Genomic DNA, 113,697 nt, shown 5'->3' on the forward strand with positions numbered 1-113,697 from the left:
CAATAATAATCATCAATAATACTATTAATATACAATCTATCAGATATACTTCATATTCGTAATACAAACTACCATAATAAATACGCTCTAACCAATACAGTAATTTCAACATAAAAATCATATATTTACGCGTGTTATCGTCCCGCAATCCGCAAATTGCAGGCCGTAAAAACAAGATTCTGGCCGCGGATTTTCATCCGCCCTCAATATTCCTATACAATTCAACGTAGCATATATTTTATATGTTTCTGCGTATATATCTATATAAATATATGTTTACGGAATCCTCCCAGGTCGAAGGGGCTCTCCCCTCTTTATCTCGGCTTCCAAAGCTGAATCTTCTTCTGGTTGTACAAATATTGCTTCTTGCGACGACGATTCATAATCTTCGCCCCCTTCGCCTCATCAGGGCTGTATCTGCACGAGCTGCAAGAACGTACATTTCATAGAGACCCATTTGAACACACCTTTCCTATCACGCGACGCAGTTGCGACCGTGTTATGATCTTCATCTCTCTTTCCCATCTGCCTTTCAGCTCGATGGGCATTGCAACGGGGCACTGAAAACTGCCACCTGGGGAAATAAAGACACTTATCAGTGCCCCACATCAGTGATTTATGCCTGTCAGAGCCTGTCCTTCAGCCAATGCATTTCGAAGAGATAGAGAGACCCACCACAAACCCAATCCATCTCTCCTCCATTCATCACCAGAGGACATTCGCCGTAAGCGCGGAACGTCTCCCGGCTCATCGCAAAACAGGAGCAGTATAAGCTATGCAAACAGGCTGGGGATGAACGGGCAAATAAAAATGTTGCAAGGCACACAAACGGCTCGGCAACATTGGCCAGCCAACTTCACTTGTATGCTCGCATGAGCGCGCAAGCCTTGACACCGGATTGGCTCCCTCTGCAACAGCGCATTTCATTATCCATCTGAAACCGAACGGAAAAAACAGTACAAGAAAAGCCCTGCTCATTTACCGTTCAGGAGAGATCAATGTCACGGTTGGAAAATAGGATCGATATCGACCTACATCTCGTGTCAAAAGCGGAAAATTTTGAACCGCTGCGTGAGCACCGATAAAAAAATCAGGCAAAACGCCTGTACGAGAGCCGCCAGCACGACGATATTGGCCAAAGACCTTTCCCGCTAAAAACAATGCAGCGCGGGGAAAGGGAACCAGTTTTAATCCCGCCTCGTGAACGAAGACATCCAAAGCTTCAATACGCTCATACCGAACGGCAAGCTCCGCATAAACAACATCATTAATGAACAATGGACCGGAGACGCTTGCAATTTCTAGTTGTTCAATTGACCAATCGGCCCATGTCGGATCATTCGTTACCAGATCAAGCAGGACATTTGTATCAACGAGTGTCACTTCTCACCGCGCGTAAGCGCCAAGATGGCGTCTGTATCCAGGCCTTCTCCGGCATGGCCCCGGAGTTTGGAAAAGCGCGTTGGCGGCTGCTTTTTGTCGGCCCTGACGAGAACAATCCGGCCATCTGGAGCGCGAACAAAATCGACAGAGCTTCCCGGAGCAATACCAAGAAGTTCCCGCACTGCCTTCGGAATGGTGACCTGCCCTTTGGCGGTTACTGTCGTCGTCATTTGGCGCTCCTGTAGTACCAACATCAAAGATGGTATTACTTTCACGAGGCGATTTCAACGCACGTGGATATAAGCATCATGGATTTAGCATTTTAACGCGGGCCTAGATCGGTTTTTTACCGTGTCTTAGCCTATCTCAGCACCCATCCTGAAATGCTTGCAAATCTACAGTGCCGCAAAAAGCCGGCATTAGGTAGCACAGACCACCAAAAGCGCCTTACGACTCTGAATCAAAACAGAATTTCAGGCCAGCATTCCCACGAATGCCGCTGACGTTGATTGGGTTAGTGACAACGTTGCCACGGAGCCCACATCGGCGGAACGGCAATGCGATTGAAGAGTGACGCTTTCAGAGTAGAGGGTGTGAATACTTCGGACACGTCGCCTCTGGTTGGGCAATTCGATGCACGGCTTGGGCTGCCTAAGCCTCCCTGGTCCCGCGCCCCTTTTCATCGGATGCAGGTGTTCGCGATTCCTGACCCGGCATCTGTTCCGCCTCGTCAAGAATCCATTCGCGAAAGGCGACGACACGGGGATCGGAAGCCGTTTCCTGCGGATACACGAGGAAATAGGCGAGTTCGGACGGGATCGGGATGCCAAGATCAAAAAGCCGGACAAGCCGCCCCTCGGCCAGATCGTTTGCGACAGTGGTCAGGTCCACAAGTGCCACAGCATCCCCGCTGATCGCGGCTTGAAGCATTTCTGATGACGTGGTGAGCGCAACTGTACGACTGTCGTCGAAGGCGTTGATACCGGCAGCCGCCATCCACGTCGACCAGTTCGGCCACGCGACACCCTGTCGCTCCCATTCGATATGGACCAAGGTGTGATCAAGCAGATCAGTCGGCGTTCGAATGGGTCTCTCGGACGCGAGTAGCCGAGGACTGCATACGGGCACGACAACGTCATCAAACAATCGATCAGCGCAAAGGCCGGGATAGTTTCCCGTGCCGAAGCGAATGCCGATATCGATGTCGTCCAGCTCGAAGTCGCGCACCTCGGGGGAGATATCAAAGCGCAGGTCGATTTCCGGCCAAGCGCCACGGAAGCGTTTCAGCCGCTGCATCAGCCATTTGACGGCAAAGTCCGGATCGACGGTGATTTTCAGGTGGCGGGAGCCGCGCTCGGTCCTGCGGGCCTGCGCGACGGCACGCTTCATGAGCTCGAGCGCGTCAGCGGATGCGCGGCAAAGGATCAATCCCGCCTCCGTCATGCGGATCGAGCGATTGGTGCGCTTGAAAAGCGACAGGCCGAGCTGGTCCTCGATTTCCTTGATCTGGTAGCTGACCGCCGCCGGGGTCAGGCCAAGTTCGTCAGCCGCTCGGCTGAAGTTCAGATGTCGCCCCGCGGCATCAAGCGCTCTTAGCGCCCGCATTCCAGGAATCATGCTCATTTTTGCTTCAAAGAAAATTTGAAATTCTGAACAGGAATACTCGTTTCCCTGCCCGCATTCAATATGCGATTATGTCAATAACTCGAGAAATATCAGTTCACTGCAAGAGCGGCAAGGAATATGCCCCATGAACTCGACCAAAATTACCATCAATTTTTTTAATTCAAAAATGCACGATCTGGTGCGTCGATTCAACGAGGAAAAGCAGCGGAGGCGGACACTGAATCACCTCAAGCGAGACCTGCGTCGTCTTAATGAGCAACGCCTACGGGACATAGGCATCAACCCGGAGAACATTCCTCATCTGACGAAATGTGAATTCGAGTTTTGAAATCAGGCCCCAATGAGCTTCTGCGAAGAAAGCCCCCGACATCTGGGGATTCATTTCCATATGCCTGCAATGGGCCGAAAGCAATCGCGGGTCGCACGGATATCCAGCAAAAGGCTTTCGATCTCTCGCCAAAATTAACCATTTAGACCTCCTTCGGTCGACCTCGACGCGAAGTCCAGATAAGAACTTGGATCATGTTCAGGATGATACAAATACAGCTCTGATCTCCCGCGGCCTTTTCGTCCGCCGATCTGCTGTGCCTGCCGTCGACCTCTGGAGTCTGAACATGACCCTCATCGCCACCGCTGCCATTGCCCATCGCTCCCGCGCCGAGGTGTCGACCGTCAGTGTGTTGGTCGGGGGCTTGGAAATACGCCCAGCCACCTTCCGGATGGCGGAGGGGTTGAGCCGTGGAACCCCGACGACACGCCAAGGGCCAGCATTTCCTGCTCTCGCCAGAGTGCCGAACGCTGACGGTGCTTGATCTCGCCAAGATGCGGGATGCGACTGCCGATTACATTGTTCAGGAAAGGCATCAGTGTGACCGACTACCCCGAAAACACGCCCCATTGGCGAACCGCACTGGAAGAGGCTACCCTAATTGGCTTTCGAATTTGCCCGTTTGCGACAAGAGTCTAGATCGTCGCGAATCTAAAGAATATCAATCTACGGACAGAGTACATAGACTTAGTCGATAAGCCAGCTTGGTTTCTGAAACTATCCCCTACGGGTACGGTGCCTGCAATACAGGTAGGAGGGCGGTTTATCTTCGAATCAGTGGTTATTGCCGACCTCATCGATACCTTAACCGGCGAAGCGTTCTATCCTAAGGAACCGTTGGAAAAATTCCAAAACAAATCTTGGATTGAGTACGCTTCGACAGTCATTCGATCACAATACATGATGATTTTGGCTCGTGATCTGAATACCTTTGAAATCCAGAAAGGGTTACTTTCGAAATGTCTCGAAAAAATTGAAGGTGCGATCGCTGGAACCCCTTATTTCAACGGTCCAACCATCTCGATGGTGGATGCCGTTTATGCCCCGGTATTATATAGATTTCTATTTCTGGAAAGCGGCTACGGCATTAATATTCTGCATAAGCATCCGAATATTCGGATGTGGGCTGAAGCCATGACAACACATCCTTCAGTAGTAGCTATTCACGGCGACGATTTCAGTACCCAGCTAATCGAACACATGACGTCAAATGGTTCTGCGTCAACTCTTCGTAAATAGCGCTGTTTTTAACCAAAAAGAAATCTGGCTTACTGCCTTACTCCGTGTATTCACCGATCTTTGCCTAGCAATGTCAAAATCTCATATGCCGCAGAAACCCGTTCCTCATTGGGATAGTTTTTATTGGCCAGAATGACGATGCCGAGTTTCTGCTTTGGTATAAACGCCACATAAGCGCCGAAACCATTGGTGGAGCCGGTTTTGTTGATGAAGACGTCCTGGCGCGGTTTCATGGGTGGTGAAATTTCAGAGACCGGGACAGTCTTGAGCAGGGCGCCGGAATTCAGCTCTCGCAATGTCTTCAGCTGCGCGGGATGGGCATATTGCTCCCAGACCATGTCCTGCGTCATGGCGCCGACGCCGAAATATCCCGTATGGGTGTTGGTGAGCGCCTGCTGGATTTTTCCGTCCAGCTTTTCAAGTCCCATATTCGCATTGACGAAACGGATCATATCTTCCGCTGTCGATCTGACGCCGTAGGCTTCCGAGGAGAGAACGGCCGGTGTCACGCGGGCGGGTTCGCCGGTTCGCTTATAGCCCTGCGCGTAATCGGCCATCTTTGCCTCGGGCACCACGGTGAAGGTGTTCTTCAAGCCCAGAGCGGGAAAGAGTGCATCTTTCATGGCGTCATCGAAACTTTGACCCATGGCCTTTGCGGTGATGTATCCGAGCATTCCGATGCTGGGATTGGCGTAGGTTCTGTGTGTTCCGGGCTTGTATAAGGGTTTCCAGGCCTTGAGATAGGCCATCAATTGCTGTTCCGTCTTGACGTTATCCGGCACCTGCAACGGAAAGCCGCCGGCGGTGTGGGTGCCGAGTTGCATCAGTGTGACATCACCGAAGGGCTTGCCCTTCATGGAGGGAAGATAATCTTCCACCTTGCCGGAGAGCGAAAGCTGGCCATTCATTTCGGCATAGGTGCTGAGGGTGACCGTGAAAGTCTTGGAGATGGAGCCGAGTTCGAAAAGCGTCTGCGCCGTCACCGGCTGGCCCGAGCTTTTGGACATGACGCCATAGGTGAAGATATGGCTTTCACCATCGACACTGATACCAACGGCAAGGCCCGGAATGCCGTTTTTCTCCATGACCGGTTTGATCGCGGCATCCGTTATCGCTTTCAGCTTCGCATCATCGGCGGCGAGCGCCTGCGTGAACAGGCCCGTCGAAAGCAAAGTGGCCAGTGCGATATGTCTGCGATTAAGTTTCATCTTTCGCGTTCTCCAAAACCTTGGGTGGATTTTCAGCCCGTGGGCCGTTCCCAGCGAAAGACGTTTAACCGGCCTACATTGCACGAACAAATCATGATATCTCGGAAGAGACATAAGAAAATCTAGGTCTTGAATGGTTCGGCAATTTCTTCCCCTGAACGGCTTACGGGCTTTTGAGGCATCGGCGCGGCACCTGAGCTTCACCCGCGCGGCCATCGAATTGTGCGTGACGCAGGCGGCTGTGAGCCAGCAGGTGAAAGGGCTGGAAAAGCGGCTTGGCGTTTCGCTTTTTCAGCGGCTTCCGCGCGGCCTGAAGATTACCGCTGAAGGCGAGGCCCTGCTGCCGACGGTGACGAGTTCCTTCGACCAGATGGCGACGACGCTCGACCGGATCGAGGCCGGGCAGGTGCGCGAATTGCTGTTTCTGGGTGTTGTGGGAACCTTTGCCGTGGGCTGGCTGCTGCCCCGGCTGAAGGCGTTTCAGAAGCAGCATCCCTTCATCGATGTCAGGGTTTCCACCAATAATAACCGGGTGGATATGGCGGCTGAAGGGCTGGATTTCGCCATTCGTTTCGGCCAGGGCTCCTGGCATGGCACGGATGCCTTTCGGTTATTCGAGGCGCCTCTCTCCCCGCTCTGCACGCCGAAGCTGGCGGAGACGCTGAAAACGCCCGCTGATCTGATGGAAGCGACGCTGCTGCGCAGCTACAGGGCCGATGAATGGAGCAACTGGTTTGCGGCGGCCGGCGTGATGCCCGCGGCGCAGGTGAATGCCGGCATTGTTTTCGATACGTCTCTGGGCATGATGGAGGCGGCCCTGCAGGGGCTGGGCGTGGCGCTGGCGCCGCCATCGATGTTTTCGCGGCATCTGGCCTCCGGCGCGATCATCCAGCCTTTTCCGGTCACCATTTCGCTCGGGAGCTATTGGCTGACCCGGCTGCAATCGAAACCGCCGACACCCGCCATGCAGGCCTTTTCCGACTGGATGTTCGACAGCATAGGCGCTGCGGGATAAGGCTTATGCCAGGGCGAGCAGAACGCCGCCGGCCGCGCAGAGGACCACCACGGCCCATGGCGGGGTTTTCCAGATCGTCAACAGGATGAAGCCAGTGAGCGCCAGGGTGAAATCCTTCGGGGTGAAGATGGCGCTTGTCCAGACCGGATCATAAAGTGCGGCGCCCAGAATGCCGACAACGGCGGCATTTGCGCCGCGCATGGCGGCCTGTGCCAGAAGGTGTTTGCGGAACCCTTCCCAGAAAGGCAGCGCGCCGACCAGTAGCAGCATGCCGGGCAGGAAGATCGCAACAAGGGCGATCGCCGCACCTGCAACGCCGTTGGGCTGCGGCCCCACCACCGCACCGAGATAGGCGGCGAAGGTGAAAAGCGGACCGGGCACGGCCTGGGTTGCGCCATAACCGGCGATGAAGGCATCTTCCGTGACCCACCCCGTGGCGACGACTTCCGATTGCAGCAGCGGCAACACCACATGGCCGCCGCCGAAGACGAGCGCGCCCGCACGATAAAAGGCATCGAACAAGGAAAGGCCCTGTGACGCCGCGACCGCTGCGAGGAGCGGCAGGAGGCCAAGAAGCAGGGCAAAGGTGGCGAGCGCAATGTATCCGGCGCTTTTCGGCACCCGGAAGGCGAGATGGGTGGCCTGCCGCGCGGCATCGGCGCGACAGAAGACAAGCCCGGCGAGAGCGCCGACGGCAAGCGCCAGGATCTGCCCGAAGGCGCCGGCGAAAAACACGACGCAGACGATGCCGGCAAGCGCGATGCTGGCCCGCTCACGATCCGGCGCAAGGCTTTTTGCCATGCCCCAGACCGCCTGCGCCACGACGGCGACGGCGACGATTTTCAGCCCATGCAGGAGGCCGGTGCCGACCGGCCCTTCGATGGAGGCGGCGACCATGGCGAAGAAAAAGAGGAGAATGGCGGATGGCAGGGTAAAGGCCGTCCAGGCCGCCAGCGCACCGAGCGGGCCTGCCCGCAGCAGCCCGAGCGCAAACCCCACCTGGCTGGAGGCCGGGCCGGGAAGAAACTGGCAGAGCGCCACGAGATCGGCATAACCGGCCTCATCGATCCATTTGCGCCGCACGACCAGCTCATCGCGAAAATAACCGAGATGGGCGATGGGGCCGCCGAAGGAGGTGACGCCGAGCTTCAGGAAGGCCGAAAAAACCTCACCGGGCGTGCCGCGTCTCTGGCCGTGCACTTCGGTCTCTATGCTTCGCGTTGACGATTTCACCAAAGAACTCCCTGCGTGCAACGGCTCGTCGTCAACACATATCAGCCTCAAAACGGTTTCGGTATCAGACACCATTATGACAGGGATATGAAGGGGCTGGCGGCATCGACGCCGGAACGTTGCGATAAGGTTCCGGCGTCGTTTGGCGATTATCCGGAGAAGGACCTATCTCTCGGTCGGCAACAGGTCGGCGAAGTGCGAAATCCAGCCATTTTCATCGGTGCCGCCGGAAAAACCCGTTGCCTCCCAGATGATGTGATGCCTGTTGCTGCCGTTATGAATGGTCACCGCAGCGGCGATGGGAGTCGGGGATCGCCACGAAAAGTTGCGGTTCGCCCCGGGCTCGAGATGGCTGAGAGATTCGAGCTGGACATCGTCGAGGAAAAGCACCGTGCTCATCTGCGTCTCATAGAGGTTTTCCCATCGCGCCTGCGCCAGCGCATTCGCTGCCGCAACGAGAAGGTTGCTCTCACCGACGGGATCGGCCAGGGCCGCCAGGCGCCATGCGGCGAAGATATTGGCGATATCCCCCGTGCTGAGCCCGAGGCTTGAGAGGAACTCGATGGTCGGCGCATTGCCGAAAGCATCATAGCCCGCTTCGCCGAAGGGGCGGATATGCTTGACGACGAAATTGCTGAGAAGTGGCATGTGTATCTCCTTTTTTGGACATGAGCCACCTGTTCCCGGACGTTGACGTGCGGGATCGCATGGTGGGATTTTGTGTTGATTGCGTGCCGGATATCTCCGGCAATCGAGGGGAATGCGGCCGGCCTGCCGGCCTAGCCGAAGGTGATGGCGACACGGGCCGGCATTGCCAGAAACTCCTGCAGGCCGATGCGGGTTCTGGTGCCGCCCCGCCTGGCCGGCCATGGATCGAGGATATGTAGCTCGAGATCCTTGCCGTTCACGGTGTAGCCGTAGACGAGGTAATAGTGGTACTCCGTCCCGATCACGAAGACGCGGTTGTTATCGATCTCGTGTCTGACGACATCGGCCGTCAGGCTGTTGACGAAGTGGCCGCCCGTCGTGGTGTGATCGAAAGCGTTCCACTGGCTGGAAACCAGCTTGACGACATTGCTGTTCGCATTGGCGCCGCCCTGTTCATTGATGCCGGCGGATTGATCCAGAACCTGCGCCAGCTCCCAGCGCTCCTGAACCTGCGGATCGACGGTCGCAAGCGCCTCGGTATTGCGCCTTGCAATCTCGTATTGGGTGGCGGCGGGAAGCCGGTAATAGGCCCGCACCATCTGCTCGACGGCGGCAAAGCACCAGGCGGGGGTGTCCTGAGGCACCAAAACGGGAGGTTTGTTGACTGTCGGCATGGTCTTCTCCTTTCTGAAAATGACGCGGCGTGGGGCGCTTCGATAGCGGCCGGATGCCTGTCGTTGTTTGGTGAATGTCGAGGTTTCGACGGCCGTCCTGCCGGCATATGCACCGGCAGGACATTGCCCATGATCCCATGCACGAGGGGACGTGTTCGGCCGGGACCATGGAAACGCTTCCTGCCGGGCCGGGACAGGAACGGCAGGTTCTCAGGGGATCAGGCGGTCTTGCTCAAATCCTGCCGATAGGCCTGCAACGACGCGATTTTTGCGTCCGCAGCGGCCTCGCGTTCGGCGACGATGGCCGAGAGCTTTTCCGCGACACCCGCCAGATAGCCCGGCAGCGCTTCGCTACGGATATAGCTGCCCTGCAGCTTGTTAAGCGTCGACCATCCGTCCGCAAAGCTGCGGTTGAACAGGTCGGAGACGATCACCACCGCATGCCACTGGGCGCTCTGCCTGACGAAGAACTCGTCGACGGAGCGAACGAGCTGGGCGAAGCGGTTCTTGCGAATGACCTCCAGTTCGGCAACATTGTCGATAGCCTTGATCTGGTGCTCGGCATCATCCGCAACCGCCTGCATGAAATCGGCGAAGCTTTTGAAAAAGAAGGCGACTTCCTGGATGATCTCCTTCATGCGTTTCAGCGCCGTGATGCTGACATTGAGCGATTGAACCGCAAGCTTGATCTTGTCGTCCTCGGCCTGCTTTCCTTTCAGGAGCGCATTGATCTTTATGAGCTCAGCGGTCTGGGTGCGGCGTTCCTTCTGATATGCCTCCGCCTTGTCGATCATCTGCATCTGGATTTCACGCAGGCTCGCCGCTTGCTGTTGCTGCTCATCGGTAAGCTTGCCCAGCCCCTTGTCGAGCGCATCGAGCGAAGCCTGCAGGCTGGAAATCAGCGTCTGTTGACCTGCAATCTTTTCCTCCTGCGCCTTCAGTTCCGTAGCGCGCGCGGTCAGGCGTTTATCGAGTTCGGCAAGCTCGACCGCTTTGCTCGATTCCGGATCCGCACCCTCGGCTTCCTTCGCCAGCGCCGACCTGTTGTCCTGCAGCACTTTGATATCCGTCTTCAAGGTGTCGCGTTCTTCCTCACTTTTGCGCAATTCGGCTTTCTGCTCGGAAAGTTTACTCTGCGTTGCGGCCGCATCCGCCTTGTCGTCGCCCGTCGGCGTGCGGGAGCCGCCACCCTGCCCCCGCCCATCAGCGCCCTGACCATCCTTGGACTGTCCCGAAAGCGCGCCACCAACGGAAGAGGCCAGCATGGAGGCTGGGCCACCTGCGACCATGGCGATGGCGGGAACGACGCCTGAAATCATCTGCGCCCCGACGCGGACGATCGACATGATAAAAGCGCGGTCTTCTGCCGTATTGGCCCGCTTTTCATATTCGCTGGCTTTCTTTTCGAATTCCGCGACCTCCGCCGTCAGTTCCTTCACGAGCGTTTCAAGCTGCTCGCGCCGAGCGTCGGCCTCCCGGATCTCCCGCTCCATCACCGCCTTGTCTTCGAGACGCCGGCTCAAAGCCGTTTCGCTCATACTCGTGGCTTGCGTTATGTCATCGATGATGGCGTCATAGGTCTTGGCAAGGGAAACAAGGTCGTCACGCACCTTCAGTGCTTTGTCGCGGATACCTTCTGCCAATTTTATCAGTTTGTTGGAGACGAACGCCTTGACCTCGGCTTGATCATTCCCCTCCTTGACATCGAGCCAGTCCGGGAAAAGAAAGGCGATGGACTCGCCGATGCGGCTGGCCGTATCGATCGCTCTTCTCATGACTATTTCGCTTTTCTGCTGCGAAGCAATCAACCCGTTCATGATCGCGGTGATGCGATTACGAATCTTGTCCTCCTCCTGCGGCGTGGTGTTGTAGGCAATGTAGAGGAGATCGATCGCATTGTCGGTATCACGCTTGGCGCGCTCGACATCGTAGGTCCCCTGGATCTTATCGACATAGGATCGGACGAGCGCCGTATTCGACTTGGGAAGATTGAAGCTCGGCTGCGAAACAATCGCATCGACGTCGGCATCGATCGCGCTGTTGATCTGGGCGGCCCGACTTTCAAAATTAACGACATTGTTCATTTTAAAGACTCCTGTTGATGGGTGGCTGGTTTCCGATAGGCATGTGATTACTCAGGGCGAGCATCGACGCTTCGCCTCGTCCGGCAGGTCAGCTTCGGTGGAGGAAATGAATTGCGGTACGCCATTGGTCAGACCCGCGATTTCCTCGGACAGCCGCGTCACCAGGCGTATCTGCGCATCGTCGGGATTGACTTCACGCGCATCCTGGAGGGCATTGCTGAAGGTGCCGACCTGGATGTTGAAGTCCTGAACCTTGACGTTAATGGTGGAAATCGCCGCCTTGAGTTTGATGATCTGCTCTTCGAGCTGATTCACGGCATTCTGGTTTTCCGTGCGGCTCTGCCGCGCTGACTCAAGCTGGCGGCGATTGTCTTCCAACTGTTTGTGAACGCCCGCAAGGGCTTCTTCTGCACTGCGCAACCGGGGCTGCGCGGTACGGAGGTCCCGCTCCGCATTGTTCATCCAGCCCAGCGCCTTGACCGCGGCGTCACCGGCCTGGCAGATCCCGGGCAAGAAGATCAGCACCTGGCTGCAGATTTTTACTCTTTTAGCCTGCTCCTCCATTTCCCTTCGGGCTTTTTCGAAAGCGGCATAGCGCGTTTTGACATACTCGCTCTCAGACCGGACCTGCTCCTCATAACCTTTCACGCTGGCTTCGGATTGCGCCACCTGCCGCTCCAGCTCGATCTGCAGGGACAAGGCCTGCCCCAGCGCCGCCTCGCGGTCGGCGCTGAGTTGCTGTTGCGCCGTCAGATGTTCCATCAGGCACACGGATCGGCGGCCGAGCAGCTCGCGGCTCGCTTCCGCCTGTTGCAGTTTCGACTGGAAAGCCGCCGTCTGCTCGGCGGTGAGGGTTGCAGCGTTCGCAAGGGCCGGCTGGCCCATGGACGGGATATCGAATTGCATTGCGAAGGCCGCAAGGCCGGCAAAAACGACATGTTTAAGTTGCATCATTTCAACCTCCTCTGGAGAATTGGGGATGAATAAAAGGCATGACGGGCTCCATGCGCCGCCCGGCATCGCTGCCGACCGTGCCAGAGACATGGCAGTAACATTCGGATATCGGGTGGTTTCGGACGCATCGTCTGCAACGTCGTCAAGACCTAAAAAGCAACCATCAAAGATTGCATTCAGGGCAAATGGACGAAAGATTCCACATCCGACACTTCATTAAATTATGCAATAAAAACAGCAGATAACGCTATTGTCAGCGTTACTCCCGCAAACCGTCTCAAAAGGGAACACATTTTTACGTGCCCTTTAACATTCAATTTATGAGAGTATTTTTTAATACCGCTCAACAGGGCCTCGGGGGAGTGCAACAAAATGCACGCATCTTCCGGAGCGGAACCTTTCGGCTGTCACGACTGCCCTGCGCGGCCGTCGCCAGCGAACAGAACTCACGTTTTCGAATTCGCCATAAAGTAGCGAAGAGCAAAAAACCACGGGAGAAAGGTATCCGGAAAAGCAGGCGCCCCAGCTTCAAAGACGCACCCGAAAAGGGACTTCGCCCGGCCTCGGCCGGACATGCTTCGAGAGAGGCTGGGCTTACTTGCGAACCGAATCCTGAACGACGATGCCTTCGGTGATGCCGTCGCCTATCTTTGCACCCACATATCGACAGCCTTCAAACAGGAGCAGCGCCTCATCCGCGCGCTCGGAGACTTCGGCGCATTCGCCACCGTCATGTGCGCCGTGGGCATCGCATCGGTCCATGGCGGGCAATTTACGCTGGCGGCGGTTCAGGCAGTCGTCGTTCCACCCGGCTGGGCATCCAGCCGCAGGACGCGCGCATTGATCGACTGGCTGGAGCTGGAAAATACCGCGCAGCGTCACCCGTCCGGCGACGATAACCGCGAGCGGCCATGGTCGCTAAACGGCTGGATTATCTCGGCAATCGAGACGCTTGCCAGCACCTATCGCATCGCGGCCTCGCCGTGGCAAACCCTCCCGGCAACGGAGACGCCTGCGGAGGAAGCCATCGGAACGGGCGTGCTTATCGACGGCGTGAGCTGGTTTCTACGGCACGCGCAGGATTTGCCTTTTCTCTCGGAGGAAATGCGGATGTTTCTTGGGCATGCGCCTGGTTTCCTGATCCTGTTGGACCTGCTGTCCGCCGCGAAGACAGATGCGTGCGATACGACGGGTTGCGTGTTCTCCCGCAAGGCGACGGCGCGCGCCTATGGGGTCAGCCGCGCCCATGTAACGGCCATACTCGCCAGGGCCGAGCGGTTGAACATCTTGCAAAGAAACGGAGCCAGAGTAGTTCTGAGCGACCTGGCATTGCAGAACGTCCAGCGCGATCTGGCCTATCAGCTCGCCTTCGTCGTTTTATGGGCGGAGGCGGTGAGAACGTCTCCGCCGTCTGCGGATGCCCCGGAGAGCCTGTCCGGCCGGAATGGCTCCAGCAAGCCGCGATAGGGCTTGGCAAGCGGCGTGGCATAAGCGCCGCGCTTGGCGGTGGACAACCCCATGGACACCAGCGATTCCGCCTGCTTGACGGCCGCCGCCACGCCATCGACAACCGGCACGCCGAACTCATCGCGCAGTTCGGCGGCAAGGTCCGCCATGCCGGCGCAACCGAGCACGATCGCCTCCGCCCTGTCCTCTTTCAGGGCCAGCGAGATTTCCGCGCGCAGCCTTTCACGAGCGTTCGAGGCGGGATCTTCCAGCGACAGAACCGGAATATCGGCGGCGCGCACATTGCAGCGGGCGGACATGCCATAACGATGGACGAGATGTTCCAGCGGCAGCCGCGAGCGTTCCATCGTCGTGACGATGGTGAATTTCTGGGCGATGAAGGCGGTGGCGGAAACCGCCGCCTCGCAGATGCCGATAACGGGAATATCGGCCAGGGCGCGGGCGGCATCGAGCCCGGTATCGTCGAAACAGGCGATGATCGCCGCGTCGGCTCCAAGCGCCGGCGCCTTTGCCAGCTCCAGCAGCAGGCCGGGCACGGCGAAAACCTCGTCGTAATAACCTTCGATGGAGACAGGCCCCATGGACGAGGTGACGGCCAGTATGTCCGTATCGCGGCCGGCTATCCGCGTCGCGGCGTCGGCAATGGTCGCGGTCATGGATTGCGTGGTGTTGGGATTGATGACGAGAATGCGCATTTTACGTTTCTTTATCCGCGCGAATGGCGGCGATTGAGCGTGACGATCAGGCCGAGCGTGGCCGCGATCACCAGGAAGGAAAACAGGGTTGTAACAGCACCGAGCGCATAAAGCACCGGCGTCGTGACATTGGTGGTCATGCCGTAGATTTCCAGCGGCAGCGTGTTGTAGGTGCCTGACGTCATCAATGTGCGAGCAAACTCGTCATAAGAAAGCGTGAAGCCGAAGAGGCCGACGCCGATCAGGCTGGGCGCGATCATCGGCAGCACCACATGGGCGAAGGTCTGCCACGAGGATGCCCCGAGATCGCGGGCCGCTTCCTCATAGGACGGCGAAAAACGGTTGAAGACGGCGAGCATGATGAGCACGCCGAAGGGCAGCGTCCAGGTGAGATGCGCACCGAAGGCGGACGTATACCATGACGGCTCCAGCCCGAGCTGCTGGAACAGAACGCCGATGCCGAGCGAAATGATGATCGACGGCACCACGAGGCTTGCGACCGACAGATAGAACAACGGCGTGGCACCGATGAATTTGCGCCGGAAGGCAAGGCCCGCCAGCAGCGAAACCAGCACGGTAACGGCCATGACCATCAGCCCGAGAGCGAAGGAACGGCGGAAGGAGCCGCCGAAATCGCCGACGGCCTGCTGTTCGAAGAGATTGCCGAACCAGTGCAGCGAAACGCCGTTCAGCGGGAAAGTCAGGCCGCCATTCGGCCCCTGAAAGGCGAGGATGAGGATGGCCGACAGCGGACCGTAAAGAAACAGCACGAAGAGGGCGAAAAAGAAGGCGAGGATGTAGAATTCGCGGCCGCGTTTTTCCTGATGCATGGGATCAAAGCTCCTTGCGGATATCGACGATGCGCAGGATGCCCGCGACCATCAGAAGAACGAGGATGAGCAGGATGACGGCGTTCGCAGCGGCGGCCGGATATTGCAGCAGCGACATCTGGTTCTTCATCATCAGCGCCACCGAGGCGCTCTGGCCGCCGGACATGACCTGAACGGTGGAGAAATCGGCCATGACCAGCGTGACGACGAAGATGCTGCCAATCGCCATGCCGGGCTTGGCAAGCGGAATGATGACGTTGCTGAGCGTCTGCCAGCCCGTCGCACCCGCATCACGCGCCGCCTCGATCAGCGATTTGTCGATGCGCATCAGCGTGTTGAAGATCGGCGTGACCATGAACAGCGTATAAAGATGCACCATGGCCAGCACCACGGCGAAATCCGAATAAAGCAGCCATTCGATCGGCTCGGGAATGATGCCGGTGCCGACCAGGGCGCTGTTGACGAGGCCGTTTCGCCCAAGCACCGGAATCCAGGAAATCATGCGGATGATATTCGACGTCAGGAAGGGCACGGTGCAGACGAGAAAGAGCACCATCTGCATGGTGGTGGTGCGGATGTGGAAGGCGAGGAAATATGCGACCCAGAAACCGCAGAACAGCGTGATCGCCCAGACCATGGCGGCATATTTCAGCGTGTTGAGATAGGTCTGCCAGGTGACCCAGGAGCCGAGCGTTTCCAGATAGTTGAACGTCACGAAATCCGGATACATCTGGGCGAAATCGTAATCCCAGAAGCTGACGACGGCGATCATGAGGATCGGCAGAGCCAGGAAAAAGCCGAGGATCAGCAAAAGCGGAGCGGCCTGAACATAGGACACGAGCTTTTGCGGCAGCGCGAAACTGCGGGGCGGCCTGTCCTTTTTGTCGCTGACGCCGATGAGTCTGACCGTCACCATCATGAAGCCTTTCGCTGTTTATGGGCAGGCACCGGCGACATTGACCGCCGGTGCCGTCTTTTCAGGACATCAGGCCGCGATGAATTCGTTCCAGCGGCGGACCATGTAGCGGTCCTCGTCCATGACGGAGTTCCAGCACGCGACCTTGCCCATGCGTTCCTCGAAGGAGCCGCCATCGCGCACCGCGCCGGCCTTTTCCATGACCTTGCCGTCGGGCGCGATGATATCGCCCTGCGCCGGCTTGCCTTCGACCCAGTAACCCCACTCGTCGGCGCTCATGTGCTCCTTGGCCGTTTCCATGGCGGCGGAATAATAACCCTGACGGTTGAGGTAAGCGCCGACCCAGCCCGAGGTGTACCAGTTGATATATTCATAGGCCGCATCGAGTTTCGCGCCCGAGAGGTGCTTGGCAAGCCCGAGACCGCCGCCCCAGGAGCGATAACCTTCTTTCAGCGGCTGGTATTTGCAGGCGATACCCTTGGAACGGACAGCGGCGACGGCGGGCGACCACATGGACTGGATGATGACTTCGCCCGAGGCCATGAGGTTGACGCTTTCGTCGAAGCTCTTCCAGAAGGCGCGGAACTGGCCGTCCTTCTTGGCCTTGATGAGGAAGTCGATGGTCTTGTCGATCTCCTCCTTGGTCATGTTGCCCTTGTCAGCATATTTGATGTTGCCCATGGCTTCCATGATCATCGCCGCATCCATGATGCCGATGGAGGGGATGTTGAGAATGGAGGTCTTGCCCTTGAACTTCGGGTCCATGATATCGGCCCAGCTGGAGATATCGCGGCCGACGAGATCGGGGCGAATGCCGAGCGTATCGGCATTGTAGATGGTCGGGACCATGGTGAAATAATCGGTCTCGCCCTTCGCAAATGTCTTGTCGCCGGGCTTTTCGACGAAACCGACGGTGTGCGGGGCCGTGCCCTGCGCCACGACGCTGTCCGGCTTCAGCTTGCCGTTTTTGAACAGCGGCACGATCTTGTCGTAATATTTCAGCTTCTTGATTTCCATCGGCTGGATGACGCCGGCCGGATAGACCTTCTTCAGGATCCAGTATTCGATATCGGCGATATCGTAGGAATTCGGCTGGGTGACGGCGCGCTGGGCGGCCGCATCCGAATCCGTCGCCGTCATTTCGAGCGTGATGCCGAGATCGGCCTTGCACTTTTCGGCAATGGCGTTGAGGTTCGACACACCGGTGCCGAATTGGCGGATGGTGATCGGGTTCTGCGCCCAGATGGTCGGGAAGCCGGTGATGAGGCCGGAGCCGATTGCGGCACCCGTGGCGGCTGCGCCCGCCTTCAGGAGGCCGCGGCGGGACAGGCCCTTTTTGCTGTTGCTGGTATCGGTCATTTCAAAGTTCTCCTCTGGTTATTTTTGGGGTCACTTCTCTACCCGGCCGAGCACGATGGCATCGGCCGCATTCCATGAAAGCGGTATGGCGTCTCCGGTCCTGACCGGGTTTTCGAAGAAGGCGGCATCGCTGAGGATGACGTTGAAATCCTCGATGCCCGCGCCGGTTACGGCGATCTTCACGCTTGCGCCGCGATATTCGACATTCGAGACGATGCCGGTGAAACCGAGGCCCGGCTGCTGCGCCTCCCCGACGCGGACGCGATCGGTGCGCACGGCGATATCGACCGCGCCGTCAGCCGGGGCGACGCCGCTTGCCGTGAAGGTGCCGCCGCCCGCCACTTCGAGCGTGACGAGATCATCCGTTTTTTCCCGGTAACGCCCGGAAATGACATTGTGGTCGCCCATGAAGCGGGCAACGAAGGCGGTGGCGGGATGCTCGAACACCTCGCGCGGGGTGGCCGCCTGTTCGATGCGGCCGTCATTCATGACGACGATGATATCGGCCAGCGCCATGGCCTCTTCCTGGCTATGGGTGACGTGAACGAAGGTGATGCCGAGCGAGGTCTGCAACTTCTTCAGCTCGGCGCGCATGCGGATCTTGAGGAACGGATCGAGCGCCGAAAGCGGCTCGTCCAGCAGCAGCGCCTCGGGATCGGTAATCAGCGCACGCGCCAGCGCCACGCGCTGCTGCTGCCCGCCGGAAAGCTGGGCCGGACGGCGGCTGGCATAGGGTTCGAGCTGCATCAGCCGCAGCATTTCGAGCGCCTTCGCCCGGCGGCTTTCCTTGTCCACGCCCTTCATCTTGAGGCTGAAGGCGACATTGTCGACGAGATCGAGATGCGGAAACAGCGCATAGGACTGGAACATCATCGCCGTACCGCGCCGGGCGGGCGGCAGATCGGTGACGACTGTATTGCCGAGCCGGACATCGCCGCTGGAGATGCTTTCGTGGCCGGCAATCATCCGCAATGTCGAGGTCTTGCCGCAGCCCGACGGGCCGAGCAGGCAGCAATAACTCCCGGCCGGAATCTTCAGGCTTATCGCATGCACGGCGGTGGTGTTGCCGTAAATCTTGGATACGGACGCGATGTCGATTGCTGCGGCTTTGCTCATAAACACTCTCCTGCGACGTCTTTGTCATGCAGGAGGCGTGCCAATCGGCTTAGCCATTGATGTAAAATGATATTTTTCTGCGCTCCGGAAAGCCTTGCGCGGACCTGCCCAATTTTACAGCGATTGTTTTCGATTCATTGCAGAAATTGTATGCAATCTGAAACCCGGAATGTCCCGCGCTTCACCCGGCCTTGAACCGGTCGAAAGCGGTGAGATATTTGACCGTGGGATCGGCGTCCCAGCGGTAGATTTCGGTCCGCAGGAAATGCAGTTCCTCTTCGAGCTTTTCCTCCGGCAGCTCCACCCACCAGGATTTCGGCCGGCCATCGGAACCGTCCGACCAGCGATAGCCCCGCTTTTTCAGATGATCCTTCATGTCGAACGGGCTGTTTTCCGCGTAGAGGCGCACCCTTGAGCGCCGGCTTGCCTCATGGAGTTCGGCAAAGGGCGTGCTGCTCTGGCCGGGGCGCGTCTGCTCCAGCACCTCCAGCAGCGCGAAACAATCGTCCACCGCGCGATGGCCATCGTGGAAATAGCCGGATTGGCCGATCAGATAACCGAGTTTGTTGCCCTCGAAACCACGCGCGCGCCAGTCTATTTCCGAAACGGAGCAGGCCCACGCCTTGTCGCGGAAGATCGGCGAGAAGGCCTCGCAAAAGGGGCGGTCGAAACCCGCATTGTGGGCGATGATCAGATCGGCATGGGCAATGAGGGAGGTCAGCCGGTCCATGTCTATCGACTGTCCCGCGACCATCTCGTCGGTGATCCCGGTCAGGCGGGTGATTTCTTCGGGAATGGCGATACCCGGCTGCTGCAAGCCGCCATAGATGCCGGTGACATCGCCGATTGTGCCGTTATCGTCGAATGTGAAGGCGATGACGCCGATTTCGATGATCTCGTCGGTGCGATGGTCGAGACCCGTCGTTTCCGTGTCGAGGATCACGCCCTGACGGGCGAATTCCGGCCTTGGCCGATCGACGACAGCGCGCGGCTGCAGCCGGCGCAGGACACGATAATTACCGGTGGATTCAAGATGTGCGGCAAGCGCCTCATCGTCCGCACCGGTCTTTTGGGCCGTTTCGCGACCACCGGCTTTTCGCCCTCTTTCAGCCTGCGGAAGCCGCGCTGCCGCGGGTGCGAAAAAATCCAACTGGGAGGTCATTATGCGCCTGTCCGCCTTGCCCGGAAATCAAGATTGAGTATTCAAACATATGCGCACAGGCTCACAGTAACAACAGCGGTCGCTCTCATCCACAGAAACGGCATATCTCACGGGGTACAGTTAAGGGTTGCGGCTTCAATTTACGATGGTAAAAAAAGCGCACCGTTCCCGTGTTCAGGAGAGAAGAAGAATGCCGCTTCCATCGCCTTCCAACCCGAAAACGCTCGCTGACCAGAGCCGGCTGAAACTGTTTCCGCTACAAAGCGGGCCGCATTTCGCCAATGCAGGCCTCACCAACGGGGCGAGCGGCATTGTCTTTACGGGCTATACGCGCGATGCGAGCCCCGACAACGAGGCCTTCTCCTGCTGCGGCAGTTACACCCTGCGCAATTCCGTCCACGCCGCGATTGCCGGTACGACAAGCGACAATTGCACGGTCTTTGCCCTGAAGAGCATCATCAACCAGCGCCCGTGCCTCGCGGTCGGGAAATTCGACCCGGATGGCAAGCCGCTGGCATTGTCGAAGTCGGAATTCGAAGAGGTCACCAAACCCCTGTTCCAGTTCGCGGACAAGGTTTCGCCGATCCTCGGTAGCGAACCGGCGCCGGGTATCCAGATCCGCAGCGGCGACGCTTCCTATAATTATCAGGTGGACGCACGCAGCGGCCGCTTCCGCTTCACCTATAAGGACGCCATGAACGGCGGTCGTTTCGGACCTTCGGCCGACGGCAATTTTTCCCTGGAACATGACGGCCATCGGCTCGCCAGAATAAGCGCCGGCGGCAGCTATAGCAGCTCGGACAATTCGATTGCCGCCTCGGCCTATCGCGACATCGAATCCCGCGGTTTCGAAACAACGGTGCGCAGCGGCCAGGCTTCCGCCATGTTCGGAAGAACCTACACGGAAAACGCCATTACCCGCAAAATCGGCGTCGGTTACGGCGACACCTCGTTCCGGCGCGAGGATACGCCGGGAGGAACGATCAAGGAAACCCTTGGGCACAAGCTGGACAAGGTCACGCTTGAAGTCTCCCGCACGCGTGACCGGGCGAAGGGCACCGAATATATGCTGACCATCAAGATGGAGCTTTGAGGCTTCGGCAAGCGGAGCGGCCGCGACAGCGGTTCCTCAGGAAACCTGCCTGTCGAGAAGGTTTTCGCAATTGGCCGGATTGCCGATGATCTCGCTCGTCCTGACGATGGAGGCGGCATCCGCGGTTATCTTGATGATGCAGTCGCGGCGATGCTCCTTGATCTTCATGCCCTCGGTTTCCGAGACCTGCGCCTGCCCGTCGACGGTCTTGACTTCGCGCCTGTTGCTGAGGCCGGCATAGGTCTCCCTATCGACTTTCAGCCAGTAGGATTCGGTTTCGCCGTTTTCGATGATGACCTTGTTCGGGCGGCCGAGTCGGGCGATTGCGGCCTCGCGCGGTTGCCCCACGAAACCTGCGACAGTGCGGGAAATCTCCGTCTCGCCGGCGCTGGTGCACGCCGCAACGACGACCAGCACGGCCGCCAGACATCCTCTTTCAAGCCATCTCATTTCCAGATCATTCCCTACAAAACGTCACCGGCCCCGATTGTCGGCCAGCGTCCGGGGGCAAATCTAGGCACGATCATTTTGCACGGAAAGATGGAACGGCCGCAAAGCCGATCAACTTCTTATGATCAGCCCTGTCGCGGGAAGCCGATTTACCGGTCCGGCGCGCGCCGCTTTTACCTGTTGCGGAACACGGTGCAGGGAACGCCCGCGCGCCGGATATCGCCACAAAGCGCATTGGCTTCGGCTCTGGTTTCCCGGCCGATGCGGGCTGCATAACGCGGCCGCGAACCGAAATTGCCGCCCCGCTGCCGCACGATCAAAGCCCGCTCGGCATTTAGCGGCTCCGAAAGCTGCAGGATCGCCCGGGTGAAAAGCCGGTTCGCCACGGCCGGATTATAATGCGCCGCAAGCTGCACGCCCCAGGGCGCCCAGTCGGCCGATGCAATGAGAACGGGATCGTTCATGGTGCGGGTGTCGGCGAGACGCACGCAGGCATCGAGAAAGGAACGGTTGTCATCCAGCGCCGGCGCCGCCTTTTCCGGCGGATTGTCCTTCCATGTCTCCACCGGATAACCGGTTATCGCGAACACATAATCGCGGGTTTCGGTGGGCAGGCGGCCGTTGGCGATGAAGTTCCGCAAGCCCGCCTCCCCCGCATTGTAAGCTGCGGCGGCAAGGCCGAAATTGCCGAACTGCACGTTCAATTCGGAAAGATATCGGGAAGACGCCTCAAGCGCGGCGATGATGTTGAAACTGTCTTCGAGACCGCGCAACCGGGCCGTACCCGGCATGAACTGGGCAATGCCCTCCGCCCCCTTCGGACTGACCGCATTGGGCCGGAACAGGCTTTCCCGCCAGATCAGCCGGGCGAAATAATCCGGCGGAACGGCATGGCGGGCGGCGAGCACCTCGATGGCATGGCAAAGATCGTTATTGTAACTGCCGGCATTGATGCACAGGTCCGGCGCGACATCATGGGTATAAGCGCAGGCGGCTTTTTCCCCGGCGGGCTCTTCGGCTTGCGCCGCGCCGAAGGCTGCGGTCAGCAGACACAGGGCAAGAGCCATGCGGCTTGTCGATATCCCTGCCAAACGAAAGTCCCCGAAAACTCCAGACGCGATGTGCCGATTATCGGCCAATCCGGAAGATATGCCCAGCTTTCCGGCTTGTCATCACGTATCGAACATCGAATGGACTGGCGTGATAGGATGGGGCGAGGACGGCGGGCAGCCCCTTTCAAGTCAGTAATGGAGGGCCAATATTCTCTCGGCGTCATCCTCGGCCCTGTGCCGAGGATCTAATCACGTCGAATAAAATCAATACGTTGCAAATCCTCGGGACAGGCCCGAGGATGACGTCGGCGTGATTGGCTCGGCTTGCTGAGGCCTCACTCTAGAAGTCCTGCCACTCCTCATGCTTGACGGCAACCGCAGCGGAACCGCGCGCCGCAAGCGGGCGGGATGCGCTGCGATGCGAGGGCACCGGTGCGGATTGCTGCTCGAATCCGCCGCGCACAGAGGCGGAGGAGCGCGGAGCGTCCTCGAACCGGAATTGCCCGAGAAGCTCGAACAGGGCCGCCGCTTCCCGCGCAAGGCTGTGGCTTGCGGCGGTCTGCTCCTCGACCATGGCGGCGTTCTGCTGGGTGCCCTGATCGACGGTGTTGACCGCCTGATTGATTTCCGCAAGCGCCGTGGACTGTTCGCGCGCGGCATCGACAATCGCCACGACATTGGTGTTGATATCCCGCACCTGCTCGGCGATTTCCTGCAGGGCCGAACCCGCCCGGGTGACGAGGCCGACGCCGTTTTCCACCTGCGCGCCGGAGGCATTGATCAGGCTCTTGATTTCCTTGGCGGCCGTTGCGGAACGCTGCGCGAGTTCGCGAACCTCCTGCGCAACCACGGCAAAACCCTTGCCCGCCTCACCGGCCCGGGCGGCTTCCACGCCTGCATTCAATGCCAGAAGATTGGTCTGGAAGGCGATTTCGTCGATCACGCCGATAATGTTGGAAATCTCGCGCGATGATTTTTCGATCTGGTCCATGGCGCCGATCGCATCGCGCACCACCTGGCCCGAATGTTCCGCATGGTCACGGGCACGGGCGACGATCTTGCCGGCCTCTTCGGCGCGGCGGCTCGAATCGTTGACGGCGGTGGTGATTTCTTCGAGCGCTGCTGCCGTTTCCTCGATGGAGGCGGCCTGCTGCTCCGTGCGTCTGGCGAGATCGTCGGCAGCGGACCTGATCTCGTTGGAACCGGACGAAATGGCGCCGGCATTTTCAGACACCAGCGTCATGGCCCTTTTCAGCTTTTCCGAAGCCGCGTTGAAATCCGTGCGCAATCTTTCAAGCGAGGGGATGAAAGGTTTGTCGATGCTCTGGGCAAGATCGCCCTCGGCCAGATCGGTGAGGCACTGCGCCAGCTTTTCGACGTTTTCGACGCGGCCGGTCACGTCGGTCGCGAATTTGACGACCTTGAACACCTTGCCGTTGAGATCGAAGATCGGGTTATAGGACGCCTGAATGAAGACCTTGCGGCCGCCCTTGCCAAGCCGCATGAACTCGTCCGCCACGAGATCGCCGCCGGCCAGCCTTTCCCAGAACTGCTTATATTGCGGCGACTGCGTATAGGCCGGTTCGCAGAACATGGAATGGTGCCTGCCCTGCACTTCCGCCAGCGAATAACCGAGAGCGGCGAGAAAATTCTCGTTTGCGGTCAAAACCTCGCCGTTCGGAGAGAATTCGATGATGGCCTGCGCCCGTGACAGGGCGTCGATCTTGCCCGCATCTTCCGCCGCCTTCAGCTTGCGGTCGGTAATATCGGTGGCGATCTTGACCACCTTCACCGGCTTGCCGCGACGAAACACCGGATTGTAGGACGCCTCGATCCAGACTTCCCGGCCGCCCTTGCCGATACGCTTATATTGCCGCTGATCGAACTGGCCGGCCGAAAGCTTGGACCAGAAGGCCTTGTAATCCTGCGAGGACACGACCGCAGGCTCCACGAACATGCTGTGGTGCCTGCCGACGATTTCCGAAAGCTCATAACCGAGCGCCCGACAGAAATTCTCGTTGGCGGTGAGAATCTTGCCCGAAAGGTCGAATTCAATGATGGCCTGGGATTTGGAAAGCGCGGCGAGAACCGCGAAAGCATTGGCACCACGATCAAGAATACTCACGCGCGTTTCTCCGATGGAAAGGGATGATTCCTATTCAAAATCATTCGTGAATATTATGATTACATTATTAAATAATATTTAAGGATAAAGTTGATGTTCGTCATCTGAAGTTGCAGATACCGTGGCAATGTGTTGCCTGCCGGTTTTTTCTCGCCGCCGTTTTTTTGGGAACGTTCGGCGCATGGTCGCATTCTATACCGAATGGGGAACCGGCAATGGCCGGCGAATTTCCGCGCCGGCGCGACGACGATTTCAATTTGAGAGGAACACACAAATGGAAAAGAACACGATCTGTATCTGGTACGACAAGGATGCCGAGGCCGCGGCCAGATTTTATGCCGAAACCTTTCCCGATAGCGCGGTAACCGGCGTTCACCATGCGCCGAGCGACTATCCCTCCGGCAAGAAGGGAGATGTACTGACGGTGCAGTTCACCGTCGCGGGCGTTTCCTGCATCGGCCTCAATGGCGGACCGGTCTTCAAGCAGAGCGAGGCTTTCTCGTTCCAGATATCGACCGAAGACCAGGAAGAAACCGACCGTTACTGGAACGCCATCGTCGGCAATGGCGGGCAGGAAAGCGCCTGCGGCTGGTGCAAGGACAAATGGGGCGTTTCCTGGCAGATCACGCCGCGCGTGCTGATGGACGCCATGGCGGCCGGCGGCGCGGAGGCCAAACGCGCCTTCGACGCGATGATGGACATGAAGAAAATCGACGTCGCCGCCATCGAGGCTGCACGTCGCGGTTGACTGGCGAAAGCTGTTCAGCAGCAAGTAGCGAGACGAGCCGAAAACAGGAAGCTACTGATAAATAATCATAAATTCCGGTTTTCCGTATTTATCGCACTTTTTTCGCCGCGCAGAATGGGCTGCGCGGCCAGTCATCATAAAACGTTCAACAAACTGTAAGCGATCCGTCAAAGACGGCTGTTAGCAGAGCCCGTGGCTACGTGCCGGGGACATGAGGTCCTTGCCGAGCAGGCCATCATTCCATCAACGGGGCTCAACTCATGAAATCTTCCGCTCTGACTTCCTTCGTGGCCGGCGTCGCCATCGCCGCCGCCTTCGGCGCCACCGCCGCCCAGGCAGAAAAGACCAAGTTCGAATTCTGGTACGGCCTTTCCGGCGATCTCGGCGACCGCGTCCAGGAAACCTGCAAGAAGTTCAACGACTCCCAGGCCGAATTCGAGATCGTCTGTACCTCGCAGAACGATTACGAATCCACCCTGCAGAACACCATTGCCGCCTATCGCGCCAAGAAGCAGCCCGCCATCACCCAGATTTATGACGCCGGCACGCTGGACATGATGCTGTCCAAGGCTTTCGTTCCCGCCAAGAAGCTGATGGCCGACAATGGCTACAAGATCGACTGGAACAATTATTTCCCCGGCATCGCCAATTATTACGCCACGGCCGCCGGTGAGCTGAACTCGTTCCCCTACAACTCCTCCACCGCTGTCTTCTATTACAATGTCGACGCTTTCGAAAAAGCCGGAATCACCTTCAAGCCCGACACCTGGGAACAGGTTGAAGAAGCTTCCAAGAAGCTGAAGGCCGCCGGTTTCGAATGCCCGCTCGCCTTCAACTTCGACACCTGGATGCTGATGGAGCAGTTCTCCGCCATCCACAACCAGCCCATCGCCACCAAGGCCAACGGCTATCAGGGTCTCGACGCGGAACTGACGATCAACAAGACCAAGTTCGTCGATCAGGTCAAGTTCTTCAAGAAGATGCAGGACGAGAAGCTGTTCGTCGTCAAGACCAAGCAGCTCGGCATGGACATCCTGCCCGCCTTCACCTCGCAGACCTGCCAGATGTTCATGTCCTCGATCGCCAGCCACGGCACCGTCGGCAAGTCCATGCCGGAAGGCGTCAAGTGGGACGTCGCCATGCTCCCGATCTGGAAGGGCACGGAGCGTCACAACTCGCTGGTCGGCGGCGCTTCGCTGTGGGTCATGGCCGGTCGTCCGGACGCCGAATACAAGGGTGCTGCCGCATTCCTGAACTTCATCGCCCAGCCTGACATGGTTGAGTGGTGGTCGACCGTCACCGGCTACATCCCGGTTACCAAGACCGGCTTCGACGCCATGAAGGCCAACGGTTTTTACGACAAGGCTCCCTATAAGGGCCGCGAAAAGGCCATCGAAAGCCTGACCTTTACGCCGCCTTCCGAATATACCCGCGGCATTCGCCTCGGCGGTTTCACGCAGATCCGCAAGGAAGTCGCCACCTCGCTCGAAGCCATCTTCATGCAGAACGCCGATGTGCAGGCCGAACTCGACAAGGCCGTCGAGCGCGCCAACACCGGCCTGCGCCGTTTCGAAAAGACCTATGAAGGCGCCAAGCTGAACTAAGCGCGCTTTCATCGCCGTCAAAGGCCTGTCCGGACAGTCGTTCGGGCAGGCCCGCCGAAATCTCGAACCCTGCCGGACTCCAATGGAAAAGCGTACCGTCTTCAAAAGCACATGGCTGCCTGTGCTCTTCGCCCTGCCGCAGTTTCTGCTTATCCTTCTGTTCTTCTATTGGCCGGTCGCGGCGGTGTTGAACTGGGCATTCACCCTGGAGCCGCCCTTCGGCGGCCAGGCGGAATTTGTCGGTTTAGCCAATTTCATCGAAACCTTCGGCGATCCGCTTTATTGGCAGTCGATCCTCACCAGCCTGATCTTTGCGGTCGCCGGTCCGTTTTTCGCGATCCTCATCGGCCTCGTGCTCGCTCTTGCGGTCGATCGCCAGCTTCCCGGCTCCGGCTTTTTCCGGGTGCTTTATATCCTGCCCTATGCGATTGCCGGTCCCGCCGCCGGCATGGCCTTCCGCTTCATTCTGTCGCCGGAACGCGGCATCGCCGCATCGCTGAATTCCTGGTGGCCCGATATCTGGAACCCGGCCAAATACGGCGAGCACGCGCTCATCCTCGTCGTCGTCATCTTCATCTGGAAATGGGCGGGCTACACCTTCATCTTCCTGTTCGCCGGCCTGCAATCCGTACCGCGTTCGCTGACGGAGGCCGCCGCCATGGACGGTTCCGGGCCCATTCGCCGCGCCATCGACATTCAGGTGCCGCTGCTGGCCCCGACCCTGTTCTTCCTCACCGTCATCATGATGACCGAGGGTTTCGTCGGCGCCGATACGTTCGGCATCGTCGCCTCCACCACCGAGGGCGGCCCCAACCACGCCACCGAAGTGATGGTCTACCGCATCGTCAGCGAGGCCTTCGAGGGGCTGAACTATTCCGGCGCCTCGGCGCAGAGCCTCGTCCTCATCGGCCTCATCATGGTCTTCACCTTCATCCAGTTCCGCTTCGTCGAGCGGCAAGTCCATTACAAGTGAGGCGGCGATGATCCAGCGCACACCCTATGCCGACGCCCTGACCTATGCGATCATGGTGGCCGGCTTCTTCCTGCTCATCGGCCCCTTCATCGTCGTCATTTCCGGCGCCAGCCAGTCGGTCCAGCAGGTCAACAGCGTCCCCTTCAACTTCATGCCGCAGGGCGAATTCTTCACCAATGCGCAAGCGGCCTGGCAACGCGCCAATCTCGGCAACGCCCTCCTCAACAGCATGATCATGGCGACGCTGGTGACCATCGGCAAGGTGGCCCTTTCGGCCTTCACCGCCTTCGCCATCGTGTTCTTCCGCTCGCCGCTAAGACACCTGTTCTTCTGGACGGTGTTCATCACCCTGATGCTGCCGCTCGAAGTGCGCGTGGTGCCGACCTATTCCGTCGCCGCCGATCTTTTCCAGCCGTTCCGCTCCATCCTCGGCCTGTTCGGCATCGAGGTCACCTTGGAATGGAACCTGCTGAACTCCTATGCCGGCCTTACCCTGCCGCTGATCGCCACCGCCACCGGCACCTTTCTCTACCGGCAGTTCTTCATGACGATCCCGGACGAGCTGGCGGAGGCCGCGCGCATGGACGGGTCGGGCGCGGCGCGTTTCTTCGTGGACATGCTGCTGCCGCTGTCGCGCACCAACATGCTGGCGCTCACCACCATCATGTTCGTTTATGCCTGGAACCAGTATCTGTGGCCGCTCCTTATGGTCACCGATCCGTCCTACAAGACGGTAATGATGTCGCTGCGCGCGCTTCTGCCCGCCGATGACGGCACGCCGGACTGGAACGTCACGCTGGCCGGTTCCCTCATCATCATCCTGCCGCCGCTTCTCGTCGTGGCCTTCCTGCAACGCTGGTTCGTCCGCGGCCTCGTCTCGTCCGACAAGTAACAGCGCGGCTTTCAACAACAAGGTTTTCCCATCATGGCTCAGATCGATATCCGTCAGGTCCGCAAATCCTATGGCAAGACGCCCACCCTGCACGGCGTGGACCTCACTTTCGACTCCGGCGAATTCGTCGTCATCCTCGGCCCGTCGGGCTGCGGCAAATCCACGCTTCTGCGCATGATCGCCGGTCTGGAGGACATCACCTCCGGCGAGATCGCCATTGGCGGGCGGGTGGTCAACACGCTGGAACCGCGCGAGCGCGGCTGCGCCATGGTGTTCCAGAACTACGCGCTTTACCCGCATATGTCGGTCGCCGGCAACATCGGCTATGCGCTGAAGGTCGCCGGCGTTCCGAAGGCCGAACGCCAGCGCCGCATCGAGGAGACCGCAAAGATCGTCGGCCTTTCCGATTATCTGGAGCGCAAGCCCGCGGCCCTTTCCGGCGGCCAGCGCCAGCGCGTCGCCATGGCCCGCGCCATCATCCGCGAACCTGCGGTGTTTCTCTTCGACGAGCCGCTCTCCAACCTCGACGCCAAGCTGCGCGTGACCATGCGCGCCGAAATCCGCAAGCTGCACCAGCGCCTCTCCGCCACATCCATCTTCGTCACCCACGATCAGGTGGAGGCCATGACGCTGGCCGACCGGCTGGTGGTGATGAACAAGGGCAATGTCGAGCAGGTCGGCCATCCGCTGGATATCTATCACCGCCCGGCCAGCACCTTCGTGGCCTCCTTCATCGGCTCGCCTGCCATGAACCTGTTCAGCACGAGGGTGGAGGTGGAATCCCCCGCCGTGATGCTGCATGGCACGCCCGTAAAGCTCTTCCCCGAAACCGCGCTGGAACTGCGCGGCCGCGACGTAACCGTCGGCATCCGCCCGGAACAGTGCGTGGTCAGTACGGATGGCGCCGGCGTGCCGGCGGTCGTGGATTTCGTCGAAGAACTGGGCTCGGGCCGCATCGTCCATGCCGATATCGCCGGCGAGACCTTCTCCGCCGCCATCGGCGAGGACCTTTCGGTAAAACCCGGCCAGCGCATCCACCTTGATCTCCCCGCCGCCCACCTTCATTTCTTCGATCCGGCCACCGGAAAACGGATCGAAACCGAGGGCGCCGTCGAAACCACCCGCATCGGCAACGAGAAATTGCTGGCGGTCTAGAAGATTTCCCGTGAACGGGGGTTCGCGGGGGAGTGCACTGGCCTGCTGTTTTAACGCATTGTCCGGACGTGAAAGCGATTTCGCTTTTTACTCAAAAATGCTCCGGCGGCCGCGCAAGGCGCGTCCGCTGGAGTCTCGGATATAGTCCGCCGCACGGGATCGGATGGGGCCGGGCCGAGTCCGGCCGGATTTGGGAACACTATACTATAGGCGGCGGCTTGCGGCTTGCGGCTTGCGGCTTGCGGCTTGCGGCTTGCGGCTTGCGGCTTGCGGCTTGCGGCTTGCGGCTTGCGGCTTGCGGCTTGCGGCTTGCGGAACGCACAAATTACATCAGGAAATTCAATCAAAATTTTGAATTTGCGATATTTTATCGTAAACAATCGCCTGGGGAATATCCGACACCAGCCGTCTTGCCGTGGCCACAAGCTGCTCCACCTCGAAGATGACCGGCCGGCCGGCCGCCGTCACGAGGCCCCACTGGAACGGGATGTGGAACGAGAGCGGTATGACGCGGACACCCTCCACCGGCAAGCCCCAGAGGGTGATCGATTCGACGATTGCGACACCGAGACCCATGCGCGCCAGCGAAAGCGAAACATAGGTTGCATTGCTGTCGATAACGGAGGAAAGGTCGACGCCGAGGCTGGAAAGCACATCGTTGATCCGCATGCGCAGGCGGAAGGGGTTTGCCGAAGCGATGAGCCGGTTTCCGGCAAGGTCTTCGGCGGAGATGACCGCTTTCCGGGCGAGCGGATGATCTTCCGCCACCACGGCCACGCACGGCACCTCCCCCAGCCAGTGAATGTCGACGCCGGGATTGTCGAGCGGAAGGCTGACGGCGCCGAGATCCGCCGTGCCTGCCATCACTGCCTGCACGACATTTTCCGAAGAAATGCTCTGGAGATGCACGTGATCGGGAAACCGGTCGGCCGGCAGGGCGGCGAGCGCCCGTGGCAGGAGGCTTGCAGCAATGGCCGGAATGGAAGCGACCTCGATGGCCGTGCGGCGCGCGGCGTGAATGCGCCTTGCGCTTTCGCCGATCGTTCTGAGACCGCCGAGGAACAGTTCCGCCTGCGCAAAAAAGGCCACCCCCTTTTCGGTTGGCGTGATGCGGGGGCCATTGCGGTGCAACAGCGCAAAGCCGATTTCACCCTCAAGGTCCTGAATGAGGCGTGTCACAACGGGTTGAGACTTGCCCAGCGCCTTGGCCGCGCCGGTGATGCTGCCGATAGACACCACGGCCACGAAAGCCTCGAGCTGCCGCGTATCGAGATAGTCAGACGCCATTTTCCACTCCGCCCCAAGACCTGTGTTCAAGGCCTGTGTTCAAGACCTGTGTTTCTGCCTCATCGTCACCAAGCGCTATACCGGCCCGCAATCCTCATGGCCAGCCGGCAGCCAAAGCGCCTCGCGCCCGTCGAAAGGATCGGGAGTAGCGCCAAACCCGGCAGGGGCCGCCCGCAGAACCATTGGTTTTTCCGCATGATATAACGGCCACTCACCATTCGGGGCACGGGGCCGCTCGTCCTTTATGAAGGAGGCCCACAGATCGTGGATCGCTCTTGCGAAGCCCGCATCCGCCACCCGCTGACGCTCGGGCAGTTCGCGGCCATTCGAACCATCGCGATACCAGACCGAGCCGACCTCCGCCCCGTGCGGCGCACCCAGCTCATCGGCCTCCAGCGGGCCGTAGAGATATTTATAGACCGGATTGAAACGGGCATGCAGCCTGGCGAAACGCATCGCCGGAAGCTGGAAGACGAGATCGCCGGCAACCGCGCGCCAGATGCCGCGCGGGCTGTGGCTCGGCAGCGCCCTGCGATAACGCTCGACAATAAGGGAGCCGGTGAGGCCACGCGGCAGAACCCGCTCATGCAGCAATTCCGCACAAAGCGCGAGATCCATTTTCGGCTGCGCCGTCGCATGGGTCACATATTCGCCCGTCGTGCAGCCGATCATCATCGGCACGGCGGCGGTGCGGCCTTCGCGCGCGGCAGTTTCCGGATGTTCCGGCAGGCTTACCCCATCGATGACCGGGACGAAGGGCACGCCGAGCATCGAGGCTGCGCCGTCGCGGACGAAATCATGCTGCTCATAGGACTGGTTGCAGAGATCGCGCTGAATTTCGAGCAGCCGGTGAATGGGCAGGGCTGCAAGCGAAGCCTCATCGGCATTTGCAGCCTCCAGAAACCGGCGCGTCAGTTTGGCGGCATCCTCCATCGAGGCGATGCCCGTGCTTGCGCCGCTCTGCGGCATGGCCCGGTGGAAAAGCCCCTGCGCGCCCGGCATGGCCATCAGCGCCGCAACGGCAAAGCCGCCCGCCGAGCGCCCGGCCAGCGTCACCCGGTCCGGGTCGCCACCGAAGGCGGCAATATTGTCACGCACCCATTCCAGTGCGGCGACAAGATCAAGCAGACCGCGATTGTCGGGCCTGCCTTCAAGATGGAGGAAACCGAGCGCGCCAAGGCGATAATTGACTGTGACCTCAACGATGCCGCTTGCCGCGAAAGCGCCGCTCTGCAGCACCGGTTCATTGGCGGAACCGACCGCGTAGCCGCCGCCATGGATCCAGAACAGCACCGGCGCCCTGCCCGCCGGATCGGGCGTGCGGATATTGACGGTGAGGAAATCCTCGCCGAAGGCCAGTTTCGAGGTCGCGGCGGTGCCCACCGGGCCGTAAGTGGGAATTTGCGGGCAGACGGGGCCAAGCCGGGTGGCGTCCCGCGCGCCCTGCCATGGCGACACGGGCTGCGGCGCTTCGAAGCGGCGCTCGGGCGTGACGGGCGCGGCATAGGGCACACCGAGAAAGGTGTGAATTCCGTTTTCCAGACTGCCCTGCAATGTACCGGCTGCCACTTTCACCATCGTCATGTCACAGCACCTTGCGCAGCCCGATCAACCGCTCGACCGCCACCACGACGATGACCGAAATCAGGATGAGGATAACGGACAGAGCAGCAATCTGCGGATCGGTGGAATATTCCAGATAGTGATAGATTTCGGTCGGCAGCGTCGAGGATTTGACCGAGACGATGAAGAGCGAGATCGTCGCCTCATCGAAAGAAATCAGAAAGGCGATGACCGCACCGGCGATGAGGCCGGGCCGGACCAGCGGCAGGGTGATGCGCCACAGCACCATGGCGGGCGATGCGCCGTGAACGCGCGCCGCCTCCTCGACACGGCGATCCACCGCCATCAGGCTCATGGTGATGGTGCGCACCGTATAGGGCGTGGTGATGCCGAGATGCGCGAGGAAAATGCCGGTATAACTATCCAGCAGGCCAAGCGGCCCGAGCACCAGCATCACGCCGACAGCGAGCACGATATGCGGCACGAGGAAGGGTGCGAGGATGAGGAAGTTGATCGCGCCCTTACCGCGGAATTCGTGCCGTGAGAGCGCCAGCGAAAGAAGCAGCCCCGCGAAGATCGAGACGAAACCGACAAGAAGACCGATGCCGAGGCTGCGCCAGAAGGCGGAGATGAATTTGGCATTGGCGAAAACCTTGGCATAGGAGCCGAAGGACAGGCTTTCCGGGGGAAAAGCCAGATATTGCCGCGTATCGAAGGAAATAATCAGGACGACGATGATCGGCGCCAGAAGGAACAGGTAAAGCAGTGTCAGCAGAAGCGCGTGGGCGAGACGTCCGAATTTCGCATCCATGGCCGGCCTCACGTCTCAAGCGCGCGCATGGCGCGCTGGTAAATCACGATCACGCTGCCGAACAGCACGAGCAGCAGCACCGAAAGTGCAGCCGCCAGCGGCCAGTTCAGCGTCACCGTCGCTTCGTTATAAACCTCCGTGCCGATGACGAAGACGCGGCCGCCGCCCATCAGGCGCGGTGTGACGAAGGAGGAAATCGCCAGCACGAAAACGAGAAGCGCTGCGGTGAGAACGCCGGGCAGCGAAAGCGGCAGCACGATGCGGGTGAACACGCGCAGGCGGTTTGCGCCGAGCATCGCGGCGGCTTCCTCCAGCTGCGTGTTCAACCGGCCGAAACCGCTCAGCATCGCCAGGATCGCATAGGGCATCAGGATTTCGATCAGCGCGACGGTCGCGCCGAAATAATTATTGGTGAGCCGTATGACACCATCCGTCAGCCCGGAGGATTGCAGCGCCGTGTTGATGACGCCCCGATCCCCCAGAATGACCATCCAGCCATAGGTACGCACCACCGAGGAGGTGAGAAGCGGCGCGACGGCAAGCGCTGTCAGCACCCCGCGCCAGCGGCTTTGGGTGCGGGCGAGGAAAAGCGCGATGGGATAGGAAAGAACGACCGCGAAAATGGCGACATTCACCCCGAGATAAAGCGTGTTCCAGGCGATCTTCCAGTAAAACGGGTCGAACAGCACGGTCCTGTAGGATTCGAGCGTCCAATCGCCGCCGCGAAGGGCGGCCATGGACGAGGAGGCGAAGGAGGCGCGCACCAGCCAGATGAGCGGCAACAGAAACGTCGTCAGCAGTGCGACGAGGCCCGGCAGAAGCAGGAGAAGCAAAACGCCGCGATGCGACGTGCCGCCGCCGGAAGCATGGCTTGCCGCCGCCATCAGGCCGCCTCCCCGATCAGCGTCACATCCTCCGGCGCAACCGACAGCGTCACGCGCTCGCCCTTTTCCGGCAAAGCGGCGGCATGGGTGGGCAGATCGGCCTGCAGGCGATGATCGCCCGCACGCACGCCGAGCGTCAGCATCTGCCCGCGATAGGTGACGTGCTCGACAATGCCGGAGAAAGCATTGACGCCATCGCCAAGCAGAAAGCGGTGCGGGCGGACCAGAAACCGTGCTTTCTGGCCGACCGGGACAACGCCCGAGAAATGCAGGAAGCCGAGACCGGGAATCTCCGCCCGCCCAGGCGCAACCACGGTGCCTGTAAGGAACGAGCCGGCGCCGATGAAGGAAGCGACGAAATCCGTTTTCGGCCGGTCGAAAATCTCGCGCGGCGTGCCGATCTGCTCCAGCCGGCCTTCGGACATGACCGCTAGCCGGTCGGCCATGGACAGGGCTTCATCCTGATCGTGGGTGACGAAAATGCTGGTGACGCCGGTGCGGTTCTGGATATCGCGGATTTCATCGCGCATCTCGTCGCGCAGCTTGGCATCGAGATTGGAAAGCGGCTCATCGAACAGCAGCAGAGCGGGTTCGATGACGAGAGAGCGGGCAATCGCCGCCCGCTGCTGCTGGCCGCCGGAAAGCTGGGAGACGCGCCTTTCGCCGAAGCCGGAAAGCTTGACCAGATCGAGCGCCTTCGCCACCCGCTCCTTGCGCTCGGACTTCGCAATGCCGCGCATTTCCAGCCCGAAGGCGATGTTTTCGGCGACATTCATATGCGGAAACAGGGCATAGGCCTGAAAGACCATGCCCATATTGCGCCGGTGGACCGGGGTTGCGGAAATATCGCGACCATCCAGGCGGATTTCACCCGAGGTTACCGGGATGAGGCCGGCGATCATGCGCAGGATCGTCGTCTTGCCGCAGCCGGAAGGCCCCAGCAGCGCCAGCATTTCCCCGCGCGGCAGGGAGAGGCTGACGTGATCCACGGAGGGCTTGAGGGCGCCCGGATAGGTCTTCACGAGATTGTCGATCTCGACATGATGATCGGCCATGGCGTCCTCTGCTTCCTGTCTCAATTCGCCGCGATGACTTCGCGGTTGATCCGCTGTATCCATGCCGAATATTTGTCCGCCACGAAGTTCCAGTCGAGGGAAGACTGCGCGGCCTGGGCCTCCTTGCTGCCATAGATGCGGGCGGCAACGGGTTCGCTGAGCGCAACCTTGCTGTTGACCGGACCGTAGAAGCTCTTTTCGGCGAAGGTCGCCTGCGCCTCGGCGCTCAGCGCATAATTGACGAAGAGTTCGGCGGCCTCTTTGTTGGCGGAGCCTTCGACCAGACCGATCGTGTTCGTCTGGCCGATGGAGCCTTCCTTTGGCAGGGCGATCCCGATCTTGCCGCCCTGCGTGTCGTGCAGATATTGTGCGCGGCCGTTCCAGCAGACGGAGAGATCGACTTCGCCGCTCTGCACCACCGCATAACAATCCGGTGCGGGTTCGAAGGTCGAGACGCTCGGCGCGACCTCCTTCAGGAAATCGATGGCCGGATCGATGGAGGTCTTGTAGTCGCCGCCCTTCAGCTTGGTGAGGATCGGCAGCAGAATGACGCCGCGCGTATCGGAAAGCTTGGCGGCGATCTTTCCCTTGTATTTCGGATCGGCGAGATCGGCCCAGCTTGTCGGCGGCTCCTTCACCGCGTCGGTATTGTAGAGAATGGCGAGATTGTCCTGCGAGAAGGCAACGGCGCGGTCGCCATCGATGCGCGCCCATTCCGGCTGTTCGGCAAGGTTCGGCACCTTGGCGGCATCGAGCCTGGTGAACAGCTCTTCCTTGTTCGCCTTGATCGCCACCGAAACGTCGATCAGGGCGACATCGACCTTCGGCTCAGCGCGCTGAAGGGTGAGAAGCGCCAGCGTTTCGGCCGAATTCTTGCTCTGCTGATAATTCACCTCGATGCCCGGATGTTTGGCCTTGAAGGCGTCGATGATGAATTTCTGGTAGTTATCCGCAAAGACGCCGGAGAAGCCGACGATGTTGACGGTGCCCTTCGTCGCATCCTGTGCGAAGACGGTTCCCGAGAGCGATGCGATCCCGGCGGCAACGATGCCGACGACGAGAGCGGCCTTGCGGCGCTGATGAGCATTTTTCATTTCAGTTGCCTCCGTTTGTTTTCGATATTGTCAGTTTACGGGCCGCCAGGCGGCATCCAGCACACGCAGCCAGTTCTGGCCGAGAAGTTTGAGAACGAGCGTTTCGCTCCAGCCGCGCGCCAGCATGCGGGCGGTGATGTTGGGCACCTCGCCAATGCGCTCGATGCCCTTCGGCTTGGAAATCTTGACCGTCGCGAATTCCGTCAGCGTGCGGGCCGTGCCCTTGTCGCGGTTGGCCCAGAGCTGCCAGGGACCCGGACGCGGCCGCTCCTGCGAAAAATCCGTGCCGATGCCGACATGATCCTCGCCGACGAGATCGATGACATAGGCCATGGCGTCGAGATAATCCTCGACCGTGGCGTCGTTTCCAGCGGCAAGTCCCGGCGCGAAAAGGCTGATGCCGATGATGCCGCCCTTTTCCGCACAGGCCTTGAACAGTTCATCCGGCTTGTTGCGCTTCACATCGCGCAGCGCCCGCGGCAGCACATGCGAGATACAGACCGGCGCTTGCGAGCGGGCGATGACATCGGCCGTCGTTTTGTCCCCGACATGGCTCAAATCGCAGAGCACGCCGACGCGGTTCATCTCCGCCAGCACCTCGCGGCCGAAGCCGGTCAGGCCGCTGTCGTTTTCTTCGAGATACCCGGCGCCGGAATAGTTCTGGGTATTGTAGGTCAGCTGCATGATGCCGACGCCTAGATCCTTGAAGATTTCGACATAATCCAGCTTGTCCTCGAGCGGCGAGGTGTTCTGCCAGCCGATGATGATGCCGGTCCTGTTCTCCGCCTTGGCCGCGTGAATATCGGCAACCGTCCGCACCGGGCGGATAAGGTCGTCGTTTTCCCGCAGGAAACGCTTCCATTCGCTGACATAACCGATGCCCTCACGGAAATTTTCCCAGATCACGCTCGAGACGTTGACGGCGGTGAGGCCGCCGGCGCGCATGTCCTCGAATATCGACCTGCTCCACTGGCAGGTTTGCAAACCGTCGATGACGATGGCGTCATTATGGAGTTTTGCGGCATCGGTCATGCGGATGTCCTCACTGCGGATTGCGAAAGCTGCTGCTTGAGCGCCCCAAGGGCGCGGCTGACGAATTCCAGACGGTCCTGCCCCCAGAAAAGTTCGCCGTTCACCACATAGGTCGGCGTGCCGAAAATCCCGAGACGTTCGGCCTCTGCCAGATTTCCCTGCCATTCCGCCACGATGTCTTCCGGCTGCGGATCGCGCACGAGGGCAGCACCTTCTGAGCCGAGGACGGCCTGCGCGATGGTGCGCAGTGTGTCGGGATCGGCAATGTCGCACTCTTCGCTCCACAAGGCGCGCTGGATGGCGAAGGACAGGCTGATCGCATCGAGCCCGGCCTTCTGCGCGGCGATGACGAGCTGGGCGGCCCGTTCGATGGTGGCGCAGGGGTAGAACTTCGGCGTCAGGTTGAGCGGCATGTCGAGATAACGCCGCCACCGATCCAGTTCCACGGCATGATAGCTTTGCCGGGCATCCGGGCGGCTGCGCAGCGGAATGCCACCATTGGCCTCGATGATGCGGATGGGCCGCAACACGATTGCGGCGCCATGTGTGCGGGCGACTTCCACGGCTCGTGGCGCGCCGAAATAGGCCCATGGCGAAGAAATGCCGTAAAATATCTCCAGTTTCAGCGCCGCTTCAGCCATTGGCATGCTCCTTGATCCTGTCCTGCGCGTCCGCATCGCGCCATTCCTCGCCGGTGATTTCAGCGGCGTCGTGGTTCATGAAAGTTTCGAAATGACGGGCGCGGTCTTCGACGAAGAGAGACCTGGCGATGCCCTGCGCCAGCCGCTCCGCCCCCGGGCTGACGGCCGGAATGCCGCTGGTGATTTTCCCGTGGGAGGGAACAGCCGGATAGGCGAAGCAATGGATGCGGGAAATCGCCTCCGCCTCGGCGGCCGGCAGACCCGGTTTCGGCAGAAACTCGAAAGCCGGCCCGAGATAGGGATAGGACCCCAGCGCGTCATTCTCCTCACCGGCCGGCGGCTGATAGGCGTCGCGCCAGAGCAGGACGCGGCCGCTCAAGGCGGTAAATTCCGGCCGCCGGGCGAAATCGACGTCGAAGCCGGTGGCGAAAATGATGAGATCGGCCGGATAGCGCCCCTTCGGGGTCTCGATTTCCACCGCATCGCCCGCTTCCGTCAGGCTGAGAACGGGACTGCCCAGATGGAAGAACGCATTGTCATGGCGCGAGACCCTGAGGACGCTGTGGCGCGGCGGTGGAATCTGTGTGCGCTCCGCCTCGACCATGAAGGCCCAGCGGTCAGCATCGGGCAGGCCGATATAACCGTGGGTCATGCCGAGGCTGGCAATACCGCCGAATTTTTCAACCCGGGGGATGTCGGTCCTGCGAATGAAAAGATCGACGCGAGCCGCCCCCGCCTCCAGTGCTGCGGCTGCATTGTCCATCGCCGAAGCACCGGCGCCGACCACCGCGACACGTTTGCCGTGCCATGCGCCCACGTCGAATACATCGCCGCTATGGCGCACGAAGCGGGCGGGAACCGTTTTCGCCACATCCGGCAGACGCGGCGCACCGAGGCCATCGAGCCCCGTCGCCAGGATCACCCGGCGCGCCAGAATTTTTGCTGGACCTTCCGGCCCCAGAAAATCGAGCGCGAGCAGGCCATCCTCGCGCAGAACGAGACCGGCAAGTTCGGTATCGTTGCTCACCGGCAGCGCCAGCACATTGCGATACCAGACCATGTAAGCCATCCAGGCTTCACGCGGTATGAGCACCATCTCCTCATAGGCGCGTGCGCCGAACTGCGCCTCGAACCATGCGCGGAATGTCAGAGAGGGTACGCCGAGCGCCGGCCCGGCCAGCTCCTTGCGGGTGCGCAATGTCTCCATCCGCGCACTGGTCACCCACGGGCCCTCCCGCCCGCTGGGCGCCCTGTCAAAAGCGCGGATATTGTCGATACCGGCAAATGAAAGAGCCGCAAGCGCGGTCAACCCGCAGAGCCCGGCGCCGATGACGGCGACATCCAGCACCTCGGAACCGTTGGGAGAGGTGCGCGGTACCCACGGCTTTGCCGGTCGCTCAAGCAGGGCGAGCTCCTGCGCAAGCCTCGCCTCTAGCGCCGGCAAGCCGCCCGCATTCACAGACATTGCGTCGGTTTTGCGATCTTCCATCATGTTATTTCTGAATTAATGAGCGTTAAAAATTCTATTTAAGCATTATAAGAAACACAGAAGCGGAAATCCGGAAAGCAAAAATCTTCTAATCATTCGCAGTTTTCGGCAAATTTTCGCGCAAGCGGCAAGGAGTGAAGCTCGGCCCGCCGATTCTTGCGCTCGACGGGATGGAAACGAGACCGGCGCGGGTGACCGGATCATCGCCAAATGCAGAATTTCAGCAAAAATCTTTCGGTTCGGAAATCATAATCGGAATAGTCTTTGCCGCGCCAATCCCCCGGCGGGGATATCGTCGCGACGAGCAAAGGCCTGCCTGTGGCTGAAGCCCTCCGCAACGCGCCGCGCAAGCCAAAACATCGACGAAAGTGAAGTCCAATGGCAAATGATCGCAAACTGCATCTCGGCGCCTTCATGCGGCCCGTCAGTCTCCACACGGGTGCATGGCGTTATCCGGGCGCCTTCCCTGATGCGAATTTCAATTTCGCTCATCTGGCGCGCTTCGCACAACAGCTCGAGGCCGCGAAATTCGATGCATTTTTCATGGCCGATCATCTGGCGGTGCTGAACATGCCCACAGAGGCGCTGCGCCGCAGCCATACCGTCACCTCCTTCGAGCCCTTCACCCTGCTTTCGGCGCTCGCCGCCGTCACCTCCCGCATCGGGCTGGTCGCCACCGCGTCCACCACCTTCGACGAGCCCTATCACGTCGCCCGGCGTTTCGCCTCGCTCGATCACCTCAGCAACGGTCGCGCCGGCTGGAACATCGTCACCACGTCAAATCCCGACGCGGCCCGGAACTTCGGCCGCGAGGAACAGCCGGATCATGCCGAGCGCTATGGCCGCGCGCGGGAATTTTACGATGTTGTCACCGGGCTCTGGGATTCCTTTTCCGACGACGCCTTTATTCGGGATGTCGACAGCGGGCTGTTTTTCGATCCCGAAAAGATGCATGTGCTGGACCACAAGGGACCTGAATTTTCCGTGCGCGGACCGCTCAACATCGCGCGCCCGGTGCAGGGTTGGCCCGTCATCGTTCAGGCCGGAGCTTCCGAACCGGGACGCCAGCTTGCCGCCGAGACGGCAGAGGTGGTTTTTGCCGCAACCCCCACGCTTGCGGCGGGCAAGGCTTTTTATAAGGACGTCAAGGACAGGACCGTCGCCGCTGGCCGTTCGCGCGAGGGAATTGTCATCCTGCCGGGCGCTTTCGTTCTCGTCGGCGACAGCGTGGAAGAGGCGAAGGCCAAACGCGCCCGACTCGACAGTCTCGTCCATTATGACAGCGCAATCGCCTCGCTCTCGATTGCGCTCGGCCACGATGTTTCCGGCTTCGATCCCGATGGTCCCCTGCCTGATATTCCGGAAACGAACGCCAGCAAATCCAGCCGTGAAAGGGTGATCGAGCTTGCCCGAAGCGAGGGCCTGACGGTGCGCCAGCTTGCCCAGCGGTTGGGCGGTTATGCGGGTCTTGCCTTCGTCGGCACGCCAAAGACCATCGCCGACGAGATGGAACAATGGCTCCATGAGGAGGGTTCGGACGGTTTCAACGTCACCTTCCCTTTCCTGCCTGCCGGCCTCGATGACTTCACGACGCAGGTGGTGCCGGAACTGCAAAGGCGCGGGCTGTTCCGCAAGGACTATGAGGGGCCGACATTGCGCGACCATCTCGGCCTGCAACGACCGGCCAATCGTTTTTTCAGCTGAATAAAGCGCCGTCGCGCCGATCGCGCTCCTGGTAGGGAGATTTTCCACGTGGCTCGCAAAGTTTGGCATGAGGTTCCAGAAGGGCGGATTGACCTCAAAAACACCCGCCCATACCTTTTAAATACACAAAATACATAAATTAGGTGAATTAATATGAAGGCTGAACATTCACGCCGCCAGATCCTCAAATTCGGCATTGCCGGCGCTCTTGCCGCGCCGCTTGCCACGGGCAAGGCGCTGGCCCAGAGTCCCCCGGAATTTCCTGCCGAGCTGAAGCTGGACTGGGGATTTTACTCCTCCCATACGCTGCTGATAAAGAACAAGGGCTGGCTTGAGGAGGCTTTCAAGGATGTCGGCACGAAGATCACCTGGGTGCAATCCCGCGGCAGCAACAATTCGCTCGAATTCCTGAAGGTCGGCTCGACGGATTTTGCCGGCTCGGCCGCCCTTTCCGCCTTTCTCGCGCGCGCCAATGGCGTGCCGCTGAAGGTGATCTATGTGGCGAGCTGGGGCGGTTCGTCCATCATTCAGGTGCGCCCGGATTCGCCCATCAAAACCGTCGCCGATCTCAAGGGCAAGACCATTGCGGTCACCAAGGGCACCGCGCCCTATTTCACCCTCGTCCGCGCGCTTGACCAGAACAAGCTGTCCATCGACGACCTGAAGGTCGTGAACCTGCAACATCCGGAAGGCTTCAGCGCGCTTCAGCAGGGTCAGGTGGACGCCTGGGTCGGCATCGATCCGCACACGTCCCAGGCCGAGCTTGCAGGCGACCGGGCGATTTTCGACGAGCGCAGCTGGCGCGACGGCAGCGTCTTCAGCGTCTCCGAGGAGTTTCTGGCCAAATACCCGAAAGCGGTCGACAGACTTCTCGGCGTCTGGGTGCAGACGCAGAAGTGGATTCGTGAAAACAAAAGCGAATTCATCGATTTCGTCACGCAGGTCACCGGCAACGATCCCAAGATCACCAGGCTGACAATCGAGAAGCGCGACTGGAATAATCCCGTTCCGGGCGAGGAACTGCTGAACTCGATCCGCATCGTCACGCCGCTTCTGGGTGACGACGTCCTGCGCCCCGGCGTCAATGTCGACAATGTCCTGTCCTCGCTGAGCGATCCGGCACCGGCGAAAAAGGCGCTTGGCGCATGAATTCCCATCCGCGCGAATTCCAGCGCGTGAAACAGACTGCGGGACAATTCCCTTCCCGATTGCCGCTTGTGCAAAGGGTGGGGAATTTCCTTGGCCGTTTCGACCTGCGCGGCGCAATCGTGCCCGTCGGGTCGCTGCTGCTGCTTGAGCTTTTCGTTCGCCTCGGCTGGGTCAGCCCCTATGTGCTGCCGCCGCCTTCCGAACTTTACGATACGTTCCTGCGGCTTGCGGAAGGTCCCCTGTGGGCGAATGTTGCGGCCAGTACCGCGCGCGTCTTCGTCGGCTTCGTCATCGGTTCCCTGCTCGCCATCGTCGTCGGTTCGCTCGTCGGTCTGGTGATTGCCGCCGAACGTTATCTCGAGCCGACGTTTCAGGCGCTGCGGGCGGTTCCGAGCCTTGCATGGGTGCCGCTGCTGATGATCTGGTTCGGCATCGGCGAAACCTCGAAAATCGTGCTGATCGCCAAAAGCGCATTTTTCCCGGTCTATCTCAACCTCTTTTCCGGCATCAGGAATGTCGACCGCAAGCTGGTGGAGGTGGGCGAGATGTATCGCCAGCCGCTGCCCGTGCTGGTGTGGCGGATTTTCATTCCCGCCTCGCTGCCGCATCTCTTCACGGGCCTGCGTTACGGGCTGTCGCTTGCCTGGCTGAGCGTCGTTGCGGCCGAGCTTCTGGCCGCCTCGGAAGGTATCGGCTACATGCTCTCCGACGGGCGGGAGCTTTCCCGGCCCGATCTCGTCATGATCGCCATCATCTGCCTTGCGGTGCTGGGCAAGATTTCCGACAGCCTCTTCAAGGTCGTCGAAGACCGATGCCTGCGCTGGCGCGACACCTATCCGCTTCAGCAGGGAGGACGCCTGCGATGAGTTTGCTTAATGTCGATGTGCGCGAAAAGGCTTTCGGCGACACGGTGGTCCTTCAGGATATCCAGCTCACGCTGGGCGATGGCGAAGCGGCGGTTCTTCTCGGCCCCAGCGGCTGCGGCAAGAGCACGTTGCTGCGCATCGCCGCCGGCCTCGACCGGCGTTTTTCAGGCGCGGTCAGGGTTCAGCAGGACGAGGAGCAGGCATCGAACTCACCGCCCATCGCCTTCGTTTTTCAGGAACCCCGCCTGATGCCCTGGCTGACGGTTGCCGAAAACATCGGTTATGCGGCGGGGAGGAAATATGATGTCGGGCGTGTGGAAAGGTTGATCGACGATGTGGGTTTGAGCGGCCATGGCGGGGCGCTGCCGAAGGCCCTTTCGGGCGGCATGGCGCAACGTGTGGCAATCGCAAGGGCGCTCTATACCGAGCCGCGCATTCTGCTCCTCGATGAACCCTTCAGCGCGGTCGATGCTTTCACGCGGATGAAATTGCAGGATCTGGTGCTGAAGCTCGTCGAACAGCGCGGCATCTCCTTCCTGCTCGTCACCCACGATATCGACGAAGCGCTCTATCTCGGCGACCGGATTTACATGATGGGCGCCCATGACGGCCGTATCCAGCAGCGGATAGAGGTGGGCGTACCGCGCCCGCGCGACCGGCGGTCTCCGCAGCTCGCAAACCTCAAGAACGAGGTGCTGACCGCCCTGCACAATGCCCACGTCATCTGACGGCTGTGGTTTCACCCGAATAATCGGCGTGAAGCTGGCAGGCGAGGCTGAGCAGCGTAAAATCGGCCGCATCGGCAAGCCTGCGGCCGGTCAGCGTCTCCACGCGTTGCAGCCGCTGATAAAGCGTGTTGGAATGAATATTCAGCGCCTGCGCCGTGCGGGCGACGGACTTCCCCTCCTGAATGTAACGCGAAAGCGTTTCATGCAGGGTGCGATGTTTGGGATCGCGCAGCAGCGGTGCGAGAATCTGCCGCGTGAATTCAAGAATATCCTGCCGCGCCCTGCCCTCCAGCAACAGCTCCACCCCCATGTCGCGGTGGCGCAAAAGGCCCGATTGGCCGCGTCGCAGCAAAGCCTCGCTTGCCTGCGCAGCCAGATCGCGCGCGGCAAGATGGCCTTCGTTCGCATCGTAAATCTCGCTTGCGCCGATGCAGATGGCCTCTTTGCCGGCAATCTCGGCAACCGCCCGCAGGTTTCGCTCAAGTGCGGCGGTGGTGGAGGCGGAAACCAGCATGACGATCTGCTCGTCCTCGTGAAAGATGAGGGAATTCGACGCCGTCATTGCCTGCTGCAAATCGGATTGAGACTTGTAGAGGGATAGCTGCGGATTGGCCGAAACATCGCGCCTCGGCCCCCGCGCCACAAACACCTGATGGTAACGATCAAGCCGAAAGCCCTGATGGCTACGACGGCCATCGGGATCGACGCCGGCAGCCAGTGCCTCGAAATGCGCTTTCCTGCGGGCGTTCAGTACATCCATCCGCGACATGTCGTGCACGAAATCCAGCGCCACGAATGTCGCCAATGTGCCGAAAAGCACCTGATGGAAACCGGCATCGCCCGAGGCCCTGAAATGAAACTGGCCGACAGGGGCCTCCGCAACTTCCACCGTCTGCCGCAGCGTTTCACCGTCTTCCGTCCAGCCGGCGGAGCGATAGTCGAGACCAAGTACATTCTCGAACCGGAAATCGACGCGAAACAGTCCGGCAACGGCATGAAGCTGCTCCGTCATGCCGCTGCCCGTCGCAAATATGCGCAACAGCGCCTCATGCAATGCGACGGCACGGTCCAGTTCGGCATTTTTGCGGGCAAGGTCGCTGCGCATCTGCTCCAGCCGGCGCGAGGTGGCGACGGCGTTCTGATAGGCGAGCGAGCGCTGATAGGCGACCGCGATCTGCGTCGCCAGCGATTCCAGAACAGTCCTGTCGAAGACCGAAAAGGCGCCGTCGCTGGAAAAACACAGCGTCGTCAATGTGCCCAGACGTTTGCCCTCCGCCATGACGGGGACACAGAGCAGGGCATTCGCAATCTCCGACCGCTCCATGAAAGACTGGCTTTCGGGACGCATGACGCGGTGGGCGGCGATGATGTTCTGCCGGCCATTGTGAATGGCCGGCCGACCGGTGGCGAAAACTTCGCCCGAAACGGACTCGTTCGGCTGGACGCGATAATGGGTATAGTCGTCGGGCAATCCCTCATGCGAGACCGGAATGAGAAAACCGCTCTCCTCGTCGAACAGGCGAAAGACCCCGGCATCGCAATGGGGCAGCACGTTCATCACTTCGCGAAGGACGTTATGCACGATCTCCTTTTCATCCAGCGAATTGATGACCGCCGAATTCACTGAAGCCAGCATTTCGAAGGTTCTCGTCTGAAGGCCGATGACCGCTTCGTGTACAGCCTGAAGAATTCGGCCCACGACCTTCTCGCCGTCACGGTCGCGGATCTCAAATTCCGTCCGCTTGGCGGTATAATAGGAATGATCGACCGAAAGATGCCGATTTCCTTCTTTTATTTCAACGATATGGGAGATCCCAACCGACAATTCCCGGCCGTCGGCATCGATGGTTCTGAGCTGAACAGCCTGCGATTGCACCATTTCACGCAGGATGGGATGCGCATGGAGATCGATTTTCAAGCGCGAATCCTCCTGTGTTAATACACATTAAATTTCAGATTTTTATGGCGCTTTCAACATATGAATTATTCGTGGCGGTGACACAAACTTAAAAATCAAAAATAATGGGAACCGCTAAAATGCTTTCTGCGATAAAACGCCGCCATATTATCATTGGAATGCTGTTCGTCTGCTGGGTCGTCGGCTTTCTGGACAAGACCGCAATCAACTATGCGATCATTCCGATCAGCGAGGAATTCGGCCTTGGCACCGATCATCAAGGCATGATCATCAGCGCCTTTTTCCTCGCCTATTCGATGACACAACTGGTTGGCGGCTATCTTGTCGATCGCTTCGGTTCGCGCCGGGTATTGAGTTCGGCGGTGGCCGTCTGGTCGTTCGGCACGGTCGCCTCCGGCGTCGTCACCAGTGCGGTTGGACTGGCCGCCGCGCGGGCGATCACGGGTTCGGGGGAAGCGATTTTCCCGGCCGGAGGATCGGTCGCGATCACCGAGAATTTCGAGAAAACCCAGATGGCCCGCGCCAAATCGGTGCTGCAATCGGGCGCTTCCGTCGGCTTCGCGCTCGGCGCCATCGTCATCACCACGCTGATTTCATTCTATAGCTGGCGCATCATGTTCTTCGTTCTGGGTTCGGTCGGCGTCATTCTGTCGATTGCGCTCTACACCGTCATGAAGCCGCGCTCGCAGACGCTGGCGGCACGAGACGCCAGCCCCAGGGTTTCCGAAAGACAGCGCATCGCCGGATTGCTAAAAAATACGCTGACCTGGAAGATCGCCTCGGTCTATTTCTTCACCAACATCGTCTTCTGGGGCCTGCAATCCTGGCTGCCCTCCTACTGGGTGAAGGTAAAGGGCATGAGCATGGTGGAAATGGGCGCATATTCCATGATCCCGCCAGCGCTTGGCTTTGTCTCTTTCCTCACCTGCGGCTGGCTGCTGGACCGCTTTTTCCACCAGAAGGAAAAATACCTCATCTGCATCGGCTCGGCCGTGTCGGCGATCTTCATCTATCTGATGGCGAACGCGCAATCCATTCCGCTGGCCTTTGCCTATCTGTCGGTTTCGAACGTGTTTCTCAACGCCATCTCGATCAGTGTCTTCGTCAGCATCATGAAACACTTTCCGCAGAATTCGATCGGCACGGCCACCGGCCTCATCAATTCGCTGGCGCAGCTTGGCTCGTTCGCCTCGCCCATGCTCATCGGCGCCGTTCTTTCCGCCACCGGACAGAATTACGGTATCGCCTTTGCGGTGATCGTCGGCTGCGCCGTAATCGTCTGCGCCATCGCCGCCACCTTCCCTGCCATTCACGGCAACAAAACCGTCGAACAGACCGCCTGAAGGAAGACCATGACTTATATCGACATCATCGAGCGCACCGTCGCCACCCATGCGGATAATCTGAAATCCGTGGCGGATGCCATCTGGTCCTTCGCCGAAATCCGTTACGAGGAAACAAAGTCGGCGGCCCTGCTGGCGGACGAGCTGGAAAAGGCGGGCTTCGCCGTCACCCGCAATGCCGGCAATATCGAAACCGCCTTCGTCGCCAGCTATGGCGAAGGCCACCCCGTCGTGGCCATTCTCGGCGAGTTCGATGCCCTGACCGGCCTTAGCCAGGAAAGTGGTGTCGCCAGCCACACGCCGATCACCGAGGGTGGAAACGGCCATGGCTGCGGCCACAATCTTCTCGGCACCGGCGCGCTTGCGGCAATCCTCGCGCTCAAGGCCTGCAAGGACGAACTGAAGCTTGAAGGCACGATCCGCTATTACGGCTGCCCGGCCGAAGAAGGCGGCGGCGGCAAGGCCTATATGGCCCGCGAAGGCCTGTTTGCCGATGTGGACGTCGCCTTCACCTGGCATCCATGGGACGAAAACCTCGCTTACAATGCGCGCATGCTGGCCACCAACCAGCTCTATTTCACCTTTCGCGGCACCAGCGCCCATGCCGGGTTCGAGCCGCATCTTGGACGCTCGGCGCTCGATGCGGTCGAACTGACCAATGTCGGCTGCAACTACCTGCGCGAGCACATCATTCAGGACGGCCGCATCCACTATGCCATCACCGACACGGGCGGGCGAGCGCCCAATGTGGTGCAGTCGCAGGCGCAGGTGCTCTACAAGGTCCGGGCGCCCAGAATGGATCAGGTCCGCGACATCACCGAGCGCGTCAAGGATGTCGCGCGCGGCGCGGCGCTGATGACTGGAACCGAGCTGCAGATCACCTTCGACGCGGCATCGGCCGATCTCGTGCCGAATGTGACGCTCGCCCGGATGATGCATCGGGAATTCGAAAAGATCGGCGTTGCCGCCTTCTCCAACAGCGAGAAGGATTTTGCCGGGTCCATTCAGAAGACCTTCTCGGCCGAAGTGCAGACCCGCATCGCCAGACGCGGCAAGGTCCTTTCGGAAGACCTGAACGGTTTTCAGGAAGAGCCAACCTTCCTGCACGGTTCAACCGATGTCGGCGATGTCAGCTGGCTGGTGCCGACCGGTCAGGTCTATGTGGCGACCGAGGCCTATGGCACACCGCCACACACCTGGCAGATGGTGGCGCAGGGAACCTCCGGTTACGCCCACAAGGGCATGTTGCAGGCCGGCAAGGTCATGGCCGCCTCCGCCGTGCAGGCCATGCTCGATCCGGCAATGATCGCCGCGGCGAAAGCCGAGCATCGCGAGCAGTTGAACGGCGAAAGCTATGTGCCGCTGATACCGGCGGATGCGACGCCGCAGCGCCTGCGCTGAGGTAGAGGAGCGGCGTTTCAGCCGCCCTCACCCCTTAACACCCGACGAAATCATGATCGCCTCCGTCACACGCCGCTGGAAGATGACATAGGCGATGATGACCGGCAGGGCCGCCAGCATGGCGACAGCCATCAGCCGCGCATAGGCGACACCGAAAGCATCGTTGACCTGGGTGATGCCGACCGGGATCGTCATCATGTTTTCGGAGGTGACCACGAGGAAGGGCCAGAAGAAGGCGTTCCATACCGTAATGAAGGTCACGATCGCCATGGCGGTCGTGATGCCCCAGTTGAGCGGCAGATAGACCCGGAACAGGATCGTGTATTCGCCGCCGCCATCCAGCACCACCGCTTCGCGCATCTCCTTCGGCACGCTGTCGAAAAACTGCTTGTAGACGATGATGACGATGGGCGTGATCAACTGCGGCAGGATGATGCCCGCCCAGGTGTTGATGAGGTTGAGGTTCTTCATCAGGATGAACTGGGTGACGACCAGCGTTTGCGCCGGCACCATGAAGCTTGCCAGCACGATGCCATAAAGCAGCCGCCTGCCCGGAAAGCGTATCTGCGACAGCGCATAGGCGCAGAGCATGGAAATGAACAGCACCGAGATCGTGACGATGACCGCCGTGCCGATGGAGTTCACATACCAGGTCATCAGCCGGGTATTGAATATCGCATTGAAATAAGCGCCGAGGCGGAACTCGTCCGGCAAAAGCGACATGTTGCCGGCAACGTTCTCATCGGCGCGAAGCGAGGTGACGAAGCTCCAGTAGAGCGGAAAAATCCAGACGAGGGCCGCCGAAAAAGTCAGCAGCGTCAGAACGAGGTTCTCGAATTTTCTCATCGGGCTCATGAATTCCTCCGGATGCGCAGCAGCTGGAACTGGAAAACGGAAACGATGACGATCAGCAGGAAAAGCACCGTCGCCACGGCAGACGCATAACCGCCATTGTTCATCTGGAAGGCCTCGCGGTAGACCTTGAGGAGCAGCACGAAGCTGGAATTGAACGGCCCGCCGCCGCTTAAGAGGTAGATCTGATCGAATATCTTCAGTTGCAGGATCAGTTGCAGCGTCAGCACCAGCGCAGTGACCGGCCACAGAAGCGGCCAGGTGACGCGGCGGAAGCGCTGCCAGGTCGTCGCGCCATCCAGAGCCGCAGCCTCATAAAGCTCGGCCGGTATGTTCCGCAATCCGGCGATGAAGAGCAGCACATTGAAGCCGTTCGTCCACCAGATGGTGACGACGGCAACCATCGGCATGACCCAGTAGGGGTTCTTGAAAACGGCGACGGGTTTGCCCGCCAGCAGCGATATGACCGGCTGGAGAATGCCGAACTGCAGATCGAGCATCCACGCCCAGATTTCGGTGACGACCGAAACCGGCAGCACATAGGGCAGGAAAAACAGGCTCATGACAATCGTCTGCTTCACGCCCGAGAGGCGGCTGACGGCGAGCGCGATCATCAGGGCGATGACGGTCGTGGGCACGACGGTCAGAAGCACGAAATAGCCGTTGTTCTTGAGCGAGGTGACGAACAGGCGGTCGCCCAGCAGCTTCGCGTAATTCTCCAGGCCGACCCAGTTTCCCTCACCGATCAGCGGCGCGTCAGTGAAGCTGATGCGCACCATCTCTATCAGCGGATAAAGAAAGAAGGTGGTGAAGACCAGAACGAACGGCGTCACCATCGACAGCGCGATCAGCGATTTCTTGCGCCGGTTTTCAATCATAGCCATGGAATGTCTCCGGGAGCTTGCGCATTGCACTCTGCCCTCCGGCCTCAACCGGAGGGCAGGCTGCCGATTACCTGAGCTTGCCCTGCAGCTCATCCTTGATCTGCTCCACGGCGTCGGTGCTGCTCATGAAGCCCTGAATGGCAGGGGCGATGACGTTGAGAGCGGCATCGTAGGCGGGCGAAGCGACCCCGGTAATGGTGGTCTTCGGATCGAACACCGCCGCTTCCGCCAGCGAGGCATAGGTGGCATTCGGCTGCATCGCTTTGTATTCGCTGCTTTCGGTGATGGATTTGTAAGCCGGAATATGCCCGGCATCGGCCCAGCTGATCGCGTGTTTTTCCATCCAGCCGATCACCTTCATCACCGCAGCGCGTTTTTCGCCGGAGACCGTTTTGTCACCTTCATTCGGAATGGCGAAAGCATGGGAATCCGCCCAGGTGGCGCGCTTGCCCATCAGGGGCGGCACTTCCACCGCACTCCATTTGAAGCCGAGCTTGCCGTTCTTTTCCAGATCCTTGTAGGTCGGAACTTCCCAGACGCCGTTCAGCTGGAACGCGGATTTGCCGGCAGAGAAGAGCGCCACCGACGCCTCATATTCCGCCTGTTCGGGGGCCCAGCCGTTTTCCCGCCATCTGGACAGGGTCTCGATGGCTTTTGCCGCCTTTTCGGCATTGTCGCCGGCGAGAACCTCCTTTTCGGTGACGAGTTCGCCGCCCTGTTGCGACAGCAGCGTATAAAAGACGCGCCACACCCCGCCTTCGCCACCCGATTGATAGGTGATCGGCGTCTGGACGCCATTGTCCTTCGCCCAGGCCAGCGCCTTCTCGAAATCCTCGATCGTCTTGATGCCGGTCAGCTTGCCCTCGGCATCGAGATAGGGCGAGCCTTTCAGAAGATCGGCGTTGTAATAAAGGACAAGCGCATGGATATCGAACGGCACGGCGTAAAGTTTGCCGTTCTGGGTGGCCGCATCCACGGGTGCGCTGAAGAAGTCTCCGGTCTTCAGCCCCGCATCCTCGAGATCCTTTTCGGTGATTTCGCTCAGCACTTTTTCTTCAAGGCCGAGCGGCGCGCGTGACAGGTGATACGTCATGATATCCGGCCCCTCACCCACCGCGGAGGCCGTGCGCACCTTGGTATAAAAGGGCACGCCCCATTCGAGCGTCGTTCCCTTGATCTGGATGTCGGGGTGTTCCTTGTTGAAGGCATCGATCAACGCCTTCATGCGCACGCCGTCACCGCCCGACAGAAAGTCCCACCAGACGATATCCTGCTTCGCGAGAGCCGGCAGGGCGCTGAGACCCAGAGCCGCACCAACAAGCAATGTCTTGATCAGTCGCATCGTTCACTCCTCCCGTTTGATCGAACATCCCGTTGAGGGATGGTTTGCTGTTTCGAAAGACGCCTCCTCGCGCCTATCGCAACCGTCTGCCGTCATTGTCGAAGACAAGGACATGGTCGGGCGAGGCGGTAAGCGATACCGGCCGGCCATCCAGCCTTTCCCGCGTGCCTTGCCGCTGCACGATGATTTCCTTCCCGGATCCGGTGCGGGTATAGAGGTAGGAAAGATCGCCAAGCTCCTCCGCGACCTCGACGACAACCGGCAGGGCGCCCTGTTCCGTAATCTTCAGATGCTCCGGCCGAATTCCGATCTCGACCCGCTGGCCGGGGGAAACGGACAGGGCAAGCCGGGCCCTGAGATGCCCCGCCCCGCCCTCGGGCGCGAGCGTCACGATGCCATCCGCCTGGGAGACGATATCGGCCCGCAGGAAGTTCATCGCGGGCGATCCGATAAAACCCGCCACGAAGCGGTTGTCCGGATCGTCGTAAAGGGTGAGCGGTGCCCCCGCCTGCTGCACGATGCCGCCCTTCAGCACGAAAATCCTGTCCGCAAGCGTCATGGCCTCCACCTGGTCATGCGTGACATAGATCATCGTCGCGCCCAGCTTGCGGTGAAGCCGGGTCAGTTCCAGCCGCATCTGCACACGCAGTTCGGCGTCCAGATTGGACAGCGGCTCATCGAACAGGAATACTTTCGGCTGCCGCACGATGGCGCGGCCGATGGCCACGCGCTGTCTCTGGCCGCCGGAAAGCTGCGAGGGCCGTTTGTGCAGATGCTCCTCAAGCTGGAGGATACGCGCGGCCTCGCCCACCCTCTCCGTCACCTCCGCCTTCGGCCGGCGGGCAAGACGCAGGCTGAACGCCATGTTCTCGAACACCGTCAGATGCGGATAGAGCGCATAGTTCTGGAACACCATTGCAACGCCGCGATCCGCCGGTTCGACCGCGGTGACATCACGCTCATCGATGGCGATACGCCCGCCGCTGGTTTCCTCAAGGCCGGCGATCATGCGCAACAGGGTGGATTTTCCGCAGCCGGAAGGCCCCACGAAGACCGCGAAGCTGCCGGCTGGAATTTCCATCGAAACATCCCGGATCGCCGCGAAGGATCCGAAGGACTTGGCGACATTGTTGAGACGGACACCCATGGCCGCCTCACTGAACCTTCAGCCGCAGCACATGATAGGATAGCGCAGGCACCGAACCCTTCAGCGCCCCGTCCTCCACGGCGACGCCGCTGCCCGGCACCGGCACGACGCGATCCGGCTGATCCGGGCCGTTGCCGAGGCGCAGATCATATCCCGCCATGGCAAGATGCAGGCTGAGAGTGGCGGATGAATAGCCGGTGAGGCTGACATCGATCTCCGCCGCTTCTGTCAGATGGCGATTGAGCACGAACAGCGTCACGACGCCTTCCGCTTCGTCATAAACACCGGCAACATCGAGATATTTGACGTCGTCGGCCGCGTTGCAATCGTAAGTCGGGCAATCGACGGCGACGTTCAGCGCGACGCCACGGCCATAAAGCGAGGCGAACTGATAGGGATAATAGATCGTCTGCCGCCAGGCTGGCCCGTTCTTTTCCGCCCGGATGGGGGCGATGACATTGACGAGCTGGGCGATGCAGGCAATGCGCACGCGGTCCGAACGGCGGATGAACTCATTGAGCAGACCGGCGACAAAAAGCGCGTCCTCGAAATTATAAGTCTCTTCCAGAAGTGCGGGCGCTTCCGGCCAGTCCCAGCTCTTGATGCGTTTGCCGTCTTCTTCGCGGATATGATACCAGACGTTCCATTCGTCGAAGCAGATGGAAACCTCGTTTTTGGCGCGCTTCTTGGCCTTCACGTAATCGATGACCCCGGCAATCGTCTGGATATAGCGCCCGGTTTCCTCGATCTTGCCGAAATAATTCAGCGTATCGCGGCTGTTATTGCCGAAATATTTGTGCAGCGAGATGTGGTCGACATTCTCATAGCATTCCTCCAGCACCTCGCGCTCCCATTCGGGATAGGTCGGCATACCGTCATTGGAACTGCCGCAGACAATCGCTTCAATCGTCGGATCGAAACCCTTGAAGGCCTTGGCCGTCTCGTTCGCCAGACGGCCATATTCCACCGCCGTCTTGTGACCGATCTGCCAGGGACCGTCCATTTCGTTGCCGAGGCACCACATTTTCACACCGTGGGGTTTTTCCGCGCCGTGGCTGCGGCGCAGATCGCTGAGCGTGGTGCCCCCCGGAAAATTCACATATTCGAGGAAATTGCGGGCATCATCCAGACCACGGGAACCGAGATTGACGGCGAGCATCATCTCGATGCCGGCCATCTGCGCCCAGTCGGCGAATTCGTTGATGCCGATCTGGTTGGTTTCCCTGGAGCGCCATGCGAGATCGAGACGGATGGGGCGCTGGTCGCGCGGTCCGATGCCGTCTTCCCAGCGATAGGCCGAAACGAAGTTGCCGCCGGGATAACGGATGGCCGGAATTTTCAGGTCCTGCACGAATTTCAGAACGTCCCTGCGGAAGCCGTTCGCGTCCGCCTGCGGATGGCCGGGCTCATAGATGCCGCCATAGATGGCACGCCCCATATGTTCGATGAAGGCGGAATAAAGACGATCGTCGATACGACCAATCCGGAAGTCCCGGTGGACTGAAACCCGCGCTTTCATAAGGCTCTCCTCCCCTGCGCATTTATATCTTAAAATATGATATAAACCATATTTGATAATATAGTTGCCGAGGGAATCCGCGCCTGTCAACCGCGAAAATCATACTTTTGAAAATTGGCTGGATCAGCCTGCGGTGCGCAGGCGCAGAACGATGTCCTGATCGTAATTCCCGAAGCCGCGGCCAAAGATATTCAGCCCGCCCGGATGTTTTGCATCGGCCTTGACCTCGATGCGCAGGCGGATGGAACGGTGGCTGGTCAGATCGATATCCGCCAGCGTCACATCCGAAATCCGGGTTCCGTCGACATAGGTTCCCTGCGCGGTGATGCGCCAGGTCTTGAGCATGCCATATTGGGAACCGGAGAGCTTCCACCAGTCCGGCGTAAACGCACCGCGCTTGTCGCCGAAGTCGCCGGGCGAGGTCCAGACGCCGATTTCCCGGCCGTTGACGGATAGCGTAATATCGGACGGCCAGTTGCTGTGCGTTCCCGGCACTTCAGAGCTGACCTCCATCGAAAACTCGATTTCTTCGACTTCCCGGCCTTGAATCTTGGCATTATTGGGAAATTGATATTCCACGAAGCCGGAGGTCAACCATAGCAGCGCCGCCTTCATGCGGTCCGGATCCATGAATGTATCGGGCACATCGAGAAGGCCGATGATGCCCTCCGGCGAGCAAATGCCGCAGGGCGCGGTTACCGAACTTTGGGTGTAGAGACCGAGCGGCATAGCGACCGCGATGTAATTTGATGCGGCCGGCGCCTCGGGTTTTCGGAAGGAAACAATCAGTTCGTCACAGGTGGCGAAACAGATTTTCTGGTTGCCCTTGCGCGCCTTGCGCGTTTCGGTTCGCAGCAGCCCCGCTTCCTCGAGAACGGCCACGCCGGCGGAAACGGTGGACTGGGGAAGCTCCAGTCTCTGCGCAATTTCGTTGACGTTGAGGCCGCTCGCCTCATGCAGCAACTTCAATATCTGCACGCGGATCAGCGACGCCGCCGCTTTCAGGACATCGAATTCTTTTTCAGCATCAACGAGGAGGAAATTGGGCGCCATATTCTAATCTTCAGATTTATCGATCCAGATCAGAATTTCTGGCTTAAATGCCATGCACTTGTCCAGTGCTGTTTGTCATGCTGGTGCTTTTGAAAGGCGTGAAGCGCCATTCACCCCCGTCACTTCACAAAAAAGAGCACCGCCACACGGTCTCGATACCGCGCGGCGGTGCCCGTTTCGTCGTCAGCCGCGCTTGCGCAGGGTCCGCGTGCCGGTGTCGACGAGGTTTTGCGCCGCTTCATCCACGCTGGCGCGGCCGAAGGCGAGCGAATCGGCGATGGGGCGCATCACGCCGCGGTCGAACTCGTTGGCGCCGATCGGTGCGGGTTCGGGATAGGTATCGAGCTTGCCCGACAGGCTTTCGATATAATCCACCGTCTTGCGCTCGGTCTCGTTGAGACTTGGCAACAGGGCCTCGCGCACGACCTTGGCGGGCGGCACGCCACGCTCGACGCCGAGCACCTTGCCGGCTTCCAGATCGTTGACGAAGAAGTTGATGAATTTCGCCGCCGCTTCCGCATTGGTCGAGGTGGACGAAATGGACCAGATGAGACCCGGCCGGTAATAATGCCCGGTCGGCTTGCCCGGCCCCTCACCCGGCAGCATGCCGATGGACAGCGTTTGTTTATTCAGCTTCTGATAACCGACAAGCTGGTTGGAATAGGCAAAACCGATGGCCGAATTGCCGAGCGTCAGGGCGTTGGATTCGATGGTATTATCGTCACGCGTCTGGATATCGGCGGAAACGCAGAGCTTGTTCTCGCGCAGATCCTCCCAATAGGCGAACCATTCCTTCGCATCTTCCTTGTTGAAGCCGATGGTGCCATCCTGAAACAGCAGCTTGCCGCGCTGGCGCAGCCAGACATCGAAAACATAATGATAACGCGCGCCATAGGGCACCGCCCAGTAGTTCCGTTTTGCCGGACCGTTCTTCTTGAAATCGCGCGCCAGTTCCGAGAGCGCCTTCCAGGTAATCTGGTCCTGCGGCACGGAAACGCCGGCTTCCTTCAGCGTGTCGGCATCATACATCATGCAGAAGGAATTCAGCCCAAGGCCGACGCCGTAAAGCTTGCCGTCGATGCGGCAGAGATCGACCTCGCTTTTGCCGAAGGTGGAAAGATCGAGCGACTTGCCGACGAACTGGTCCAGCTCCATGCAGGCGCCACGGCCGGAATAATCGGCGATGGTGGAAGGTTCAAGCTGGAAGATATCGGCGACGTTGCGCCCCGCCATCGATGTCGCAAGCTTGGTCCAGTAATCGGAACCGGCGATCATTTCGCCGCTGATTTCCGTTTGCGGGTTAGCCTTCTGATAAAGGGCGATCACGTCGTTGGTGCGCTTGCTGCGGTCGGCAGATCCCCACCATACGCAGCGAAGCCGGGTCTCAGCCGCGGCCGCGCGAAAACCGCCCCCCACTGCACCAAGACCGACCACGCCGAGACCGGCCAGCGCCGCCGTCACCAAAAATCCACGTCTGTCGATAGTTTGCATCTGCTCCTCCCGCGTTTTGCAAATTTTTCACTGACTACTAAAATTCTTGCAAATTTTCCTCGTTTGCAATATTTGCATCATATCAGAATTTTTTGCAAGCGCAGGAGATGATATGAACGATACGCCCGACATCAGCCGCCCGCGCCAGTCGGATATCGCCCAGCGCGCCGGCGTTTCCATCAGCACCGTCTCGCGCGTTCTTGCGGGAGAAAAAGGTATCAGCGCGTCGATCCAGACCAAGGTTCTGGGGGTGGCCGCGGAGCTCGGTTATCCGTTGCGATCGGTTGCGAACCAGACCGGCGGCGTGCCGCTGGAGGGCAAGAAAATCCTCGCACTCATGTCCGCCGAAAGGGCGACCGGCGATATCGGCGCTTTTTATCACGATATTTTCGACATGCTGCGCAGCCTTGCCCAGACCGACGGTTTCGAACTCGACATCCGGCTCTTGCACCAGAAACAGGTGGATGATGCGCTGACCCAGCGGGTCTGCGAGGTGGACGGCCTTCTCGCCATCGGCCTCGACCCGGAGGACGAAATCATCCACCGCATCACCCAGGGTGTGCTGCAACCGGTTCTGGTCAACAGCGCCGATCCCTCGATGATGCTGGACTGCGTCTCGCCCTCCAATTTTTACGGCGGCGCGCTGGCGGCGCGGCGGCTTCTGGAACTCGGCCATCGCAAGGTCGCCTATATCGGCCCGCATCATCGCCACACCATCAGGGAGCGCATGCGTGGCTTTCGCCACACGATCCTCGAGGAAGAGGGAACGACCTATGAGGAGTTCCTGCTTTCGACGGCGGATAGCGGCTTCGGACAGGCGGGCGATGCGGTTCGCCAGCTATTGGCCAAAAACCCTGAACTCACCGGCATTTTCTGCATGAATGACGCGATTGCGCTCGGGGCGCTCGGGGCGGCGCAGGAGCTTGGCCTGGCCGTGCCGGACGATCTTTCCATTATCGGCTTCGACGACCTGCCCTTTGCCGAACTCTCCACGCCCCGTCTCAGCACGATCCGCGTCGACCGCCGCGAAATCGCCCGCGAGGCGGTGGAGCTGATGCGCCGCCGGCTGACGGAACCCTCCGCCAATGCCCGCCAGGTACAACTTGGCGTGCAGCTGGTGGAAGGACAGACGGCCGGTAAGGCAAAAAAGACGGGAAAGGCGGCACGCGATGCATGACACCATGAGTAAGCCCACCATGGCCAGATTTAATCCGCTGCATGGCAATCCGCTCAAAAGCCGCGTCGATGTCCGACGAGCGCTCGACGACAGTTTCGCGCCGCTCCTTCCCTATTTTTCACCGGGCGGCGCAAGAGTGACGCTGAGCGGCACCGCCGCGCATTTCGACCGGGCGGCGGCCGATCTGGAAGGTTTCGCCAGGCCGCTCTGGGGCATCGCGCCGCTTGCGCTGAGCGGCGATCATTTCGACCATTGGCCGCTTCTGGCGCGGGGAATAGCCAACGGCACCGATCCTTCCCATCCCGAATATTGGGCCGACGTGCGCCAAAGGGATCAGCGGCTGGTGGAGCTTGCCGCGCTTGGTTTTGCGCTGCGGCTTGCGCCGCAGCACCTGTGGGAACCGCTCTCCGACGCGCAGAAAGACAATGTGCGCCGCTATCTGCTGACGGCGCGCGAGCGCAATTACGCCGACAATAACTGGAAGTTTTTCCGGGTGATGGTCGATATGGCGCTGGATCATCTCGGCATCGACTTCGACCGCAGCCTGACAGAAACATTCCAGAAGGAACTGGATGAATTCTATATCGCCGACGGCTGGTATCGCGATGGCAATTACCGCCGCATCGACCATTACATCGCCTTCGCCATGCATTTTTACGGCCTGATCTACGCGAAACTCAGCAAGCCTGACGATGCCTACGCCGCACGCTACCGGGAGCGAGCGCGCCTCTTCGCCGGCGATTTCGCCAGCTGGTTCGATGAGGATGGCGGCACGCTCGCCTTCGGCCGCTCCATGACCTATCGCTTCGCCTGCGGCGGCTTCTGGGCCGGCCTCGCTTTTGCCGATGAGGAGGCGCTGCCCTGGGGCGAGATCAAGGGGCTTTATCTGCAGCATCTGCGCTGGTGGGCGAAAAAGCCGATTGCCGACCGCGACGGCGTGCTTTCCATCGGCTACGCCTATCCGCAGCTCACCATGTCGGAAAGCTATAATTCGGCAGGCTCGCCCTATTGGGCCTTCAAGGCCTTCCTGCCGCTCGCCCTGCCGGAAAGCCATCCCTTCTGGCAGGCAGAGGAAAAGCAGCCCGAAACATCCGCAAAACCAAAGCCGCTCATTCATCCCGGCATGGTTATGATGCAAACGAAGGGCAATGTCACCGCGCTTTCCAGCGGGCAGGAAAACCTCTCCATGCGCGGCGGGCCGGAGAAATATGCCAAATTCGCCTATTCATCCCGTTACGGTTTCGGCGTCGAAGTGGATGAGCGCGGTTTCAGGACCAACGGTTTCGACAACATGCTGGCATTCTCCGAAGACGGCCTGCATTACCGCGTGCGCGAGACCAACGAAAAGGTTCTGCTGGCCGCGGAAAGCCTGCGGGCAACGTGGAAGCCCTTCCCGGATGTGGCGGTTGAAACTTCGCTGGTTGCGGCTGGCGGCTGGCATATCAGGCTGCACCGGATCACCTCCGCCCGCCCCCTTTCGGTGACCGAAGGCGGCTTCGCAATCAACCGCAACGATGGCGACCGCGATGCCGTGCGCGAAGAGACCGGCCGGGCGACAGCCGATTGCGGCACAGACATATCCGCCATTGTCGATCTCGGCTCCAGCATAAGCCGCCACGGCGTGGCGCTGAAGGCGCTGCCCAACACCAATCTCATCAACGCCAAGACCACGGTGCCGCAACTGCGGGGCGAGATTCCGGCGGGCGAAACCCTGCTTGCCTGCGCCGTCTTTGCCGGGGTGACCGAGCCAGAAAGCGAAACAGCGTTGGCGACAGTTCCGGCACTTCCGGACATGGAGGCGCTCGACCGCCTGTTTGCGGAACGGGGCGTTCCGGTCAGCAGCATGGCGGCAACGGGAGAGCCGCAATGACGCGCCCGCTTCCGCGTCTCAGCCTTGCCATGGACCCGGAGCGAACCCAGCATGTGCTGACACCGCAGGCGCTCGAAAGGCTGTCGCGGAGCGTCGATATTCTCGACACGGGGCGGATCTGCGATTTCCACGATCCAGCAGTGAAAGAGCAGCTGGTGCGGACGGAGATTCTTCTGACCGGCTGGGGCTGTCCGGATATCGGCGCGCGGGAACTGGCGCTGATGCCGCGCCTCAGGCTGATTTCCCATGCCGCCGGCACGGTCAAATATTTCCTGTCGCAAGCGGTGTTCGATCGTGGCGTTACCGTGTGCAGCGCAGCGGAAGCGAATGCGCAGCCGGTCGCCGAATTTTCGCTGGCGATGATCCTGCTGGCCGGCAAGCGCACCTTCGGCTTCCGACGCCTTTATCTGGAGCATCGCGACCGCGCCCCTGTCGAGCGATTGCAGGCGCAGGCCATCGGCAATCTCGGCCTGACGGTCGGCATCGTCGGCGCATCGCGCATCGGACGTCGCGTCATCAATCTGTTACAGCCCTTCGATCTCAACCTCATCCTTTTCGATCCGCTTCTAAGCGCTGCGGAGGCGGAAAAGCTCGGCGTGCAGCTTGTGTCGCTCGAGGAGCTGATGGCGGTGAGCGATGTCATTTCGCTACATGCACCCTCCCTGCCGCAGACGCGGCATATGATCGGCGCGGCAGCGCTTGCCCGCATGAAGGACGGCGCGACCCTGATCAATACGGCGCGCGGTGCGCTGGTGGATGAAGACGCGCTTCTGGCCGAAGTGAAAACCGGACGCATCGAAGCCGTCATCGACGTGACCGACCCGGAAGTGCCGCCGCCGGACTCACCCTTTTACAGCCTGCCGAACGTGTTCCTGACGCCGCATATCGCCGGCGCCACCGGCCTTGAACGCGCAAGGCTCGGCGACATGGCGATTGCCGAGATCGAACGCTTCTGCCGCGCGGCACCCTTGCAACAGCAGGTGCGGCCGGAACATCTGGAACTGATCGCATGAGATTTTTCGAGCCGGGCCTCTGCTCCGTCACCTTCCGCTCCCTGTCGCCACAGGCAGTTATCGAGCTTGCCGCCGCAAACGGCATCAGGTCCATAGAATGGGGTGCGGATATCCATGTACCGCCCGGCGATCTCGAAAATGCAAGGGATGTGGCAGCGCGGACGGCGGAAGCCGGCCTCTCCGTCTCGTCCTACGGCTCCTATATCTTTGCGCCGGATTTTGCGCCGGAAGATGTGACCGCCGTGCTGGAAACAGCAAAAGCGCTCGGCACCGGCCATATCCGCATCTGGCCCGGCAGCCGCAAACGCCCATCTGCCGATTACTCCCCCGGCGAACGCCGCGCGGCAACGGAAGCGCTGGCGACAATCGCCCGCCGGGCGCACGACTATGGCATGACAATCGGCCTCGAATATCACCCCAACTCACTGACGGACACCCTGCCCTCGGCCCTGCAGCTCATGCAGGATTTGCCGATGCCCAACCTCTTTTTCTACTGGCAACCCGCCCCCGGCCTGCCGCTGAAGGACGCGCTTGCGGAAATATCCGCACTTAGCCCACGCATCTGCCATCTCCACGTCTTCGCCTGGCTCGCCGACGCCAGCCGCCTGCCGCTTCGCGAACGGGCGGATTTTTGGCGGGCGTGCGTGGATGCATTGCCGGAAGGCGACTGGACGAAGACGGCTTGCGCGATGCTGGAATTCGTCAGGGGTGATGACATCGGCCAGTTTGGGGAAGATGCGGTGACGCTAAGCAAGATACTCGCTGGCCACAGAGCGGCCGATTAGTGCACGATCGAAACCTCCCGCGCGACGTCATTCTCGGCCCTGTGCCGAGGATCTAATCACGTTGAACAAAATCAACACGTTGCAGATCCTCGGGACAAGCCCGAGGATGACGAACGCAAGCTTTGTGGACTTCGTTAGCAGCCCTATGGTGAGACAGCTCACCCACTCGTTCTCATATCCGCCGCCCATCCGCCCCGAACAGATGCGTCTTCGAAAGATCGAACGCAAAGGGAATGGTCTCGCCGATGCGGATATGGCGTTGGCCGTCCAGCAGCACGGTAGCGGGCTGGCCGTCGGGGGTCGCGGTGTAGACCACCGTTGAGCCGCCGAGATGTTCGACGAGCTGGATGGAGGCCTCACCCAGCGAGGCGGATTGCGCCTGCGGGTTCACATGTTCCGGGCGCACGCCGAAGGTGAGCGGTTCGCCCTGTTGCGCGGCGACCGGTTTTTCCAGCACGATGCGCTGGCCGGCCACCTCGATGGTGCGGTTGGAACTGTCGCCTGAAGCCACCTTGGCGGAGAGGAAATTCATCTTCGGCGAGCCGATGAAACCGGCGACGAACTGGTTGGCCGGGTTGTTGTAGAGATCGAGCGGGCGGCCGACCTGCATGATGCGGCCGTCGCGCAGAACGACGATCTTGTCGGCCATGGTCATGGCTTCCACCTGGTCGTGCGTCACATAGATCATGGTGCTGCCGAGCGTCTGGTGCAGCTTGGCGATTTCGACGCGCATCTGCACGCGCAATTCCGCATCGAGGTTGGACAAAGGCTCGTCGAACAGGAAGATTTTCGGTTCGCGCACGATGGCGCGGCCGATGGCGACGCGCTGGCGCTGGCCGCCCGAAAGCGCCTTCGGCTTGCGCTGCAAAAGCGGGCCGATCTGCAGGATATCGGCGGCCTTCTGCACCCGCGCCTGGACTTCCGGTTTCTTGTAACCCGCCGTTTCCAGACCGAAGGCGAGGTTCTTGTAGACGCTCATATGCGGATAAAGCGCATAGGACTGGAAGACCATGGCGATGCCGCGCTTGGAAGCGGCGGTTTCATTGACCCTTTCGCCATCGATACGCAGATCGCCTTCGGAGATTTCCTCAAGCCCTGCAATCATGCGCAGAAGCGTGGATTTGCCACAGCCCGAGGGGCCGACGAAAACGGTGAACTCGCCCGGCTCGATCTTGAGATCGATGCCGTGAACGACCGGAAAGGCGCCGAACCGCTTGACGATTTTTTCGAGCGTAATGCTGCTTGCCATGCTGTTTCTCCCGACTGTCGCGCCGCATGCAGGGCGGCAGCGACAGTATTGATTGTCTTAAAATGCGTTCCCGATCCGGGTTCCGTTCAACGTTTCATTCCGGTGGTGGCGATGCCTTCGATCAGCAACCGCTGGAAGAACAGGAAGAACAGGAAGACCGGCACCAGCGACAGGTTGGACATGGCGAAAAGCGAGGTCCAGTCCGAGCTGCCGGTGGAATCCACGAAGGATCTGAGGCCAAGCTGCACGGTGTAGGTGTTGATGTCGTTCAGATAGATCAGCGGCCCGAAGAAATCGTCCCAGGTCCAGATGAAGGAAAAGATCGCGGCCGTCGCCAGAACCGGCAGCGACAAAGGCAGCATGATCTTCCAGTAGATGCGGAAGGGCGAGCAGCCGTCCATGACAGCCGCCTCGTCCAGCTCCCGCGGGATGCCGCGGAAGAACTGCACCATCAGGAAGATGAAGAAGGCGTCAGTTGCGAGGTATTTCGGCACGATCAGCGGCAGCGAGGTGTTCACCCAGCCCATTTCCAGAAACAGGATATATTGCGGGATGAGCACGACGTGATAGGGCAACATCAGGGTGCCAAGCATCAGCGCAAACCAGAAATTGCGCCCGCCGAAGCGCAGCCTTGCAAAGGCGAAGGCGGCGAGCGAACAGCCGACCACGTTGCCTATGGTGGCCAGCACCGAGATGAAGAAGGAGTTCCAGAAGAACTGTCCGAAGCTCACCTGCAGCCCGGTCCAGCCGCGAATATAACCGCCGACATCCACCGCCGAGGGAATGAGCGAGGAAGAGCCGAACAGCTCGTCCTGCGGCCGGAAGGAACCCGAGATCATCCACAGGATCGGATAGAGCATCGCGAAGGACGCGATAATCAGCGCCGTGTGGAGCATCACCGATTTCAGCGGCGAACGTTGCGGGCCCTGGCCCGGCCGGGGGGCGGTAACAGCATCAGTCATCGTAGTGCACCCAGTATTTCGCGCTGAGGAACGAGAAGGCCGTGAACAGCGAGATGATGATCACCAAAATCCAGGCAAGCGCCGAGGCATAACCCATGCGGAAGAAACCGAAGGCCTCCTGGTAGAGATAAAGCGTGTAGAACAGCGTCGAGTTGATAGGACCGCCGGTACCTTCCGAGATGATGAAGGCCGGCGTGAAGGCCTTGAAGGCGTCGATCGTCTGGATCACCGCATTGAAGAAGATCACCGGCGTCAACAGCGGCAGGGTAATGCGGAAGAACTGCCGCACCTTGCTCGCACCGTCGATTTCGGCGGCCTCATACATGTCCTGCGGGATTTGTCTCAGACCCGCGAGGAAGATGATCATCGGCGAACCGAACTGCCAGACGGACAGGATGACCAGCGTGTAGATCGAATAATCCGGATTGGAAATCCAGCTCGGCCCTTCATAACCGAAGGCCTGCCACAGGATCATGTTGACGAGACCGTCAGAGGCGAAAAGCTGGCGCCAGAGCACGGCAATCGCGACGCTCGAACCCAATAGCGACGGCAGATAGAAGATCGCCCGATAGAGCGTCAGCCCCTTGATGCCGCGGTTGAAGGCGAGCGCGACCAGCAGCGCAAAGATCAGCTTCAGCGGCACCGACAGCAGCACATAGGTAAAGGTGACCTGCATGGCCGCGGCGAATTTCGGGTCGGCCGTGGCGATGCGCACATAATTGGCCGCCCCCACCCAGTCCGGCGACTGCAACAGGTCGTAATTGGTGAAAGACAGGTAAAGCGAGGCGAGCGCGGGACCGAGGGTGAGGCCGAAAAAGCCAATCAGCCAGGGCAGCAGAAACAGGTAGGCGTGAATGTTGCGGTCGAAAATCCGCTTCACGCCGCCCCGCTTCGGGAGAGCCGCGCCACGGCTCTCCCCCACAAGAGTTTCAGATCGAAAGGCCATAAACCATCACTTCCGTTTGATAACGGTTTCGGATTCCTTGACGAGGCGGTCACCGCCCTCTTCCGGCGTGATCTTGCCGAAGCCGATTTCCTCCGCCGTGCGTTTGAGGACGAAGGCGAATTCGCCCGCGCCCGGAGGCGGCGCCGGCGGCAGATCGCCGACGCCGGGGGTAATCTCGGCGATATAGTCCACCATCGTCTTGCTGACCTCGTCGAGCTTGCTGCTCAACTGGCTACGCATGGATTCCGAGGCCGGAACGCCGCGCTCGACGCCGAGAATATCGATGCCCTGCGGTTCAGCCACAAGGAAGTTGATGAAACCGACGGCCTGCTCGATGCCGGCGCTGCCATTGGCGACGCTGATGAGCATGGAAGGTTTCAGATAATGGCCGGAAGGGCCATCCTTCGTGCTCTTCGGATAGGAGCTTATGGCAAGCTTGGACTTGTTGAGCTTCTGATAACCGACGAACTGGTTGGAATGGGCGAATGCGGTTGCCGCCTTGCCCGTCGTCAAAGGGTTCGTTTCGATGTTGAGCTGGTCGAGCGCCTGCACATCGGCCGGCACACAGGCGCCGCTCTTGCGCAGATCCGCCCACAAGGTGAACCACTTGGTCGCATCGGCAGGATCGAAGCCGATGCCGCCATCCTGCGTGTAAAGCGACTTGCCGTTCTGGCGCAGCCAGTTCTCGAAGCTCGGCTCCACGCCGCTGGCATCGGCCGTGGCATAATAGCCGGGCTTCGGCTTGTTCTTGCTGAGCTTGGCGGCGTTTTCGGCAAACTCCTCCCAGGTCTGGCCGATCGCCGGCGGCGTCGCACCGGATTTTTCCCAGGCCGCCTTGTCGAAGAAGACGGCGCTTGAATTGACGCCGAGATTGATGCCGTAAAGCTTGCCATCGACCCGGCCGGAATCGATGTTCATCTTGCCGAAATCCTCAATCTTCAGGCTCTTGCCGATATAGTCGTCCAGCGGCGCGAGCGCTCCGCGGCGGCCATATTCGAAGATATAGCGATAATCCATCTGGATCAGGTCAGGCGCATTGCGGCCCGCAACCTGCGTGGCAAGGCGCGGCCAATAATCGCTCCATCCTGCGAATTCACCGGCAATATCGAGATCCGGCTTGACCTGCTTATAGGCTGCTATCGCCTTGTTGGTGCGGTCGGCGCGCTCCTGCGAACCCCACCACAACATACGAAGGCGCGCGGCCTGGGCCTGCGCTGAACCACCTCCCAGTGTTGCAAGCGACAGGGCCGCAAGCCCTGCTGAAAGCACACCTCTCCTCTGAAGCATCATGGGCATTGGCAACTCCTCCCTATTGACTGCCAATTGATGATGAACGTAAACGACACTTGCCGTTTTATAACTAATTGGTTACATGGGAACACTGATCGCAAACATTGTCAAGCGGGTGCTGAAATGGAAGAAACGACAAAAAACCAGCCGTCCGATCCGGCCCCCGATGCGGCCATGGAGAAAACGCCGTCACCCAAGCGCAAACGCGCGACGACACAGGTGCGAAACCCGGAAAGAACGCGCGCCGCCATTCTCGAAGCCGCCCGCCGCGAGGTGGCCGCCAAGGGGCTGGCGGGGGCTCGAATCGATGTCGTCGCCCGGCGCGCCGGCACCAACAAGCGGATGATCTACCATTATTTCGGCGACAAGGATGCGCTTTATCTCGCCGTTCTGGAAGACGCCTATCGCCATATCCGCCACACCGAAAGACGACTTGACCTGGCCCGCAAGGCCCCTTCAGAGGGCTTGCGGGAGCTTGCGCTTTTCACCTGGCACTACTTCCTCGACCACCCCGAATTCCTGAGCATTCTCGCCACGGAGAACCTCAATAAAGCCCGCTATCTCAGGCAATCCCCGACGATTACGGCGATGCATTCGAACTTCATTTCCGAGCTGGAAGACGTGCTGCGGCGCGGCAGCGACGCCGGCGAATTCCGTGACGGCCTCGATCCGATCGACGTCTACCTGACCATCGCTTCGCTCGGCGCCTTTTATCTTTCGAACCGGTTCACGCTGTCGGCCATCTTCCAGCGCGACCTGACCGACCCCGCCGAGCTGGAGCGCTGGGGCCAGCATATCGTCGACACCCTGCTTGCTGCAGTGCGGCCGGTCTGAGCCGGCCAAACCGAATTCCTCTTTAACAACAGCGACGACGCGCCATTCGCATCCGCGAAGCGCGTCGTTTTCTTTTGCGGCGCGGTGGAAACACGAAAACCCAACCGTCGTCAGGTCACGAATTTTTCCTGTCAAAAACACCTTGACAGATCGCATCCTTCACGACCACAAATAACCAAATGGTTACAAATTGCCATGTTTGACGGAAGCGGCTTTCGGGAAGAAGCCGCCTTGGGAGGAAATTCATGAAACGTATCGGCGTCATCATGCACGGCATCACCGGCCGCATGGGTTACAACCAGCATCTCGTGCGCTCCGTTCTCGCCATTCGCGATCAGGGCGGCGTGCTTTTGAAGAGCGGCGAAAGGGTCATGCTCGACCCCATTCTGGTCGGCCGCAACGGCGCAAAGATCGAGGAAATCGCCAGAAAGCACAATGTCGCGCGCTGGACGACCGATATCGATGCGGCGCTGGCGAACCCTGACGATACGCTGTTCTTCGATGCCGGCACGACGCAGATGCGCGGCAGCCTGCTGGAGAAAGCCATCAAGGCCGGCAAGAACGTCTATTGCGAAAAGCCGATTTCCGACACGATGGAAGAGGCGCTGGCCATTGCGCGGCTCGCCGAAAGCGCCGGCATCAAACACGGCGTGGTGCAGGACAAGCTGTTCCTGCCCGGCCTGCGCAAGCTGGCGATGCTGCGCGACAGCGGCTTTTTCGGCAAAATCCTCTCGGTGCGCGGCGAGTTCGGTTACTGGGTTTTCGAAGGCGACTGGCAGCCGGCGCAGCGGCCTTCGTGGAATTACCGACTGAAAGATGGCGGCGGCATCATTCTCGATATGCTGTGCCACTGGCGTTATGTGCTCGACAACCTGTTCGGACCGGTGAAATCGGTGAGCTGCCTCGGCGCGACCCATATTCCGGAACGTTTCGATGAGCAGGGCAAAGCCTATAAGGCGGATGCGGACGATGCCGCTTATGCCACCTTCGAGCTGGAAGGCGGCGTGATCGCCCACATCAACTCCTCATGGGCGGTGCGGGTGCGCCGCGACGATCTCGTGACCTTTCAGGTGGACGGCACCCATGGTTCGGCGGTGGCGGGCCTGACAAAATGCTTTACCCAGCACCGCACCAACACACCGAAGCCGGTATGGAACCCCGACCAGCCGCAGACCATCGATTTCTACAAGACCTGGCAGGAAGTGCCGGACAATGTCGTCTATGACAACGGCTTCAAGGCGCAATGGGAAATGTTCGTGCGCCACCTCGTCGACAACGACCCGTGGCCCTATGGCCTCATGGAAGGCGTGAAGGGCGTGCAGCTTGCCGAGCTTGGACTGAAATCCTGGAAGGAACGCCGCTGGCTCGACGTTCCCGCCCTTTCCTGAGGAGGCGACGGTGAGCGAACTCAAGCTTCCGAAGGACGACCGCAGCATCGAGGTCTACAAATTATCCGGCACGCCGGTCACGGTTGAGAAACGAAGTGCCGCGGATTTCAACCGCGTCGCCTTCGCCGCCGCCCATGTGGTGGCCGATCCCCTTGCCGATAACGACCCATGGCTCACGCCCGCCATCGACTGGGACGCCACCTTACGTTTCCGTCACCGCCTTTGGGACCTCGGCCTCGGTGTCGCCGAGGCGATGGATACGGCGCAGCGCGGCATGGGGCTGGCGTGGCCGCAGGCGCAGGAACTGATTTCCCGTTCGCTGAAAGAGGCGACCAGCCGCAAGGATGCGCTGATTGCCTGCGGCGTTGGCACCGACCATCTGAATGGCGGCGGTTACGACCTGAACCAGATTGTCGACTCTTATCTCGAACAGCTTGATTTTGTTCAGAGAGAAGGCGGGCGCGTAATCCTGATGGCAAGCCGCGCGCTGGCCGCTGCCGCCCGCTCGCCGGATGATTATCTCAAGGCTTATGCCAGAGTTTTATCCCATGCCGACCAGAAAGTGGTGATTCACTGGCTGGGCGAAATGTTCGACCCCGCTCTTGAGGGTTACTGGGGGGCTGCCGACCATATGGCGGCGATGGAAACCTGCCTTGCCATGATCGAAGAAAATGCCGACAGGATCGACGGCATCAAGATTTCGCTTCTCTCCAAGGAAAAGGAAATCGTCATGCGCCGCCGCCTGCCCGCAGGCGTGCGCATGTATACCGGTGACGATTTCAACTATGCCGAACTGATCGCCGGTGACGAGAAGGGCCATTCGGATGCGCTGCTCGGCATTTTCGACGCCATAGCGCCGGCGGCTTCGAAAGCGCTGGCCTGCCTGAAGCGCGGCGCGGACAACGAGTTCTTCGATATTCTGGAGCCGACGGTGGCGCTCTCGCGCCATATCTTCAAGGCCCCGACCCGCTTCTACAAGACCGGCGTGGTGTTCCTCGCCTATCTCAACGGGTTGCAGGACCATTTCACCATGGTCGGCGGGCAGGAAAGCACCCGTTCCACCCAGCATTTCGCCGAGCTTTTCCGGCTTGCGGACAAGGCCAATGTGCTCGCCGAACCTGATCTGGCGACGCATCGCATGAAGGCGTTTCTGGCCGTCCGTGGCATCGGGTGAAGCAAAATAAGGGGAGATACCGAGATGAGCATTGAAGGCCTTTCCATTAATTTCGCCACCGTGCGGCAGGGCGGCGATTTCGGCGCAATCGTCGATGCCTGCCTTGCCCATGGCATCACCGCCATCTCGCCCTGGCGCGAGCAGGTCCATGGCGTTGGCCTTGCTGAAGCCGCCCGCATTGTCGAACGGAACGGGCTGCGCCTCAGCGGCCATTGCCGGGGCGGCTTCTTCCCTGCGCCCAATGCCGAAGGCCGCCGCCTCGCCATCGAGGACAATAAACGCGCCGTCGATGAGGCAGCCGCCATGAAGGCCGATTGCCTTGTGCTGGTCGTGGGCGGCCTGCCCGCCGGCTCACGCGATCTGAAAGGCGCCCGGCAGATGGTGGAGGACGGCATGGCCGAGCTTCTTCCCTATGCGCGGGCTGCCGGCGTGCCGCTCGCCATCGAGCCGCTGCACCCCTTCTATGCCGCCGACCGCGCCTGCTTCAACACGCTGAAACAGTCGCTCGATCTCTGCGACAGGCTGGGGTCTGGAACCGGTGTCGCCATCGATGTCTATCATGTCTGGTGGGACCCGGAACTGGAGGAACAGGTGGCGCGTGCGGGCAGAAACGGGCAAATTCTCGCCCACCATATTTGCGACTGGCTGGTGCCGACCACCGATCCGCTCAACGATCGCGGCATGATGGGCGACGGCGTGATTGACCTGAAGGCATTTCGCGCCATGATCGAGGCTGCCGGCTTCCACGGCCCGCAGGAAGTGGAAATCTTTTCGCATCGCTGGCAGGCGCGCCCGATGGACGAGGTCCTCGCCACCGTGGTCGAGCGTTTCAAGACTGTTTGTTGATTATCCGGGAGAGAGACGATGCCTGAAAAGGTGAAACGCAAACGCTATGCGCTGGTCGGCACCGGCAATCGCGGCACCACCATGTGGGGCCGCGAATTGCTGGCCGGCTGGAGCGACTATGTCGAACTGGTCGGCATTTGCGACCTGAACCTGATGCGCGCCGAACGCGCCCGCGCCATGATGGGATCGAACGCGCCGCTTTACGACGATTTCGACCGGATGATGGAGGAGCAGCGACCCGAACTGGTGATCGTCTGCACACCTGACGACACCCATGACGACATCATCATCCGGGCGCTCGAAGGCGGGGCCGATGTCATCAGCGAAAAGCCCATGACCACCACCCCGGAAAAGATCGACCGCATTCGCGCGGCGGAGGCCAAAAGCGGCCGCCGGGTCGACGTTTCCTTTAACTATCGCTTCTCTCCCACCGCCGCCCGCATCAAGGAGCTGATCGACGAAGGCGCCATCGGCACCGTCACTTCGGTCGATTTCCACTGGTATCTCGATAACCAGCACGGCGCGGATTATTTCCGCCGTTGGCACGCCTTCACCGAGCATTCCGGCAGCCTGTTCGTGCACAAGGCCACGCACCATTTCGATCTGCTGAACTGGTATCTCGATTCCGATCCCGTGGAGGTGAAGGGCTTTGGGCAATTGCTGCATTATGGCAAGAACGGCCCGTTCCGCGGAACGCGCTGTCGCACCTGTCCGCACAAAAGCGAGTGCGATTATTTCATGGATCTCGGCGCCGATCCTTTTCTCGATGCGCTTTATGAAGACCCTTCGGCGGTGGACGGTTATGTGCGCGATGCCTGCGTCTTCCGCGAGGAGATCGATATTCCCGACACGATGAGCGCCTCGATCCGTTATGCCAGCGGCGTGCAGGTCTCCTATTCGCTCAACACCTATATGCCGATCGAGGGCCACCACATTGCCTTCAACGGCCATAAGGGCCGCATCGAGATGCGCCAGTATGAAAAGCAGCCCTGGACGGAACCGCCGGCCGATGAAATCCTGCTGGTGAAAAGCTTCGGCGGCGGTGTCGAGCATATCTGGGTGCCGCATGAGCCGGGCGGCCATTATGGCGGCGACAACCGCATGCGCGACATGATCTTCAAGCCCGGCTACAACGACCGGCTGCGGCAGCGGGCGGGTTCGCGCGCCGGCGCCATGTCCGTTCTGACAGGCGTGGCGGCGCTGAAAAGCGCCCGTGAAGGCGGCACGGCGGCGGTGAAATCGCTGCCGGTTTAACCGCCTTCGTCTGCGGCCCATCGGCAGCTGGGCCGCAGACGGCAATTGCCAAAAAAGAACGGACGATATTCCGCAGATTACGCGCTTCTTCCATGCCGGTAAAATGGTCGCCGGGGGAAGAAAGAGTGAGTCATGTCCAGTTTTGAATCCTTCGTTCCGCTCATCATTATCGGCGTCAGCCTCGTCGTATTCTTCAAATGGGTCGGGCGAGATATGAACCGGGAAGAGAAAAAGCCGCGTTCCCGCCGCTGACGGCGGAAAAGCGCGCCCGCGCTGCGTGGAAACGGAACCCGCGCCTTTTCCCCTGCGTTTTCCTTTTAAAAGGAGGACGCGACATGACGAAGAAAACGAAGCCGAAAACAGTCGACAAAGGGCCTTCCAGCCCGAACGACATTCCTCCCGCCGGCCCGCACGCCAAACCGTCCCTCACCGACTATGACAAGACGCCGGGCACAGGCAGCCTGCCGGATGACGGTGCGAAAGACGTGTCTCCCGGCGGAGGTTGATGCGCGCGAGACCAAAGGCCGCGCCAGATCGGGCGCACGTTTGGGTCAGCGGGAAATAGCGCCGTGAACCAGATACTTAGCCGATGAGCCGCCGCTCGCCGGCGCTTTTTCCTTCAGGGCCCATTGCAAAATCAAAAATTGCGCCTATATTTTCCTCATCGACCATTGCTTGTGACGTCGTTCTGGAACGCTGTGTTCCCCGTCGGATTTCCTCTCAAATAATCGATCTTATCCCGCAAGGTATCGCGGGAACCACAACGATTCTACGAAAGGAAATCGTTATGAACACTGGTACTGTAAAGTGGTTCAACGCCACCAAGGGCTTCGGCTTCATTCAGCCTGACAATGGCGGCGCGGACGTTTTCGTTCACATTTCCGCTGTTGAGCGCGCTGGCATGCGTTCGCTGAACGACGGCCAGAAGATCAGCTACGAGATCGTCCAGGACCGTCGGTCCGGCAAAAGCTCGGCTGATAACCTTCAGGCAGCTTGATATTCGTCATTTGATCCCGCAGACCACGGATGTACTGGCTGCCGGTTAGAATGATTGTGAGAGGTCGGGTCAAAGCCCGGCCTTTTGTTTTTGGGCCAGGGAAAAAGCGCGTCCGCGAAGAAGCCTAAGCCATGCGCCACCGCCGCAAGAGGGCAAAGAAGAAAATTCAGCGCGAAGGGCTGCTGCCTGTCCCCAAAAAGGTTACCCACCCCCGCTAGCCGTCCGATACCGCTCTTCCATAAAGGAGAATGCCATGGCCGCGTCAAAGGAAACTTTTTTCAAACCCGGCAAACTATCCGCACAGGACAGGGCGTCATTGACGGATAACGCCGCAAAGCAGATCATAAACGCCGAGGCCGACCAGCGCGCCCGCAAAACGGAACGCCTTCGGCAGCTTCGCGAAGCACAGGAAGCGACGATTATCGCCGACGCGCCGGTTTCCGCAAAAAAACGATCCGGCAAGAACTGACTGGCCGGATTTCCAGCATCGCCCGGTCGAACGGGTCTTGAACGGGTTGTCTCATAGCCGCTCGAGGCCGCATCAATCCAACAGGAGGAGGACACCATGGCCAAGGGTCAATTGCGCAGCAACAAGGAAATCCGCAAACCGAAGAAGGACAAGACGAAAGCACCTGCCGCGCCGCCCGCCGGTTCGCAGGTCAAGTTCGCAAACGCCACGACAGCGGATGCCAAAAAGAAATAAGCGTCGTGCGGGCCGGCATGTCATGGCGAATAAAAGCACCGCCATGGATACCGGACTTGTTTTGGCCACATTGCCCATTTAGACAGCTCACATGGCAACTGCTGGTGAGCGCGAATGAAATCGACGTTCGCAGTTGTTTTAGTCGCTTCAGACTTTTGACCACGGATGTATTGGCACGGGTGTTGAGAGCGATATGAGGAAGGTCGGTGCAATATGCCCCGGCCTTTTTTGTTGCCTGCGGCAGCGGCTGCCGCATCTTCCGCCGTCACCAGCGGAATTAACTTGCCTATTCCCCTTAATCAGCGCAGGCTTTTTCATCGGTAATTAAAGGGCGTTGCCGCCGTCAGGCCTGTTGCACCCCCAGCCCTGTCCCGCCTGTACCCGGCGGGAACGATCCGGAATTCACGCGACACGCATGACGGCATGGGCCGGAAACGGTTTCCCTGACGTCGCCCGCGTTTCAAGGCGTTGAAGCGTCCCCGCACCGCCTCTGGACGGTAGCGCGACGCTCCGGCTTTTTGACCTCCACAGGAAAGGAGGACGTCATGTCTTCCGCATATGAAAATTGCATCATCACATCGCAGGACCTGAAAATGCTCCAGTCAGTGCTGGAAGGTCTCGGTTATGACAGCCACACCATGGATGACGAAGTCATTCTCTACAACAGTGCCGCCCGCAAGGTGATCCAACTCTTTCAGGATGGCTTGACCGACCCTGCCGATATTTCGGAGGAAATGCTGTTCCTGTTCGGCGTTCACAAACATGAACGCGTAAAACCGTGGAAACCGCTGCCGCGTTACGCCATTCAGGGCCTGCCGCCCCTCTACCGGTGATGGACTTGCCGCCCTTTTCGTGGCGGTCTTCAAAATCACCGATGAAAATAACGGCTTGGCAAAAGCCGTATATCAGGCAACACTGAAATTGAGCGTCCCGCGCGCGATCAGGCGCGTCCCGGGAATCTTGGGTATGGAATGTGCATTCGAGGTGTTGCGGGACCATGACCGGTCTTCGCCAGACTTCGGTTGTTTCCCATGCCGGTAAGTTTTGCGTCTGCGTGGAGGTGAGTATGACGTATGACTGGAGCGGCCGCAAAATGCGCCGCATGCGAGCGGCGAAACTGACGATCATCAGCCTCGTCGCAGCTTTCGTGCTGACTGCCCCGATTTTCGCCCATTATTGAGGTTTTCAGCCGCGCGGCAGGGTCATACCGGCTGGCGGATTTCGCTCCGCTTTCTCAACCGGTTCTTCAGCCATTTCTGAACGGGCTGATCGTAATGGACCGTCAGCCACCATGACAGGCACGTCGTGCCGATGAGGAAAACAATGCCGGCCGGCAAAGCAAGGTTTTCCCGGTGTACCGCGGGGATCAGAAGCTCCGTCCAGGCCAGAAGCGGAACATGCAGCACATAGACCGCATAGGACGCCGTGCCGAGAAACGCCGACACCATTCCCACCCCGCGCCCCGGAACCGTCTTGCTGGCGACGAACAGCAGCAGCGGCCAGACGACGAGGACAACCGCAAGATCGAAGAACGGCCGAAGCTCGCGCGACATCGGCACGGCCAGAATGAAACAGACCAGCAGAAGGCAAAGCGCCGCCTGAAAGGGTTTCAACTGCGGTATGCGATTGCGGAAACGGTAAATCAGCACGCCGGCAAAAAACGAGAAGAACACCCGCCCCATGCCGGCATACATTTCATGCCAGCGAAAACCGGCATGCAGACGGCCGAACTCGGCGGCGGCTACCATCAGCACAAGGGCGCTGACAATGAGCACCGCGGCGGTCTGTTTCGTCGTGGCCCGGACACCGAAGCGGGCGTAAAACGCATTCACCACCAGCTCATTGAAAAGCGACCATGCCGGGCTGACGAGAAACAGCGCACCGTTCAGGGTAAGCGTGAAGGGTGCCGGCAAAAAGAGCAGCCCCGTTACCAGGGCGAAAGCAAGCTCGCCGGGATCGATGGGACGATGCAGATCGTCGATCGGCGTCGGCAGGCCTAGCACGTAGAGACAGATGAAATAGGCCGCCATCAGGGCCAGCGCCAGCCCATAAAGAGGGTAAAGACGTGCGAAGCGCGCCTTCATGAAAAAGCCTGGCGTAATCGCCCCTTCGGCCAGTTTCCGGCTATAGGCATGCGCGAGCACGAAACCGCTGAGCGCAAAAAACAGATCCACGGCGAGATAGCTCGAAGCCGTGCTTTTCCCGAACAGATCCTCGGCGTGGCGGTGAACGATGAAAAGGGCGGCCACGCCCCTTATGCCGTCGAGCAATATGAAGCGTTCCGGAGACGACTGGACCATGGCATGAGGCTCGGTGTGGCTGACGGATTTAAGGTTCACAGGCAACGAGCTTTACCGCGTTGCGGTTCACCGCTGCCAGTCACAAACTGTTTAACGTGGCGAACGTCCCATATTATTATGGAATACTAACGGGTGATCGACACCCTTTCGCCGCTGCGAAAGGCGTGCTACGTCCGGATGTCATCGATCTTCCGAGCCTTTGACTCTGTGCCCTGTCCTTTCGAAACTTCAGTTTGATTTCGCTTGGATATCTTCGGCGCAAATTCAGATGGGGCGGCGTTCGGCGGCAGGCAACTTTCGCGGAGTCTCACATGTCCACCATTGCAGAACGTATCAGAAAAATCATCGTGGACCAGCTTGGCGCAGACCCTGCCACCATCGTGGACGAGGCCAGTTTTGCTGACGATCTCGGTGCGGATTCGCTCGAGACCGTTCAGATCGTCATGGAAATCGAAGAGGAATTCGGGGTGGAAATTCCAGATTCCGCCGCAAGCACGATCCTGACCGTTGGCGACGCCATCCGCTTCGTCGAAAAAAACAAGGCGTGACCGGCGGGGGGATTTACCCCGCAGACAAAGCTGCGACAGGATCGAGCTTCGACGCGTTGCGCGCCGGTAGATAACCGAAGACAACGCCGATCAGCGTCGAGCAGACGAAGGCGGCGATGATCGACGCCGTGGAATAGACCATGGCGAAATTGCTGCTGAAGGCGGAGAAAAGCGCGCCGAAGCCGAGGCTGCCCAGCACGCCCAGCGTGCCGCCGATGATGCAGACGAGCACGGCCTCGATCAGGAACTGCCGCAGAATATCGGTGCGTCTCGCGCCCACCGCCATGCGCACGCCGATTTCCGATACACGTTCGGACACAGAAACGAGCATGATGTTCATTACCCCGATGCCGCCGACCAGCAGCGAAATCACCGCAATGGCGGCAATCAGAAGGGTCAGTGTCTGCGTGGTGCTGGTGATGGTCTGGCGGATATCGTCGGTGTTGAGAATGTAGAAATCCCGTGTGCCGTGCCGCTGGGTCAGAAGCGTCGTCACCGCCTGCTCGGCGATTGAGGCATCGACATCGTCGGCCACCTGCACCGTGATGCTGCGCAGCGACAGGCTGCCGAGAAAGCGCGACTGGACGGCGGTATAAGGCAGGTAGAGCGACAGGTTCTGGCTTGAGCCGAAACCGCCCTGCTGCGCCTGCGTGACGCCAACGATGCGGGCCGGCACCTTGCCGATGAGAATGACCTGGCCGACAGGGCTGCCGTCGAAATCCGCAAACAGCGATTTGCGGGTATTTTCGTCGATCACCACTTCCTGCGCCTTCTGCGCGACGCTTCCGCCATCGAAAAAGCGGCCCTGCGACAGCTTGGTGCCCTTGGCGACGAAATAGCGCTCGCTGACTCCGTTCACCAGCGCATTCGCCTCCTTCGCACCGAAACGCACCGTGCTGGAGGTCGAGACCGTCGGCGTCACCGCCGCGACATAGGATTGCTTGGCAAGCGCTTCGGCATCGGAAACGACGAGCGTGGTGATCTTGCCCGACCTTATGTCGCCGAAATCCTTGCCCGCGAAGATTTCCAGCGTGTTGGTGCCAAGACTCGATATGTTCTGCAGCACCCGCTGCTGCGACCCCTGCCCCAGCGCCACGACGCTGATGACCGAGGCGATGCCGATGATGATGCCGAGCATGGTGAGAAAAGTGCGCAGCTTGTGCGCCCGCATCGACAGAAGCGCCATGCGCAACGCCTCGCGCAGGGAAGAAACGAGACCCGCAAGACCGGAAGACCCGCCGGAAACGGCAGCGGGTTTGGCATCGTCCTGCGGTACGGGCGTTGCATCCGTCCTGCGGTCGGAAATAATCGTGCCGTCGCTGATTTCGATGATCCGCCCGGCGCGTCTGGCAATCGACATGTCATGGGTAACGATGATGACGGTGCGGCCTTCGGCATGCAGCTCGCCGAGGATGCGCAGCACCTCGTCGCCGCTGGCGCTGTCGAGCGCGCCGGTCGGCTCGTCGGCAAGAATGATCTCGGCACCGTTCATCAGGGCGCGGGCGATGGAAACGCGCTGCTGCTGGCCGCCGGAAAGCTGGCCGGGACGGTGATCGAGGCGTTCCGCCATGCCGAGGCGGCCAAGCAGCCTTGCGGCATTGTGCCTGCGGTCGCCCTGCGTCTTGCCGGCATAGATCGCCGGAATTTCGACATTGCCGAGCGCCGTCAGCTCGGCGAGCAGATGGTAGCGCTGGAAGATGAAGCCGAGATTTTCACGCCTGAGCGCCGAAAGCGCGTCGGCATCGAGATTGCCCGTTTCCTGGCCCCTGATGCTGTAGCTACCCGATGTCGGGCGGTCGAGGCAGCCGAGAATATTCATCAGCGTCGACTTGCCCGACCCGGACGCACCGACGATCGCCACCATCTCACCAGCCTCGATGGTGAGGTCGATGTTCTTGAGCACGCTGATCGTGCCTTCGCCGGAGGGATAATCCCGCCGCACCGATTTAAGCGAAATCAAAGGTTCAGCCATGGTTCAAAGCCCCATCGGCGGGCCGCCCGGCCCCGGCATGGCGTTTGTGGTGGTGTCGGTGGAACGCTCGCCGGTCACCACGTGCTCATTCTCGGCAAGGCCGGAACGCACTTCCGCCGTGACCTTGTTGTTGAGCCCGATTTCGACCTTGCGCTCGGAAACCCTGCCATCGGCACCGGCCACACGCACCGCATAGCTGCCGTCGCTGTCCATGCTGCCAAGGGCCGCCGAGGGGACGGTCAGCACGTCCTTCGCTTCGCCGAGAACGATATGGACCTCCGCCGTCATATAGGTGCGCAGCTTGCCGTCCGGGTTCGGCACTTCGAACACGCCATTATAATAGATCGCCTCGGAGGACGACGTGCTGGAAGAGGACGAGCTGGAGGATGAAGAGGTCGAAGAACTGAAGCTGGAATCGCTGCGCACCGATTCCGGCGCCGGCTCTATCGAGGCGAGCGTCGCGTCGTAACGCTGCTGCGGCTCGCCGAGCACGGTGAAATAGACCGGCAGGTCCGGCTTGACCCGCGTTACATCCGCCTCGGAAATTTCCGTGCGCACAGTCATCCGGTCGAGCTGGCCGAGAATGACGATGGTTGGCGCGGATTGGGTGGCATTGACGGTCTGCCCTTCCTGGCTGACGATCGACAGAACCGTGCCTTCGATGGGCGCGGTGATTTTCGTATAGCCAAGATTGGCATCGGCCGTTTCCACCGCGACCTGCGCTTCCTCGATCTGGGCGTCGATGGCTTCGATCTGCGCCTCGGTGACGGCAAGGGCAGCGGTGGCGCTTTCGAAATCGGCGCGGGAGGCGGCGTTCTTCGACACCATCTCCTGCTGACGGGCAAGGCTCTGGCGGTTGAGAACAAACGTCGCCTGTTTCTCCACGCGCTGCGCCTTCACGTTCGCAAGAGCCGCCTGCGCCGTGCGCAGACTGTTCGTCTGGGTAACGGAATCGATTTCGGCGATCAGATCGCCCGCCTTGACCGTATCGCCGAGCGCCACCTTGACGGCGGTGATGCGGCCGGAGGCCTGCGCGCCGACGGCGACAAGGCGAACGGGTTTCAGCGTTCCCGTTGCCAGCACCGTCTGCTCGATATCGCCGCGCGTCACCGGTGCGGTGATATAGCCGGGTGTGGCCGCCCGCGTATATTGCGAGGACAGCCAGTAGCCGCCCACAGCGAGAGCGACAACCGCCAGCAATGCGCCTGCCTTGCGTGCCGTTTTCATATTGATGTCCTGTCCAGCCGGTTCACTCGAAGGAAGAAACCGGCGTCATCTCGTGTTTCACGAGGATGAAACCCTTGTCCGCCTCGATCCATTCATAGGCAGAGGCGGATTTTCGCGCCGCGGCCTTGCGGCAGGTGCTGCGAAGACGTCTGGAATCCGTCTTTTCGCGCTGATCCTTCGCGCAGGCGGGCTGACGCCGCTGTTCATCCTGCCGGGATTTGGCCGCTGGCTGTTGCACGGGCTTGTCCTTTGCCACGGCCACCGACCAGGCAAAGCTCAAACCAAAAGCCGTTGCCAGCACCAAATAAAAATATCTCATCATCATCTTCCTGCTTGAAAATCACGCGGGGGATCGCAGGCGTGCGATCCCCCGGCTCCAGCCGTTGCCGGCTGATTTCCTCCTTTACTGGGGGGCAGATTAAAGGAGGAAACTTCGAATAGTTGCCTCAGCCCCGTTCCGCCTCGGGAACCGGCGGCCTCATATCGCCATGCGGGGGAGCAAAGCCGCCGCGCTCTGCGGGGCCATGACGCGGACCGGGAGGCGGAGGCGGCATCAGCGCACGCTCGAGTTCGGCAAGCTTCAGCACCTGCTGCGGCGAAAGCTTCGGTTTCAGCGCCGCAACGGCGTCCTGCAAGGCTTTGGCCTTTTCCGCCTTCTGCGCGATAATGCCTGCGAGCTCCTCTCCCGCAAGACGCGGCTCGGGCTTGGCCTTGCCTTCACCCGCCACCGGCGGACGCGGATTGCGCTCCGGACCGGGGGAAACGAGATCGATCAGCGCCGTGGTATAGGCGCGCCATGGACCGAGCTGCTCCGGCGTGACGCCGAGATAGATTTCGGCCGCCGAAAGCTTCGTCGCCAGCCCGAGAACATCCGGGCCGGGCATTCTGCGCATATGGGGCGGCAGCGGCCTTTCATCCGGACCCCGATCCGGGCCGATGTCCGGGCCGAGATCGAGATTGGCGGGCGGCGGCGCAGCCTGTTCGGTCGCCTGGGGTGCGGGCGCATTCTCTCCCGCTGCCTGCGCGGCGGCGGAAACGCCGATAATTGCTGTCGCGATGACGGCGGTGGCCAGTAGCGAGTTTCTCATCTTACCTTCCTTCCGTTTTCCAACATGAAAGGACGATAGGTGCGTCGCGTTTCCGGCTTTGGTCCGAATGTTTCCGTGCTGCTTCCGCAAACCGCCTATTTGTAACCGAATGTTGCCAGAACGGCCCCGGAAAGCTTTCGTTGCAAAAATCCGCCGTTTCTTTTCGGCGCTTATGTATAGTGGCATCAAAAGGTTGGACGATATGACGACAGTTTCGGTGACACATATATTGATCGTCGATGACGATCCGGAAATACGCACATTGCTCGCGAAATATCTCGGCTCGCAGGGGTTCCGCGTGTCGATGGCCGCCGACAGGCGTGAGTTCGAGGAAAAGATCGCGAGCTCCGATCCCGATCTCATCGTGCTCGACGTGATGTTGCCCGATGGCTCCGGCCTCGATATCTGCCGCGATCTGCAGGGCCGCCGGCCGCGCACGCCGGTCATTCTCCTGACAGCGCTGAAGGAAGATGTCGACCGCATCGTCGGGCTGGAAATCGGCGCAGACGACTATCTCGGCAAACCCTTCAATCCGCGAGAACTCACGGCGCGCATCAAGGCCGTGCTGCGCCGCGCCACACCGCAGGAAGCCCCCCGCCCCTCATCCGCCGCCTATGGTTTTGCGGATTTCACCGCCGATCCCGAGCAGCGCTCCGTCATCCGCGCCAGCGGTGAAAAGATAGATTTGACGGGAGCGGAATTCGATTTGCTGAAAGTCTTTCTCGACAGGCCCGGCCGGCTGCTTTCCCGCGATCAGCTTCTCGATCTCACGCAGGGCAAGGATCGCGGCCCGTTCGACCGCTCCATCGACGTACTGATGAGCCGGTTGCGCAAGAAGCTGGACGCCGACACGCAAACGCCGATCTTCAAGACCGTGCGCAATGGCGGTTACCAGATGACGGTTCAGGTCAAAACCCTGCCGGTGCCGCGATGAGCTCGCTTAAAAACCGCATCACGGCGCTGATGATCGTCTCCATCATCGCGGTCATCGCGCTTGCGACTTTTGTGGCCGACCGGACATTGCAGCCGCCGCCGCCCGACGCCACCATCGAGCCGCTGGCCCGCAGCCTCGCCTTTGCCGTGGCCATGGCCGAGCGCGATCCCTCCCTGCAGCAGCCCGGCTATTTCCAGATCGAACAGAAACCGCCGGAAGGCGATCTCGACGGCATGCTTTCGGAATTTCTGGAAAAGGCGCTGGCCCGTATCGGAGAGCCGCGCACCGCGATGGTCATCCGCTCGCCGGGAAACCCTGCCCCCGTGGCGGCTATCGCGCTGGAAAAAGGCGGCTGGCTGGTTGCGGAAATTCCGCATATGGGTCCGCCGCCGGGCGGCTGGAAGATTTTCGGCATGTGGATCGGGCTGATCATTCTCGGCAGCGCCGCCGTTTCGATCTTTGCCGCCAGCAAGATCACCCGCCCGCTCGACATGCTGGAAAATGCCGCCGCCAGCATCGGGCCTGACGGTTCGCTGCCGCACCTGCCGGAAACCGGACCGGGCGAAATCCGCGCCACGGCGCGGGCGCTGAACGAACTCGCCACCCGCCTGAAGGGGGCGATGGAAAGCCGCATGCGCCTCGTCGCCGCCGCCGGCCACGATCTCAGAACCCCGATGACCCGCATGCGGCTGAGGGCGGAATTCATCGAGAACGATGAGGAACGGGCCAAATGGCTGGCGGACCTCGAGGAGCTGGACGCCATCGCCGACAGCGCCATTCTTCTGGTGCGGGAAGAGGTCAGCCAGGACAGCGTCAAGACGATCGACATCGGCACGCTTCTCAGCGAGATCGTCAGCGATGTTTCCGATCTCGGCCATGCCGGTGCGCTCGACTTCATCGAGCCGGAAGCCGCCATGACCATCAAGGCGGCCCCGCTGGCGCTGAAAAGAGCCCTGCGCAACCTCATCCTGAACGCCGTTACCCATGGCAAGAAGGCGCATATCGATCTGACCGGAGACGACAGCGAGATCGTCGTGACGATCAGGGACGAAGGCCCCGGCATTCCGCAGGAACTGATCGGGCGGGTGTTCGAACCCTTCTTCCGAGTGGACCTCGCGCGGCGCAAATCAATCCCCGGCGTGGGGTTGGGTCTTGCCATCGCCAAGGAAATCATCGAGCGCTTCGGCGGCACGATCACCATTGCCAACCACAAGAAACAGGGCCTGATCCAGACCGTGATCTTCGCAAGGGCGGCGTGACGTCACGCCGCTGAAACAGCCTGCGCCTGCGGCTTGGCCAGAAGCAGGCTTTCGGCATAGGCCATCATCAGCGGCCCGACGCCCTTGGCATCGTCGGACACCACCGGCTCGGTCAGATAATATTCCGGCGTTCCATCGCGGTAATTGCCCTCGAAGCCGCCAAGGCCCGCGACATGCACGATGCCTGTGAGGCGCATCACACCCTCTTCATCGGCTTTCAGCCGGGTTTCAAGAAGCGCCTCAAGCGCGCGACGACCCGCAGAAAGGGCGGCATTCGCCTCTTCGCCCTGCACGAGCTTCAGCCGCACGGCGTGCAGCAAGGCATAGGCAAACATGGCCGAGGCGGATGTTTCCTCGTAATTGCCCGCAAGGCCCGGATTGTCGAGAACCTGCATCCAGAGCCCCGTCTCGGTCTGCCGTGCGATGATGCCGGCCAGAAGCGACTGCGTCTTGTTGCGAAGCGCCGCCGTCGCGCCATCATCCGGCAGGATGGCCAGCGCGTCCACCAGCGCCATGGCGAGCCAGCCCACCGCGCGCCCCCATATGGCGGGAGACTTGCCGCTTTGAGGATCGGCCCAGCGCTGGCTGCGGCTGTCGTCGTAACCATGGGCATAGAACCCAGCGCTATCCTCCGTCGCCGCGAGCGCCGCTGAAAACTGCCGCAGCGCATCGTCGATCAGTTCCGCCCGACCCGTCGCCTGCGCATATTCGATCTGGAAAGGAAGCCCCATGTAAAGCCCGTCCAGCCAGACCTGATGCGGATAACGCTTCTTGTGCCAGTAATTCCCGGCTGCGATGCGCGGATGGCTGCGCAGTTGCCCCGCCAGATGTTCCGCCGCAGCGAGGTAACGCGGATCGCCCGTTTCCGCCGCAAGGGGAAAGAGGATACGGCCGGCGAGGATATGGTCGATATTATATTCCTGCGGATCGTAACCGGCGAGCGTGCCGTCTGGCGCTATCTGCGCATCGGCGAGACGATGCAGATGGTCGTTCCAGCGCGCTTCCCCTGTCGCCTCGAACAGCTGCTGCAGGCCGCGATAGACACATCCATCCTCATAACACCAGCTCCCGCCCTTGTAGTGCATATAGCGACTGGAGAATTGATCAAAATATTCAGTGGCTTTCATCGGTTTTCTCAATCGGAATCTGACACAATGGAAACGGAAGCGTCGCTCAACAGGGCGGGATTATCGCAGACTATATGCGCCTGCTCGAAAACAATCGCCTCATGGCGCATGGAACGCACCCGGTCGGCCATGATCGGCGGCGTTGCGATGGCCGAAGGATCGCGCGAGACGATGGTGAGATTGCGGATGGCGATGTTGCGGATAGGTGCTTCGGGAAGGCCGAGAAAAGCGCCGGCCGCATGGGAGAGATTGCGGATTTCGACGTCCTCCACACTAATGCTGTCGATAAAGGGCGTGCCGCCATCGACCGACGCCGGGTTTCGCGACTGCACCCAGTCGTCATGTCCATCGGCATCGCAATGGTAGTGGGCATTGGCGGAAAGCGCGGTCTGCACGCCATCCAGCAGCACCCGGCGCATGGCGATATTGCTGACGGTGCCGCCCCGCCCGCGCCGTGTCTTGAGACGCAGGCCGCGATCCGTGCCGACCATGTCGCAATCCTCAACCGCCACATCATGTACACCGCCGGACATTTCCGAACCGATCACCAGCCCGCCATGGCCGCGCTGCATCAGGCAATGGCGCACCCGAATGCCGCGCGTTTCCGCAAGATGATCGTCCTCGCCATCGGGGCCGCGCTTTCCCGCCTTCACCGCGATGCAATCGTCGCCGACCGAAAAGCGCACGCCTGATATCGTGACGTTACGGCAGCTCTCGGGGTTGAAACCATCGGTGTTCGGGCTGTCATGCGGTGCGACGATGCTGAGGCCGGCGGCGATCAAGTCTTCGCAGCCCTGCGGATGGATCGTCCAGGAGGCAGCGTTTCGGATCGTAAAACCGAGCAGGTTTGTCTTCCGGCAGGAAACGAGATGCAGGCCGCGTGGCCGGCGCGCGCCATCGCGGGTTTCTTTCGGCCAGCTCCACCAGTCGCCGCTGTCGCCCGAACCATCGATAACGCCCCTGCCCTCGATGACGAGATTGTCTGCCGCGATGGCATGGACCGGCGCGGCAAAACAGGCATCCGGCAAGCCTTCCCAGCTTCCGAGCATGCGGCCTGCCTCATCGCGGGCAGGCAGGATCGGCCAGCCCCGGCGGGTGGAGGGCGCGCGCAGCACGGCTCCTTCGGCAAGGTGAAAGGTCATGTTGCTTTTGAGACGCACGGGAAAGGCTGTCCAGAGACCGGCCGAGAGACGCAACGTGCCACCCTGCGGCACCGCAGCCACGGCCCTTTCCAGCGCCTGCGCATTGGCGCGCGCGCATGTCTCATCATCGAGCGCAACATCCGGCATCAGGGAGAACGCCGCAGCCTCGACAAGCCCGGCACAGGGGGCGGTTCTGAACTCCAGCCGTCCGAACCCTTCCGCTTCGAAGACATAGCACGTATCCGGGGAGAGATCATGCAGCAGCGTCACCACGGTCGCGGTTTCACCGCGCCGCTCGCCGCCATCCGGCGACGTCAGACGCCATGCCGTTTTGGACGGAAGGAAATAGCGAGCGCCGGGCACGGCAAGGCAAAGCGCTGCCGTTCGCGCCGAAGACGCGATGATAAGGGGTTCGTTCATGCTCTTTTCTCGTCTTTGGTGCCTGTCCGGCCAAACCTTTAGCGGACATGCCTCACATCATCCGGCAGCCGGATAGGGAGCCCGCCGCCATGGAGGCGACGGCGGGCCGTTGTCGTCAATCGAATTTGGCAAGAACATCGTTGGTCGTATCGATGATCTGCTCGGCGGCCTCTTCCGCCGTTAACTGGCCATAGGCATATTCCTCAAGCGTATCGATGAAGCCCGAGCGGATTTCCGGGTGTTCGTTGAAGGGCGATACCACCGGTCCCGATGCCGCCATGACGATGGCGTTGGCGGCCCGCACTTCCGGCTCGCCCTTGTCGCCCAGACGCGCCGCCGCAGCCTTCGAGGCGGGCAGGCCGCGCGAGGTGCCGAGCGCATCGATGCCTTCCGGTTCGTTCAGCAGGCAGTTCAGGATTTGCGCGGCCGCTTCCGGGTTCCTGGAGTTTTTCGAGATCGAAAACACCATGGAAGGTTTGCGATAGACGCCTTCGGTCACGGCATCGGCAAGCTTCAGCATCGGGAACGGTTTCAAAACCTGCCCTTCCTTAAGCGGATCGGCATATTTCGAATAGGTCGAATCCCATTCATAGGAACCGGCGATGCGGCCTTCGGACCAGGACGGCTTTTCATAGAGATTGACGTTACCGTCGGCCGCTTCCTCTTTCTGCGAGCGGATGGAGCCGGTTTCGACCAGCTTGCCGACGAAAGAGATACCCTCGGCCAATTCCTCCGGCGTCCAGGCCACGCGGTTGGTCTTGGGATCGACCAGATCCTTGCCGGTCTTCTGCACGACAGCCAGTGTCACCAGCAGCTGGGCAGTCTCCTTCACGGCATTGAAGGTGTAATAGTCCTTGCCGAGCTTTTCCTTGATGGTTTTCGTTGCCGCGAAAAACTCGTCCCAGGTCTTCGGAATTTCCACGCCGGCCTTTTCGAAGGTGGTGGCGTTGAAGAAGAAGACGCGGCCGGTAGTGGAAACGGAAAGCCCCTGCAACACGCCGTTCATCGAACCGGCGTCCAGATCGCTCTCGGCCCATTGCGAAAGATCGAGCGGCTTCAGCTGGCGCAGATCGGCAAAACCTTCGCCGTTCTTGGAAAACAGCGGCAGCCAAGGCCAGTTGACCTGAACGATATCGGCCTCCGTCTTGCCCGCCATCTGCGTGGTGAGCTTTTCCAGATAACCGTCGAATCCGGTGAATTCGCCCTTGACGGTGTGGCCGTATTTCTCACCACAGGCGGCAATGGCTTTCTGGGTGGCGACGTGGCGGCTTTCGCCGCCCCACCACGACATGCGCAGTTCCGCAGCACCTGCCGCCGGGGCCGTCGCCATCGCCACATAAGCGGCGCCTGCGAGCATCGCCATCATTCTTGTCATCGTCTTCATTGTTCTTCTCCTCCTCGAAAAATCAGGCACACCCGTCCGCTCCTCACAGCGAGACGTTGCGACCGTCGGCCTTGTCGAAAATATGCAGCTTCTCCGGGTCCGGCTTCAGCCGCAGGATGCCGTCGCGCCCGAGCGCCTCGAATTCGGCCGCACCGACCACGCTGACGATTTTCTGGCCGCCGAGATCGGCATGCAGATAGACCTCGTGGCCCATGAATTCCGCATTGGTGAGTTTCGCCTGCAGCGCCGGGCCATCGGCTTCTCCCGCCAGCGCAAGATGCTGCGGGCGGATGCCGATGACGGCGTCTGCGGGTCTCGCCGAAAGCCGTTGCTCCAGATGCGCGCCGATGGGCAGCCGCTGGCCGGCGATGACGAATTCCGCGCCGTCGATTGCCACATCCACCAGGTTCATTTCCGGCGTACCGATAAAGCCGGCAACAAAGAGATTGGCGGGGTGGTTATAAAGCTCCTTCGGTGTCGCGACCTGCATGATGCGGCCCGCCTGCATGACGCAGATACGGTCGCCCATGGTCATGGCCTCCGTCTGGTCATGGGTGACGTAAATCACCGTTGAGGACAGGCCTTCCGCCTTCAGCTGACGGTGCAGATCGGTGATGCGCACTCGCATGGAGGCGCGCAGCTTGGCATCGAGATTGGACAGCGGCTCATCGAACAGGAACACGCCGGGCTTCTTGATGAGCGCGCGGCCCAGCGCCACACGCTGCGCCTGCCCGCCCGAGAGCTGTTTCGGCAGACGGTCGAGCAGCGGCTCGATTTCGAGAATGCGCGCGACATTGTCAATTGCTTTTTCAATCTCGGGCTTCGCGACACCGGCGATCTTCAGGCCGAAGGCGAGATTGCCGCGCACCTTCATATGCGGATAAAGCGCATAATTCTGGAACACCATGGCGATGGAGCGCTTGCCGGGCGGCAGGTCGTTGACGCGCTGGTCGCCGATCAGGATTTCGCCGCCGGTGATTTCCTCCAGCCCCGCCACCATGCGCAGCGTCGTGGATTTGGCGCAGCCGGAAGGGCCGACGAAGACCATGAACTCACCATCCTCGACCTCGAGATTGATGCCGTGCACGGCCTTGAAGCTGCCGCCATAGATTTTTTCGAGATTTTTAAGTTGAACGCTTGCCATTTTCAGCCCTTGACCCCGCCAGACGAGATCCCTTCAATGAAATACCGTTGCGCCGCGAAGAACACGATCAGCGCAAGCGCGATCGTCAGCACCGACATCGCCAGGATGCGGTTCCATTCAAAGGCTTCGGTGGTGTCGATGGAGAGTTTGAGCGCAAGGCTCACCGGATATTTGTCGACCGAGGACAGGTAGATCAGCGGCCCGAGAAAGTCGTTCATCGTCCACATGAACTGGAACAGGCAAACCGAGATCAGCGCCGGGGCCAGCATCGGCACGACGATGTAAATCAGCGTCTGCAGGCTGTTGGCGCCATCCACCCGGGCGGCCTCTTCCATGTCCGATGGCAGCGAGCGCAGAAACTGCACCAGCATGAAAACGAAGAAGGCATCGCCGGCGAGCGCCGAGGGCACCCAGAGCGGCAGGAAACTGTCCAGCCAGCCGAGATCGCGAAACAGGATATATTGCGGAATGCGAGTAACGACATTCGGCAGCAGCAGGATGGCGATGACCGAGCCGAACAGGATCTTCTTCAGCGGAAAATCGAAGCGGGCGAAGGCATAGGCCGCCATGGTGCAGGAAATCGCCGTACCGATGACTTTCGGCAGGATGATCAGGAACGAATTCCAGAAGAACCGGCCGAACGTATAGGGCGTCGAGGTTTCCCAGCCGCGAATATAACCGTCCAGCGTCGGATTATCGGGGATGAAGCCGGCGCCGGAGAAGATTTCCGAATTGGTCTTGAAGCTTGCGCCCACCAGCCAGATCAGCGGATAGAGCATGATGAGGCCGACCGCGAAGAGAAGCACGTAGCGGACAGAGGTGGAGACGAGTCTCAGCCGCGCCCGGCGGGCCGCCTGCATGTCGTTTAGGGTTGCGATATCGGTCATGGCATCAGTTCCGCTTGTCGCCGGCGTAATAGACCCACTTCTTCGAGGACCAGAAGGCCACGAGGGTCAGCACGGTGATGATGGTGAAGAGCACCCAGGCGATGGCGGAGGCATAGCCCATGTTGAACTTCTTGAAGGCCTCGTCATAGATGTAAAGAGGCAAGAGATAAGTGGACTTCAGCGGCCCGCCCTGGGTGATGATGTAAGGCCCGTTGAACTCCTGGAATGCCTGAACCATCTGCATGATGAGGTTGAAGAAGATCACCGGCGTCAGAAGCGGCAGCGTGATGAAGAAGAATGTTCTCACCTTGCCCGCGCCATCGATGGCCGCGGCCTCATAAAGCGACTTGTCGATGGATTGCAGGGCGGCGAGGAAGATCACCATGGCCGAACCGAACTGCCAGCAGCGCAACAGCGTGATGGTGAAAAGCGCGTTGCCCGGATCGCCGAACCAATCCACCGGCGACAGGCCGATAGCGGCCAGCGCCATATTGGCAAGCCCCTCGCTTGCAAAGATATAGCGCCACAGAACCGCAATCGCGATCGAGCCGCCGAGGATGGACGGCACGTAAAAGGCGGTGCGGAAGAAGTTGATGAATTGCAGCTTATAATTGAGTATGGCCGCAATGAACAGCGCGAAGGCAAGCTTCAGCGGCACCGTCAAGAACACATAGAACAGGGTAACGTTCAGCGATTTCATGAAGGTGCGGTCGCGGGTGAAAAGCCGCTCGTAATTGGCTAGCCCCGCCCAGCTGGGATCGCTCATCAGATCGTAACGGGTGAAGCTGAGATAGAGCGAGCCGAGAAACGGGATGGCCGTGAAAACCAGAAGCCCGACGATATAAGGCGTCAGATATCCCAGCCCGAGGAAGCGCTGAGATTTCATAACGCTCCTCCCCGCGTCCCGGTGGAACGCGAATGACAGAATACAATTTCGTACAAGTGATTCTCCCGGAACGGCCGGCGGCGGGCGCATGATGGCGCAATTTCTCGCCGCGACCGATCTCCTCCCTCATTGATACGGCGCGTAAAAGCAATTTATGCGGTGACAAAACCAAATTTCCGCGCCAAGGTGAATTAACAAAGACGAGGAAAAAGATGGACGAAATCGAAGGTGGAATTCTGTCGTCCGTTCCGCCTGCGGCGCTCAACCTCAACCTGACGCGCGCAACGATCAAGATGGAGCATTCGCGCACCTGGCAGATCGACAAATCCAACCAGGTGGACGATCTCATCATCTGCCTGGAAGGGCGCGGGCATTATCTCGTCGATGGCGAGGCGCGGGTGCTGGAACCCGGTGACGCCATGCTGATTTTCCGGGGGCAGCGCTTTGTCGGCTGGAACGAGCAGGCCGTCACCTATCGCGGGGTGGCGCAGCATTTCACGCTGGATATCTACGGCCGCCACAACCTGATCGCGCAGATGGACCTGAAGCCCAAAGTGAAGCTAAGCCGCTGGCCACTGCTGGAACCGCTGGTGCGCCACTACCGGCAGAGCGCCCCGCCCTCCTCCGTCACGCTTGGCCAGCACCATCTCTTTATGGTGCTTCTCATCGCCTTCATCGACGACGCTTTCCTCGGATGGGTGGACCGGCCAAGTTTCCAGCCGGAGGGCACGGAAGGCCTCGACCTTGCGGTGATGAAGGCGATCACCATGATTTCCGCCAATCCGCTCGACCCCGACATTGCCGGCCGGGCGACCGAGGCGGCTCCCTATAATCGCGATTATTTTCTGCGCGAATTTCAAAAACGCGTCGGACGTACACCAAGGAAATATCAGGAGTTCAAACGCATGGAACGCGCCATGCATTTTCTCGAGGCGGGGCTTTCTGTTACGGCGGCGGCGGCCGAAGTGGGCTATGGCGATCCCTATTATTTCTCGCGCATGTTCAAACGCACGCTCGGCTTAAGCCCGCGCGACCATATGAACCGCATACGCCGCAGCCGGCACGGCAATCTCATGGCCTTTGACGAACACGAACAGCAGAGGCTGCTCGCCACTGAAACGGAAAAGGCCCCGGCATAGCAGGGCCTTGCTGCGGTGGATTCCGGTCATCCAGGATTGACCTACGCCGCCGTGACTGGCGGCAGCTTGAACAGCGCTTCCGGGTTTTCCACCAGCGCGCGATGGCGCGCGGCATCGTCCGGCAGCCAGCCGAGTATGAGTTCCGCAAGCCGGGCATCGTCGGGATAGGCCGCCGTCTCGCGGATGGAATTATGCGGCCAGTTGGTGCCCCAGACGATGCGCTCCGGCGCATGGGCGGCGATGACGCGCGAAAAGGCGGCGATGTCCTCATAGGGCCAGCTCTCACGCGAACTTTCGTAAACGCCGGCGAACTTGAACCAGAGATTGCCTCGGTCGATGAGTTTCAGAAGCCCCGCCATTTCCGGGCCATCGGTTTTGATGCCCTTGAAGAACTTGCCGTGGTGATCGAACACCCAGCGCGAGCGGATGTTCTGAAGGCGCGGCAGGTGATCGAGCAGCGTATTGCCGTCGAATTGCACCGCCACCATCCAGTCGGCCGCATGCGCGCGCTCGTCCACGGCTTCCAGCTCGGACAGGTTTACCGCACCGCCCGGCAAATCCATGATACGCGCACCGACGGCCCCTGCGGCGGCAAGCTGTTCCATGTCCTTTTCGGTCGTGCCCGCATCGATGATGACCACCGCGCGGGCCGCCTCGCCCATTTCCGCGACACAGGCGAGTGTGTTGCCGTTATCGCGTTGATGGGCGTTGCCCTGGGTGATGATGACCCGGTCGATGCCGAGCCATTGCATGAGGCTGCGATAATCCTCCGGTCCGGGCAGAGCGCCCGGCGGCAGGCCCGGTCCACCCGGCAGGGCGGGATAGTGGCGCAGATAGAGATGCATCTGCGTATCGACGGCGCCTTTCGGGAAAGCGGGCCGAGGCGCTGTGCCGCTCAGTTTTCTGACAAGTTCGCTCACGGGTCTGGCATCCTGAATTCAAGCAATGCGTCGCGGTCGATCTCTATTCCGAGGCCGGGGCCGTTCGGGATCGTGACGACGCCGTTTACCGCCTCTATCGGCTCGCTCAGCACGGCCTGCCGGAACGGATTATAGGTGCGGTCGAATTCCATGATCGGCTCGATGGGATTGACCCGCACCGGATCGGGCGTCATCGCCGCCATGAATTGCAGGGCTGCCGCAATCTGTACGCCGGTGCCCCAGACATGCGGCACGATGCGCACGCCGTGCAGCGTGGCGAGCGCCGCGATCTTCTGCGTTTCGGAAAAGCCGCCGCAGCCGCAGAGATCGGGCTGGAGAATATCCACGGCGCCGGCGGAAAGCGCCTGCCACATGCCATAACGCCCGTGCCAGGTCTCACCGCCCGCAACCGGTATCGGCTGTCCGGCCCGCACCCGGGCATAGGCATCGAGCTGTTCGGGAACCACCGGCTCCTCGAACCAGTCGATACCATAGTCGGCGGCGCGGTTGCCGAGCGCGATGGCCTCGGTGACGGTGTAGCCGTGATTGGCGTCGATCATCAGCCGCATATCCGGCCCAATCGCCTCGCGCACCGCGACGATGACGCGGAGGTCTTCCTCGATGCCGAAGCCGATCTTGATCTTGCAGGCGTGAAAGCCGTCCGCCCGGCGCTCCGCCATCTCGGAGGCATTGTCGGAAACGCGGTCGACGCCATCGCGCTTGAAGCTGCCGGTGGCATAGGCCCGCACGCTTTCGCGCCAGCGCCCGCCGAGCAGCATCGAGATGGAAGCACCGTAATGCTTGCCCTTGATGTCCCACAGCGCGATATCGATGCCGGACAGGGCCGTGAGGCTGAGGCCGCGCTGGCCCTGATCGCGCAGGGCATTATAAAGCACGGCCCAGATCTTCTCGGTCTCACGCGGGTCCTGGCCGATGAGCCAGCCGGAATAGGCCTGGACCACGGCGGCGTTGGGTCGCGCCGGGCCGAGGCATTCGCCCCAGCCGACGGTCCCGTCGTCGCATTCGATTTCCACCAGAATATGGGCGCGGCGATCAAAACGCATGGATGCGCTTTCGAACGGCGTGTCCAGGCAATGTTCGAGCAGATGCGTGCGCACCGCTGTGATCTTCATGGCTCCCCTCCCGCTTGTCTCGATCAGGCCGCCAAATCAGGCTTTGCGCTTATGCGTGCCGATCAAGGCGTCGAGCATGCCGATTTCCTCATTGGTCAGATCCTTCAGCGGCGCACGCACCGGACCGGCGTTGAAGCCTTGCAGGCGCACGCCGGCCTTGACGGCGGAGACGGCATAACCCTTGGCGCGGTTGCGGATCGCCATGAACGGATAGAAGAATTCCGTCAGGATACGCTCGCAGGTGGCGCGTTCGCCGGCACGCAAGGCGGCGTAGAATTCGTTGGCAAGGCCCGGCACGAAGTTGAAGACAGCCGAGGAATAGGTGGTAAAACCGGCGCCGAGATAGGCTTCGGCAAACAGTTCCGCCGTCGGCATGCCGCCGAGATACATCAGGCGGTCGCCCATCTTGGCGGTGATCTGGCGAACGAGGCCGATATCGCCGGTGCCGTCCTTGAAGCCGACGAGGTTCGGGCATTCGTCGCAGAGACGCGCCAGCGTATCCGCCTGCAGCACGGAATTGTCGCGGTTATAAACCATGACACCGATGCCGACCGACTGACACACCTTCTTGATGTGGGCGTAAAGGCCTTCCTGCGGCGCATCGATGAGATAATGCGGCAGAAGCAGGATGCCGTCCGCGCCGACCTTTTCGACCGAACGGGCGATATCGACGGCGATCTCGGTGCCGTAACCGCAGCCGGAAACGATGGCGGTTTCACCGGCCACATCCTTGGCGGCGGAAACGATGGTCGGAATTTCATCCGGCTTCAGCGAGAAGAACTCACCTGTGCCGCCGGCGGCAAACAGCACCGGCGCCTTGTAGCCGGCAAGCCATTCGACATGCGCCCTGTAACTGTCCTGAGCGAAACGGCCCTCGGAATCGAAATGGGTGACCGGGAAAGACAACAGGCCGGAGCCGAGCGCCGCCTTGATTTGTTCAGGGTTCATGTTTGGTATTCCTTTGCAAATTCATTGACTGGAAGCCACCTAACCCGGTTGCCGCATGCTTGTCAACAATTCATCATACATGTTGTATGATGAATTGTTGAAATCTGTAACAGATCAGCGCGCCAGCCAGCCGCCATCGACATTGAGAATGGCGCCATGCACATAATCCGCCGCCGGCGAGGCAAGGAAAACCGCCGCCCCGGCTATATCGTCGGAATGGCCCCAGCGGCCGGCCGGAATACGCTCGAGAATGGCCTTGTTACGGGCCGCATCCGCGCGCAGCGCCTCGGTATTGTTGGTTTCGATGTAGCCGGGCGCAATCGCATTCACATTGATGCCCTTTGCCGCCCACTCATTCGCCAGAAGCTTGGTGAGGCCGGCGACGCCATGTTTCGCCGCCGTATAGGACGGCACGCGAATACCGCCCTGAAAGGAGAGGAGCGAAGCGATATTGACCACCTTGCCGGACCGGCCTTTCGCCAGCAACTCTTTCGCAAAAGCCTGGGTGGTGAAAAACAGCGCCTTGAGATTGACGTCCATCACCTCGTCCCAGTCGAGTTCGGAAAACTCGACGGAATCGGCACGGCGGATGATGCCGGCATTGTTGACGAGAATATCGAAACCGGCTCCGGCAAAACTGTCCTTCGCCGCCAGCGGATCGGCAAAATCGATAGACAATGCGCTGGCCTTGCCGCCGTCCCTGGCGATCATCTCCAGCGTTTCATCCGGCGCGCGGCGGGCGGCGCAGACCACCTCCGCGCCGGCCGCGGCGAGCCCCACCGCAATCGCCTGGCCAAGCCCTGTATTCGCGCCGGTGACGAGCGCCTTACGCCCCTGAAGCGAAAAGGGATTCTTCATTTCAGATCTCCCGGCTGGATGAAGTCCATGTCGGTGTAATCGACATTGTCTCCCGCCATGGCCCAGATGAAGGTGTAAGAACCGATGCCGGCGCCGGAATGGATGGACCAGGGCGGAGAAATCGCACCCTCTTCATTCGAAATGAACAGATGCCGGGTTTCCTGCGGCTCACCCATCAGATGCAGCACGCGCGACTTCTCATCCATGCCGAAATAGAGATACGCCTCCATGCGGCGATCGTGAATGTGGGAAGGAATGGTGTTCCAGACTGAACCGTCCTCCAGCGTCGTATACCCCAGCACCAGCTGGCAGCTTTCCATGACCAGCGGATGGATGAACTGGTTGATGGTGCGTTTGTTGGAGGTTTCGGTCGCGCCGAGCTTGACCTCCTTGCTATTGGCCAGTGTCACGAGCTTTGCCGGCAGGCTGCGATGCGCCGGGCAGGAGGTGATGTAGAATCGCCCTGCTCCGTCAAAGGTCACCGCGCCGCTGCCTGCACCGAGATAAAGCACATCGCCGCGATTGAGGGTATAGGTCTCGCCGCCGGCGCTGACCGTGCCGGTCTCGCCGATATTGACGATGCCCATCTCACGCCGGTCGAGGAAGGACGGCGTTTTGGTTTCTTCCACCTTGTCCAGCGTCAGCGGCGCACCGTTCGGCACCGCGCCGCCCATCACGAAGCGATCATAATGGGTGTAGATCAACCTGATTTCGCCGGAACGAAACATGTCGTTGGCGAGGAAATGCCGGCGGAGCCCTTCGGTATCCAGCGTTTTTGCATATTCCGGGTTCACGGCCTGCCTTGTTTCGACGGTCAACATCAAACTCATCCTTCATGATTGTTGCGTATGGCACATAATATATGTTATCCGCTTTTTGTACGATCTGTATGACAAGGTCAAGAGGCATAGGCATATCTCGACCACGCCAGGGACGTGCAACGCTGAGGGAGAATGGCAATGAAACGGCTTCTTGTTACCGGTGCTGCGGGCCAGCTTGGCCGCGTCATGCGCAAACGCCTTGCATCGATGGCCGAGACCATTCGCCTTGCCGATCTCGCCCCGCTCGATCCGGCAGGCCCGAACGAGGAATGCATGCAATGCGACCTTGCGGATGCAGACGCCGTTGACGCCATGGTTGCCGGTTGCGACGGCATCGTTCACCTCGGCGGCATATCGGTGGAGAAGCCTTTCGAACAAATCCTTCAGGGCAACATCATCGGGCTTTATAATCTCTACGAGGCCGCCCGCGCCCACGGCCAGCCGCGAATTGTTTTCGCCAGTTCCAACCATACGATCGGCTATTATCCCCAGACCGAACGGCTTGGTCCCGACGTTCCCTTCCGCCCGGACGGCCTCTACGGCGTTTCCAAATGTTTCGGCGAAAACCTCGCCCGCCTGTATTTCGAGAAATTCGGACAGGAGACGGCGCTTGTGCGCATCGGCTCCTGCACCCCGGAACCCAACAATTACCGCATGCTGTCCACATGGTTCTCGCATGACGATTTCGTGTCGCTGATCGAAGCGGCGTTCCGCGCACCCGTTCTCGGCTGCCCGGTCGTCTGGGGTGCGTCGGCCAATGATGCCAGCTGGTGGGACAATTCGCATCTCGGCTTTCTTGGATGGAAACCGAAGGATAATGCCGAGGCCTTCCGGGAGCACATCGCCCGGACCGCCCCCAAACCGGACCCGAGCGACGCGGTAGTCCGCTTTCAGGGTGGCGTGTTTGTCGACAACCCGATCTTCAAGGAGACGTGAAATGTCGCACGGACCTTTCCCGCGAAAAAGGCGGGATTGCATGCCAGGCCGCGAATGACGTATCGAGGAACGGTGCACGCAACCGACATTTTTTAGAACGGCGACCAAGATGACAAAAGCGACAAGCTCCGAACCGGCAGCTCCACAAGGCAGAACGCTTGTGGTGAAGGTCTCGGAGGAACTCCGCAGCCAGATCGCCAAGGGTCGTTACAAGACGGGCGAACGCCTGCCCTCCGAAGCGCAGATGACGCAGGAATTCGGTGTCAGCCGTACCGTGGTGCGGGAGGCAATCGCCTCGCTACGCTCCGACGGTCTGGTCGAGCCGCGTCAGGGCGCGGGTGTTTTCGTACTGGAACCCGCACCCACTGAGCGGCGTCCCTTCCACAATGTCGATCTCGCACGCGTCTCGTCGCTGATCGAAATGCTGGAATTGCGTACCGCCGTGGAAGGTGACGCCGCCGGTCTTGCCGCCATTCGCCGCTCGCCGGCGCAGGAGGAAAAGATCATTGAGGCCTTCGATGCCTTCCGCGCCAGCGCCACTAAGGGCGTGCCGACGGCGGAGGCCGATTTCGCCTTCCATCTCGCCATTGCCGAAGCGACCAACAATCCCCGCTTCAGCGAGTTTCTACAGGTGCTCGGCCCCACCCTCATTCCACGCCGCGCCGTGGCGGAAAACGGCACGGAAACCGTGCTTTCGCCCGCCGATCTCGCCCGGCTCGTCGGTGAACACGAAGCGATCCTGATCGCGATACAGGACGGCGACGAGGAGGCGGCGCGCAGCGCCATGCGCAGCCACCTGAAAAGCAGCCAGACGCGTTATCGCTCCATGCTGCGCGCGCCGCGCTGAGACTACCTGTTTAAACCGCATTGCATGACTGAGGAGAACGATATGCAGCAGCTTCCGACCTTCCCCACCGTTTCCCCCGACGATGGCGTGGAGCGCACCGTGCTTTCCGAAGCGCCGGAACTGATGGTGGTCTCCTTCCGCTTCAAGACCGGCGCCGAAGGCAGGCTGCACAGCCATCCGCATGTGCAATCCACCTATGTCGCCAGCGGCAGCTTCCGCTTTTACCGCGACGGTGAGGCCTACGATCTTCAGAAGGGCGATAGTCTCGTCATTCCCGGCCATATCGAGCATGGCTGCCTGTGCCTGGAAGAGGGCGAGCTGATCGACTGCTTTACCCCGCGCCGCGACGATTTCCTCTGATCCGGCGCTCAGTCCGCCGATAAATCCCGCAGGCTGCGCGGCAGGCTGTTCATGCATTCCGCGCCGGAGGAGGTGACGAGGAACTGGTCCTCGATCATCAGCGCGCCCAGCCCTTCGCCATAAAACGGCGCTTCGAGCGCGACGACCGTGCCAGGAAGAATAATTTCCGGATTGTCATGGGAAAAGAACGGCCATTCCTCGATGCCCACGCCACCGCCGACGGAATGGCCGAAATGGCCGCGATAATATTCGCTGAAACCTTGCCCGCGCATCGAGGCCAGCATGGCGGCGTGCACAGCACCGAATGTATTGCCCGGACGAATCGCTTCCAGCCCACGGGCAAAGGCCGCCTCCAGCGCCTTGAAAATATCGGCAGCGAGCGGAGAGACCGGCCCCCACGAAAAACTCCGCGCGCCATCCGATGAATAACCATCGACCAGCGTGCCGACATCGGCCTTGATGAGCGCACCCGGCGTGACAACCGCCGCCATATCCGACAAAGCGGGTCCGACGGATATGTAATCCCAATGGCCGCTCAGCGAAAACCCGGATTTCGCGGCATGGGCCTGCGCGCCGGCCTTCCAGGCGGCGGAAAGCCCACCGAGTGCCGCGCCAGGCTTGACGGCAGCGGCCATCGCGACCAGCCCGGCCTCAGCCGCCGCTGCCGCGCGCCTCAGAAGCCCTATCTCGCGCTCGGATTTCACGGCGCGCAGACGGCGCAGCACGGCCGATCCGTCAACCCAGTCGACATCGGGCAGCGCCTGACGCAGCGCCAGAAAATCGGCGGCGGGCATGAATTCGAGGTCAACGCCAATGCGCGCCACCGACAGCCCACGCTCCCGCAGCAGGTCGGCCAGCAGGCCGAAACAGGCGGCGCGATCGAACGTCTCCGGCCTCGGACCACCGGAATTGTTGCGGCGATAGGCATCGTCCACCTGCGCGATGGTTTCGACGCCCGACAGATCGACCATATCGATCCAGATGCGATGGCAGCGCAGATCGATCTCCGGCGCGGCCTTCCTGACAAGCGGGGCGGCATGATCGCTGACGACAGCGGCAAGCCGCGCATCGGCATCAGCCGGCACAAGCGCAATTGCCGAACCGGCCCTGCCCCACATGGTCGCGACACCGGCATGGGCGCCGACCGCATAACGGAAGGCTTCGGGCTGGAACAGCACCAGCGCGTCGATATCCGCTTCCCGCATCAGCTGCTGGGCACGGCTTCGGTCGATATCGCTCATGGGAACCCCGGTGATTGTTTGGCTGCCGTGTTTCGCGACACGTTTATGGACCTACGCTTTACCAGTCACCAGGAGAGGAATGAAGGTGGAAGATGACATCTCCACCCCGAAGATCGTCAGTTCGAGCGAGCGATTACCGCTTGTTTCTTCTCCCCGCCGGGGAGAAGTCCACAGCAGCGGGATGAGGGGGCGACGTTAGCGATAGACCGAGAGCTTGCCCCCTCATCCGACCCTTCGGGCCACCTTCTCCCCGGCGGGGAGAAGAAACGGGCGGCAAGGTCTTGCCCAATGTCGTTGAGACGGCGGATAGATCCGCCGTCTCATTGCCTTTCACGCCTCCAGCCACTTCACCTGCTCGGCCGTCAGCGCAATATCCAGCGCCGAAAGACTATCCTCCAGCTCCGCAATCGTGCGCGGCCCGATCAGCGGAATGACCGGGAAAGGCTGGGCGATGACATAAGCGAGCGCGATATGGATCGGGTGCCGCCCAAGTTCTTGGGCAAGCTCGATCGCCCGGTCGCGGCGGACGAAATTGCGGTCGGAATACCAGACGCGGACGATTTCTTCATCGTCATGCTTGTCGCGCCCTGCCCTGTCCGTGAAAAATCCACGTCCCTGGCTAGACCAGGCGAAATTGGGAATCTGGCGGGATTGTAGCCATTCCTTCCACTCGTCATCCGATGCCGCGACGCAGCCCGCCCAGATGGGATCGAGCATTTCCGCGAGAGAGAAATTGTTGGAAAGCGCGGCCGGAGCCTGCTTACCGTTCTTCGCAGCATAGGCGGCCGCCTCATCCATGCGCTCACGCGTCCAGTTAGAGCCGCCGAAAATACCGCGAATGCGCCCGCGCCGGATTTCGGCATCCATGACATCGACGAACTCGCCGACCGGAACGTCCAGATTATCGCGATGCATGAAATAGGCATCGACATAATCCGTCTTCAGCCGCTCAAGCGATTGATCGAGCTGCTTTGCGATCATGTCAGGATAGCAGAGCGGCGAATGTGCGCCCTTGCCGATCAGCACGATCTCTTCGCGCGGCACGTTGCGGCTGGTGTGCCAGTCGCCGAAAATCGCTTCGGTCCTGCCTGCGCCATAGACATAGGCCGTATCGAAGAGATTGCCGCCCGCCTCGTAAAAGGCATCCAGCGTCAGGGATGCGGAGGCGAAATTGGGGAAGAATTCGAAACCGAGCGCGACCACGGACGCGGGCTTGGCAAGGCCCGGTATCTGCCGCTTGGGAACCGAATTTCCGGCAACGACCTTGCCACCGGCGATATTTCCGATGCGCGATGTCGCCTTTTCGACGCTGTATTCGAGCCCGACGGAAGCCCGCCACTGGTCCATGACACGCAGATTGCCGAGACTATCGGCCCAGGCCATGCCGGGTGCCGCGAATTCATGTCTGCCCTGGCGAATTGCCTCACCCGCCGCATCGACTTCGAAGGAATAAAGCCAGCGATCCTCCGGCAACTCGATGGTTTCCACCTTGTCGCCCCTGATGATATCGATCCGGCCGGTGCCACCCTTGTGGCCGGCGGCAAACCAGAAATCCTTGACCTCGATGCGCCCTTCCGAGCCGATGATGCGCAGCACATTGTCCTGCGCCGCCATGATCGAGCACGAGACTTCGGCGACGATGCCATTTGCGAATTTCAGCACAGCCGAGGCCCATTCATCGACGCCCGACTGACCGAGATGGGCGGCGCCCGCCACTTTTTCGGGTTCGGCGAAAGGTTTTCCATCCACGGCGCCGGCGATCATCCGCACCATGGAAACCGGATACCCCCCGACATCGAGAATGCCGCCGCCCGCCGTTTCATTGGCGAAAAGCCGGTGACCGGCCCGGAACGAGCCCATGTTGAAACCGAAGCTGGAGCGGATGATGCGGATATCGCCGACGGTGCGGGCTTTCACCAGCTCCAGCAGTTTCGCCGTCTGCGGATGCAGGCGATACATATAGGCCTCGCCCGCGAAGACGCCGGCCTTTTTCGCCTCGTGGAAAATGGCGTCGGCATCATAGGCCGAGAGCGCGATGGGTTTTTCCACCAGCACGTTCTTGCCGGCCCGGATTGCCTTGATCGCCCATTCGGCATGGCCGGTATGGGGTGTGGCGATATAGACGGCGTCGATATCGGGATCGGCAAGCAGCGCATCGTAGCCATGGATGATGCGTGCACCGGCGAAGGCCTCGGCAAGGCCGGGCTTATCCGGATTGCGGGTGGCGATGGCCTCTAACCTGCCGGTGCGGGAATGGGCGATACCATCAGCAAAGGTTCTGGCAATGGTGCCCGGGCCGATGATGCCCCAGCGGATCGGTTGTACGGTCGTCATGAAATCCTCGTCTTTCATATCAGTCTTGGGTGCTTGGGAAAGGGTTCAGCGCAGGCGGTCGCCTTTGCTGTCGAAAAGGAAAGCCCTGCGGGCGGAAAGGCCGACCGTCAGCCGGTCGCGATTACCGACATCGCGCGATTCCGGGCGCTCGATGATGAGCTGCTCGCCGCCTTCGGTACGGGCATAGACATAGCTGGTATTGCCGAGATGTTCGGCGACATCGACATGAACGGTGAGATCGGCATCGCCCGCGCCCGCATCGGCAAAATGTTCAGGCCGGATACCGAGCGAGACCCTGGCTCCCTCGTTCAAACGCGCAGTGACCGGCAGGCTCAGCCGCACCGCAGGGTCGCTGTCGAGCGACAGCGTAACGTCCTCCGCGCCGCTGCCGACGATGGTGGCTTCCAGAAAATTCATCTTCGGTGAACCGACGAAACCGGCAACGAAGCGGTTGGCGGGATCGTCGTAAAGATCGAGCGGCGCGCCGACCTGTTCGATATTGCCGGCCCGCAGCACCACGATCTTGTCGGCCAGCGTCATCGCCTCGGTCTGGTCGTGGGTGACATAGATCATCGTGGTGCCGAGCTGCTTGTGCAGGCGCGAGATTTCCACGCGCATCTGCACCCGCAATTCGGCATCGAGGTTGGACAGCGGCTCGTCGAACAGGAAGACCTGCGGTTCGCGCACGATGGCGCGGCCGATGGCCACGCGCTGGCGCTGGCCGCCGGAAAGCTGCTTCGGGCGGCGCTCCATCAACTCGTTGATCTGAAGGATTTCGGCGGCGCGGTTGACCCGCTTTTGCGTATCGGCCTTCGGGTTGCCGTTCATCCGGAGGCCGAAGGAGAGGTTTTCGGCCACCGTCATATGCGGATAAAGCGCATAGGACTGGAACACCATGGCAATGCCGCGATCGGCCGGATCGGCATCGCTGACCGTCTTGCCGCCGATCACGATATCGCCGCCGGAAATATCTTCCAGCCCGGCGATCATTCTGAGAAGCGTGGATTTGCCACAGCCGGACGGGCCGACGAAAACGACGAATTCCCCGTCTTTCACCTCGAGATTTGCGCCATGGATCACTTCCAGCGCGCCATAACGCTTCACGACGTTTTTGAGCGAAAGTTCCGCCATGCGGCCTCCCCTTACTTGACTGCCCCGGCGGAAATGCCGGCGATGAAGTGGCGCTGCAAAGCAACGAAAACCACGAGAATGGGTGCGGTGAGCAGCACCGCGCCGGCCATGATGCCGCCCCATGACACTTTGGTCAGCCCGATGAGGGTGCCAAGCGCCACGGGTGCGGTCATCATTCCTGGGCGGGAATTGATGAGAAGCGGCCAGAGATAATTGTTCCACGACGCCAGGAAGAGGATGATCGACAGCGCCGCCATGGTGGGTCGCGCCAATGGCAGGGCGATGCGCAGGAATATCTGCCATTCCTTGACGCCCTCCACCCGTGCCGCATCGAAAAGCTCCGTCGGCATCATCGAAAAGGATTGCCGCATGAACAGCACGCCGAGCGAGTTGAACAGCGGCGGCACGATCAGCGCCACCCAGGTGTTGGCGAGCTTGAACTCCCGCGCCACCATGATGAATTGCGGAATGACGACAACGGCGAAAGGGAGGGTAATGGTGCCGAGAATGATGGCGATCACCACCCCGCGCCCGGCAAAACGGTAACGCGCCAGCGCCCAGCCGGCCATCGACGTCAGAAACACCGAAAGAACCGTGTAAATGACGGCGACGGTGATCGAGATGAACATGGCCCTGAGGAAATTGGTATCCGCCTGCAGATTGTTGAAATTCTCGACGAAATTGGTGGATGGCACCAGAACAATGTCCGGGCTGAAAATGCCGTAATCCGGCATGGTCGAGAACACGAACATCATCCACAGCGGAAACAGCCAGACGATGGCAAGCGGTGTCAGCACCGCATGCAGCGCGATCTTCTGCCAGAAGAGCGATCTCGATTTCGATCTCATTTCGGCTCCCTCCCGACCCAGAGATTGAGGAGTGAAATGGCGATGGCGAGCGCCGCCATGGTGTAGGCGATGGCCGAGGCGTAACCGAAATTGAGCGAGGTGAAGCCTTGGCGATAAAGGAACAGCCCCAGCGTCTCCGTGCCGCCGCCCGGCCCGCCCCTGTTAGTGATGAGGAAGGGTTCGGCAAACAGCTGCATGGTGCCGATGACCGAGAGCACGACGCAGAACAGGATGATGGGTTTAAGCAACGGCAAGGTGATGTAAAAGAACTGCTGCCGCTTGCTCACCTTGTCCAGCGTCGCCGCCTCATAGACATCGCCGGGGATGGATTGCAGGCCGGCCAGGATGATGATGGCATTATACCCCGCCCAGCGCCACGTGACGGCGATGATGACGAGCGCCATGGCCGCATTGGCATTGTCGAACCAGGAGACTGGCGAAAGGCCGACTGAGGTGATGAGCTTGTTGATGATGCCGAAATCGGCGCTGAACATCAGCCGGAAGACAGCCGCATAGGCCACCTCGCCAACGACGACAGGCGCGAAAAAGGCAAAGCGGTAAAGCGGCCGCGCCTTCAGGAGCGGCGAATTCAACAGCACCGCCATGACGGTGGCGAGCGCGATCATGACGGGCACCTGAATGACCAGAATGATCAGCGTATTGTAGAGCGCGTTATAAAAGGCCGGATCGGAAACGAGCCGCCCCCAGTTCATGGAAGGCGCAAACCGCCATGGGTTTATGCGCGTGTTCTGGAACGACAGCATGAACGAGCTGATGATCGGCCAGACCCAGAAGGTGGCGAAAATCAGAAGATAGGGCGCAAGGAACGCATAAGCGATCCTGTTCCTTGACGGCATGACGACCTCCAGATGCCGGCGGTTTTGCCGGATAAATGGAAAAGCTTCAGAAAGGCCCGGCCCCGTTTCTAAGGGCCAATGCCATCGCAGGGTGTTGCGGCGTGTTTCTTCTCCCCGCCGGGGAGAAGGTGGCCCGAAGGGTCGGATGAGGGGGCTGGCTCACCGAATATCGCTACCCTCGCCCCCTCATCCCGCTGCCGCGGACTTCTCCCCCTCGGGGAGAAGAGATTCGTGGCACCCACTCGGTTCATAAACAGCCGCCGGCTTACTCCGCGACCGGCAAACCGGTGGCCGTTTCGATCTGCTTGGCCGCATCATCAAGCGCTGCTTTCGCATCGGGATAACCGCCGGCGAAATATTTCGTCTGCGTCGCCTTGTAGATCGCATCCGCATCCGACTGGAACGCCGTGCCGCGGCTCGGCACGATCTTCGGCAGGGTGGCGAGAATATCGGTCCACACCGCCTGCCCGCCCCAATAGGCCTGCTTTTCCTTGACGAAAGGATCGTCGATGGCGGACAGCAGCGAGGGAACGAGGCCGAAGGATTTCAGCATCGTCACCTGACCTTCATTGGTGGTCAGCGCATAGTCGATATATTTCCACGCGGCTTCCTTGTGTTCGGATGTCGAGCTGATCGCCAGCGACGAACCGCCGAGATTGGCCGCATGCGGACCATCCGGCGTCAGGCTCGGCATCAGATAGACGCCCCATTTGCCGGAAAGATCGGGAGAGCCGGAACGAACCGTACCTTCATACCAGGCGCCATACATCTGGCTGGCGGCCTTGCCGGCCGTATTGGCCTGGATTTTTTCATCCCAGATCGCCGCCGTGATGATGCCGGCGTCCTTCATTTCCTTGACCTTTTCAAGGGTCGCGACACAGGCCGGCTGGTTGATGGTGATGTTCTGGCCATCGGTCGAAAAGTAACCGCATCCCTGCTCATTGGCGATCATGCGAAACCATTCGCTGTCGCCGTTGAAATCGGCCTGCGCCATGACGGTGCCGGGATTGGCGGCCATGACCTTCTTGCCGGCGGCGATGAAATCATCCCAGCTTTTGATGGTGGCCGGATCGACGCCTGCCTTCTCATAGAAGTCGCGGCGATAAAATACCGCCACCGGACCGGAATCCCACGGAACCGCATAGGCGACGCCGTCAACTTCCAGCTCCGTGCGCTTGAAATCCGGGAAAAGCGCCTGTTTCTCGGGCGTATAGCCAAGCTCGGTCAGATTGGCGAAACAATCGGGAAAACGGCTCCAGAACAGTTCCGCTTCGAAATTTTCAATGGTGACGATATCAGGAAGACCATCGCCCCCGGCTGCGCAGGCAGCCAGTGTCTTGTCAAAAACCTGATTGTTTCCAAGGTCTTCAACGACGATCTTGATATCCGGATTCTGCTTGTTGAAGCCCTCTACCGTGGATTTCAGCGCGGAAGCCGCGACGTTCCAGCTCCAGATGGTGACGGTTTCTGTTTGCGCGAAAGCCGGGGCTGCGAGAAGCAGCATGGCCGTAGACGCGCCAAGAAATTTCAAGCACATTGAAAACCTCCCTTTTTCAATTGCCGTTCTTCAGCGAACATGGGCACATTAGCGGCGGCAGGAAATCTGTCTCGTAAAAAGGGAACATCGATTTGGCGGAAAGTAAGATTGCTGAAAGAGCCTTCTACCAGCCGGGTGCAAGCAGCATCGAAGGCATGCCGACGACGCTGCAGCTTTTTCACAATCATCCGCCCATCATGCTCAGGCCCCACTGGCACGCGCAGGTGGAAGTGAATTACGTCATGTCGGGGTCGGTGCATTATCGCATGGGCGACCATGACCTGACGCTCAACGCCGGCCAGATGTGCATTTTCTGGGGCGGTCAGCCGCATCAGATGGACCATTCCTCCGACGATTCCTTTTATGCCGGTGCGCACCTGCCGCTGGTGCACTTCTTCCGCATGCGGCTGCCCGCCACGGTCTCCAGCCAGCTGATGGGTGGTGCTACGATGGTGAGCGCTGAGACCGACCGGGCAGATGCGGAGAATTTCGGTCGCTGGTTCCGTTACGTCACCTCGGGCGATCCGGCGAAAGCTCAGCACGCGGTGGAGGAACTGCTGCTCCGGGTCGAGCGGATGTTTCTGGAGCCTTACTCCGTCATATCCTCGGCCATGAATGGAAAACGCAGACAGGATGACGAGGGCATGGCGCCCTCCATCGGCGTGGTGCGCATGTGCGACTTCATCGCCGCCAATTTTCTCGATGATATCGACGCGACCGATATTGCCCGCGCCGCATCGCTGCATCCGAAATATGCGATGAACCTGTTTCGAAAATCCACCGGCATGACGCTGATCAAATATCTGACCCTGCTCCGGCTATCCCGCGCGCAGGCGATGCTGATGACCGGCAAGGACAATATCCTGCAGATCGCCATGGAAAGCGGCTTCGGCTCCGTCAGCGCCTTCAACAAGGCGTTCCGCCAAATCGCCGGCATGTCGCCTTCCGATTTCCGCCGCGACATGCGGGCGACTGCGGCTTAGGGTATTCCGACGCAGCCGTTACCGTAGCAACGTGCCTAGTGCCGACGCGTCCTATCTCCACCCCTCATTCCTGTGCTTGTCACAGGAATCCAGCCGACGCGCGTCTGCGCGGCGGTAAAGACTCTTTTCAGCCCAAAGACTTGGGCTGGCTGGATCCCTGTGACAAGCACAGGGATGAGGAGCGTTAAGCCTAGTCTCCTATGTCGTCCAAGTCGGAAAAAGCTCCCCCGCGCTGCCGCGCCGCCTGCCGATAGGCCCTTGGTGAACTGCCCAGCATTCGCCGGAACATGGTGGTGAAAGCCGGTATGTTTTCATAACCGGCATCCAGCGCCACATTCGTCACCGCTTCGCCGGCCGCCAGTCTCGGCAGTGAGGCGAAGATACAGGCCTGCTGGCGCCAGGTGACGAAACTCAACCCCAGTTCTTTGCGGAACAGCCGCGTAAAAGAACGCCGGCTGATGCCCATGGCCGCCGCCCAGTCGTCGATCTCCACCCGCGCCACCGGCTTTTTCAGGAAATCGCGGCACAACGCCGCCAGACGCTCATTATCGGGAAATGGCAGTCCGAGCGGCCGTTCGGGCAGACGATTGATCTCATCCAGCAACAGCGCCCGCACCAGACCGCGCCGATGAAAGGCGGGCGGCTCATGCTCTTCGCCCAGCAGTTCCGCAATCAGGCTGGAGGCGAGATCGGTGATTTCCACCACCCGCGGCACTTCGGCCTGAAACAGGTCGGGATGCACGTATATCGATTGCATTTCCACCGTCGAGATGGTCTCTGACTCGTGTTCCAGTCCGGCGGGAATAATCAGCCCATGGCCGGGCGGTATCATCCAGCGACCATCCGCGGTGCTGACCAGAACCACGCCCCGGCGGGCGTGCCAGATCTGCGCCCGGAGATGGCTGTGGACCGGCGCCCGATGTCCCGTGGCATAGGTGCGGCAAATCGCCAGCACCGGCTCGTTGGTGCCATCGATCAGTTTCAGCATGTAGTTATGGTCTTCGGCCGAAAAGGAACCGAACATCATGGAATTGATTTTAGTCATTTGGCCCACTCACAAAGAAAATCGTCCAGAACACAAATGCAGGCCAGAAACAATATGAATAAAAGCGGGAAGAAATAAAGACATGTTTCCCGCCTTCCGCCGGGAACCCGAGAGGACTTCATCATGGCCACTGTTACCAGCGCCGGCAACAGCTTCAATCCGCAACGCACGGCGTTTTCAATCATCGCAGCCGCCAGCTTCTGCCATATGCTGAACGACATCATGCAATCGCTGCTGACGTCGCTTTACCCGCTGCTGAAAGCCAATTACGCGCTCGATTTCGTGCAGATCGGCCTGCTTACCTTCGCCTTTCAGGTCACCGCATCGCTGCTGCAGCCGGTCGTCGGCATGGTGACGGATCGCTGGCCGATGCCGTTTTCCCTGCCCGTCGCCATGCTGTCCACCTGCGCCGGCCTCATCACGCTCGCCTTCGCCCATAGTTTCGAGGTTCTGGTGATCGGCGCCTGCCTTATCGGCATCGGTTCGGCGATCTTCCATCCGGAAGCTTCCCGCGTCGCACGCCTGGCATCCGGCGGCCGCCACGGTCTGGCGCAATCCTTCTTCCAGGTGGGCGGCAATACCGGCACGGCCATCGGTCCGCTGCTTGCCGCCTTCATCGTCATCCCGCTCGGGCAGTCCAGCCTCAGCTGGTTCTCCCTGATCGCACTCGTCGGTTTTGGCGTGCTTTCCTGGGTTGGCGTCTGGTACACCCGCCACCGCCGCGCAACCGTCGGCAAGGCCCCGGCCAGCCGCACCCTTCCCCTTGCCCGTGGCACGGTGATCATGACGCTTCTGGTGCTGGTGGTTCTGACCGCCACCAAGAATGCCTATCTCGCCAGCCTGTCCAGCTACTTCACCTTCTACACCATCGACAAGTTCGGCCTTGGCGTACAGGACGCGCAGGTTCTGCTGTTCCTCTTCCTCGGCGCTTCGGCACTGGGCGTGTTCTTCGGCGGCCCGATCGGCGACCGTTTCGGCTCACGCGTCGTCATCTGGTTCTCGATCCTCGGCGTCATTCCCTTCGCGCTGCTGCTGCCCTATGCGAACCTGTTCTGGACGGCCATTCTCGTCGTCGTCATCGGCTTCGTGTTCTCCTCCGCTTTCTCGGCCATCGTCGTCTTCGCGCAGGAACTCGTGCCGGGCCGTGTGGGCCTCATCGCCGGCATGTTCTTCGGTTTCGCCTTCGGTTTCGGCGGTATCGGCGCTGCGGTTCTGGGTGTTTATGCGGATAAGGAAGGCATTGAATTCGTCTACCGCATCTGCTCCTACATGCCGCTGCTCGGCCTGCTCACGGTGTTCCTGCCGAAACTGCCGAGCCACCGCTAAAAGCTGAGCCTTCAACGCTTTTCAACACGGCGGTCACCTGTGATACTCAGGTGACCGCCGTATTCCGTTGAGCAAAGCCCTACCCATGCAAATCCCGATAAAATCGATCCTCGTTTTCCACGCCGCGGCAAGGGCGGGCAGCATTTCCCGAGCGGCGGAAGAGTTGAGCGTCACCCCTTCGGCCATTTCCCAGCAGATCCAGTTACTGGAAGGCCAGCTCGGCACGACCCTGATGGCGCGAACCGGCCGCAAGGTGACGCTGACCGAAGCGGGCGAGCGGTATTTTTCGATGATCACCGCGCAGATCGAACAGATCGCGGATGCCACGGACAGCATTCGCGGTTTCCGCTCGGTCACGACACTGACGATCCGGGCGACGCCGACCATATCCAACAAGTGGCTGCTGCCGCGTCTCGGCTCGTTTCTCGAGGAGCATCCCGAACTGGAAGTACGTCTCGACGGCACCAACGAGCCAACCGATTTTTCGCAGGAGCTTGTCGATATAGAATTGCGCCACGGCGATGGCCGCTGGCCGGGCCTCTTCGTGGAAGGGCTGGTGGAGGAGGAATTCCTGCCGGTCTGTTCGCCGAAGTATCCCGGTGCGGGTAAATTTCTGCCCGAGGAATTGCAGAACCAGCGGCTGATTCATTCGGTCAAGGCGCAGGCGCAATGGAACCACTGGTTCCCGCTGGCTGGCGTGACAGCCGAAAAGCGCTGGCGGCGGGTCCTGTTCGACCGCAGCCACATGGCCATCGATGCCGCCGTTCTCGGCATCGGCGTGGCGTTGGAAAGCACCTTGATGATGGAGCGGGAGCTGCAGGACAAAATGCTGATCCCGGCCGTGACGGACGCACCGCGCATCAAGCTCGTCACCCAATGGATCGTTTGCCCGCATTCCCATCTGCGGCAGAGAAAAGTCATGCTGTTTCTGGAGTGGATGCGAAAACAACGCGACGAGTGGCAAGCCCGTCGCGTTGTCTGATGGTTCAGGCAATCCGTTTTCGCGTCAATAAAGCCCCATCAGCCTGATTGGCCCAAGCGTCAGCACCGGGAACAGCACCAGCGCGAAGATGGCAAGCGTCAGCACCGTCATCGGCGCCAGCGAACCTCGAATGACATCCTCGATTTTCATATTCGCCACCTGTGCTGCCGCAAACAGGCAGACCCCCACCGGCGGCGTCACCAGCCCGAGCGTCAGCGTCATGACAGTCACGATCAGGAAATGGATCGGATCGATGCCCAGCGCCTCCACTGGCGGCATCAGCACCGGAATGAGGATGAACATGGCGGGGATCGCTTCCATGAAGATGCCGATGATGAGCAGAAAGACGAAGATGACAAGCATGCCGGTCATTGGCCCGAGGTTCATGGCCTTCAGGAGATCGGCGACCTGTTCCGGCAGGCCATCGAAGGTGAAGACCCAGGCGGCGAGCTGCGAGGTGGCGGCGATGAACAGGATGGTTCCCGAGATACGCGCGGTCGAGATCAATATTTCCGGCAGTTCGCGTAGCGGCAGGGTGCGGTAAACGATGACGCCGAGCACCGCTACGTAAACCACCGCGATGGCTGCGGCCTCCGTCGGCGTGAACAGGCCGCTGGCAATGCCGATGATGAGGATCAGTGGCGTCAGCATCGGCAGGATGGCGCGAAGACCCGTGACGACGACCAGACGGAAATTGAAGGGTGTCGGCGGATTGTAACCGTAATGCACCGAATAGAAGTGGTTAAAAACCAGAAAGGCGAAGGCGATGAAGAGGCCGGGCACCAGACCCGCGATCAGCAGCGTGCCGATGGATACGTTGGCGATGGAGCCGGCAATCACGATCAGGATCGACGGCGGGATAATCGAGGAGAGCGTCGAGGTGCAGAGCGTCATGCCGACGGCATAGCCCTTCGGAAATCCATGGCGTTCCATCGCCTTGATCTCGATGGCGCCGACCGAGGCGATATCGGCAACGGAGGAGCCGGAAACGCCGGAGAAGATCACCGAAGAGATGACGTTGACGTGGCCAAGCCCACCGGGAAGCCAGCCGACCATGGCTTCGGCGAAATCGAAGATGCGCTCCGCCACACGCCCTCGTTCCATGACGGTGCCGACGAGGATGAAAAGCGGAACGGCGACAAGGAGGAAGGAGTTCATCGACGAGAACATCGTCTGCGACAGCAGGTCCATGGGCATGGAGGTGAAGAGCCACAGCGTGCCGACACTGGCGAGCGCCAGCGCGATGGCAAGCGGCACGCCGAGCATGCTGAGACCGAAAAAGGCGATGAGAAGAAAGACCGACATGGCTCAATGTCCTGCTGAAATAGAGATATCGGCATGGGCGATCTCATCCGCCGGCAGACCAAGCTCGGGAAGCGCGATGAGCTCCCGGCGGCTGCGCAGCGATTCGATGATGGCCAGCACGGCGATGATGGCGGAGACCGGCAACACGATGCCGATGGTCCACATGGGGATCGGCAGGGTCGCGGCGGTCTCGTTCATCATGATCTGCTGGCGCACCAGGGTCAGGCCCGTCCAGCCCATCATGCCGAAAAAGAATACCGAGGAACCGACATAGATCGGCACCGCCAGCCGCCGGAAGAAGCGGTGAAACAGCACCAGAAACACCACGACACGGGCGCTTTCAACGGTGCGGAAGCCGGCGGCGAGGCCGAGGAACACCATCCAGATGAAGAGGAAACGCGTCGCCTCCTCGGTCCAGGGAAGCGGGCTGCCGGTTAGGCGGCCGATGACCTGAAGAAGAACGACGATGAGAATGCCGGCACAGGCCGCTCCTGCGGCCACATCGGCGATGAGTTTAACGATGGTGCCGAGCACCGAAGGTTTCGTATCGTTCATGACAATACCCTTCCACTGCTGAAACCGGATATCCGGTAAAACGAATGCCGCACTGCCATAGAGTTTTTTCGCTTTTCTTCGAACCGCGAAAACACTCTAACTCTTTGTTCTGACGCATTTCCGGACGGAAAACCGGGTTCCACTTTTCCTGGAAATGCTCTAGCGGCAAGACAACCCTTGCTGACGTGGGGGAAGGCCGGACCGAGATCCGGCCATCCACCGGCGCAAAACGTCAGTTCGTCTTGAGGAAAGCCTGCGTCTTGTCGAAGAACGCCTGATCTTTCACCAGCGCGGAGAACTTTGCCGAAAGCCCGGCCGCCACCGCCACGAAAGCCTTGCGCTCGTCGTCGGTCAGCGTGTTCACCTCCATGCCGTTCTTCTTCAGCGTCTCGAGCGACTTGTCGATATCGGCAGCGTCGTTCTGAGCCTTCCAGGCTTCGGTCTCGGTGGCTGCTTCCTTCAGCGCGGTCTTGAAGTTCTCATCGAGACCTTCAAAGCGGGCCGGGTTCATGCCCAGCACCCAGGCGTCGGCGATGTGATTGCTGATCGTCAGGTACTTCTGCACTTCGTAAAGCTTGGCACTGACCGGCACGTTGACCGGATTTTCCTGTCCGTCGACGACCTTGAGCTGGAGGGCGTTATAGACCTCGGCAAAGGCCATCGGTGTCGGGGCCGCACCCATGGCGCCGAAGAATTCGACCCAGAGCGGATTGTTCGGCACGCGCAGCTTCATGCCCTTGAGATCGGCCGGCGATTTGATCGGCGCCTTGGAATTGGTGATCTGGCGCAGCGGCCGCGACCAGAGATCGAGCCCGAGAATGCCGATCTTGCTGAGATCGGTGGAAAGTTCCTTGCCGAGATCGCTGTCGAGATAGACCCTGAGCTGGTCGATATCGCGGAACTGGTAGGGAATGGCGATGGCCGTGAACTTGGGATTGAAGGTGGCGTAAAGCGAGGTCGAGTTCAACAGCATGTCCAGCGAACCGCCCGCCAGCTGCTTGACGCCCGCCGAAGGGTCGCCGCCATAAAGCGTGCCGTTCGGAAACACCTTGATCTTGAGCTTGCCGTCGGTCTTTTTCGAAACGATTTCGGCAAATTTGTTGGCGGCGAGTGTGATTTCGGACGTATCCGCGTCGGGCGTCGAAAGTGTCAGCGTTTCCGCCTGTGCGATGGACGCCACGAGCATGGTGGCGGCCAGAGCCAGCCCGTAAAGTTTTGAAATTTTCATGTGTTCCTCCCTTTGTTGTATCTCAAACAGTTTCGAGCGTTCCTCCGAACGCATTCATGCGCTTAATTTCAAGGATCACACCGCTGTGATCAAGCTCGCCCGCGCCATGCTCGACCATGGAGCGGAACAGCCGGTCAACCTCCTCGCCGACCGGTAGTCTGAGGCCCCGGCTTCTGGCGAAGGCCAGCGCCGTGGACGTATCCTTCACCTGATATTTCGCCGGTCCGCCGGGACGGAAATCGCCTTCCACCATGCGTTTTCCGTGCTGACGGAAG

The 113,697-nt window shown here is 60.2% G+C and carries 106 protein-coding genes and 1 pseudogene (1 of these 107 only partly in view); 41 read left to right on the forward strand and 66 right to left on the reverse strand.

Features of this window, described 5'->3' with window-relative positions; genetic code table 11:
- Positions 1–978: 978 nt before the first annotated feature.
- From CFBP4996_RS14540 to gcvA, 3 genes are all read right to left on the reverse strand, one after another.
- The gene (locus tag CFBP4996_RS14540; protein ID WP_080854773.1) at positions 979–1,383 is read right to left on the reverse strand and encodes a type II toxin-antitoxin system VapC family toxin; all 405 of its coding nucleotides are present in this window, start codon (positions 1,381–1,383) and stop codon (positions 979–981) included.
- Entirely contained in the window at positions 1,380–1,613 is a 234-nt protein-coding gene (locus CFBP4996_RS14545; protein ID WP_080854922.1) for an AbrB/MazE/SpoVT family DNA-binding domain-containing protein, read from the reverse strand. Before CFBP4996_RS14545 ends, CFBP4996_RS14540 begins: the two co-directional genes overlap by 4 nt.
- Positions 1,614–2,034: 421 nt before the next feature.
- Positions 2,035–3,006 (reverse strand): transcriptional regulator GcvA, encoded by a 972-nt coding sequence (gcvA, locus tag CFBP4996_RS14550; protein WP_080854772.1) that lies wholly within the window; start codon positions 3,004–3,006, stop codon positions 2,035–2,037.
- 127 nt (positions 3,007–3,133) lie between these two features.
- Here gcvA and CFBP4996_RS14555 point away from each other — a divergent pair, with 127 nt between their 5' ends.
- A complete protein-coding gene (locus tag CFBP4996_RS14555; protein WP_137396250.1) occupies positions 3,134–3,337 on the forward strand; it encodes a DUF1127 domain-containing protein in 204 nt (67 codons plus the stop codon).
- A gap of 639 nt (positions 3,338–3,976) precedes the next feature.
- The gene (locus CFBP4996_RS14560) at positions 3,977–4,576 is read left to right on the forward strand and encodes a glutathione S-transferase family protein (protein ID WP_272868921.1); all 600 of its coding nucleotides are present in this window, start codon (positions 3,977–3,979) and stop codon (positions 4,574–4,576) included.
- Positions 4,577–4,626: 50 nt separating this feature from the next.
- On the opposite strand, the gene ampC is transcribed toward CFBP4996_RS14560, so the two are convergent.
- A complete protein-coding gene (gene ampC, locus CFBP4996_RS14565; protein WP_080854770.1) occupies positions 4,627–5,784 on the reverse strand; it encodes a class C beta-lactamase in 1,158 nt (385 codons plus the stop codon).
- 133 nt (positions 5,785–5,917) lie between these two features.
- On the opposite strand from ampC, the gene CFBP4996_RS14570 reads away from it, so the two are divergent.
- Entirely contained in the window at positions 5,918–6,799 is an 882-nt protein-coding gene (locus CFBP4996_RS14570; RefSeq protein WP_080854769.1) for a LysR family transcriptional regulator, read from the forward strand.
- A gap of 3 nt (positions 6,800–6,802) precedes the next feature.
- Here CFBP4996_RS14570 and chrA read toward each other — a convergent pair whose 3' ends face one another.
- The 5 genes from chrA to CFBP4996_RS14595 form a co-directional block, all read right to left on the reverse strand.
- Positions 6,803–8,032, reverse strand: a complete 1,230-nt coding sequence (gene chrA / locus CFBP4996_RS14575) for a chromate efflux transporter (protein ID WP_080854921.1) — start codon at positions 8,030–8,032, stop codon at positions 6,803–6,805.
- A gap of 165 nt (positions 8,033–8,197) precedes the next feature.
- Positions 8,198–8,680, reverse strand: a complete 483-nt coding sequence (locus CFBP4996_RS14580) for a hypothetical protein (RefSeq protein ID WP_080854768.1) — start codon at positions 8,678–8,680, stop codon at positions 8,198–8,200.
- Positions 8,681–8,811: 131 nt separating this feature from the next.
- A complete protein-coding gene (locus CFBP4996_RS14585; RefSeq protein ID WP_080854767.1) occupies positions 8,812–9,354 on the reverse strand; it encodes a hypothetical protein in 543 nt (180 codons plus the stop codon).
- 218 nt (positions 9,355–9,572) lie between these two features.
- Positions 9,573–11,438: a coiled-coil domain-containing protein gene (locus CFBP4996_RS14590; RefSeq protein ID WP_080854766.1), complete on the reverse strand. Its 1,866-nt coding sequence runs from the start codon at positions 11,436–11,438 to the stop codon at positions 9,573–9,575.
- 51 nt (positions 11,439–11,489) lie between these two features.
- Complete coding sequence (locus tag CFBP4996_RS14595) at positions 11,490–12,458, reverse strand: hypothetical protein (RefSeq protein ID WP_233283558.1); 969 nt, start codon at positions 12,456–12,458, stop codon at positions 11,490–11,492.
- Positions 12,459–12,965: 507 nt separating this feature from the next.
- Between CFBP4996_RS14595 and CFBP4996_RS14600 the strand changes: the two genes are divergently transcribed.
- Positions 12,966–13,859, forward strand: a complete 894-nt coding sequence (locus tag CFBP4996_RS14600; RefSeq protein ID WP_137396252.1) for a hypothetical protein — start codon at positions 12,966–12,968, stop codon at positions 13,857–13,859.
- Here the strand turns inward: CFBP4996_RS14600 and CFBP4996_RS14605 are convergent.
- The 6 genes from CFBP4996_RS14605 to CFBP4996_RS14630 form a co-directional block, all read right to left on the reverse strand.
- The gene (locus tag CFBP4996_RS14605; protein ID WP_080854764.1) at positions 13,751–14,554 is read right to left on the reverse strand and encodes an aspartate/glutamate racemase family protein; all 804 of its coding nucleotides are present in this window, start codon (positions 14,552–14,554) and stop codon (positions 13,751–13,753) included. The two genes, CFBP4996_RS14600 and CFBP4996_RS14605, sit on opposite strands and share 109 nt — an antisense overlap.
- Before the next feature lie 11 nt (positions 14,555–14,565).
- Complete coding sequence (locus tag CFBP4996_RS14610) at positions 14,566–15,384, reverse strand: ABC transporter permease (protein WP_004432890.1); 819 nt, start codon at positions 15,382–15,384, stop codon at positions 14,566–14,568.
- A gap of 4 nt (positions 15,385–15,388) precedes the next feature.
- Positions 15,389–16,300, reverse strand: a complete 912-nt coding sequence (locus CFBP4996_RS14615; RefSeq protein ID WP_065656055.1) for an ABC transporter permease — start codon at positions 16,298–16,300, stop codon at positions 15,389–15,391.
- 69 nt (positions 16,301–16,369) lie between these two features.
- Positions 16,370–17,659: an ABC transporter substrate-binding protein gene (locus CFBP4996_RS14620; RefSeq protein ID WP_080854763.1), complete on the reverse strand. Its 1,290-nt coding sequence runs from the start codon at positions 17,657–17,659 to the stop codon at positions 16,370–16,372.
- 30 nt (positions 17,660–17,689) lie between these two features.
- Complete coding sequence (locus tag CFBP4996_RS14625) at positions 17,690–18,775, reverse strand: ABC transporter ATP-binding protein (RefSeq protein ID WP_080854762.1); 1,086 nt, start codon at positions 18,773–18,775, stop codon at positions 17,690–17,692.
- Between the two features lie 181 nt (positions 18,776–18,956).
- Positions 18,957–19,937 carry a 3'-5' exonuclease gene (locus CFBP4996_RS14630; RefSeq protein WP_080854761.1) on the reverse strand — a complete coding sequence of 327 codons (981 nt, stop codon included), beginning with the start codon at positions 19,935–19,937 and terminating at the stop codon, positions 18,957–18,959.
- A 190-nt stretch (positions 19,938–20,127) separates the two neighbouring features.
- On the opposite strand from CFBP4996_RS14630, the gene CFBP4996_RS14635 reads away from it, so the two are divergent.
- Positions 20,128–21,030, forward strand: coding sequence for a hypothetical protein (locus CFBP4996_RS14635; RefSeq protein ID WP_080854760.1), 903 nt, complete (start codon positions 20,128–20,130; stop codon positions 21,028–21,030).
- Between the two features lie 36 nt (positions 21,031–21,066).
- Here CFBP4996_RS14635 and CFBP4996_RS14640 read toward each other — a convergent pair whose 3' ends face one another.
- The 3 genes from CFBP4996_RS14640 to CFBP4996_RS14650 all read right to left on the reverse strand — a co-directional run bounded on the left by CFBP4996_RS14640 (position 21,067) and on the right by CFBP4996_RS14650 (position 24,657).
- A complete protein-coding gene (locus tag CFBP4996_RS14640) occupies positions 21,067–21,480 on the reverse strand; it encodes a hypothetical protein (protein ID WP_080854759.1) in 414 nt (137 codons plus the stop codon).
- A gap of 173 nt (positions 21,481–21,653) precedes the next feature.
- Entirely contained in the window at positions 21,654–22,547 is an 894-nt protein-coding gene (locus tag CFBP4996_RS14645; RefSeq protein WP_080854758.1) for a transglycosylase SLT domain-containing protein, read from the reverse strand.
- A gap of 325 nt (positions 22,548–22,872) precedes the next feature.
- Positions 22,873–24,657 (reverse strand): methyl-accepting chemotaxis protein, encoded by a 1,785-nt coding sequence (locus CFBP4996_RS14650; RefSeq protein ID WP_080854757.1) that lies wholly within the window; start codon positions 24,655–24,657, stop codon positions 22,873–22,875.
- A 274-nt stretch (positions 24,658–24,931) separates the two neighbouring features.
- Here CFBP4996_RS14650 and CFBP4996_RS14655 point away from each other — a divergent pair, with 274 nt between their 5' ends.
- From CFBP4996_RS14655 to CFBP4996_RS14675, 5 genes are all read left to right on the forward strand, one after another.
- Positions 24,932–25,405 (forward strand): VOC family protein, encoded by a 474-nt coding sequence (locus CFBP4996_RS14655; protein ID WP_059758729.1) that lies wholly within the window; start codon positions 24,932–24,934, stop codon positions 25,403–25,405.
- Positions 25,406–25,665: 260 nt separating this feature from the next.
- Entirely contained in the window at positions 25,666–27,009 is a 1,344-nt protein-coding gene (locus tag CFBP4996_RS14660) for an extracellular solute-binding protein (protein WP_080854756.1), read from the forward strand.
- 82 nt (positions 27,010–27,091) lie between these two features.
- Complete coding sequence (locus tag CFBP4996_RS14665; RefSeq protein WP_080854755.1) at positions 27,092–27,982, forward strand: carbohydrate ABC transporter permease; 891 nt, start codon at positions 27,092–27,094, stop codon at positions 27,980–27,982.
- Positions 27,983–27,989: 7 nt separating this feature from the next.
- A complete protein-coding gene (locus CFBP4996_RS14670) occupies positions 27,990–28,874 on the forward strand; it encodes an ABC transporter permease subunit (protein ID WP_020811711.1) in 885 nt (294 codons plus the stop codon).
- 33 nt (positions 28,875–28,907) lie between these two features.
- Positions 28,908–30,029, forward strand: a complete 1,122-nt coding sequence (locus CFBP4996_RS14675; RefSeq protein ID WP_080854754.1) for a sn-glycerol-3-phosphate import ATP-binding protein UgpC — start codon at positions 28,908–28,910, stop codon at positions 30,027–30,029.
- A 339-nt stretch (positions 30,030–30,368) separates the two neighbouring features.
- Here CFBP4996_RS14675 and CFBP4996_RS14680 read toward each other — a convergent pair whose 3' ends face one another.
- The 9 genes from CFBP4996_RS14680 to CFBP4996_RS14720 all read right to left on the reverse strand — a co-directional run bounded on the left by CFBP4996_RS14680 (position 30,369) and on the right by CFBP4996_RS14720 (position 39,888).
- The gene (locus CFBP4996_RS14680; RefSeq protein WP_080854752.1) at positions 30,369–31,316 is read right to left on the reverse strand and encodes a LysR family transcriptional regulator; all 948 of its coding nucleotides are present in this window, start codon (positions 31,314–31,316) and stop codon (positions 30,369–30,371) included.
- Positions 31,317–31,391: 75 nt separating this feature from the next.
- The gene (locus CFBP4996_RS14685) at positions 31,392–32,900 is read right to left on the reverse strand and encodes a carboxylesterase/lipase family protein (protein ID WP_080854751.1); all 1,509 of its coding nucleotides are present in this window, start codon (positions 32,898–32,900) and stop codon (positions 31,392–31,394) included.
- A gap of 1 nt (position 32,901) precedes the next feature.
- The gene (locus tag CFBP4996_RS14690) at positions 32,902–33,690 is read right to left on the reverse strand and encodes an ABC transporter permease (RefSeq protein WP_080854750.1); all 789 of its coding nucleotides are present in this window, start codon (positions 33,688–33,690) and stop codon (positions 32,902–32,904) included.
- Between the two features lie 8 nt (positions 33,691–33,698).
- A complete protein-coding gene (locus CFBP4996_RS14695; protein ID WP_059757192.1) occupies positions 33,699–34,574 on the reverse strand; it encodes an ABC transporter permease in 876 nt (291 codons plus the stop codon).
- Positions 34,574–35,629, reverse strand: coding sequence for an ABC transporter ATP-binding protein (locus CFBP4996_RS14700; protein ID WP_080854749.1), 1,056 nt, complete (start codon positions 35,627–35,629; stop codon positions 34,574–34,576). The genes CFBP4996_RS14695 and CFBP4996_RS14700 overlap by 1 nt, the downstream gene beginning before the upstream one ends.
- A gap of 20 nt (positions 35,630–35,649) precedes the next feature.
- Entirely contained in the window at positions 35,650–36,723 is a 1,074-nt protein-coding gene (locus tag CFBP4996_RS14705; protein ID WP_080854748.1) for an ABC transporter substrate-binding protein, read from the reverse strand.
- A 30-nt stretch (positions 36,724–36,753) separates the two neighbouring features.
- The gene (locus CFBP4996_RS14710) at positions 36,754–37,755 is read right to left on the reverse strand and encodes a dipeptidase (protein WP_080854747.1); all 1,002 of its coding nucleotides are present in this window, start codon (positions 37,753–37,755) and stop codon (positions 36,754–36,756) included.
- A complete protein-coding gene (locus CFBP4996_RS14715) occupies positions 37,752–38,396 on the reverse strand; it encodes a 2-hydroxychromene-2-carboxylate isomerase (protein ID WP_080854746.1) in 645 nt (214 codons plus the stop codon). The genes CFBP4996_RS14710 and CFBP4996_RS14715 overlap by 4 nt, the downstream gene beginning before the upstream one ends.
- A complete protein-coding gene (locus tag CFBP4996_RS14720; protein WP_080854745.1) occupies positions 38,389–39,888 on the reverse strand; it encodes a flavin-containing monooxygenase in 1,500 nt (499 codons plus the stop codon). The genes CFBP4996_RS14715 and CFBP4996_RS14720 overlap by 8 nt, the downstream gene beginning before the upstream one ends.
- Positions 39,889–40,263: 375 nt before the next feature.
- On the opposite strand from CFBP4996_RS14720, the gene CFBP4996_RS14725 reads away from it, so the two are divergent.
- The 4 genes from CFBP4996_RS14725 to CFBP4996_RS14740 all read left to right on the forward strand — a co-directional run bounded on the left by CFBP4996_RS14725 (position 40,264) and on the right by CFBP4996_RS14740 (position 44,332).
- Positions 40,264–41,589 (forward strand): LLM class flavin-dependent oxidoreductase, encoded by a 1,326-nt coding sequence (locus tag CFBP4996_RS14725; RefSeq protein WP_080854744.1) that lies wholly within the window; start codon positions 40,264–40,266, stop codon positions 41,587–41,589.
- A gap of 153 nt (positions 41,590–41,742) precedes the next feature.
- Positions 41,743–42,738, forward strand: a complete 996-nt coding sequence (locus CFBP4996_RS14730; protein WP_080854743.1) for an aliphatic sulfonate ABC transporter substrate-binding protein — start codon at positions 41,743–41,745, stop codon at positions 42,736–42,738.
- On the forward strand, positions 42,735–43,604 hold the full coding sequence (locus CFBP4996_RS14735; protein ID WP_080854742.1) for an ABC transporter permease: 870 nt from the start codon (positions 42,735–42,737) through the stop codon (positions 43,602–43,604). The genes CFBP4996_RS14730 and CFBP4996_RS14735 overlap by 4 nt, the downstream gene beginning before the upstream one ends.
- Positions 43,601–44,332, forward strand: a complete 732-nt coding sequence (locus CFBP4996_RS14740; RefSeq protein ID WP_080854741.1) for an ABC transporter ATP-binding protein — start codon at positions 43,601–43,603, stop codon at positions 44,330–44,332. The genes CFBP4996_RS14735 and CFBP4996_RS14740 overlap by 4 nt, the downstream gene beginning before the upstream one ends.
- Here the strand turns inward: CFBP4996_RS14740 and CFBP4996_RS14745 are convergent.
- A complete protein-coding gene (locus CFBP4996_RS14745; RefSeq protein ID WP_080854740.1) occupies positions 44,325–46,250 on the reverse strand; it encodes a GAF domain-containing protein in 1,926 nt (641 codons plus the stop codon). The genes CFBP4996_RS14740 and CFBP4996_RS14745 overlap by 8 nt on opposite strands.
- 119 nt (positions 46,251–46,369) lie before the next feature.
- On the opposite strand from CFBP4996_RS14745, the gene CFBP4996_RS14750 reads away from it, so the two are divergent.
- Positions 46,370–47,593: an MFS transporter gene (locus CFBP4996_RS14750; RefSeq protein ID WP_080854739.1), complete on the forward strand. Its 1,224-nt coding sequence runs from the start codon at positions 46,370–46,372 to the stop codon at positions 47,591–47,593.
- 9 nt (positions 47,594–47,602) lie between these two features.
- Entirely contained in the window at positions 47,603–48,994 is a 1,392-nt protein-coding gene (locus CFBP4996_RS14755; RefSeq protein WP_080854738.1) for an amidohydrolase, read from the forward strand.
- A 27-nt stretch (positions 48,995–49,021) separates the two neighbouring features.
- Here the strand turns inward: CFBP4996_RS14755 and CFBP4996_RS14760 are convergent, their stop codons facing one another.
- The 7 genes from CFBP4996_RS14760 to CFBP4996_RS14790 all read right to left on the reverse strand — a co-directional run bounded on the left by CFBP4996_RS14760 (position 49,022) and on the right by CFBP4996_RS14790 (position 57,282).
- Entirely contained in the window at positions 49,022–49,849 is an 828-nt protein-coding gene (locus CFBP4996_RS14760; RefSeq protein ID WP_059757170.1) for a carbohydrate ABC transporter permease, read from the reverse strand.
- Positions 49,846–50,730 (reverse strand): carbohydrate ABC transporter permease, encoded by an 885-nt coding sequence (locus CFBP4996_RS14765; protein WP_162936116.1) that lies wholly within the window; start codon positions 50,728–50,730, stop codon positions 49,846–49,848. Before CFBP4996_RS14765 ends, CFBP4996_RS14760 begins: the two co-directional genes overlap by 4 nt.
- A 67-nt stretch (positions 50,731–50,797) precedes the next feature.
- A complete protein-coding gene (locus CFBP4996_RS14770) occupies positions 50,798–52,072 on the reverse strand; it encodes an extracellular solute-binding protein (protein ID WP_080854737.1) in 1,275 nt (424 codons plus the stop codon).
- Positions 52,073–52,145: 73 nt separating this feature from the next.
- A complete protein-coding gene (locus CFBP4996_RS14775; RefSeq protein WP_080854736.1) occupies positions 52,146–53,219 on the reverse strand; it encodes an ABC transporter ATP-binding protein in 1,074 nt (357 codons plus the stop codon).
- Between the two features lie 7 nt (positions 53,220–53,226).
- Entirely contained in the window at positions 53,227–54,738 is a 1,512-nt protein-coding gene (arfA, locus tag CFBP4996_RS14780) for an arabinosylfuranosidase ArfA (protein WP_080854735.1), read from the reverse strand.
- A 123-nt stretch (positions 54,739–54,861) separates the two neighbouring features.
- Positions 54,862–55,791: an ArsR/SmtB family transcription factor gene (locus CFBP4996_RS14785; RefSeq protein WP_065656073.1), complete on the reverse strand. Its 930-nt coding sequence runs from the start codon at positions 55,789–55,791 to the stop codon at positions 54,862–54,864.
- A gap of 183 nt (positions 55,792–55,974) precedes the next feature.
- Positions 55,975–57,282 (reverse strand): ABC transporter substrate-binding protein, encoded by a 1,308-nt coding sequence (locus CFBP4996_RS14790; protein WP_080854734.1) that lies wholly within the window; start codon positions 57,280–57,282, stop codon positions 55,975–55,977.
- A 112-nt stretch (positions 57,283–57,394) separates the two neighbouring features.
- Between CFBP4996_RS14790 and CFBP4996_RS14795 the strand changes: the two genes are divergently transcribed.
- The 4 genes from CFBP4996_RS14795 to CFBP4996_RS14810 are packed head-to-tail and all read left to right on the forward strand — an operon-like array spanning position 57,395 to position 62,127.
- A complete protein-coding gene (locus CFBP4996_RS14795) occupies positions 57,395–58,459 on the forward strand; it encodes a LacI family DNA-binding transcriptional regulator (protein ID WP_080854733.1) in 1,065 nt (354 codons plus the stop codon).
- On the forward strand, positions 58,452–60,329 hold the full coding sequence (locus tag CFBP4996_RS14800; protein ID WP_080854732.1) for a DUF2264 domain-containing protein: 1,878 nt from the start codon (positions 58,452–58,454) through the stop codon (positions 60,327–60,329). Before CFBP4996_RS14795 ends, CFBP4996_RS14800 begins: the two co-directional genes overlap by 8 nt.
- Positions 60,326–61,342: a hydroxyacid dehydrogenase gene (locus CFBP4996_RS14805; protein WP_080854731.1), complete on the forward strand. Its 1,017-nt coding sequence runs from the start codon at positions 60,326–60,328 to the stop codon at positions 61,340–61,342. Before CFBP4996_RS14800 ends, CFBP4996_RS14805 begins: the two co-directional genes overlap by 4 nt.
- The gene (locus CFBP4996_RS14810) at positions 61,339–62,127 is read left to right on the forward strand and encodes a sugar phosphate isomerase/epimerase family protein (protein ID WP_080854730.1); all 789 of its coding nucleotides are present in this window, start codon (positions 61,339–61,341) and stop codon (positions 62,125–62,127) included. Before CFBP4996_RS14805 ends, CFBP4996_RS14810 begins: the two co-directional genes overlap by 4 nt.
- 172 nt (positions 62,128–62,299) lie before the next feature.
- Here CFBP4996_RS14810 and CFBP4996_RS14815 read toward each other — a convergent pair whose 3' ends face one another.
- From CFBP4996_RS14815 to CFBP4996_RS14830, 4 genes are all read right to left on the reverse strand, one after another.
- Positions 62,300–63,376 carry an ABC transporter ATP-binding protein gene (locus tag CFBP4996_RS14815; protein WP_003520178.1) on the reverse strand — a complete coding sequence of 359 codons (1,077 nt, stop codon included), beginning with the start codon at positions 63,374–63,376 and terminating at the stop codon, positions 62,300–62,302.
- Between the two features lie 86 nt (positions 63,377–63,462).
- Positions 63,463–64,338, reverse strand: coding sequence for a carbohydrate ABC transporter permease (locus CFBP4996_RS14820; protein ID WP_020809242.1), 876 nt, complete (start codon positions 64,336–64,338; stop codon positions 63,463–63,465).
- Complete coding sequence (locus CFBP4996_RS14825) at positions 64,331–65,284, reverse strand: carbohydrate ABC transporter permease (RefSeq protein ID WP_003520181.1); 954 nt, start codon at positions 65,282–65,284, stop codon at positions 64,331–64,333. Before CFBP4996_RS14825 ends, CFBP4996_RS14820 begins: the two co-directional genes overlap by 8 nt.
- Before the next feature lie 6 nt (positions 65,285–65,290).
- On the reverse strand, positions 65,291–66,580 hold the full coding sequence (locus tag CFBP4996_RS14830) for an ABC transporter substrate-binding protein (RefSeq protein WP_080854729.1): 1,290 nt from the start codon (positions 66,578–66,580) through the stop codon (positions 65,291–65,293).
- Positions 66,581–66,697: 117 nt separating this feature from the next.
- Between CFBP4996_RS14830 and CFBP4996_RS14835 the strand changes: the two genes are divergently transcribed.
- The 11 genes and pseudogenes from CFBP4996_RS14835 (at position 66,698) to CFBP4996_RS14885 (ending at position 74,603) form a co-directional block, all read left to right on the forward strand.
- Entirely contained in the window at positions 66,698–67,408 is a 711-nt protein-coding gene (locus CFBP4996_RS14835) for a TetR/AcrR family transcriptional regulator (RefSeq protein ID WP_080854728.1), read from the forward strand.
- 245 nt (positions 67,409–67,653) lie between these two features.
- Positions 67,654–68,796: a Gfo/Idh/MocA family protein gene (locus CFBP4996_RS14840; protein WP_162936115.1), complete on the forward strand. Its 1,143-nt coding sequence runs from the start codon at positions 67,654–67,656 to the stop codon at positions 68,794–68,796.
- A 10-nt stretch (positions 68,797–68,806) separates the two neighbouring features.
- Positions 68,807–69,970: a dihydrodipicolinate synthase family protein gene (locus CFBP4996_RS14845; protein ID WP_080854727.1), complete on the forward strand. Its 1,164-nt coding sequence runs from the start codon at positions 68,807–68,809 to the stop codon at positions 69,968–69,970.
- A gap of 24 nt (positions 69,971–69,994) precedes the next feature.
- Positions 69,995–70,816, forward strand: a complete 822-nt coding sequence (locus CFBP4996_RS14850; RefSeq protein WP_080854726.1) for a sugar phosphate isomerase/epimerase family protein — start codon at positions 69,995–69,997, stop codon at positions 70,814–70,816.
- Between the two features lie 18 nt (positions 70,817–70,834).
- Entirely contained in the window at positions 70,835–72,070 is a 1,236-nt protein-coding gene (locus CFBP4996_RS14855; RefSeq protein WP_080854725.1) for a Gfo/Idh/MocA family protein, read from the forward strand.
- Positions 72,071–72,405: 335 nt separating this feature from the next.
- Positions 72,406–72,576 carry a hypothetical protein gene (locus tag CFBP4996_RS14860; RefSeq protein WP_162936114.1) on the forward strand — a complete coding sequence of 57 codons (171 nt, stop codon included), beginning with the start codon at positions 72,406–72,408 and terminating at the stop codon, positions 72,574–72,576.
- Between the two features lie 281 nt (positions 72,577–72,857).
- A complete protein-coding gene (locus CFBP4996_RS14865; RefSeq protein ID WP_003520191.1) occupies positions 72,858–73,067 on the forward strand; it encodes a cold-shock protein in 210 nt (69 codons plus the stop codon).
- 50 nt (positions 73,068–73,117) lie between these two features.
- Positions 73,118–73,285, forward strand: a pseudogene (locus CFBP4996_RS14870) (30S ribosomal protein S21).
- A gap of 35 nt (positions 73,286–73,320) precedes the next feature.
- The gene (locus tag CFBP4996_RS14875) at positions 73,321–73,536 is read left to right on the forward strand and encodes a hypothetical protein (RefSeq protein WP_020809402.1); all 216 of its coding nucleotides are present in this window, start codon (positions 73,321–73,323) and stop codon (positions 73,534–73,536) included.
- Positions 73,537–73,632: 96 nt separating this feature from the next.
- Positions 73,633–73,770: a hypothetical protein gene (locus CFBP4996_RS14880; RefSeq protein WP_020809401.1), complete on the forward strand. Its 138-nt coding sequence runs from the start codon at positions 73,633–73,635 to the stop codon at positions 73,768–73,770.
- A gap of 545 nt (positions 73,771–74,315) precedes the next feature.
- Positions 74,316–74,603, forward strand: coding sequence for a hypothetical protein (locus CFBP4996_RS14885; protein ID WP_080854724.1), 288 nt, complete (start codon positions 74,316–74,318; stop codon positions 74,601–74,603).
- A 369-nt stretch (positions 74,604–74,972) separates the two neighbouring features.
- Here CFBP4996_RS14885 and CFBP4996_RS14890 read toward each other — a convergent pair whose 3' ends face one another.
- On the reverse strand, positions 74,973–76,070 hold the full coding sequence (locus tag CFBP4996_RS14890) for an acyltransferase family protein (protein ID WP_080854723.1): 1,098 nt from the start codon (positions 76,068–76,070) through the stop codon (positions 74,973–74,975).
- Positions 76,071–76,381: 311 nt separating this feature from the next.
- Here CFBP4996_RS14890 and CFBP4996_RS14895 point away from each other — a divergent pair, with 311 nt between their 5' ends.
- Positions 76,382–76,618: an acyl carrier protein gene (locus tag CFBP4996_RS14895; RefSeq protein ID WP_003520197.1), complete on the forward strand. Its 237-nt coding sequence runs from the start codon at positions 76,382–76,384 to the stop codon at positions 76,616–76,618.
- A gap of 13 nt (positions 76,619–76,631) precedes the next feature.
- Here the strand turns inward: CFBP4996_RS14895 and CFBP4996_RS14900 are convergent, their stop codons facing one another.
- The 4 genes from CFBP4996_RS14900 to CFBP4996_RS14915 form a co-directional block, all read right to left on the reverse strand.
- Positions 76,632–78,590, reverse strand: a complete 1,959-nt coding sequence (locus tag CFBP4996_RS14900) for a MacB family efflux pump subunit (protein WP_080854722.1) — start codon at positions 78,588–78,590, stop codon at positions 76,632–76,634.
- A 3-nt stretch (positions 78,591–78,593) separates the two neighbouring features.
- Entirely contained in the window at positions 78,594–79,817 is a 1,224-nt protein-coding gene (locus CFBP4996_RS14905; RefSeq protein WP_080854721.1) for an efflux RND transporter periplasmic adaptor subunit, read from the reverse strand.
- 22 nt (positions 79,818–79,839) lie between these two features.
- Positions 79,840–80,136 carry a hypothetical protein gene (locus tag CFBP4996_RS14910; RefSeq protein ID WP_137396253.1) on the reverse strand — a complete coding sequence of 99 codons (297 nt, stop codon included), beginning with the start codon at positions 80,134–80,136 and terminating at the stop codon, positions 79,840–79,842.
- Between the two features lie 127 nt (positions 80,137–80,263).
- Positions 80,264–80,905 (reverse strand): hypothetical protein, encoded by a 642-nt coding sequence (locus CFBP4996_RS14915; protein ID WP_080854720.1) that lies wholly within the window; start codon positions 80,903–80,905, stop codon positions 80,264–80,266.
- A gap of 202 nt (positions 80,906–81,107) precedes the next feature.
- On the opposite strand from CFBP4996_RS14915, the gene CFBP4996_RS14920 reads away from it, so the two are divergent.
- Together CFBP4996_RS14920 and CFBP4996_RS14925 are read left to right on the forward strand one after the other, a co-directional pair.
- Positions 81,108–81,839, forward strand: coding sequence for a response regulator (locus CFBP4996_RS14920; protein WP_196248079.1), 732 nt, complete (start codon positions 81,108–81,110; stop codon positions 81,837–81,839).
- Positions 81,836–83,098 carry an ATP-binding protein gene (locus tag CFBP4996_RS14925; RefSeq protein ID WP_080854719.1) on the forward strand — a complete coding sequence of 421 codons (1,263 nt, stop codon included), beginning with the start codon at positions 81,836–81,838 and terminating at the stop codon, positions 83,096–83,098. The genes CFBP4996_RS14920 and CFBP4996_RS14925 overlap by 4 nt, the downstream gene beginning before the upstream one ends.
- 2 nt (positions 83,099–83,100) lie before the next feature.
- On the opposite strand, the gene CFBP4996_RS14930 is transcribed toward CFBP4996_RS14925, so the two are convergent.
- The 6 genes from CFBP4996_RS14930 to CFBP4996_RS14955 form a co-directional block, all read right to left on the reverse strand.
- Entirely contained in the window at positions 83,101–84,225 is a 1,125-nt protein-coding gene (locus CFBP4996_RS14930) for a glycoside hydrolase family 88/105 protein (RefSeq protein WP_080854718.1), read from the reverse strand.
- An 8-nt stretch (positions 84,226–84,233) separates the two neighbouring features.
- A complete protein-coding gene (gene pglA / locus CFBP4996_RS14935) occupies positions 84,234–85,787 on the reverse strand; it encodes a polygalacturonase PglA (protein ID WP_080854717.1) in 1,554 nt (517 codons plus the stop codon).
- A gap of 115 nt (positions 85,788–85,902) precedes the next feature.
- The gene (locus tag CFBP4996_RS14940) at positions 85,903–87,171 is read right to left on the reverse strand and encodes an ABC transporter substrate-binding protein (RefSeq protein ID WP_020809390.1); all 1,269 of its coding nucleotides are present in this window, start codon (positions 87,169–87,171) and stop codon (positions 85,903–85,905) included.
- 43 nt (positions 87,172–87,214) lie between these two features.
- A complete protein-coding gene (locus tag CFBP4996_RS14945; protein WP_080854716.1) occupies positions 87,215–88,315 on the reverse strand; it encodes an ABC transporter ATP-binding protein in 1,101 nt (366 codons plus the stop codon).
- 2 nt (positions 88,316–88,317) lie between these two features.
- Positions 88,318–89,202: a carbohydrate ABC transporter permease gene (locus tag CFBP4996_RS14950; protein WP_080854715.1), complete on the reverse strand. Its 885-nt coding sequence runs from the start codon at positions 89,200–89,202 to the stop codon at positions 88,318–88,320.
- Positions 89,203–89,206: 4 nt separating this feature from the next.
- The gene (locus CFBP4996_RS14955; protein ID WP_020812253.1) at positions 89,207–90,088 is read right to left on the reverse strand and encodes a carbohydrate ABC transporter permease; all 882 of its coding nucleotides are present in this window, start codon (positions 90,086–90,088) and stop codon (positions 89,207–89,209) included.
- Between the two features lie 212 nt (positions 90,089–90,300).
- On the opposite strand from CFBP4996_RS14955, the gene CFBP4996_RS14960 reads away from it, so the two are divergent.
- The gene (locus CFBP4996_RS14960; RefSeq protein ID WP_080854714.1) at positions 90,301–91,227 is read left to right on the forward strand and encodes an AraC family transcriptional regulator; all 927 of its coding nucleotides are present in this window, start codon (positions 90,301–90,303) and stop codon (positions 91,225–91,227) included.
- Between the two features lie 41 nt (positions 91,228–91,268).
- On the opposite strand, the gene CFBP4996_RS14965 is transcribed toward CFBP4996_RS14960, so the two are convergent.
- From CFBP4996_RS14965 to kduI, 5 genes are all read right to left on the reverse strand, one after another.
- On the reverse strand, positions 91,269–92,147 hold the full coding sequence (locus CFBP4996_RS14965) for an amidohydrolase family protein (RefSeq protein WP_080854713.1): 879 nt from the start codon (positions 92,145–92,147) through the stop codon (positions 91,269–91,271).
- Entirely contained in the window at positions 92,144–93,280 is a 1,137-nt protein-coding gene (locus tag CFBP4996_RS14970) for a D-galactarolactone cycloisomerase (protein ID WP_080854712.1), read from the reverse strand. Before CFBP4996_RS14970 ends, CFBP4996_RS14965 begins: the two co-directional genes overlap by 4 nt.
- 36 nt (positions 93,281–93,316) lie before the next feature.
- Positions 93,317–94,228: a 5-dehydro-4-deoxyglucarate dehydratase gene (kdgD, locus tag CFBP4996_RS14975; RefSeq protein ID WP_003522686.1), complete on the reverse strand. Its 912-nt coding sequence runs from the start codon at positions 94,226–94,228 to the stop codon at positions 93,317–93,319.
- Between the two features lie 114 nt (positions 94,229–94,342).
- On the reverse strand, positions 94,343–95,086 hold the full coding sequence (gene kduD / locus CFBP4996_RS14980) for a 2-dehydro-3-deoxy-D-gluconate 5-dehydrogenase KduD (protein WP_078053632.1): 744 nt from the start codon (positions 95,084–95,086) through the stop codon (positions 94,343–94,345).
- Complete coding sequence (kduI, locus tag CFBP4996_RS14985; RefSeq protein WP_080820777.1) at positions 95,083–95,907, reverse strand: 5-dehydro-4-deoxy-D-glucuronate isomerase; 825 nt, start codon at positions 95,905–95,907, stop codon at positions 95,083–95,085. Before kduI ends, kduD begins: the two co-directional genes overlap by 4 nt.
- Positions 95,908–96,045: 138 nt before the next feature.
- Here kduI and CFBP4996_RS14990 point away from each other — a divergent pair, with 138 nt between their 5' ends.
- The 3 genes from CFBP4996_RS14990 to CFBP4996_RS15000 all read left to right on the forward strand — a co-directional run bounded on the left by CFBP4996_RS14990 (position 96,046) and on the right by CFBP4996_RS15000 (position 98,050).
- On the forward strand, positions 96,046–96,843 hold the full coding sequence (locus CFBP4996_RS14990; RefSeq protein ID WP_059757062.1) for an NAD-dependent epimerase/dehydratase family protein: 798 nt from the start codon (positions 96,046–96,048) through the stop codon (positions 96,841–96,843).
- A 109-nt stretch (positions 96,844–96,952) separates the two neighbouring features.
- Entirely contained in the window at positions 96,953–97,690 is a 738-nt protein-coding gene (locus CFBP4996_RS14995; RefSeq protein WP_020812260.1) for a FadR/GntR family transcriptional regulator, read from the forward strand.
- Between the two features lie 42 nt (positions 97,691–97,732).
- Entirely contained in the window at positions 97,733–98,050 is a 318-nt protein-coding gene (locus tag CFBP4996_RS15000) for a cupin domain-containing protein (protein ID WP_003522691.1), read from the forward strand.
- Positions 98,051–98,058: 8 nt separating this feature from the next.
- Here CFBP4996_RS15000 and CFBP4996_RS15005 read toward each other — a convergent pair whose 3' ends face one another.
- The 6 genes from CFBP4996_RS15005 to CFBP4996_RS15030 all read right to left on the reverse strand — a co-directional run bounded on the left by CFBP4996_RS15005 (position 98,059) and on the right by CFBP4996_RS15030 (position 105,998).
- Complete coding sequence (locus tag CFBP4996_RS15005; RefSeq protein WP_080854711.1) at positions 98,059–99,291, reverse strand: M24 family metallopeptidase; 1,233 nt, start codon at positions 99,289–99,291, stop codon at positions 98,059–98,061.
- Between the two features lie 330 nt (positions 99,292–99,621).
- Positions 99,622–101,625 (reverse strand): aldo/keto reductase, encoded by a 2,004-nt coding sequence (locus CFBP4996_RS15010; RefSeq protein WP_080854918.1) that lies wholly within the window; start codon positions 101,623–101,625, stop codon positions 99,622–99,624.
- 45 nt (positions 101,626–101,670) lie between these two features.
- Positions 101,671–102,756 (reverse strand): ABC transporter ATP-binding protein, encoded by a 1,086-nt coding sequence (locus CFBP4996_RS15015; protein ID WP_080854710.1) that lies wholly within the window; start codon positions 102,754–102,756, stop codon positions 101,671–101,673.
- Positions 102,757–102,767: 11 nt separating this feature from the next.
- Positions 102,768–103,604, reverse strand: coding sequence for a carbohydrate ABC transporter permease (locus CFBP4996_RS15020; RefSeq protein ID WP_080854709.1), 837 nt, complete (start codon positions 103,602–103,604; stop codon positions 102,768–102,770).
- Positions 103,601–104,461, reverse strand: a complete 861-nt coding sequence (locus CFBP4996_RS15025; RefSeq protein ID WP_065656190.1) for a carbohydrate ABC transporter permease — start codon at positions 104,459–104,461, stop codon at positions 103,601–103,603. Before CFBP4996_RS15025 ends, CFBP4996_RS15020 begins: the two co-directional genes overlap by 4 nt.
- Positions 104,462–104,726: 265 nt before the next feature.
- Positions 104,727–105,998 carry an ABC transporter substrate-binding protein gene (locus tag CFBP4996_RS15030; RefSeq protein ID WP_080854708.1) on the reverse strand — a complete coding sequence of 424 codons (1,272 nt, stop codon included), beginning with the start codon at positions 105,996–105,998 and terminating at the stop codon, positions 104,727–104,729.
- A gap of 86 nt (positions 105,999–106,084) precedes the next feature.
- On the opposite strand from CFBP4996_RS15030, the gene CFBP4996_RS15035 reads away from it, so the two are divergent.
- The gene (locus tag CFBP4996_RS15035; protein ID WP_170988588.1) at positions 106,085–106,981 is read left to right on the forward strand and encodes a helix-turn-helix domain-containing protein; all 897 of its coding nucleotides are present in this window, start codon (positions 106,085–106,087) and stop codon (positions 106,979–106,981) included.
- A gap of 190 nt (positions 106,982–107,171) precedes the next feature.
- Here the strand turns inward: CFBP4996_RS15035 and CFBP4996_RS15040 are convergent, their stop codons facing one another.
- Positions 107,172–108,026 carry an AraC family transcriptional regulator gene (locus CFBP4996_RS15040; RefSeq protein WP_080854706.1) on the reverse strand — a complete coding sequence of 285 codons (855 nt, stop codon included), beginning with the start codon at positions 108,024–108,026 and terminating at the stop codon, positions 107,172–107,174.
- Between the two features lie 123 nt (positions 108,027–108,149).
- Between CFBP4996_RS15040 and CFBP4996_RS15045 the strand changes: the two genes are divergently transcribed.
- A complete protein-coding gene (locus tag CFBP4996_RS15045) occupies positions 108,150–109,352 on the forward strand; it encodes an MFS transporter (protein ID WP_080854705.1) in 1,203 nt (400 codons plus the stop codon).
- An 85-nt stretch (positions 109,353–109,437) separates the two neighbouring features.
- A complete protein-coding gene (locus CFBP4996_RS15050) occupies positions 109,438–110,334 on the forward strand; it encodes a LysR substrate-binding domain-containing protein (RefSeq protein ID WP_080854704.1) in 897 nt (298 codons plus the stop codon).
- A gap of 24 nt (positions 110,335–110,358) precedes the next feature.
- Here the strand turns inward: CFBP4996_RS15050 and CFBP4996_RS15055 are convergent, their stop codons facing one another.
- The 4 genes from CFBP4996_RS15055 to CFBP4996_RS15070 all read right to left on the reverse strand — a co-directional run.
- The gene (locus tag CFBP4996_RS15055; RefSeq protein ID WP_080854703.1) at positions 110,359–111,639 is read right to left on the reverse strand and encodes a TRAP transporter large permease; all 1,281 of its coding nucleotides are present in this window, start codon (positions 111,637–111,639) and stop codon (positions 110,359–110,361) included.
- 3 nt (positions 111,640–111,642) lie between these two features.
- Positions 111,643–112,194, reverse strand: a complete 552-nt coding sequence (locus CFBP4996_RS15060; protein WP_080854702.1) for a TRAP transporter small permease — start codon at positions 112,192–112,194, stop codon at positions 111,643–111,645.
- Positions 112,195–112,426: 232 nt separating this feature from the next.
- A complete protein-coding gene (locus CFBP4996_RS15065) occupies positions 112,427–113,422 on the reverse strand; it encodes a DctP family TRAP transporter solute-binding subunit (protein WP_020812272.1) in 996 nt (331 codons plus the stop codon).
- 22 nt (positions 113,423–113,444) lie between these two features.
- Positions 113,445–113,697, reverse strand: the final stretch of a protein-coding gene (locus CFBP4996_RS15070) for an NAD(P)-dependent oxidoreductase (RefSeq protein ID WP_080854917.1). Its footprint extends 650 nt past the window's final position; only the last 253 of its 903 coding nucleotides appear in the window; the start codon falls outside the window, past its right edge; its stop codon occupies positions 113,445–113,447.

The organism is Agrobacterium leguminum (genome assembly GCF_005144435.2).
Classification (GTDB): Bacteria; Pseudomonadota; Alphaproteobacteria; order Rhizobiales; family Rhizobiaceae; genus Agrobacterium; species Agrobacterium leguminum.

Excerpts from the sequence above, each read along its gene's own strand:
- CFBP4996_RS14545 (WP_080854922.1), bottom strand. The coding sequence starts at position 1,613 with ATGACGACGACAGTAACCGCCAAAGGGCAGGTCACCATTCCGAAGGCA.
- gcvA (WP_080854772.1), bottom strand. The coding sequence starts at position 3,006 with ATGAGCATGATTCCTGGAATGCGGGCGCTAAGAGCGCTTGATGCCGCG.
- CFBP4996_RS14555 (WP_137396250.1), top strand. The coding sequence starts at position 3,134 with ATGAACTCGACCAAAATTACCATCAATTTTTTTAATTCAAAAATGCAC.
- ampC (WP_080854770.1), bottom strand. The coding sequence starts at position 5,784 with ATGAAACTTAATCGCAGACATATCGCACTGGCCACTTTGCTTTCGACG.
- CFBP4996_RS14570 (WP_080854769.1), top strand. The coding sequence starts at position 5,918 with ATGGTTCGGCAATTTCTTCCCCTGAACGGCTTACGGGCTTTTGAGGCA.
- CFBP4996_RS14580 (WP_080854768.1), bottom strand. The coding sequence starts at position 8,680 with ATGCCACTTCTCAGCAATTTCGTCGTCAAGCATATCCGCCCCTTCGGC.
- CFBP4996_RS14585 (WP_080854767.1), bottom strand. The coding sequence starts at position 9,354 with ATGCCGACAGTCAACAAACCTCCCGTTTTGGTGCCTCAGGACACCCCC.
- CFBP4996_RS14590 (WP_080854766.1), bottom strand. The coding sequence starts at position 11,438 with ATGAACAATGTCGTTAATTTTGAAAGTCGGGCCGCCCAGATCAACAGC.
- CFBP4996_RS14595 (WP_233283558.1), bottom strand. The coding sequence starts at position 12,458 with ATGCCGGGCGGCGCATGGAGCCCGTCATGCCTTTTATTCATCCCCAAT.
- CFBP4996_RS14600 (WP_137396252.1), top strand. The coding sequence starts at position 12,966 with ATGCTTCGAGAGAGGCTGGGCTTACTTGCGAACCGAATCCTGAACGAC.
- CFBP4996_RS14605 (WP_080854764.1), bottom strand. The coding sequence starts at position 14,554 with ATGCGCATTCTCGTCATCAATCCCAACACCACGCAATCCATGACCGCG.
- CFBP4996_RS14610 (WP_004432890.1), bottom strand. The coding sequence starts at position 15,384 with ATGCATCAGGAAAAACGCGGCCGCGAATTCTACATCCTCGCCTTCTTT.
- CFBP4996_RS14615 (WP_065656055.1), bottom strand. The coding sequence starts at position 16,300 with ATGGTGACGGTCAGACTCATCGGCGTCAGCGACAAAAAGGACAGGCCG.
- CFBP4996_RS14620 (WP_080854763.1), bottom strand. The coding sequence starts at position 17,659 with ATGACCGATACCAGCAACAGCAAAAAGGGCCTGTCCCGCCGCGGCCTC.
- CFBP4996_RS14625 (WP_080854762.1), bottom strand. The coding sequence starts at position 18,775 with ATGAGCAAAGCCGCAGCAATCGACATCGCGTCCGTATCCAAGATTTAC.
- CFBP4996_RS14630 (WP_080854761.1), bottom strand. The coding sequence starts at position 19,937 with ATGACCTCCCAGTTGGATTTTTTCGCACCCGCGGCAGCGCGGCTTCCG.
- CFBP4996_RS14635 (WP_080854760.1), top strand. The coding sequence starts at position 20,128 with ATGCCGCTTCCATCGCCTTCCAACCCGAAAACGCTCGCTGACCAGAGC.
- CFBP4996_RS14640 (WP_080854759.1), bottom strand. The coding sequence starts at position 21,480 with ATGAGATGGCTTGAAAGAGGATGTCTGGCGGCCGTGCTGGTCGTCGTT.
- CFBP4996_RS14645 (WP_080854758.1), bottom strand. The coding sequence starts at position 22,547 with ATGGCTCTTGCCCTGTGTCTGCTGACCGCAGCCTTCGGCGCGGCGCAA.
- CFBP4996_RS14655 (WP_059758729.1), top strand. The coding sequence starts at position 24,932 with ATGGAAAAGAACACGATCTGTATCTGGTACGACAAGGATGCCGAGGCC.
- CFBP4996_RS14660 (WP_080854756.1), top strand. The coding sequence starts at position 25,666 with ATGAAATCTTCCGCTCTGACTTCCTTCGTGGCCGGCGTCGCCATCGCC.
- CFBP4996_RS14665 (WP_080854755.1), top strand. The coding sequence starts at position 27,092 with ATGGAAAAGCGTACCGTCTTCAAAAGCACATGGCTGCCTGTGCTCTTC.
- CFBP4996_RS14670 (WP_020811711.1), top strand. The coding sequence starts at position 27,990 with ATGATCCAGCGCACACCCTATGCCGACGCCCTGACCTATGCGATCATG.
- CFBP4996_RS14675 (WP_080854754.1), top strand. The coding sequence starts at position 28,908 with ATGGCTCAGATCGATATCCGTCAGGTCCGCAAATCCTATGGCAAGACG.
- CFBP4996_RS14680 (WP_080854752.1), bottom strand. The coding sequence starts at position 31,316 with ATGGCGTCTGACTATCTCGATACGCGGCAGCTCGAGGCTTTCGTGGCC.
- CFBP4996_RS14685 (WP_080854751.1), bottom strand. The coding sequence starts at position 32,900 with ATGACGATGGTGAAAGTGGCAGCCGGTACATTGCAGGGCAGTCTGGAA.
- CFBP4996_RS14690 (WP_080854750.1), bottom strand. The coding sequence starts at position 33,690 with ATGGATGCGAAATTCGGACGTCTCGCCCACGCGCTTCTGCTGACACTG.
- CFBP4996_RS14695 (WP_059757192.1), bottom strand. The coding sequence starts at position 34,574 with ATGGCGGCGGCAAGCCATGCTTCCGGCGGCGGCACGTCGCATCGCGGC.
- CFBP4996_RS14700 (WP_080854749.1), bottom strand. The coding sequence starts at position 35,629 with ATGGCCGATCATCATGTCGAGATCGACAATCTCGTGAAGACCTATCCG.
- CFBP4996_RS14705 (WP_080854748.1), bottom strand. The coding sequence starts at position 36,723 with ATGAAAAATGCTCATCAGCGCCGCAAGGCCGCTCTCGTCGTCGGCATC.
- CFBP4996_RS14710 (WP_080854747.1), bottom strand. The coding sequence starts at position 37,755 with ATGACCGATGCCGCAAAACTCCATAATGACGCCATCGTCATCGACGGT.
- CFBP4996_RS14715 (WP_080854746.1), bottom strand. The coding sequence starts at position 38,396 with ATGGCTGAAGCGGCGCTGAAACTGGAGATATTTTACGGCATTTCTTCG.
- CFBP4996_RS14720 (WP_080854745.1), bottom strand. The coding sequence starts at position 39,888 with ATGATGGAAGATCGCAAAACCGACGCAATGTCTGTGAATGCGGGCGGC.
- CFBP4996_RS14725 (WP_080854744.1), top strand. The coding sequence starts at position 40,264 with ATGGCAAATGATCGCAAACTGCATCTCGGCGCCTTCATGCGGCCCGTC.
- CFBP4996_RS14730 (WP_080854743.1), top strand. The coding sequence starts at position 41,743 with ATGAAGGCTGAACATTCACGCCGCCAGATCCTCAAATTCGGCATTGCC.
- CFBP4996_RS14735 (WP_080854742.1), top strand. The coding sequence starts at position 42,735 with ATGAATTCCCATCCGCGCGAATTCCAGCGCGTGAAACAGACTGCGGGA.
- CFBP4996_RS14740 (WP_080854741.1), top strand. The coding sequence starts at position 43,601 with ATGAGTTTGCTTAATGTCGATGTGCGCGAAAAGGCTTTCGGCGACACG.
- CFBP4996_RS14750 (WP_080854739.1), top strand. The coding sequence starts at position 46,370 with ATGCTTTCTGCGATAAAACGCCGCCATATTATCATTGGAATGCTGTTC.
- CFBP4996_RS14755 (WP_080854738.1), top strand. The coding sequence starts at position 47,603 with ATGACTTATATCGACATCATCGAGCGCACCGTCGCCACCCATGCGGAT.
- CFBP4996_RS14760 (WP_059757170.1), bottom strand. The coding sequence starts at position 49,849 with ATGAGCCCGATGAGAAAATTCGAGAACCTCGTTCTGACGCTGCTGACT.
- CFBP4996_RS14765 (WP_162936116.1), bottom strand. The coding sequence starts at position 50,730 with ATGGCTATGATTGAAAACCGGCGCAAGAAATCGCTGATCGCGCTGTCG.
- CFBP4996_RS14770 (WP_080854737.1), bottom strand. The coding sequence starts at position 52,072 with ATGCGACTGATCAAGACATTGCTTGTTGGTGCGGCTCTGGGTCTCAGC.
- CFBP4996_RS14775 (WP_080854736.1), bottom strand. The coding sequence starts at position 53,219 with ATGGGTGTCCGTCTCAACAATGTCGCCAAGTCCTTCGGATCCTTCGCG.
- arfA (WP_080854735.1), bottom strand. The coding sequence starts at position 54,738 with ATGAAAGCGCGGGTTTCAGTCCACCGGGACTTCCGGATTGGTCGTATC.
- CFBP4996_RS14785 (WP_065656073.1), bottom strand. The coding sequence starts at position 55,791 with ATGGCGCCCAATTTCCTCCTCGTTGATGCTGAAAAAGAATTCGATGTC.
- CFBP4996_RS14790 (WP_080854734.1), bottom strand. The coding sequence starts at position 57,282 with ATGCAAACTATCGACAGACGTGGATTTTTGGTGACGGCGGCGCTGGCC.
- CFBP4996_RS14795 (WP_080854733.1), top strand. The coding sequence starts at position 57,395 with ATGAACGATACGCCCGACATCAGCCGCCCGCGCCAGTCGGATATCGCC.
- CFBP4996_RS14800 (WP_080854732.1), top strand. The coding sequence starts at position 58,452 with ATGCATGACACCATGAGTAAGCCCACCATGGCCAGATTTAATCCGCTG.
- CFBP4996_RS14805 (WP_080854731.1), top strand. The coding sequence starts at position 60,326 with ATGACGCGCCCGCTTCCGCGTCTCAGCCTTGCCATGGACCCGGAGCGA.
- CFBP4996_RS14810 (WP_080854730.1), top strand. The coding sequence starts at position 61,339 with ATGAGATTTTTCGAGCCGGGCCTCTGCTCCGTCACCTTCCGCTCCCTG.
- CFBP4996_RS14815 (WP_003520178.1), bottom strand. The coding sequence starts at position 63,376 with ATGGCAAGCAGCATTACGCTCGAAAAAATCGTCAAGCGGTTCGGCGCC.
- CFBP4996_RS14820 (WP_020809242.1), bottom strand. The coding sequence starts at position 64,338 with ATGACTGATGCTGTTACCGCCCCCCGGCCGGGCCAGGGCCCGCAACGT.
- CFBP4996_RS14825 (WP_003520181.1), bottom strand. The coding sequence starts at position 65,284 with ATGGCCTTTCGATCTGAAACTCTTGTGGGGGAGAGCCGTGGCGCGGCT.
- CFBP4996_RS14830 (WP_080854729.1), bottom strand. The coding sequence starts at position 66,580 with ATGCCCATGATGCTTCAGAGGAGAGGTGTGCTTTCAGCAGGGCTTGCG.
- CFBP4996_RS14835 (WP_080854728.1), top strand. The coding sequence starts at position 66,698 with ATGGAAGAAACGACAAAAAACCAGCCGTCCGATCCGGCCCCCGATGCG.
- CFBP4996_RS14840 (WP_162936115.1), top strand. The coding sequence starts at position 67,654 with ATGAAACGTATCGGCGTCATCATGCACGGCATCACCGGCCGCATGGGT.
- CFBP4996_RS14850 (WP_080854726.1), top strand. The coding sequence starts at position 69,995 with ATGAGCATTGAAGGCCTTTCCATTAATTTCGCCACCGTGCGGCAGGGC.
- CFBP4996_RS14855 (WP_080854725.1), top strand. The coding sequence starts at position 70,835 with ATGCCTGAAAAGGTGAAACGCAAACGCTATGCGCTGGTCGGCACCGGC.
- CFBP4996_RS14860 (WP_162936114.1), top strand. The coding sequence starts at position 72,406 with ATGACGAAGAAAACGAAGCCGAAAACAGTCGACAAAGGGCCTTCCAGC.
- CFBP4996_RS14865 (WP_003520191.1), top strand. The coding sequence starts at position 72,858 with ATGAACACTGGTACTGTAAAGTGGTTCAACGCCACCAAGGGCTTCGGC.
- CFBP4996_RS14875 (WP_020809402.1), top strand. The coding sequence starts at position 73,321 with ATGGCCGCGTCAAAGGAAACTTTTTTCAAACCCGGCAAACTATCCGCA.
- CFBP4996_RS14880 (WP_020809401.1), top strand. The coding sequence starts at position 73,633 with ATGGCCAAGGGTCAATTGCGCAGCAACAAGGAAATCCGCAAACCGAAG.
- CFBP4996_RS14885 (WP_080854724.1), top strand. The coding sequence starts at position 74,316 with ATGTCTTCCGCATATGAAAATTGCATCATCACATCGCAGGACCTGAAA.
- CFBP4996_RS14890 (WP_080854723.1), bottom strand. The coding sequence starts at position 76,070 with ATGGTCCAGTCGTCTCCGGAACGCTTCATATTGCTCGACGGCATAAGG.
- CFBP4996_RS14895 (WP_003520197.1), top strand. The coding sequence starts at position 76,382 with ATGTCCACCATTGCAGAACGTATCAGAAAAATCATCGTGGACCAGCTT.
- CFBP4996_RS14900 (WP_080854722.1), bottom strand. The coding sequence starts at position 78,590 with ATGGCTGAACCTTTGATTTCGCTTAAATCGGTGCGGCGGGATTATCCC.
- CFBP4996_RS14905 (WP_080854721.1), bottom strand. The coding sequence starts at position 79,817 with ATGAAAACGGCACGCAAGGCAGGCGCATTGCTGGCGGTTGTCGCTCTC.
- CFBP4996_RS14910 (WP_137396253.1), bottom strand. The coding sequence starts at position 80,136 with ATGAGATATTTTTATTTGGTGCTGGCAACGGCTTTTGGTTTGAGCTTT.
- CFBP4996_RS14915 (WP_080854720.1), bottom strand. The coding sequence starts at position 80,905 with ATGAGAAACTCGCTACTGGCCACCGCCGTCATCGCGACAGCAATTATC.
- CFBP4996_RS14920 (WP_196248079.1), top strand. The coding sequence starts at position 81,108 with ATGACGACAGTTTCGGTGACACATATATTGATCGTCGATGACGATCCG.
- CFBP4996_RS14925 (WP_080854719.1), top strand. The coding sequence starts at position 81,836 with ATGAGCTCGCTTAAAAACCGCATCACGGCGCTGATGATCGTCTCCATC.
- CFBP4996_RS14930 (WP_080854718.1), bottom strand. The coding sequence starts at position 84,225 with ATGAAAGCCACTGAATATTTTGATCAATTCTCCAGTCGCTATATGCAC.
- pglA (WP_080854717.1), bottom strand. The coding sequence starts at position 85,787 with ATGAACGAACCCCTTATCATCGCGTCTTCGGCGCGAACGGCAGCGCTT.
- CFBP4996_RS14940 (WP_020809390.1), bottom strand. The coding sequence starts at position 87,171 with ATGAAGACGATGACAAGAATGATGGCGATGCTCGCAGGCGCCGCTTAT.
- CFBP4996_RS14945 (WP_080854716.1), bottom strand. The coding sequence starts at position 88,315 with ATGGCAAGCGTTCAACTTAAAAATCTCGAAAAAATCTATGGCGGCAGC.
- CFBP4996_RS14950 (WP_080854715.1), bottom strand. The coding sequence starts at position 89,202 with ATGACCGATATCGCAACCCTAAACGACATGCAGGCGGCCCGCCGGGCG.
- CFBP4996_RS14955 (WP_020812253.1), bottom strand. The coding sequence starts at position 90,088 with ATGAAATCTCAGCGCTTCCTCGGGCTGGGATATCTGACGCCTTATATC.
- CFBP4996_RS14960 (WP_080854714.1), top strand. The coding sequence starts at position 90,301 with ATGGACGAAATCGAAGGTGGAATTCTGTCGTCCGTTCCGCCTGCGGCG.
- CFBP4996_RS14970 (WP_080854712.1), bottom strand. The coding sequence starts at position 93,280 with ATGAAGATCACAGCGGTGCGCACGCATCTGCTCGAACATTGCCTGGAC.
- kdgD (WP_003522686.1), bottom strand. The coding sequence starts at position 94,228 with ATGAACCCTGAACAAATCAAGGCGGCGCTCGGCTCCGGCCTGTTGTCT.
- kduD (WP_078053632.1), bottom strand. The coding sequence starts at position 95,086 with ATGAAGAATCCCTTTTCGCTTCAGGGGCGTAAGGCGCTCGTCACCGGC.
- kduI (WP_080820777.1), bottom strand. The coding sequence starts at position 95,907 with ATGTTGACCGTCGAAACAAGGCAGGCCGTGAACCCGGAATATGCAAAA.
- CFBP4996_RS14990 (WP_059757062.1), top strand. The coding sequence starts at position 96,046 with ATGAAACGGCTTCTTGTTACCGGTGCTGCGGGCCAGCTTGGCCGCGTC.
- CFBP4996_RS14995 (WP_020812260.1), top strand. The coding sequence starts at position 96,953 with ATGACAAAAGCGACAAGCTCCGAACCGGCAGCTCCACAAGGCAGAACG.
- CFBP4996_RS15000 (WP_003522691.1), top strand. The coding sequence starts at position 97,733 with ATGCAGCAGCTTCCGACCTTCCCCACCGTTTCCCCCGACGATGGCGTG.
- CFBP4996_RS15005 (WP_080854711.1), bottom strand. The coding sequence starts at position 99,291 with ATGAGCGATATCGACCGAAGCCGTGCCCAGCAGCTGATGCGGGAAGCG.
- CFBP4996_RS15010 (WP_080854918.1), bottom strand. The coding sequence starts at position 101,625 with ATGACGACCGTACAACCGATCCGCTGGGGCATCATCGGCCCGGGCACC.
- CFBP4996_RS15015 (WP_080854710.1), bottom strand. The coding sequence starts at position 102,756 with ATGGCGGAACTTTCGCTCAAAAACGTCGTGAAGCGTTATGGCGCGCTG.
- CFBP4996_RS15020 (WP_080854709.1), bottom strand. The coding sequence starts at position 103,604 with ATGAGATCGAAATCGAGATCGCTCTTCTGGCAGAAGATCGCGCTGCAT.
- CFBP4996_RS15025 (WP_065656190.1), bottom strand. The coding sequence starts at position 104,461 with ATGCCGTCAAGGAACAGGATCGCTTATGCGTTCCTTGCGCCCTATCTT.
- CFBP4996_RS15030 (WP_080854708.1), bottom strand. The coding sequence starts at position 105,998 with ATGTGCTTGAAATTTCTTGGCGCGTCTACGGCCATGCTGCTTCTCGCA.
- CFBP4996_RS15040 (WP_080854706.1), bottom strand. The coding sequence starts at position 108,026 with ATGACTAAAATCAATTCCATGATGTTCGGTTCCTTTTCGGCCGAAGAC.
- CFBP4996_RS15045 (WP_080854705.1), top strand. The coding sequence starts at position 108,150 with ATGGCCACTGTTACCAGCGCCGGCAACAGCTTCAATCCGCAACGCACG.
- CFBP4996_RS15050 (WP_080854704.1), top strand. The coding sequence starts at position 109,438 with ATGCAAATCCCGATAAAATCGATCCTCGTTTTCCACGCCGCGGCAAGG.
- CFBP4996_RS15055 (WP_080854703.1), bottom strand. The coding sequence starts at position 111,639 with ATGTCGGTCTTTCTTCTCATCGCCTTTTTCGGTCTCAGCATGCTCGGC.
- CFBP4996_RS15060 (WP_080854702.1), bottom strand. The coding sequence starts at position 112,194 with ATGAACGATACGAAACCTTCGGTGCTCGGCACCATCGTTAAACTCATC.
- CFBP4996_RS15065 (WP_020812272.1), bottom strand. The coding sequence starts at position 113,422 with ATGAAAATTTCAAAACTTTACGGGCTGGCTCTGGCCGCCACCATGCTC.